Here is a 115,343-nt window from a genome sequence, read left to right on the forward strand (position 1 = left end):
GGGCTGCGGCCGGCGACATAGGCCAGATCGCGGTACGAGTGGGCGTTCTCCGCGTTGAGTTCGGCCTCGGTGAAGAAGCGGATCCAGTCGGGCTCGGGCTCGCTGTCGAGCCCCGCGTCGGAGAACGCGTCCTCGGCCATTCTCACCGCCCGCTTGCACTTTCCGGGCTGTCCGGTGTTTGCGTACGCGCGTGCCTCCATCGCATACAGCATGGCCTGGGTCCGGGGCGTGGCGCAGTCGCGGCTTCCGTACTGTGCGAGATGGATCAGCTCCAGCGCGTCGTCGGGCCGGCCCAGATGAATCATCTGGCGGCTCATGGACGAGAGGATGTACGAGCCGAGGGGTTTGTCCCCCGCTTCTTTCGCCGCGTGCAGGGCCAGGACGAAGTATTTCTGGGCATTGGGCTGGAGGCCGACGTCGTAGCTCATCCAGCCGGCCAGCTCGGCCAGCTCGGCGGCGCACCGGAAGAGCCGTCGTGCGGTGGCCTCGGGCTGTGTCTCCTGGAGCAGGTCGGTGACCTCGTGGAGTTGGCCGACGACCGCCTTGCGCCGCAGACCGCCGCCGCACTGCGCGTCCCACTGCCGGAACATCGCGGTGGTCGATTCCAGCAGCTCCAGCTCGGGCCCGGAGAGCTTGGACGGCCGGTGCGAGGCCACGGGCTCGATCTCGGGGCCGCCCGGATCGCCCGAGGGGATGGGCACCAGCCAGCGCTGCATGGGCTCGACCAGGGCGGGGCCGGCGGCCAGCGCCAGTGAGGTCCCGAGGAAGCCGCGCCGCGCCAGCATCAGATCGCTCCGCGAGAACTCACTGATCAGGGCCACGGTCTGCGGTCCGGCCCAGGGCAGATCGACGCCCGAGACCGAGGGCGACTGGTGCGCGGTGCGCAGCCCGAGGTCCTCGATACTCACGACCGAGCCGAATCGCTCCGAGAACAGTTCGGAGAGAATGCGCGGGATCGGTTCGCGTGGCTGCTCGCCGTCGAGCCAGCGGCGTACCCGCGAGGTGTCCGTACTGATGTGGTGCGCGCCCATCTGGCGCGCTCTGCGGTTGACTTGACGCGCCAGCTCGCCCTTCGACCAGCCGCTGCGCACGAACCACGAGGCGAGATGCCCATTCGGACGCTTGCCGGTATTCGTACCGCCTGCGCCGCTGCCGCCCACTGGAACGCCCCCATCCGCTGAAGCCCTGTCGCGCGAACCGGTACCAGAATGCCGTGAATCGCGGCCGCCTGTCCCGGGGTTGAGCCCCGTCGAACAGGAAACCGGGATGCCCCCGGCATACCCACGCGTGTGGTTTTCCCCACGGTCCGTGCACTGAAAGTAATCCTACGATCACCCGTCCAGCGAGGGTGATTCCACAAACGCCACCATTCGCCACCCCTTCGAATGAACTCACCTATGACGGGGCGCGATTCACTTGACACACAATGATCAGCGGCGGGCGGAGCGTCGCACGCCGGGGCGCGCGCTTCCGGGCGCACTCCCCCGAGTGCCCCTTGGCGCCGCCCGTACCGCCCCGGTGGCGACGGAGTGTCACGGGCAGACTGCGAGACGTAACCACCGGTGAGTACGACCCGTTGGAGGGGGCATGGGCTTCACGATCGGCGGCATCCGGGAGATGCGGTCCGGCTCACGGCGCCGCGGCCGCGCGACAGAGTGCACCGCGGTGGCGGAGTACACCGGGCTCTGGGGCTGGGACGTCGTGCCGGGGGCGCGCGCCGCGGGCGGCCGGTGCTCCTGCGGCGCGGCGGACTGCGCGGCGCCGGGGGCGCATCCGCTGGACTTCCGCCCCGAGGTCCCGGCGGGCGCCACGCTGGACGAGGTCACCCGGGCCTGGTCGGGGGCGCCGGGCGCGGCGGTGCTGCTGCCGGTGGGCCGCGGCTTCGACATCATCGACGTGGCGGAGCAGGCGGGCTGCCGCGCGCTGGTACGGCTCGAACGGATGGGGCTGCCGCTGGGCCCGGTCCTGGCGACGCCGACCGGCCGTACGTACTTCTTCGTCGCGCCGGGCGCCGCGGCCGAACTGCCCGAACTGCTCTACCGGATGGGCTGGGACGACGCCGATCTGGACCTGCACGGCCTGGGTCCGGGCAGCCACGTACCGGCGCCGCCCTCGGAGGTGCCGGGTCTCGGTCCGGTCCGCTGGCTGCGTCCTCCGTCGCTGGACACCGCCGCCGACCCGCCCCAGGCCCGGCTGCTGCTGGGCACCCTGGCGTATATCTGCCACCGGTCGTCGACTTCGTAGGGCCGGCTCCGTAGAAGAACTCCCTGGGAGAGGCCTTCGCAAGGAGACCCTCGTAAAAACGAGAGGCGGGGCGCTGGGATGCCCTCCCGCCCCTCGGGCACCCCGCCCCGCTCCCGTTCCTCCGCGGGCCTCAGCCGCCGGTCGGCCTCGGCCGGCTCAGTCGCCGATCAGTGCGTCCACGAACGCCTCGGGCTCGAACGGCGCCAGATCGTCCGCGCCCTCGCCCAGCCCCACCAGCTTCACCGGTACGCCCAGCTCCCGCTGCACCGCGATCACGATGCCGCCCTTCGCCGTACCGTCCAGCTTGGTCAGCACGATGCCCGTGATGTCCACGATCTCCGCGAACACCCGCGCCTGCACCAGCCCGTTCTGCCCGGTCGTCGCGTCCAGCACCAGCAGCACCTCGTCCAGCGGCCCGTGCTTCTCCACGACCCGCTTGACCTTGCCCAGCTCGTCCATCAGCCCGGTCTTGGTGTGCAGCCGGCCGGCGGTGTCGATCAGGACCACGTCCGCGCTCTCCGCGATGCCCTCCTTGACCGCGTCGAAGGCGATCGACGCGGGGTCGCCGCCCTCGGGACCCCGTACCGTACGAGCACCGACCCGCTCCCCCCAGGTCTGGAGCTGATCGGCCGCCGCCGCCCGGAAGGTGTCCGCCGCGCCGAGCACGACCGACCGGCCGTCCGCGACCAGCACCCGCGCCAGCTTGCCGGTCGTGGTCGTCTTCCCGGTGCCGTTGACCCCGACGACCAGCACGACGGCCGGGGTGTCCAGCACGCTCTCGGTCTTCACCGCGCGGTCGAAGTCCGTGCCGAGGAGCTGTACGAGTTCGTCCTTGAGCAGCGCGCGCAGCTCGTCCGGCGTCCGCGTGCCCAGGACCCGTACCCGCTCCCGCAGCCGCTCGACCAGTTCCTGTGTGGGAGCGACACCGACATCCGCGGTCAGGAGGGTGTCCTCGACCTCCTCCCAGGTGTCCTCGTCTAGGTGCTCACGGGACAGCAGGGTGAGCAGCCCCTTGCCGAGGGAGCTCTGTGAGCGCGCGAGCCGGGCGCGCAGCCGGACCAGCCGGCCCGCCGTCGGCTCGGGGATCTCGATCGCCGGGGCGAGCGGCTCGGCGACGGCCGTGTCCTCGACCGCGACCGTGGTGGCGCCGGAGTCGGGGAGGCCGACCTCCTCGATGGTGCGGCGCGGTTCGTCGTGCGGCTCCTCCGCCTCGTCGCCGACGTGCGGTTCGGCGGGCGGGGCTGTGATGGTCGGCGTGCTCGGCGGTGCGGGCGGCTGTTTTTTCTTTTTGCGACTGCCGACCACAAGCCCGCCGATCGCGACGACCGCGACCAGGGCGATGACTACAACAAGGATGACGGTTTCCACCACCTCATCTTCGCAGGGCACGAGCGGCGGTGCCGCGACGGCGTCCTGAGGCGGATCAGCCCATCTCCTCCAGCGTTCTGCCCTTGGTCTCCTTCACGAACAGCAGCACAAAAGGAATGGAGAGCACGGCGAAGAATGTGTAGATGAGGTAGGTCCCCGAGAGATTCCAGTCCGCCAGGCTCGGAAAGCTCGCGGTGATCGCCCAGTTGGCGATCCACTGGGCCGCGGCGGCGACGCCGAGGGCGGCGGCCCGGATCCTGTTCGGGAACATCTCGCCGAGGAATACCCACACGACGACACCCCAGGACAGTGCGAAGAAGAGCACGAACACATGGGCCGCGATCAGCGCGACTGTTCCCTGGGTGGCGGGCAGTCTGCCGTTGACGAGAGGGGCGGAGAACGCCCAGGCCTCACAGGCGAGCGCGAGTGCCATTCCCGTGGATCCGACGAGCGCGAGCGGCTTCCGGCCGACCCGGTCCACCAGCACCATGGCGATCACGGTGCCGATGATGTTCACGATCGACGTGGTGAACGAATAGAAGAACGAGCCGGACGGATCGACGCCGACCGACTGCCAGAGCGTCGCCGAGTAGTAGAACGCGACATTGATCCCGACGAGCTGCTGGAACATCGAGAGCCCGATGCCCACCCAGACGATCGGCAGGAAGTAGAACCGGCTGCCCTTCAGATCCCGGAAGGTCGATGAGTGTTCACGGCGCATCGCCCGCTCGATCTCGGCGACCCGGGCGTCCAGATCGGCATCCTTGCTCTCGACCTCGGCGAGCACCTCCTTGGCGTGCCGCGTCCGGCCCACGGAGATCAGATAGCGCGGCGACTCGGGAATGGCCAGGGTCAGCAGCCCGTACAGCAGCGCGGGCACGATCATCACGCCGAGCATCCACTGCCAGGCCTCCAGGCCGAGCAGCCGGCCGCGCTGATCGCCGTCGGCGAGCCGGAGGATGCCGAAGTTCACAAGCTGGGAGACGGCGATACCGATGACGATGGCCGCCTGCTGGAAGGAACCGAGCCGGCCGCGGTAGGCGGCCGGGGAGACCTCGGCGATGTACGCGGGGCCGATCACCGACGCCATGCCGATCGCGAAGCCGCCGATGATCCGCCAGACCGCCAGGTCGTAGATGTCGAAGGGCAGCGCGGAGCCGACGGCGCTGACGGTGAAGAGCACGGCGGCGATCCGCATGCAGCGGATGCGCCCGATCCGGTCGGCGATCCGGCCCGCGGTGGCCGCGCCGATCGCGCAGCCGATCAGCGCGATGGCGATGACCTGGGCGAGGGCGGCGGATCCGATGCCGTACCGGCTGCGGATCGCCTCGACCGCGCCGTTGATCACCGAACTGTCGTAGCCGAAGAGGAAACCGCCCATCGCGGCGGCGGCCGTGATGAAGACGACATGGCCGAGGTGTTCCGGGCGAGCGGCCCGGCCCCCGGTCGACGGCGGCGTCTCCGCTGCGCTGGTCACATGGTCTCCTGGGGCCGCCCGGCCGCGCCGGGCGTGCGTCGGGGTGCGGCGAGCCCTTCCAGTGGGGCACAGCTCGCGGCTGCCCACCACCCGGCGGTGGAAACGGCCGGAGACGGTACGAGTGGTACGGGGACGGGCCCGGGCGTTCCGTCCGCGGCCCGGCCGCGATGTGCCCCCGGCGGTGTCCGCGACTCGCCCGCGGTGTGCCCGCTGCTCGCCCGACTGACCGTCAGCGCAGCCGCTGGCTGATGACTTTGGAGACCCCGTCGCCCTGCATGGAGACCCCGTACAGCGCGTCCGCGACCTCCATCGTCCGCTTCTGATGCGTGATCACAATGAGCTGGGAGCTTTCCTGGAGCTCCTGCATGATGCGGATCAGCCGCTGGAGATTGGTGTCGTCGAGGGCCGCCTCGACCTCGTCCATCACATAGAACGGGCTCGGCCTGGCCTTGAAGATGGACACCAGCAACGCGACGGCGGTCAGGGACCGTTCACCACCGGAGAGCAGCGAGAGCCGCTTCACCTTCTTGCCCGGGGGTCTGGCCTCGACATCGACCCCCGTGGTGAGCATGTTCTCTGGGTCGGTCAGGACCAGCCGCCCTTCTCCACCGGGGAAGAGCCGGGAGAAGACCCCCTCGAACTGGACGGCCGTGTCCCGGTACGCCTCGGTGAACACCTGCTCGACGCGCTCGTCGACGCTCTTCACCACCTGGAGCAGATCCGCGCGGGTCTTCTTGAGGTCTTCGAGCTGCTCGGACAGGAACTTGTGCCGTTCCTCCAGCGCCGCGAACTCCTCAAGGGCGAGCGGGTTCACCTTTCCGAGCTGCTGGTAGGCCCGTTCGGCCGACTTGAGCCGCTTCTCCTGCTCGGACCGTACGTACGGCTTCGGCTGGTTGCGCGGGTGCGCGGGGTCCTCGGGCAGTTCCTCGCCCTCGGCGGGCGGCGACGGCGGTACGAGCTGGTCCGGGCCGTATTCGGCGATCAGCCCGGCCGGTTCGACGCCCAGCTCCTCCAGGGCCCTGGTCTCCAACTGCTCGATCCGCAGCCGTTTCTCGGCGCCGAGGACCTCGCCGCGGTGGACGGAGTCGGTGAGCTTGTCCAGCTCGTTCTTGAGGTCGCGGCCCTGGTTGCGCTCGGCGACGAGTTCCCGTTCGCGTTCCGCCTTGGCGGTCTCGGCCGCGGCGCGCTCGGCCTCGGCCCGTACGACCGACACCTCGACATGCGCGAGGAGCTGGCGGGCGCCGGCCGCGACGGCTCCGGCGATCTCGGCCTCGTGGCGCAGCCTGGCCCGCCGCTGCTCGGCGCGCGCCCGCGCGGCGCGCTCGGCGCGCGCCCCCGGTCGAGTGCGTCGGCCCGGCCCGCGAGCCCCTTCACCCGCTCCTCGTGGGTACGAACCTGGAGGCGGGCCTCCATCTCGGTCTGGCGGGCGTTGGCACCGTCGGCGGCGAGCCGGTCCCGTACGGAGGTGTCGGGCTCCTCCTCGCCACCGTCCCCGAAGGAGGACGCCTCCTCGGCGACGAGCAGCCGCTCGGTCAGCTCCTCGACCTCCTGGGTGGCGCGCTCCAGCGCCTCCTGGGCCTTGGCGACGGCCGCGGCGGTACGTTCCGCCTCGCCCACGGCGCCACGGGCCTGCCCGGAGAGCCGGCCCAGCCGCCCGGAGACGGCGGACTTCTCCCGGTCGGCGGCCCGGCGCCGCTCCCCCAGCTCCTCCACGAGCGCCGCGCACTCGGCACGCCGCTCGGTCGCGCGCCGCCGGGTCTCGTCCAGCTCCCCGCACCGTACGACCAGCTCGGCCAGCTCAGCGGCGGCCTCGTCCACGGACGCCCGGACCTCCAGCAGACTGGGCGCTCCCGCGGACCCGCCCTGCGCGAAGTGCGCCCCGAGCGCGTCGCCCTCAGCGGTAACGGCGATCGCCCCGGGGTGCGCGCGGACGAGTTCCTCGGCGTCATCGAGCGACGCGACAACGACGGCGTCCCGCACCATCCACCGCACGGCCTCGATGAGCCCGGCGGGCCCCCGGACCAGCTCCCCCACGGCGATCGGATCCCCTTCGCGGCCGGGCGGCCCGCCTGCGTCACCGGATCCCGACGGCGTGTCCGCGCCGGAGACGAACAGGCTGCTGTCGCCTGCCCGCGCGGGCGCAGGAAACCCACCGGCAGGTACCCCCGGCTCGACCGGCGCCCCGCCCGTCTGCACGGCCGACCCGGCACCGTCACCGCGCGCGGACACCTGCGTATACACACCACCGCCCGGACCCGTCCCGACATCGGCAGCCCGCACAGGCGCCCCACCCGACACGCCAGGCTCCCCGGTCGAACCGCCCACCTGTACGGGCACCCCACCGACCGGACCGGCATCGGCACGACCAAGTCCCGCACCACCGGAACCGCCCACCTGAGCGGAGACCTCACCCACCGCCCCGGGCCCGCCCGACACACCAGGCCCCCCAGTCGAACCACCCGCCTGCACAGGCACCCCACCGCCCGAGCCAGCATCGGCTCGACCAAATCCCCCTCCACCGGCACCGCCCACCCGAGCAGAGACCTCAGGCACCCCACCCGACACACCAGGCTCCCCAGTCGAACCGCCCGCCTGCGCGGGCACCCCACCACCCGGGCCCGGCGTCGGTTCGGGGTGGGCGTCGGTTCGGTTCGATGCCGGGGCCGCCGAGTCGGCCGCCTGCGCGGGTACGCCCGCCGGCCCGGCGGGCGCCGGGGGCCGCGTCGTCGATACCAGCAGTGACGCCCTGCCCGCGTCCTCCGACCTGAGCAGTCGGATCGCCTCGGCCGCCGCCGACGGGTTCGTCACCGCGATCGCGTCCGCCGCCGCGCCCAGGGCCGCCGAGACCGGGATCTCGTAGCCCGGGGTGACCGTCAGGAGTTCCGCGGCCGGACCGAGGACGCCGGTGAGGCGGTCGCGGGCGGCGAGGAGTGCGCCGGTGCCGTCCTTGCGGCGGAGGCCGAGGGCGAGGGCGTCGTGGCGGGCGGCGACCGCCGCGCGGTCGCGCTCCGCCGCCGACGCCGCCTCGCGCGCCGCCGTCAGCGCGGCCTCCGCCTCCGCCTGGGCGCCCCGCGCCGCCTCGTACCGCCCCGCCAGCTCGTGGTCATCGGCGTCCAGACCGTCCACCTCGGCCTTGAGCTGCTCGTACTCCTCCTGCGCGGCCGCCGCCCGCTCCCGAGCCTCGTCCCGTGCCGCCGCGAGCCGGCCGATCTCCGCCTGGGCCGAGGCGGCCCGGCTGCGGGCCGCGTTGACCTGGCCGGTCAGCCGGGCCAGGCTCTCGCGCCGGTCCGCGATCGCCCGCGCCGCGTCCTTCAGCCTGCGCTCCTCCGCCGCCAGCGCCCGCTCCAGCTCGGCGCGGTGCGCGACGGTGTCCTCACGCGCGTGCTCCGCCGCCTCCAGCGCGGCCTCCAGCTCCGCCTCCTGCTCACGGATCCGGGCCGCCTCGCGCTCCATGTCCTCGGGGTCGCGCCCCCGCGGCTCCTCCGTCGGCGCCGCGGTCGCGCTCTTGACCCGCGCGTCCGCCAGCGAGACCGTACCGCGCACCCGCTCCGCGAGCTGCGACAGCTCGTACCACGTCTGCTGGGCCCGCTGAAGCCGCGGCGCGAGCCGCCGTACCTCGTCCTCCAGCTCCGCCTCCCGCGCCAGCGCCGCCTTGAGCCGCCCCTCCGCGTCCTCCTTGCGCTGCTTCAGCTCCGCCTCGTCCGCGATCTCCGTACGCAGCGCCTCCCGCAGCCGTACGAGATCGTCGGCGAGCAGCCGCAGCCGCGCGTCGCGCAGATCGGCCTGGATGACGGCGGCCCGGCGCGCGACCGCGGCCTGCCGTCCGAGCGGCTTGAGCTGGCGGCGCAGCTCATCGGTGAGGTCCTGGACCCTGGCCAGATTCGCCCGCATGGCGTCCAGCTTCCGCAGCGCCTTCTCTTTCCGCTTGCGGTGCTTCAGTACGCCCGCCGCCTCCTCGATGAAGGCCCGGCGCCCCATCGGATCGGCGTGCAGGACCGAGTCGAGCTGGCCCTGCCCGACGATCACATGCATCTCGCGGCCGATGCCCGAGTCGGACAGCAGCTCCTGGATGTCGAGGAGCCGGCACGTGTCCCCGTTGAGCTGGTACTCGCTGCCGCCGTTGCGGAACATGATCCGGGTGATCGTGACCTCGGCGTAGTCGATCGGCAGCGCGCCGTCGGAGTTGTCAATGGTCAGCGAGACCTCCGCGCGCCCGAGCGGCGGCCGCCCGGTCGTCCCGGCGAAGATCACATCCTCCATCTTGCCGCCGCGCAGCGACTTGGCCCCCTGCTCGCCCATCACCCACGAGAGCGCGTCCACGACATTGGACTTGCCCGAGCCGTTCGGCCCCACGACACAGGTGATGCCGGGCTCGAAACGCAGGGTCGTGGCCGAGGCGAAGGATTTGAACCCGCGAAGGGTCATGGCCTTGAGATGCACGCCGCTGGACTCTACCCCGCCCCGATCGTCCGCTGCCGGTTTCACCGCCGAACCCGCAGGGCACATCAGACGTTAAGAAAGTCGTTGCGGCGCCAACAAAGCTTCGTACAGCGGAAGATGGGGAAGAAAGAAGGGACGCCGAAGCGTCCCTTGCATATTCTTGCGAGAGTGTTTCTCACCTGAACCCGAGGGGGGCTGTCGTCAGGTGAGCGCAGGCTCCGCCTGGTGTACGTCAATGTCGATGCCGTCGAGCAGCGACTCTCCAGGGTGCTGTGCGACGGCCGCGTTCAGGGCGTCGTTCTCGGACTGGATCCGTACGAGTTCGGATTCGAGGTCCTGAACGCGCTGCTGAAGCCGTCGCATCTCGGCGAGGAGTCGCGGGTCGGAACCGCCGACATAACCGAGAAGCGCCTTTGCCATGATGGATGGTCCTCCACACTGAGTGACCGACCGGATGCGGTGTGGGTCGTGAGGGAAATCGCACCCGCGGTGCTTGGCAGTGCTTGTGCTGCTGCGGTTCTTTCCTGCCAAACAGCTGAGGTGCGCGGGGATTCCAGACTCTCACCAAAAAGTTTGACGGTCAACACGATCACAGCGCGTGCCGACGGACCGCCCGCCGGACAGGGCCGCGGCCTGCGCGGCGCCGGCTCTCCCGCGGTGCCCGGGGGGCATCGAGATCGTCGTTAACCGGGCAGCCTGGCACGGCCGGCCGTCCTTGGCAACCACCAGGTCATCGCGGGCTTGCGCATGTGCCCCGGGCATGGGGGCGGGTTCCGGACAGGCCCTCCGGAGGGGGACGCTCAGCGGATCGCGAAGGTCTCGTACACCTCGCGCGGGGTGTCCCAGATCTCAGTCACTCCGTCTACGCGCCCGGGTGTGTCGGAGGAACGCAGCCACTCCAGCAGACGGTGGCAATTCTCACGTGACCCCTCGGCGACGACCTGCACCCGGCCGTCGTCCAGATTCAGCGCGAAACCGGTGAGCCCGCCGATCTCCAGGGCGTTCGCCCTGGTGAACCAGCGGAATCCCACTCCCTGCACCCGGCCGCGCACCCAGGCCGTGAGCCGTACGTTCTCCGTCATGCCCGCAAGCATGCCCGTAAGCCGGCCGGCCGAATGCTCACGAGGCCCAGCGGCCCCACCTGCCATGCCGTACAGTCCCGTCGCAATGAGCCTCACTCGTACGGGTGAGTCGCATCGCCATCGAGAAGCACGTCGAGAAGCACGCTGCCGTCGAGAAGCATGAGGAAGGCACCGCAGATGGGACGCCATCGACGCTCCGCCGCACCCGCCGCACCCGCCATGCCCGCCGCCGGGGAGTACGACGGTACGGCGGCGGTCCGCCACCGGGGCGGGGCGCGCAGGAAGGGGCGGGCTGTCGCCCCGATCCGTACGGGCCTGCTCGGCGCCTCCGCGGCGATGGCCGTCGGCGCGGTCGCCGTGGCCTCGGGCCTGCTGCCGGGCGGCGACGAGTACACGGTGGGCGGCAGTGCCCCCGACGGGCGGATCAGCACCGAGGGCGCGTCCGAGCCGGCGCAGCAGGGCGGCGCGTCCGCGGAACCGACGCGCGAGACCTCCGCGTCCCCGTCGGTCACCGCCACGCCGACGGGGTCCCCCTCGAAGCGGGCCACCCCCACCGCGGCGAAGCCGTCCGTCCCCGCGCAGCGTACGAAGACCACCGCGCCCGCGACGCCGAAGCCGGAGGCGGAGCCGAAGCGGCAGAGCGCCTCCCCGTTCGTCAGCAAGACGCCGGTGCCGGAGCAGACCACCAAGCGGGCCGTCGAGACGCCCGCCGCGCCCAGCTCCACCGCGGCCGCCGTGCTCGGCCTGGTCAACGCGGAGCGCGCGCAGGCGGGCTGCGGGCCGGTCAAGGCCGATGCCGGGCTGACCGCGCTGGCGCAGGACTTCAGCGAGGACATGGCGGCGCGCGGCTTCTTCGACCACACCGACCCCGACGGCAGGACGCCCTGGGACCGGGCCGAGAGCGCGGGCGTCGAAGGCCTGGGCGGCGAGAACATAGCCCGTGGCCAGGCCACCGCGCAGGCGGTGATGGACTCCTGGATGAACAGCGAGGGCCACCGCGCGAACATACTGAACTGCGACTACACCCGGCTGGGCGTCGGGGTGCACACCGGCTCCGGCGGCCCCTGGTGGACCCAGGACTTCGGCTTCTAGCTTCTGGCCAGGCGCTTCCGGAGTCACGCGGAGTGCCGCTCGGACTGCTCACCAACAGAAAGCGCTGCCCTTCGGGTGGCGCTTTCCGGCTGTAGGGTGCCGATATGGACGTTTCCGCCTTCGACGTGTTCTCCCGGCAGTGCCCCTCGCGCGCCACGCTGGAGCATGTCACCGGCCGCTGGGGCAGCCTGACGCTCGGCGCGCTGTACGAGAGCGGCTGCCGCTTCAATGAACTGCGGCGGCGGATCGACGGCGTCAGCGAGAAGATGCTCTCCCAGACCCTGCACGCCCTGGAGCGCGACGGGCTGGTGCGCCGCGACGCGCAGCCGGTCAATCCGCCCCGGGTCGACTACGAGCTGACTCCGCTGGGCCGGGAGATCGCCGGGTCGCTGCTCGGTCTCATCCGTCTGGTCGAGGGGCGGATGCCCGAGGTGCTCGCGGCCCGGGAGCGTTACGACACGCCGCGCGGCGGCCGCTGACAGCGCGGGCAGAAATAGCTGGACCGGTTCATCCAGGGCCGGCGGCGGATCGGCGTGCCGCACCGCCGGCACGGCTCGCCCTCACGCCCGTACGCGTCGAGCGACCGGTCGAAGTAGCCCGATTCGCCGTTCACGTTGATGTACAGACTGTCAAAGCTGGTGCCGCCGGCCGCGAGCGCCTCGTTCATCACCTCGCGCGCGCATCCGAGCAGCTCGGCGGAGCGTGGCCGGGTCAGGGTCGCGGTCGGCCGCTCGTAGTGCAGCTTCGCGCGCCAGAGCGCCTCGTCCGCGTAGATATTGCCGACGCCGCTGATCAGCGACTGGTCGAGCAGCGCGCGCTTGACGGTGGTACGGCGCTGCCGCAGCGCGGTGTGGAAGGCGTCGTCGTCGAAGGCCGGGTCGAGAGGGTCCCTGGCGATGTGCGCGATGACATCGGGCAGACCGTCGGGGGTGGTGTCGTGGAGGGAGAGGCCGCCAAAGGTGCGCTGGTCGACGAAGCGCAGCTCCGTACCGAGGCTGTCGGCGAAGCGGATCCGGATCCGCAGATGCTTCTCGTCTGGGGCGTCCTCGGGTCTGACGAGAAGCTGGCCGCTCATGCCGAGATGCCCGAGGATCGCGGTGTCGGAGCCGGAGTCGGTGTCGGCGTGGGGCGCGGCGAGGGGCAGCCACAGGTATTTGCCGCGGCGGCGGGCCGTACCGATCGTGTGCCCCTTGAGGCGCGCCGCGAAGTCCTCGCCGCCCGCGAGATGGCGCCGGACCGCGCGCGGGTGCAGCACCTCGGTCTCGGCGACGGTCCTGCCGCCGACCCAGCGCTCCAGTCCACGCCGGACGACTTCGACCTCGGGCAGCTCGGGCAACGGGACTCCTCGGAACTAAGGCGGCGGTACGGCGTACGCCCCTCGTGCCGGACCGGCGCGAGGGGCGTACGGGAAGGGAACGGCCGGTCAGGCGGCCGGGTCGGCCGGTGCCTGCCCCGGCGGGTCCGGGTGCGAAGAGGTGTCGGCGGCCCCTCCACTCCCATCGTCTCCGGCGTCGGGCCCGGCGTGGTCACCGGTCCCGGCCGCGGTGGACTCGGGCCCGGCTTCGGCGGCCGCGCGCTCCGCCGCCGCCCGGTCGTCCGCCGCGGTCCTGATCGCCCGCCACGCGGACTCCGCCGCCTGCTGCTCCGCTTCCTTCTTGCTGCGGCCGGTGCCGGTGCCGTACGAGACACCACCGACGCGGGCGGCAGCAGTGAAGGTCTTCTCGTGGTCGGGACCCGTTTCCGTGACGAGATACTCGGGAACCCCGAGGCTCTCCGCCGCGGTCAGCTCCTGGAGACTGGTCTTCCAGTCCAGGCCGGCCCCGAGGTTGGAGGACTTCTCGATCAGCGGGTCGAAGAGCCGGTGCACCAGCTCGGACGCCGCGTCGAGGCCCTGGTCGAGATAGACCGCGCCGATCACCGCTTCCAGGGTGTCGGCGAGGATGGACGCCTTGTCCCGGCCTCCCGTGCCCTCTTCGCCCCGGCCGAGCCGGATGAAGGAGCCGAGTTCCAGGCCGCGGCCCACTTCCGCCAGCGCACGTGAGTTGACCACCGCGGCCCGCAGCTTGGCCAGTTGGCCTTCGGGCAGATCGGGGTGGGTGCGGTACAGCGTGTCCGTGACCACCAGGCCGAGCACCGAATCCCCGAGGAATTCGAGCCGTTCGTTGGTGGGCAGACCGCCGTTCTCGTACGCGTACGAACGGTGGGTCAGCGCTCGGACCAGAAGGGCGGTCTCGAGCTGATACCCGAGCCGCCCTTCCAGAAGCGTGTGGGACGAGGCCGAACTGACATTGTCTGGCTGCTTCTTGTCAGGGGACAGTTCAGACATCGAGCCTCTCACCAGCCGCTCAGACCTCGAGGACCTGGCGCTTGTTATAGGTGCCGCAGCTCGGGCACGCGATGTGCTGAAGCTTCGGCTCCTGGCAGCGCTCGCACGCCACCAGGGTGGGGACCGCAGCCTTCCACTGCGACCGGCGGTGGCGCGTGTTGCTGCGCGACATCTTCCGCTTCGGAACAGCCACGGCTACTTCTCCTGCTTCTCGTCGGCGCCCGCGTCGGCGCCGCCCATGTTGTCCTTCTCGCCGTCCTTGACGGTCTCGGCGAGTCCCTGCAGTGCCGCCCAACGGATGTCGACGGCGTCATGGTGGTGACCCGGGCTCTCGTCCAGCCTGATCCCGCACTCGGAACACAGGCCGCCGCAGTCCTCCCGGCACACCGGCTGCATCGGCAGTGCGAGTACCACCGCGTCACGCAGCACCGGTTCGAGGTCGAACAGTCCGTCCTCGATGAAGAGCCTGTCCTCGTCGTCCTCGGCATCGTCGTCCGGTTCCGCACGGGTGCGGCCCCGGTCGTCGGTGTCGTGGTACGAGAACAGCTCCTGGAAGTCCGCCGCCACCTCCTGGCGCAGCGGCTCCAGACACCTTACGCACTCCCCCTCGACGGTCGCACGGGCGGTGCCCGTCGCGAGCACCCCTTCCATGACCGATTCGAGGCGGAGGTCCAGCTCCACGGTCGCGCCCTCGGGCGCCCCGATCACCCCCGCGATACCGAAGTCCCTGGGGGCGGGTGCCGAGCGGGTCAGCCTCTGGAGCGCACCGGGTCGCCGCCCCAGCTCGTGTGTGTCGAACACGAGGGGGTTGCGGTGGTCGAGGCGCGCGTTCAGGACTTTTCCCGCTTTCGGATCGTGAGGGGGCCGCTACGTCGCGGAAGCGAAACAGGCAGCGTAGGTCAGCGTTTTACACGCGACCGAAGAGCCAGGGTACTGGACCGGCCGCCATAGGCCCAATCCGGTCCCCCGGCACAGCAGGCCCCGCGGCGGGTGCCGCAACCGCCGGAGCGGGGGCCGGACCGGCTCCCGGCCGGCGCCGGGTCAGCGCCCCTGCTCGTACCGGCGGAGCTGCTCCATGTCGATCATGCTGGTGTCGAAGAAGCTGGTCTCGTCGAGGGAGCCCTGCTGGCCGGCGGGCGCGGGCAGCGCCGGAAGTTCCGCCTGGGGCGCGGCCGGCTGCTGCCAGCCGTAGTTCGGGTCGTACCCCTGGTTCTGCGGCTGGCCCTGGCCGTAGTCCTGCTGCTGGTACGCGTACGGGTCCTGCTGGTAGCCGTAGGCGTCCTGCTGCTGGTATCCGCCGTAGCCCGCGTCGGCCGCGGCGTACGCGGGGTCCTGGTAGCCCGTCTCGGTGTACCCGGTGGCGGCGGGCTGCGCGTAGGCGGGCGCGGGATCGGCGTACGGCTGCTGCGCCGGTACGGGCGGGACCTCGGCCGGGACCACGGGGGCGGCGGGCGTGGCGGGGATGTCCGCGAGGCCCGCCAGATAGTCCTCGTCGCTGCCGCGCCCCTGCGGGCCCGCCGCGTCCTGCGCCGCCATGTGTGCCCCGAGGTCGTCGGAGGCGGTACGGCCGTGCAGCTTCTGGCGGCCCCGTCCGACCGCTTCGAGGGTCTTGGACAGCACGGCCTCGAAGGCGCCGAGCTTGGCGTCCACATAGTCGTCGGCGCGCCGGATCAGGGTGTCGGGGTCGGCGCTGTACTCGGGCGCGTCGTCGGCGTCGTCGGCGTCACCGCCGTCGGGCGAGCCGTATCCGTGCCCGTCGGCGCCCGGACCGCGGCCGAGCAGCTTCTCCCGGCCCCGGTCGACGGAGCCGATGGTCTTGGTGAGGACGACCTCGAAGTTGGCGAGCTTGGAGTCGACGTAGTCGTCCGCCTCGGCGCGGATCTCCTCGGCCTCCCTGCGTGCCTCGTCGAGGATCCTGGCCGCCTCGTCCTGGGACTGGCGGGCGATCGCGGTGTCGGAGATCAGCGCGGTGCGCTGGGTGTGCGCCGCGCCGATGATGCGCTCGGCCTCCTGCCTGGCCTGCTCGGCGAGCTGCTCGTGGCCGCCGAGCAGCTCCTGGGCCTGCGCCAGCGACTGCGGCAGCGCTTCCCGTACCTCTTCGAGCATCGCGAGCAGCTCGGCGCGGTTCACCACGCAGGACGCCGACATGGGCATGGAGCGGGCGCTGCCCACCGTGTCGACGATCTCGTCGAGCTTCTTCTGCACGTCCACCGGTGCTCGCCACTCTCTCAGACTGGTTGGAAGACGGACGCATCGACTGTAAGGCCACGGCGAGCCCGTCCGACACCGGGTGACGCGCAGTCAGTCCCTCAGCGCTTGCCTAGGCGCTCCATCAGGGCCGTGTGGACGGCCGGGGGCAGCAGGTGGGAGACGTCTCCGCCCCAGGTCGCGACCTCTTTGACCAGGGAGGACGACAGGAAGCTGTAGGTCGGGTTGGTGGGGACGAACAGGGTCTCCACGCCCGAGAGGCCATTGTTCATCTGGGCCATCTGGAGCTCGTAGTCGAAGTCGCTGACGGCCCGCAGCCCCTTCACGATCGCGGGGATGTCCCGCTCCTTGCAGAAGTCGACCAGCAGCCCGTGGAAGGCCTCGACCTCGACATTGCCGAATTCGGCGGTCACCTCGCGGATCAGCGCGATCCGCTCCTCGATGGTGAACAGCCCCTTCTTGGACTGGTTGATCATTACCGCGACATGTACGACGTCGTACAGCTTGGAGGCGCGGGCGATGATGTCGAGATGTCCATTGGTGATGGGGTCGAAGGACCCCGGACAGACGGCGCGGCGCAACTGAACTCCCTCGCTCTCCGGTCCGGTCATGGTGCGGCTTCGCACGCTGAGGCGGCGCGACCGTACCAAAGCGTTCCCTCGCCGTAGCGACGGGACCGCAGTGGCGTGAAACCCTCCGGCCAGCCGAACTCCCCACTCCTGGTGCTCCGTTCCACGGTGGCGACGGCATCGCCGCTGAGCCACCCCCTTGTGTGGAGTGTGAGCAGGATCTCCCGAAGATCGTCGTCTCCGACGGCGTACGGCGGATCGAGGAACACCAGGTCGTACGGGGTGTCCGGGACGGGTCCCCGGACGATCTGCTCGGCCCTGCCGGTACGGACCTCCGCGCCGGGCAGTCCCAGTGCCCGCACGTTCTCGCGGACCGTTCGGACGGCGCGGCTGTCGGCCTCGACGAGGAGGGCGTGGGCGGCGCCGCGCGAGAGCGCCTCCAGGCCGACGGCGCCCGAGCCGGCGTACAGATCGGCGATCCGGACGGAGTCGAGGGTGCCGAGGAGCGACTGCCAGGTGCCGAAGAGTCCCTCGCGCGCCCGGTCGGAGGTGGGGCGGGTGCCGTTGCCGGGCGGTACGGCCAGGCGGCGTCCGCCGGCGGCACCGGCGATCACGCGGGTCATGGGTGTCGGGTCCTCGGGTCGTGGGCGGCAGGTCCGGGAAGTCCGGGAGGGCGGTGCCGGTGCGGAAGCTCTCGCCCCCACGATATGGCGTACGCACCGGGCGGGCCCGGCCGGTGCCGCCGGTCGCCCCGGACCCTCGGACGTGCCCGCCACGTGCCCGCCTGGGTCCCCCTACGTTGCCTTCCTCGCCCTCCTTGTCACCCCTTGTCGAGGAACTGCTCGCGTTCCGTGTCCAGCAGCGCGTCCAGTGCCGTACGCAGCTCGGGCGAGTCCGTCAGCTCCGGGTCGCGGGCGACCACCGCCGTGGCCTCCTCGCGTGCCGCCGCGATGACCTCCTCGTCGTCTATGACCGCGAGCATGCGCAGCGAGGAGCGCGCCCCGGACTGGGCCTGGCCGAGCACATCGCCCTCGCGGCGCTGTTCGAGGTCGATACGGGACAGCTCGAAGCCGTCGAGCGTGTCGGCGACCGCGCGGAGCCTGGCCCGGGCGGGGCTCGCCTCCGGCATGTCGGTCACCAGCAGGCAGAGACCTGGCGCCGAGCCCCGGCCGACCCGGCCGCGGAGCTGGTGGAGCTGGGAGACACCGAACCGGTCCGCGTCCATGATCACCATCGCGGTGGCATTGGGGACGTTCACCCCGACCTCGATGACCGTGGTCGCAACCAGGACGTCCACCTCGCCGGCGGCGAAGCGGCGCATCACGGCGTCCTTGTCGTCCGGCTGCATCCTGCCGTGCAGGACCTCGATACGGAGACCTCCCAGCGGCCCCCTGGTGAGCTGCTCGGCGACCTCCACCACGGCCAGCGGCGGCCGCTTCTCCGCGTCCTCGACGGCGGCCTTCCCGGCCTTCCGGGTCTTGCCGTTCCCGCCGGGCTTCCCGGCGTCGTCATCGTCGTCGCCGATGCGCGGGCAGACCACATACGCCTGGTGGCCCTTGCCGACCTCCTCGCGCACCCGCTCCCAGGCGCGCGCGAGGAAGTGCGGCTTGTCCTGGGCGGGGACCACATGGCTGGCGATCGGGGAGCGCCCGGCCGGGAGCTGGTCCAGCACGGAGGTCTCCAGATCGCCGAAGACCGTCATCGCGACCGTACGGGGAATGGGCGTGGCGGTCATCACCAGCAGATGCGGCGGCTGCTTGCCCTTGGAGCGCAGCGCGTCGCGCTGCTCCACACCGAAGCGGTGCTGTTCGTCCACCACGACCAGCCCCAGATCGTGGAACCGCACCTTGTCCTCGATCAGGGCGTGTGTCCCGATCACGATCCCGGCCTCCCCGGTGACCAGGTCGAGCAGGGCCTGACGGCGCGCCGCGGCGCCCATGGAGCCGGTGAGCAGCACGACCTTGGTGGCGTGCTCGGCGCCGCCGAGCATCCCGCCCTGGGCCAGCTCGCCCATCATCTCCGTGATCGAACGGTGGTGCTGCTGGGCGAGGACCTCGGTGGGCGCCAGCATGGCGGCCTGGCCGCCCGCGTCGACGACCGTGAGCATCGCGCGCAGCGCGACCAGGGTCTTGCCGGAACCGACCTCGCCCTGGAGCAGCCGGTGCATGGGGTGTTCGGTGGCGAGATCCGCGAAGATCTCGGCGGTGACCTTGCGCTGGCCGTCGGTGAGGGTGAAGGGCAGCCTCGCGTCGAACGCGTCGAGCACCCCGTCCGCGACCGGCTCACGGGCCACGGCGGGCAACTGCGCGTCGGCGAACCGCCGCCGGGCGAGGGCGACCTGGAGGACGAAGGCCTCGTCCCATTTCAGCCGCTGCCGGGCGTCCTCGATGTCCGCCCTGGTGTCGGGCCGGTGGACCTTGAGCAGGGCCTCGGGCAGCGGGACGAAGCCGCGGCCCTCGCGCAGCGCGGGCGGCAGCGGGTCGACGGCCTCGACGGCCCTGGGCAGTACGGCGTCGACCGCCTTGGTGATCTTCCAGGACTCCAGCCCCTTGCAGGCCGGATAAATCGGGATGAGCTTGCCCGCGAAGTCGTCCACGGCGCTCGCCGCGTCCGTCACGGAGTCGGCGCCCTCCCGGCCCAGCGGTACATAGGTGGGGTGCGCGAGCTGGAGCTTGCGGTTGAAGACGGAGACCTTGCCGGCGAACATCCCCCGGCTGCCGGGCGGCAGTTCCTTGTGCGGTTTGTGGATTCCCCTGCCGAAGAAGACCAGTTGGAGCCGGCCGCTGCCGTCGGTGAGGGTGATCTCCAGCCGCTGGCCGCGGCCCTGGTTGAACGTCAGGATCCGCGAGTCGGCGACCTGGGCCACCACCGTGACGTCCTCGTCCAGCGGCAGATCGGCGAGTGTGGTGAGCTGGCCGCGCTCCTCGTACCGCCGGGGGTAGTGGTGCAGCAGATCGCCGACCGTGTGCAGGCCGAGCTGCTCGCCCATCACCTTCGCGGTGGCGGGGCCGAGCGACTTCTTGAGGGGTTCATCCAGCGCGGACACGCGTTCCATTGCACACCACACCACTGACATGCGTCGCGCACCCCGCTGTTCCCGCAGGTCACAGCCGTGCCGCAGGCGGTGTCCGGGAGTGCTACTCCACGCCGACCAGCAGGGGTACGGACTGCCGGCCGCCCCGGTAGACCACCGTGTCGACGGCCAGATGTCCGTCGCGTACGTACTCCTCCAGGCGGTCGGCGAGAGCGTCCGGCACATCCTCGCCCAGCACCAGGGTCACCAGTTCGCCGCCGGCCGCGAGCATCCGGGAGAGCACGGCCTCGGCGGTGGCGGCGAGACCGGTGCCGATGACCGCCACGTCCCCGTCGATCAGCCCGAGGACATCGCCGGCCTGGCAGATCCCGGCCATGGTCCACGACTGCCGTTCGGCGACGGCCAGTTCGGCGTAGCGGGTGGCCCCGGCGGCGGTGGTCATCGCGACCACGTCCTCGTCGAAGCGGCGGTCGGGCTGGTGCACGGCGAGCGCGGCGAGGCCCTGCACGGCGGCCCGGGTGGGGATGAGGGCGACCCGTACCCCGTCGGCACGCGCCTGCTCCGCGGCGGCGGCCGCGGTGTGGTGGAGCCCGGTGTCGTTCGGCAGCAGCACCACCTCACGGGCGTGCGCGCGGCGGATCGCCTCGACCAGCTCACCGCTGGCGGGCGGCTCCCCGGGGCGCGCGAGTACGGTCGTCGCGCCGGCGTCCGCGCAGAGCACCGCGAGCCCCTCCCCCGGGACGACCGCGACGACGGCCCGCTGGGTACGCGCGGACCGCTCCGCGGCGGCGGCGCCGAAGTGGCTGATACGGATCCGGTACGGACGGCCCGCCTCGACCCCGGCCTCCACCGCCGCGCCCGCGTCATCGACATGGACATGCACGTTCCACAGCCCGTCGCCGCCACCGATGACCAGGGAGTCGCCCAGCCGGTCGAGCCGGTCCCGCAGCCGGGCCACGGCACGGTCGTCCGCCTCCAGCAGATAGATCACCTCGAAGGACGGCCCGTCGTCGGCCGGACAGGACACGGCCTCGGTGACGGCAGCGGGCTCGGCGTGGTCCTCGGAGCGGCGCTTCCGTACCGGGAAGGCGGCCGGTGCCTCCCCGGTGACGGACTGCACCAGCGCGCCCAGAACCGCGAGCAGTCCACGCCCGCCCGCGTCGACGACACCGGCGCGCGCGAGTACGGCGAGCTGGTCCGGGGTCGCGTCGAGGGCGGCGCGCGCTCCGGCGTACGCGGCTCGTACGGCGGCAGCTCCATCGCCGGGCGCCCCGCCCCGCGCCCCCCGCTCCGCCACCGCCGCTTCGGCGGCCTCCGCCGCCGCGGAGGCCACGCTGAGCATGGTGCCCTCGACGGGGTGGGCGACGGCCGCGCGGGCCAGCCCGGCGGCCCGCCGCAGCGCCGCCGCGATCCGGTCCCCGGTGAGACCGGCGAGACTCCCGTCGGCCGCCGGGGCGGTCAGCACCTCCGCCATCCCGCGCAGCAACTGCGCCAGGATCGTCCCGGAATTGCCCTTCGCCCCGATCAGCGCGCCATGCGCCATGGCCCGTACGGCATCGGCCGGCGCCGGCACGGTCGCACCGGTCTCGTGCGCCGCGAAGACCGCCTCGACCGCCTGCGCCGCGGACTCCACGGTCAGATAGAGATTGGTGCCGGTGTCACCGTCCGCGACCGGATAGACATTGATCGCGTCGATCTCCTCGCGCTCCCGGCCGAGGGCCTCCAGCGCCAGCGAGCACCAGTTCCGCACCTCTGCGGCGTCGAGGGTCTGCGGCACCTGATGGTCCTCCTTGAGCGGCCTGGAAGCGGCTGCACGCAGGGTAGCCCGCGTACGGCGGGCCGGAGCGTGTCCGGGCGACGGTACGGGCCGGGCGGGCGGGGGCCGGTCGGGGCCATGGTAGTTTCGTGGTGCCGAGGCAGGCGTTGTATGCTGCTTCGGTTGCCCGATGAGAGTCGGGCCATTCCCCCGGCAACGCCACATCAGTCACTGAGGTCACTGATTCCGGCCGCCGGATATCTCTGTACGTGCATCTGAAGTCTTTGGAGTGACCCGTGGCTGCCAACTGCGACGTCTGCGGCAAGGGGCCGGGCTTCGGCAACAGCATTTCGCACTCGCACCGCCGTACGCCCCGTCGCTGGAACCCGAACATCCAGCGCGTGCGTGCCGTGGTCGGTCGGACGCCGAAGCGGCTCAACGTCTGCACCTCGTGCATCAAGGCCGGCAAGGTCTCGCGCTGACGCCCGCGTCGTAGCGCAGCCCCTGCGGTTGCCTTGAAAAGCCGGTCCACCTCGGTGGACCGGCTTTTTGCCATGCCGCTTCTCAGACCGTCCCGCGGAAGCGCCAGGCGTGATCCACCGGGCCGATGCCCGCGCCCAGCGGAAAACCGTGCTCGATCGCCCCCGTCACATACTCCTTGGCCGCCACGACCGCCTCCACCACGCCCTTCCCGCCCGCCAGCCCGGCGGCGACGGCCGACGCGAGTGTGCAGCCGGTGCCATGCGTGTGCCGGTTGTCATGGCGCGGTGACCGCAGCCAGTGCTCCTCGCTGCCGTCGGTGAGCAGATCCACCGCGTCGCCCGGCAGATGCCCGCCCTTGATCAGCGCCCAGCGAGGCCCGAACTCCAGCAGGGCGTCCGCCGCGCGCCGCAGGTCCGCCTCGTCCTCCACCCGTACCCCGGTGAGCTGGGCCACCTCGTCCAGATTGGGGGTGGCGACGGTCGCGACCGGCAGCAGCAGGGTCCGTACGCCGTCCAGCGCCGAGGCGGCCAGCAGCGGATCGCCGTGCTTGGACACCCCGACCGGGTCGACGACCACCGGGGCACCGGTGTCCGCGAGGAGTCCGGCGACGGTCTCGACCAGCGCGGCGGAGGAGAGCATTCCGGTCTTCACCGCCTGGACACCGATGTCGTCGACGACCGCCCGGTACTGCGCCCGTACCGCGTCCACGGGCAGCTCCCAGGCACCGTGCACACCGAGGGAGTTCTGTGCCGTGACGGCGGTGAGGACGCTCATGCCGTGGACACCGAGGGCCAGCATGGTCTTGAGGTCCGCCTGGATGCCCGCACCGCCGCCGGAGTCGGATCCGGCGACGGTCAGCACACGCGGCGGCGCGGACGGGAGAGCTGGTCCTGGTACGGATACGGGTATCGCCATGAGCCCGAATCTACTGCCCTGCGGCGCCCCCGGATCCGCCGCCCGCGAGTCCGCCGCCGGTCTCCCTAGCGGTGGTCCTCGATGTCCCCGAAGTGGTCCCAGCCGCCCTTGCTGGTCCAGGGCGCCCCGTCGACCGTCACCTGGGGCAGCGCCGAGACATTGAGCACCTCGCCGATCACCTTCCAGCGGGCCGGCAGCTTCACATCGGGCGGGAAGGTGGCGACGATCGCGTGGTCCTCGCCCCCGGTCAGCACCCACTGGAGCGGATCGATGCCGACCGCCTGGCCGATGTCGTTCATCTGCGAGGGGATGTCGATCAGTCCGGAGCGCAGATCGATACGGACCTTGCCGGCCTCCGCGATATGCCCGAGGTCGGCGACCAGTCCGTCGCTCACATCGGTCATGGCGGTGGCACCGAGCCCGGCCGCCGCGGGACCCGCGTGGTACGGCGGTTCCGGTCTGCGGTGCGCCTCGACAAAGGCGCGCGGCGAGCGGAAACCGCGCGAGAGCACCGCGTGCCCGGCAGCCGACCAGCCCAGCCAGCCGGTGTACGCGACCACATCGCCGGGCCGGGCCCCGGACCGGGTCACCGGCTCGTGGTTGCGGAGATCACCGAGGGCGGTGATGGCGATGGTGATGGTGTCCCCCCGTACGACATCGCCGCCGACCACCGCCGCGCCCGCGACCTGGCACTCGTCCCTGATGCCGTCCATCAGCTCGGTGGGCCAGGTCACCGGCAGTTCGGCCGGTACGACCAGACCGAGCAGCAGCGCGGTGGGGACCGCGCCCATCGCCGCGATGTCGGCGAGGTTCTGCGCGGCGGCCTTGCGGCCCACGTCGTACGCCGTCGACCAGTCGCGGCGGAAGTGCCGCCCTTCCAGCAGCAGATCCGTACTCGCCACGACCCGTCGGTCGGGCGCGGCCACGACCGCGGCGTCGTCGCCCGGCCCGAGCCGCACCGCCGGGGTGGTGGTGAGCCGGGACGTGAGTTCTCTGATGAGCCCGAACTCCCCCAACTCGCCCACGGTTCCCTTCACCGAGACTCCCCTCTCGTCAACTTCTGTCTGCCGTACGTTGTCCCGTGGGCGCCACCGGGACCCCGGGTCTCCCCGCGGCCCGTGGCGACGCGATACCGTGGCGTCCCTTCTCCCCACATGATCCTCGTGGCCGCCCTGGAGGTTCCGTGGTACAGGCGTACATCCTTATTCAGACCGAGGTGGGCAAGGCGACGACCGTCGCCGAGACCATCGCCAAGATTCCGGGAGTGACCCAGGCCGAGGACGTCACCGGTCCCTACGATGTGATCGTGCGCGCTCAGGCGGACACTGTCGATGAGCTGGGGCGCATGGTGGTCGCCAAGATCCAGCAAGTGGACGGCATCACCCGCACCCTGACCTGCCCGGTCGTGCACCTCTGACCCCCGTTTACCCTTGGCCGGTGACCCGTTCCCGCCGCAGGCTATCCGGCCGCCGTTCCGCCCGCCTGTCCGCCGTCCTTCTGCTGGCGGCTTTGGCGGGCTGTGCCTCTCAGGACGCGCCGTCGGTCGCGGTTCCCGCTCCGCCCCCGGGAGAGGCGGCGCTGTGCCGGGCCCTGCACGGGGAACTGCCCGGCAGCATCGGGGATCTCGGCCGGAACGATCCCGAACCGCGCTCCGAACTGACCGCCGGGTGGGGGGACGCCGCGATCGTACTGCGCTGCGGCGTCCCCCGGCCCGAGGGGATGAGCGATCCCCAGGCGAAGGCGGTGGAGGCGGACGGCGTCAACTGGATGCTGGAGGAGCGGGACTCGGGCCCGCGGTTCACCACCACGTACCGCGAGACCTATGTGGAGGTCACGATGGACACGCGGTTCGCGCACGACTCCACTCCGCTCGCGCGGCTCGCGAAGCCGGTCGCGAAGACGATCCCGCCGAGCCTCTGACGCGCGTACGGCCCGCAGTCCCCGCGGTCAGCGCAGACCGGTCGGGCGGCGCAGCGCGGCCTGGATCAGCCGGTCGATCAGCTCCGCGTACCCCACACCGCTCTCCTGCCACATCCGCGGATACATGGAGATCGGCGTGAAGCCGGGCATCGTATTGATCTCGTTGATCACGAACCCGCCGTCCTCGGTGAGGAAGAAGTCCGCCCGGACCAGCCCCTCGCAGGACGCCGCCTCGAACGCCTCGACCGCGAGCCGCCGTACCTCCGCGGTCTGCTCCTCGGTGAGCGGCGCGGGCACCAGACCGGTGGCCGAGTCGATGTACTTGGCCTCGAAGTCGTAGAAGTCGTGTGCGGTGACCGGCGGGATCTCGGCGGGCACACTGGCCCGCGGCCCGTCCTCGAACTCCAGCACCCCGCACTCGATCTCGCGCCCGCGCAGCAGCGACTCGACGAGGATCTTGGGGTCGTGGCGCTGTGCCTCGGCGATCGCCTCGTCGAGCCCCGAGGGACCGTCGACCTTGGTGATGCCCATGGACGAACCGGCGCGCGCGGGCTTCACGAAGAGCGGCCAGCCGTGCTCCGCGGCGAAGTCCACGATCTTCTTACGGGCACCGGCGCCCTTGGATCCCTCGGGCCCCAGCTCCCATTCGCGGGGCCTGATCACCAGATACGGACCGACCGGCAGCCCGAAGGAGGTGAACACCCGCTTCATGTACTCCTTGTCCTGCCCGACGGCCGAGGCCAGGACCCCGGCGCCGACATAGGGGACTCCGGAGAGTTCGAGCAGCCCCTGGAGGGTGCCGTCCTCACCGTACGGGCCGTGCAGTACGGGGAAGACGACATCGACCTCGCCCAGCGCCTTGGGCACGGAGCCCGGCTCGCTGTAGACGACCTCGCGGTTGCCGGGGTCCACGGAGAGGACGACCCCGCCCTCCGTGGACTCGGCGAGCTGCTCGACACTCGGCAGGGCGCGGTCGGCGATGGCCATCCGCTCGGGGTCGTCGGCGGTGAGCGCCCAGCGGCCGTCGGTGGTGATCCCGATGGGCAGGACGTCGTACTTCGTACGGTCGATGGACCGCAGTACGGCTCCGGCCGTGACCACCGAAATGGCGTGCTCGGAGCTACGGCCGCCGAAGACGACGGCCACGCGCGGCTTGCGGAGCTGCTGCTCAGGGCTCTGGGAGGAGTTCTCGCTGCTCATATCGCGATGAGCGTACCTGGTGGTAGCGCGTGAGTCAGCGTTGCTCGCCGCCGAGCCGGGGGAGCCCGCCGGCCGGTCGCACCCGCCCGGGTCAGAGACGCTCCGGCTTGGCGCTGCGCCCCATCAGTTCCTTGACCGCGACGAGCGGCGACTTCCCGTTGTGGACGATGTCCACGACCGTCTCCGTGATCGGCATCTCGACGGCGTGGCGCCGGGCCAGATCGAGCACGGACTCGCAGGACTTGACGCCCTCGGCGGTCTGGCTGGTGACCGCGATGGTCTCCTGGAGGGTCATCCCACGGCCGAGGTTGGTGCCGAAGGTGTGGTTGCGGGAGAGCGGTGAGGAGCAGGTGGCGATCAGATCGCCCATGCCGGCGAGGCCGGAGAAGGTGTGCGGGTCGGCGCCCATGGCGAGCCCGAGCCGGGTGGTCTCGGCGAGCCCGCGGGTCATCAGGGAGGCCTTGGTGTTGTCGCCGAGCCCCATGCCGTCGGCGATGCCGACCGCGAGACCGATCACGTTCTTGACCGCGCCGCCGAGTTCGCAGCCGACCACATCGGTGTTGGTGTACGGGCGGAAGTACGGGGTGTGGCAGGCGGACTGGAGCCGCTGGGCGACCGACTCGTCCCGGCAGGCGACCACGGCCGCGGCCGGCATCCGGCCGGCGATCTCCTTGGCGAGATTGGGTCCGGTGATCACCGCGACCCGCTCGGCCGGTGCCTTGGCGACCTCCTCGATCACCTCGCTCATCCGCTTGGCCGTGCCGAGTTCGACGCCCTTCATCAGCGAGACGAGCACGGTGTCGGAGGGCAGGACGGGCGCCCAGGCGGCGAGGTTGCCGCGCAGTGTCTGCGAGGGCACGGTCAGTACGGTGAACTCGGCGCCGTCCGCGGCCTCGGCCGGGTCGGTCGTCGCCCTTACGCCCACGGGGAGTTCGAAGCCCGGCAGATAGTCCGGGTTGGTCCGGGTGGTGTTGATGGCCTCGACGACTTCCGCGCGGCGGCCCCAGATCGTCACCTCGCATCCCGCGTCGGCGAGGATCATGGCGAACGCCGTGCCCCACGAACCCGCTGCGAAGACCGCGACCCGCGTCACTTGGACCCCTCTTCCGCGGCTTTGCGCCGCTGTTCCGCCCGGGCCTTGCGATGGTCGTACAGGGCCTCGGGCACCGGCTCTCCGCGTACCTCGGAGAGCAGTTCCGTGATGGCGGCCATGATGACCTCGGTCGCCTCACGGAGCAGTTCGGGGGTGGGTTCCTGGCCTTCGAACCGGGAGAGATCGACCGGCGGGCCGGCCAGCACCTTCAGCGTCTTGCGGGGAAAGAGCTGGAGGCGCTTCTCCTTCGCGTACGGCGGCATCGCCAGATTGGCGCCCCACTGCGCGACGGGAATGACCGGGGCCTTGGTGAGCAGGGCGACCCGGGCGGCGCCGGTCTTGCCGGTCATCGGCCACATGTCGGGGTCGCGGGTGAGGGTGCCCTCGGGGTAGAAGGCGACGCATTCCCCGCGCTCGATGGCGTCGACGGCGGCGCGGAACGCGTCCAGCGCGTCGGTCGTCTCGCGGTAGACGGGAATCTGTCCGGTGCCCCGGAGCATCATGCCGACAAAGGAACCCTGGAAGAGTCCGGCCTTCGCCAGGAATCTTGGCACGCGTCCGGTGTTGTACTGGAAGTGCGCGTAGGAGAGAGGGTCCAGATAGGAGTTGTGGTTGACCGCGGTGATGAATCCGCCGTCGGCCGGAATATGTTCCCGGCCTCGCCAGTCCCGCTTGAACAGAACGACCAGCGGCGGTTTGGCGATGACGGCCGCCAGGCGGTACCAGAAGCCGATTCTGCGGCGGGACACTCGGACACCTTCCTCTTCGCGCCTGGCTCATTGCCCGGCTGCCGGGGGTCAAGTGTCGCCCCGGGCCCCTGCTCTGTCGAGAACACCGTACGCCCCGCTTCCTGGACCGGCCCTGTGGGCCGTCACGGTGCCGGGCCACAATAGAGGGCCGATTCACATGGACGGAGAGTTCGCCACGGACACCGACCCGACCTCGCGCTGGTCCCTGGTCGTTCCGCTGAAGCCCCTGCGGCTGGCCAAGAGCAGGCTCGCCGTGGCCGCGGGCGAGACCCTGCGGCCACGGCTCGCGCTGGCCTTCGCACAGGACACCGTGGCCGCGGCGCTGGCCTGCCCGGCCGTACGGGATGTGGCGGTCGTCACGGACGACCCGACGGCGGCGGCGGAGCTGGCGGCGCTGGGCGCGCGCATTGTGCCGGACTCCCCGGCGGACGGTCTCAACGCGGCGCTGGCGCATGGCGCGCGGGCGGTCAGGGCGGGGCGTCCGCGGGCCGCGGTGGCCGTGCTCAACGCCGATCTCCCGGCGCTGCGGCCCGCGGAGCTGGGCGCGGTCCTGGCCGCGGCGGAACCATTTCCGCGTGCTTTTCTCGCGGACGCCGCCGAAATCGGTACGACATTGCTGACGGCGGCCGCGGGCACGGAATTGAATCCGGCTTTCGGCGGTCCGTCCCGCCTTCGGCATTTGTCCTCGGGCGCGGTGGAAATTGTCCTGGCCGGGGTGGATTCCGTACGGCGTGATGTGGATACGGGCGCCGATCTGCTGGTGGCCGCGGAGCTGGGCCTCGGCCCGCACACGGCTCTGCGGTACGCGGCGCACGGCCCGCTTCCCGCGCACCGGCCGGGAATCCGAACGGCCGGGGCTCCGGGCGGCGCGGGCACGGCACGGGCGCGGGAGCGGCGGTACGCTGCGGCCATGCAGGCCACTTCGTACACCTACGACTCCGAAACCCGCGCCGGGAGCGTGCTGCTGGACGACGGCACCCCGGTGGAGTTCGACACGGCGGCGTTCGACGCCGGCGGGCTGCGGATGCTGCGCCCGGGGCAGCGCGTGCGGATCGAGACCGAGGGCGAGGGCGCGTCGCTGCGGATCACGCTGGTGACGCTGTACACGTTCTGACGCGCGCGTCGCGGCACTTCGGGCACCTCCGACACGCCGCGGGCCGGGCTCCCCGAGAGGAGCCCGGCCCGGCGCGTGTGGCTCTGTAACCGCTCACTTCCCCCTGGTGACGGTCTTCTTCGCGGTGGTGGTGCGTGCGACCGCCTTCCTGGCGGGCGCCTTCTTGGCCGTGGCCTTCTTGGCCGGCGCGGTCTTCTTCGCGGTGGCCTTCTTGGCCGTGGCGGTGGCCTTCTTGGCGGTCTTCTTCGCCGCCGTGGTCTTCTTCCCCGCCGTCTTCTTGGCGGCTGTCGTCTTCTTGACCGCGGTCTTCTTCGCCGCGGTGGTCTTCTTGACCGCGGTCTTGCGGGCCGCGGCCGTCTTGGCGGTGGCCTTCTTGGCCGCGGCCTTCACGGTCGTACGGGCGGAAACCCCGCCGGAGAGGCTGCCCTTGGGGGCCTTCTTGACGGCCACATCGTTCTTGGGAAGCTTCTTCGAGCCGCTGACCAGGTCCTTGAACCCCTGTCCTGCGCGGAAGCGGGGCACCGAGGTCTTCTTGACCCGGACGCGCTCACCCGTCTGCGGGTTACGGGCGTAGCGGGCCGGGCGGTCGACCTTCTCGAACGAGCCGAAACCGGTGACCGAGACACGGTCCCCGGCGACGACCGCGCGGACGATGGCGTCGAGTACCGCGTCGACCGCGTCCGCGGCCTGCTGACGGCCGCCTACCTTGTCCGCAATCGCTTCTACGAGCTGCGCCTTGTTCACGTCTTCCCCTTCGGAGACATTGCCAGAACGAAAGTGTTCAAGCTTTTTCGCACGTTAGGCAGATATATACCGCAAATCAAACACGAAACGGGCTAATCACCCTAGTGCCGCAACGAAGTCGACCTGGCGGAGATCCGCGGAGGTCAGTCACCTTCGGGAAAACGACCCTCGTCAAGGTCCTTCATCAAGCGCTCCAGACGCCTTGCCGCGTCCGGGAGATCGTGTTTCGCCGCGGCCGTGATGACCAGCAGCTTCCGCGAGAGCGCCATCCGTACACTCTCCGGGACTTGCAGCGTGCGCACCCTTGTGTGCGCTTCCTTCAGTTGTTCGGCGACCAACCCGTAGAGCTCGAGTTGGCTGTCGCGTTCCATGCACCGATTGTGCCATCTGGGGCGAGTTGTCGCCCGAGGGGGGCTCAACAAGCGACCGCACCCCCTGCCGGAGGGCAGGGGGTGCGGTCGGGGAGAGGCGTCGATCAGGCCTGATCAGGCGGTAATGGTCCGTGGTTTGAAGGACGGCCTGGCGGCTTCGTAGGCGGCGATCTCCGCTTCGTTCTGAAGGGTGAGGCTGATGTCGTCGAGCCCGTTCAGCAGCCGCCAGCGGGCGTTCTCGTCCAGTTCGAAATCGGCGGTGAGCCCGGTCCCGTCGGCGCCGGAGGCCCTGACCTGGCGTGCTTCGAGGTCCACGGTGATCCCGGCCTCGGGGTCGCTCTCCGCGATCTCCCAGAGGGCGTCGACGACCGGCTGGTCCAGAACCACGGTCAGCAGACCGTTCTTGAGCGAGTTGCCGCGGAAGATATCGGCGAACCGGGAGGAGATGACGGCCTTGAAACCGTAGTTCTGGAGGGCCCATACGGCGTGTTCGCGGGAGGAGCCGGTGCCGAAGTCGGGTCCCGCGACCAGGACCGTGGCGCCCGCGTACCGGGGCTGGTTGAGCACGAACTCCGGGTCCTTGCGCCAGGCCTCGAACAGCCCGTCCTCGAAGCCGTCGCGGGTGACCTTCTTGAGCCAGTGCGCCGGAATGATCTGGTCGGTGTCGACATTGCTGCGGCGCAGCGGGACCGCGCGGCCGGTGTGGGTGGTGAAGGCTTCCATGGTTATCGCGCTCCAGCGGGCGTAGGGGCGCCGGCACCGGCGTCGGACAGATCGGCGGGCGAGGCCAGGTGGCCCAGGACGGCGGTGGCGGCGGCGACCTGGGGGGAGACGAGATGGGTACGGCCGCCCTTGCCCTGCCTGCCCTCGAAGTTGCGGTTCGAGGTGGACGCGGAGCGCTCGCCGGGCGCGAGTTGGTCGGGGTTCATGCCCAGGCACATCGAGCAGCCGGCGTGCCGCCACTCGGCGCCCGCGCCGGTGAAGACCTTGTCCAGGCCCTCCTCGACGGCCTGGAGGGCGACCCGTACCGAACCGGGGACCACCAGCATCCTTACGCCGTCGGCGACTTTGCGGCCGTCCAGGACCGAGGCCGCCGAGCGCAGGTCCTCGATACGGCCGTTGGTGCACGAGCCTACGAAGACGGTGTCCACGCTGATGTCGCGCAGCGCCTGCCCGGCGGTCAACCCCATGTATTCCAGGGCCTTTTCGGCGGCGTGCCGCTCCGAAGCGTCCTCGTACGAAGCGGGGTCGGGGACATGCGAGGAGAGCGGCGCGCCCTGGCCGGGGTTGGTGCCCCAGGTGACGAACGGGGCCAGTTCCGTGGCGTCGACGAAGACCTCGGCGTCGAAGACCGCGTCGTCGTCGGTGCGCAGCGTCTTCCAGTACGCGACCGCCGCGTCCCAGTCCTCGCCGCGGGGGGCGTGGTCGCGGTCCTTGAGATAGGCGAAGGTGGTCTCGTCGGGGGCGATCATGCCCGCCCTGGCGCCGGCCTCGATGGACATGTTGCAGATGGTCATCCGGGCCTCCATCGAGAGCTTCTCGATGGCCGGGCCGCGGTATTCGAGGATGTAGCCCTGGCCGCCGCCGGTGCCGATCCTGGCGATCACGGCGAGGATCAGGTCCTTGGCGGTGACGCCGTCGGGGAGTTCGCCGCCGACGGTGATGGCCATGGTCCTGGGGCGGGCCAGCGGCAGGGTCTGGGTGGCGAGGACGTGCTCGACCTGGCTGGTGCCGATGCCGAACGCCAGCGCGCCGAAGGCGCCGTGGGTGGAGGTGTGGCTGTCGCCGCACACCACGGTGGTGCCGGGCTGGGTCAGTCCGAGCTGCGGGCCCACGACATGGACGACGCCCTGCTCGACATCGCCCAGCGGGTGCAGCCGTACGCCGAAGTCGGCGCAGTTCTTGCGGAGCGTCTCCAACTGGACCCGGGAGACCGGGTCGGCGATGGGCTTGTCGATGTCGAGGGTCGGGGTGTTGTGGTCCTCGGTCGCGATGGTGAGGTCGAGCCGCCGGACCTGCCGACCGCTCTTACGGAGGCCGTCGAAGGCCTGGGGGCTGGTCACCTCGTGCAGCAGGTGCAGATCGATGAAGAGAAGGTCGGGCTCGCCCTCCGCGCGCCGGACGACATGGTCGTCCCAGACCTTCTCCGCGAGTGTCCTACCCATCGCTTTCCCTCCGGCCGGTCCGTCGTGGCCGGCGCTCCTAGAGATATGTGGGCCCGCGTCCGCTCTCCCCGTGCCCGGACGCCGGCTGGGGGCCCGTGGTCCGCGGGCCGTACCCACCAGGTTGGCAAGTTCCCCGCGAAAAGGAACTTGCGTTTCACAGAGTGAGACGCGAGTATCGTTTCATGGACAACTCTAGCGGCGTCGGCGTTCTCGACAAGGCGGCTCTGGTATTGAGCGCTCTGGAGTCCGGTCCGGCCACCCTGGCCGGGCTGGTCGCGGCGACCGGGCTCGCACGGCCCACGGCCCACCGGCTCGCCGTGGCACTGGAACACCACCGGATGGTGGCGAGGGACATGCAGGGTCGGTTCATTCTGGGCCCCCGGCTGGCGGAGCTGGCCGCCGCGGCCGGCGAGGACCGGCTGCTGGCCACGGCGGGGCCCGTGCTCACGCATCTGCGGGATGTCACGGGCGAGAGCGCGCAGCTCTACCGGCGCCAGGGCGACATGCGGATATGTGTGGCGGCGGCCGAGCGGCTGTCCGGACTGCGGGACACGGTCCCGGTCGGCTCGACCCTGACGATGAAGGCGGGCTCCTCGGCCCAGATCCTGATGGCCTGGGAGGAGCCGGAGCGGCTGCACCGCGGTCTTCAGGGGGCCCGGTTCACGGCGACGGCGCTCTCGGGCGTACGGCGCAGAGGGTGGGCCCAGTCGATCGGCGAGCGCGAGCCGGGCGTGGCCTCGGTCTCGGCGCCGGTGCGCGGTCCCTCGAACCGGGTGGTAGCCGCCGTCTCGGTATCCGGACCCATCGAGCGGCTCACCCGGCATCCGGGCCGTATGCACGCACAGGCCGTGATAGACGCCGCGGGCCGGCTGAGCGAGGCACTGCGCCGCTCGGGCTGAGGTCCCGCCCCTCTTTCTGGCACCGGTCGGCCGCTCCAGCGCCGCAGCGGCCGGGCCGGTACGGGCCGGGGATCCGCTCAACCGGCACTCCGGCGGCCGAGGTTGAGCACGCCGGGATTGGGCACGCTGGGATTGAGCACGGAGCACACGAAAAAGCCCTTCGCGTGCGAAGGGCTTTCCCTGCTTCTGTACCCCCGACCGGATTCGAACCGGCGCTACTGCCGTGAGAGGGCAGCGTGCTAGGCCGCTACACAACGGGGGCGTTGCAGAGAAGATCTGCGCTGGGCTACCAGGACTCGAACCTAGAACAACGGAACCAGAAACCGTCGTGTTGCCAATTACACCATAGCCCATGGTCGTTCAAGTCTTCTCAGACCCGTACCCCCGACCGGATTCGAACCGGCGCTACCGCCTTGAGAGGGCGGCGTGCTAGGCCGCTACACAACGGGGGCCCTGGCGATCCTGCATCGACGCGGCCGGGTGCGACCCGACGGCATCGGAGAGAAGGATCTGTACCCCCGACCGGATTCGAACCGGCGCTACTGCCGTGAGAGGGCAGCGTGCTAGGCCGCTACACAACGGGGGCGTTGCAGAGAAGATCTGCGCTGGGCTACCAGGACTCGAACCTAGACTAACGGAACCAGAAACCGTCGTGCTGCCAATTACACCATAGCCCACCAAAACTCAACCCCCCGTACGGGGGCTAATTTGGCTTGCGCTCCCGGCCGGACTTGTCGGCCCTCCCGGGCGGCGCAGGAAGAACATTACCCGATGGCGGACACCGCTCCAAAACGAGTATCACCGCGCAGCAGAGCGGGAAGCTGGCCGAGATCGGTGATCCGTACCAGCTCAGGACGGCCGCCCACGCCGGCCCGGTCCAGCCACACCCCGGCGAGCCCCGCGGCGACGGCTCCGCCCGCGTCGATGTCCGGCTCGTTGCCCACGTACACCACCTCGTGCGGGTCCAGGGCGAGGGTGTCGCAGGCGGCGTGGAAGGCGGCGGCGTCGGGCTTCGACACGCCCAGCTCAGCGGCGCAGAGCACGGCCTCGAAGTGATCGCGTACCCCCAGCGCGGCGAGCTTGCGGTCCTGGACGCGGATGCTGGAGTTCGAGAGGACGGCCTGGCGGTAGTCGGGCGCGAGCCGGTCGAGCACGGCGACGCTGTCGGGGAACAACGTCCAGGCGGCTTCGTAGTGAACGATGTACCGGTCGAACCAGCCGTCCGCCTCAGCGTCGCCGAGGCCGTCGGCACCGGTGAAGGTACGGACCCGGTCGCGCCGCTGCCCCTGGAAGTCGGTCTCCCCCGCGGAGAACCGCGCCCAGTGCAGATCGGTGATCTCCCGCCAGCGCGTAAGGGCCTGGTCGACGGATTCGAATCCGCCGTCCAGGCCCTCGGCCACGAGATGGTCCCGCATTCCGACACGGTCGGCGTTGGAGTAGTCGAACAGGGTGTCGTCGATGTCCCACAGCACGGCGCGGATAGGCATGCGCCCGACAGTACTGCGCTTCTGAGCGGCTACGCCCGCAGCTTCGCCAGGGCCGCGTCGATACGGGTCAGGGTGCGCTCCCGACCCAGGAGTTCCAGGGACTCGAAGAGCGGGAGGCCGACCGTACGGCCCGTGATCGCGACACGGACCGGGGCCTGCGCCTTGCCCAGTTTGAGGCCGTGCTCCTCGCCCGCCGCGAGTACCGCGTTCTTGAGCGCCTCCGCGGTCCACTCCGCCTCGGCGATCTTCGTACGGGCGGTCTCCAGCAGCGCGTCCGCGCCCGGCTTCATCGCCTTCGCCCAGGACGCCTCGTCCTCCGCCGGCTCGTCCAGGAAGAGGAAGTCGACATTGGCGGTGATGTCCGAGAGCACCGTGAGCCGGGTCTGCGCCAGCGGCGCCAGTGCCTCGAAGGCCGCCGTGTCGAAGTTCTCCGGCGGCCAGGGCGCGTGCGGGGCCTTCAGCCAGGGCGCGCACGCCTCGATGAACGCCTTTCCGTCCAGCAGCCGGATGTGATCGGCGTTGATCGCCTCGGCCTTCTTCAGATCGAACCGCGCCGGATTCGCATTGACGTCCGCGATGTCGAACGCGGCGACCATCTCGTCCATCGAGAAGATGTCCCGGTCCGCGGCGAGCGACCAGCCCAGCAGGGAGAGGTAGTTGAGCAGCCCCTCCGGCAGGAATCCGCGCTCCCGGTAGAGGTTCAGGGAGGACTGCGGGTCGCGCTTGGAGAGCTTCTTGTTGCCCTCGCCCATGACATAGGGGAGGTGCCCGAACGCCGGGATCTCCTTCGCGAGGCCCAGCTCGATCAGTGCCTTGTAGAGCGCGATCTGGCGCGGGGTGGAGGACAGCAGGTCCTCGCCGCGCAGTACGTGGGTGATCTCCATCAGCGCGTCGTCGACCGGGTTGACCAGCGTGTACAGCGGCGCGCCATTGGCACGGACGATGCCGTAGTCCGGGACGTTCTCCGGGGTGAAGGTCAGCTCGCCGCGGACCAGGTCCGTGAACGTGATCGGCTCGTCGGGCATCCGGAAGCGCACGATGGAGGTGCGGCCCTCCGCCTCGTACGCCGCCCGCTGCTCGGCGCTCAGATCGCGGCACTGCCCGTCGTACCCGGAGGGACGGCCCGCCGCGCGGGCCGCCTCGCGGCGCGCGTCCAGCTCCTCGGTGGTGCAGTAGCAGTGGTACGCGTGGCCGGCCGCGAGCAGCTTGTCCGCGGTGTCGCGGTAGATGTCCATGCGCTGCGACTGGCGGTACGGCGCGTGCGGGCCGCCCACCTCGGGCCCCTCGTCCCAGTCGAACCCGAGCCAGCGCATCGAGTCGAGGAGCTGCTCGTACGACTCCTCGGAGTCGCGCGCCGCGTCGGTGTCCTCGATACGGAAGACCAGGGTGCCGCCGCTGTGCCGGGCGAAGGCCCAGTTGAACAGGGCGGTGCGGACCAGTCCCACATGGGGGTTGCCGGTCGGCGAGGGACAGAAACGTACACGGACGGGTCCGTTAGCCACGCTTGATCACCTTGTTGGTGAGAGTGCCGATGCCTTCGATGGTGACGGCGACCTCGTCGCCGACGCTGAGGGGGCCGACCCCGGCGGGGGTGCCCGTGAGGATGACGTCGCCGGGGAGCAGCGTCATGGCCTCGGTGATGTGGACGATCAGGTCCTCGACGGAGCGGATCATGTCGCTCGTACGGCCCAGTTGGCGCTGTTCGCCGTTGACCGTGCACTGGATGGTGAGGTCCGAGGGGTCGAGGCCGGTCTCCACCCAGGGGCCGAGCGGGCACGAGGTGTCGAAGCCCTTGGCACGGGCCCACTGGTTCTCGGCGCGCTGGGTGTCGCGGGCCGTGATGTCGTTGGCGCAGGTGTAGCCGAGGATGACGTCCTTGACCCGGTCGCGGGGGACTTCGCGGCACATCCGGCCGATGACGACGGCCAGTTCGGCCTCGTAGTGGACCTCGTCGGAGAAGGACGGGTACTCGATGGCGTCGCCGGTGCCGATGAGCGCGGTCGTGGGCTTGAGGAAGACGACCGGGACGTCGGGGACCGCGTTGCCCAGCTCGGCGGCGTGCTCCGCGTAGTTGCGGCCGACGCCCAGGATCTTGTTGCCGATCACGGGCGGCAGGAGGCGGACCTTGCTCAGCGGGACCTTGGTGCCGGAGAGCTCGAAGTCGGCGTACGGGATGCCCTTGATGATGTCGAGCACAAGGCCGGCCGGGTCGCTGCCCTCGCCCTCGACCGCGCCGAAGGCGACATTGCCGTCGATGGAGAATCTGGCGATGCGCACGGGATGCTGCCGCCCCTCACTACTTGACTTGCCGGCTGTTCCGGAGACTGACGCTCCAGGCTAGCGCGGGGGGCGTGGTGGGCGTCGCGCGTACGGAGCGGCCACCTCGGATGTCCGGGACGGCCGCTTCGCGTATTACAGTGCGAGTGAGAAGTGGATCAACGGTCACCCCACTGACCACTTCGAACGGAGCCGACGAGGGCCCCGGAGATGAACCTAGGACGCGACGGGAGCGTCCATCAGAGTCGTACGGCGGGGGTTGGCGGTCCGGTTGGGCAGGGCGACGGGGTGTTCCTGGTGCTCCGCGGGTGCCATCTCCTCGGCGTCCTTCAAATGCGCCAGTGTGGTGCGCCGGGGGTTGGCGGTGCTGCGGAACATCATCGTCGTCTTCATCTGTGGTGTCAGACCTTGTCGGGAGCGGGGCGCTGGGGCGCCACTTGTCGGATGAGCCATCTCTGTAAAGCGTCAGGCTAAACATCCGATTCCCCGCCACCGCCGGGATCCAGCAGCGATCTCCATGTGAGTTTCCTCACGACTCGCCGGGCATTTCCCCCATTACGGTCACTGATCGTTGACCATGGAATCGGACATTGAGCTACTGAACGTTACATTCCGCTCCTGATCATGAAGACTGGGACACCCCCCACCCGTAAGCGGGTCGTCAATAAAAGTCCGTTTCCTCCGTGAACCATTTCTACGGCTCGTGACCCGGTGCTCACACGGCGTCATTCAAGCCACGGGCCCTCCCATGGCCCTTGTTGGAGATCCTGCACTGTGCTGGAATTCCCCCCACCGCCGCGGGTTTACAAGCCGGCGCGCAGGGGCGCAACGCAGCGCCGAGTGGCGGCGGGAAAGGGGAGCAGCGCCGGTCACTCACGACCACCATGGGGGGCGTTCTGCACCCCACGACGCCGACACCGCCCCGCCGTTCGCGGAGGGGCGCCTGGTCCAGAGGTTGCGACGCTAGTGCAGGGACGTTTCAAGAGGGATAGCAGTGCTGCGGCGGAGCAGGAGCCCCGCGGCGGAACCGACCGCGGCTCCTCGCCCCAGCACACCCAGAACCCGGGACCGGCACCCTCGGGCGAGAGTGGCGGCAGAGGCGGGTCCGCCGGGGCCGCACCGGGTGCGGGCGGGCCTTCGGCGCCGCCCAAGCCCGTGACGCCACCGGTCACTTCGGTGCCGGGTGAGGTCGGGCCGAGGATCGCGCTGCGCAACTGGCGAATCAGCACGCGCCTGGTGGCGCTGCTGACACTGCCGGTGGTCGCCGCGACCTCGCTGGGCGGGCTGCGTATCAACCAGTCGCTGAATGACATTCAGCAACTGGAGCACATGCAGCTCCTCACCAAGATGACCAAGGAGGCGACCAGCCTCGCCGCCGCGCTCCAGGCGGAACGTGACGAGTCGGCAGGTCCGCTCACCAACGGCGAGTCGCCCGACGACTACAAGGTCAAGAACCGCCGGACCGCGACCGACCGGGCGAAGCGGGCCTTCCTCGACGCCACGGTCGACATCGGCAATACGGACGGCGACGAGGCGCTGGAGAGCATCCGCTCCAACGTCAACCAGATCGCCACCCAGGTCAACAAGATCAACGACATCCGCAAGGGCGCGTACACCTCGGAGTCGGACTCGCTGACCGTCGACGCGTACAGCGGACTGATCGACTCACTGCTGAGCCTCTCGCAGGACATGGCGCAGGCGACCAGCAACCCGGACATGATCAAGCGGACCCGTGCGCTGGCCGCGTTCTCGTCCGCCAAGGAGTACGCCTCCATCCAGCGGGCGGTCATCGCCGCCGCGCTGCCGGCCGACCCGAAGACCAAGGGCAAGCTCACCGACAGCGACCGGCTGTACGGTCTGGCCGCGCAGACCAAGGAGAGGAACGCCCTCACCTCCTTCAGCTCGCTGTACGAGTCGATGGGCGGCGACGCCGAAGAGCTGATGGCGCCGCTGAACGGGACCGGCAACCCTGAGATAGGCCAGGCCGAGAAGTACGCGGAACGCGTGCTCAACACCCCGGACGGCATGGCGCGGCAGCCCAACCGCTCGTATCTGGACTGGACCGACCAGGCGTCCACCCGGATCAACGCGATGAAGACCATCGAGGCCACGCTGCTGGGCGAGATGGAGGGCAAGGCCCGCGAGCTGCGCACCCAGTCGCAGCGCGACGCGCTCATCAACGGTGCGGTCATCCTGCTGGTGCTGGGTGTCTCGCTGGCCGGCGCCTTCGTGGTCGCCCGGTCCATGATCCGCTCGCTGCGCCGGCTCCAGGACACGGCCACCAGGGTCGCCCAGGACCGCCTGCCCGAGCTGGTCAAGCAGCTCTCCGAGTCCGACCCGCAGGATGTCGACACCTCCGTCGAGTCGGTCGGTGTGCACTCCCGGGACGAGATCGGACAGGTCGCCGCGGCCTTCGACGACGTGCACCGCGAGGCGGTCCGCCTCGCCGCGGAGCAGGCCCTCCTCCGGGGCAACGTCAACGCGATGTTCACCAACCTCTCGCGCCGCAGTCAGGGCCTGATCCAGCGTCAGCTCTCCCTGATCTCCGAGCTGGAGTCCCGTGAGGCGGACCCGGACCAGCTCTCCTCGCTCTTCAAGCTGGACCACCTCGCGACCCGTATGCGCCGTAACGGTGAGAACCTCCTCGTCCTCGCGGGCGAGGAACCGGGCCGCCGGTGGACCAGGCCCGTACCGCTGGTCGACGTGCTGCGTGCCGCGGCCTCCGAGGTGGAGCAGTACGAGCGCATCGAACTGGCCTCGGTCCCCGCGACCGAGGTCGCCGGACGCGTCGTCAACGACCTCGTGCACCTGCTCGCCGAGCTGCTGGAGAACGCGACCTCGTTCTCCTCGCCGCAGACCAAGGTCCGGGTCACCGGTCACGCGCTGCCCGACGGGCGGGTGCTGGTCGAGATCCATGACACCGGTATCGGTCTGTCCCCCGAGGACCTCGCGGCGATCAACGAGCGGCTGGCCTCGCCGCCGACCGTGGACGTCTCCGTATCGCGCCGCATGGGTCTGTTCGTGGTCGGCCGGCTGTCCCTGCGCCACGGCATCAGGATCCAGCTCCGCCCCTCCGACTCGGGTGGCACGACCGCGCTGGTCATGCTGCCGGTCGATGTCGCGCACGGCGGCAAGAAGGCTCCGCCGGCCGGTCGGCCCGGTGCCGGTCCCGGCGGCCAGAACGCGGTGGGCCAGGCGCCCGCCCCGGGCGGCCAGTTGACCGGCGGACCCGGTGCGGCCGGTGGCGGCAGGCCCGGTCTCGGCGCGGGACCCGGCGGCGGCCCCGGGCTGCTGGCGGGCGCGAGCCCGCGCGCCGCACTGCCGTCCCGGGACGGTTCGGGCGGCGGGCAGGGCGGACCGCAGGATCCGCAGCGGCAGGGCTCGGGCCAGTCCAGCATCTTCAGCCAGAACGCCTTCGGCGCGCCCGGCCAGGGCGGCGGCCAGGGTCAGGGCCGTAACGACCAGTTCGGCGGCCCGGCCGGGCAGAACCCGAACAGCCAGCAGGGTCCGGGCGCCAGGGCCGGCCAGGGCGGCGGCGACCGCAACGGCTTCAGCGGCCGTGCCCAGAACGCCTTCCAGCAGGGCGGCGCCCCCGACCGCGGCCGGCAGCTTCCGCCGCCCGGCGGACCGCGTGCCGAACTGCCCGGCGGGAACCCGCAGCCCCAGCGCCAGCAGACCACGAGCTGGGGCAGCGACCAGCAGCCCCCGCAGTCCGGGCAGCACTCTCCGCTGGACGTTCCGCGCGGCCACGAGGAGCACGACACCTCCGGCCAGTTCGTCAGGCCGGGAGCCGACCAGCAGGGTCCCGGGTCCACGGCCGAGTTCCAGCGCCCGGACTTCGGCGGGCCGCGGCCGGACGCGAACACGGGACGCGGCGGACCGCAGGACGCGGGTGCCACGGCCCAGTTCCCCCGTCCGGACTTCAACGCCCCGGGGGGCTACGACGCCCCGCAGAACGGGTACGGCAACGCCCAGTCGGACTTCCGTGCCCCCGCCGAGTACCACAACGCCCCGCAGCAGCGGGACTACCACCCCCAGCAGGACTTCAACGCCCAGCGCCCCGGAGTTCCGGGCGCGCAGGGCGGCTACCGGCCGCAGGGCCTGCCGCCGCAGCAGCAGCCCGAGGCGCTGCCGCCGGCCGGTCCCGGCGACGGCCGCACCCCGCTGTACGACAACCTGGAAACCAACTGGTTCCACGGACACGGCCAGCAGGGCGGCGGCCAGCAGTACCCGCAGCAGCCACCCCAGCAGCACCAGTCCCAGCAGCCCCCGATGCCGCGCCGCGACATCCAGGACTCCGGCACGAACGGCTCGGGCTTCCCGGGCCTGAACGCCAACGGTTCGGGCGCCCGTGGCGCGGGCGTCACCTCTTCCTGGCGTACGTCGCCCAACGACGAGCTGGTACGCCAGGCCGAGCGGGTCAAGAAGCCCCAGGCGGGCGGGATCACCACATCCGGTCTGCCCCGCCGGGTGCCGCGTGCCAATCTGGTGCCCGGCACCGCGCAGGAACAGAACACCCAGGCCGGTCCGCAGGTATCGCGTGCGCCAGCAGACGTACGCGGCCGGCTGACCAATCTCCGTCGGGGTATCCAGCAGGGTCGGCAGGCCGGCAACACCGGCCCGGCGACCGGGAGTTTCAACCTCGGCACCTCTCACCAGCAGGAGCGTTAGTTGAGTCCGATGAGTCAGGCTGCGCAGAATCTGAACTGGTTGATCACCAACTTCGTGGACAACACCCCCGGGGTGTCCCACACGGTGGTGGTCTCCGCGGACGGACTTCTGCTGGCCATGTCCGAGGGCTTCCCCCGCGACCGCGCCGATCAGCTCGCGGCCGTGGCGTCCGGTCTGACCTCGCTGACCGCGGGGGCGTCCCGGATCTTCGAAGGCGGCCCGGTCAACCAGACCGTCGTCGAGATGGAGCGCGGTTTCCTCTTCCTCATGTCCGTCTCCGACGGGTCCTCCCTGGCCGTACTGGCGCACCCCGAGTGCGACATCGGCCTGGTGGGCTACGAAATGGCCCTTCTGGTCGACCGCGCAGGTACGGTCCTCACCCCGGACCTGCGCGCCGAGCTCCAGGGCAGCCTGCTGCACTGAGGCTCAAGGCACCGTCCCCCGCTCCAACCACCGTCAGGCCGCCCAACCGGCCCCCCACCGGCCAAGTCAGACGGCACGCAGACATCTTGCTGTCACGCCCGGAGGATTCATGACCCCGCCACCCGCCTCTCACGATCCGTACGGCGCAGTCGACGCCTACGGCTCCGAGGGCGACCAGCCGCTGGTCCGTCCGTACGCCATGACCGGCGGACGGACCCGGCCGCGGTACCAGCTCGCCATCGAGGCGCTGGTCAGTACGACGGCAGACCCGGCGCACCTTGCCACTCTGCTCCCCGAGCACCAGCGGATCTGCCACCTGTGCCGTGAGGTCAAGTCCGTCGCGGAGGTGTCGGCCCTGCTGACGATGCCGCTGGGCGTCGCGCGCATCCTGGTCGCGGACCTGGCGGAGGCGGGCATGGTGGCCATCCACCAGCCGGGCAACGGAGAGGCCGGCGGCACGCCGGATGTGACACTGCTCGAAAGGGTGCTCAGTGGACTTCGCAAGCTCTAGCGGCGGAGCGGCACGGTCGACCACCAGCGCGAAGATCGTGGTGGCGGGCGGCTTCGGCGTGGGCAAGACCACGTTCGTCGGCGCCGTCTCGGAGATCAACCCGCTGCGTACCGAAGCCGTCATGACCAGCGCCTCCGCAGGCATCGACGACCTCACCCACACCGGAGACAAAACCACCACCACCGTGGCCATGGACTTCGGACGCATCACCCTCGACCAAGACCTCATCCTCTACCTCTTCGGCACCCCCGGACAGGACCGCTTCTGGTTCATGTGGGACGACCTCGTCCGCGGCGCCATCGGCGCCGTCGTCCTCGTCGACACCCGCCGCCTCGCCGACTGCTTCCCCGCCGTCGACTACTTCGAAAACTCAGGACTCCCCTTCGTCATCGCCCTCAACGGCTTCGACGGACACCAGCCCTACACCCCCGACGAAGTACGCGAAGCACTCCAGATCGGCCCCGACACCCCCATCATCACCACCGACGCACGCCACCGCGCCGACGCCAAAAGCGGACTCATCACCCTCGTCGAACACGCCCTCATGGCACGGCTCAAGTAGACGTCCGGCTACGGCGGTTGCCGTACGGAGCAGCGGGAGGCGGGCCATGTCCATCGACATAGCCCGCCTCCATGTTCATAACATTTCGACAGAGAATTCACGGACACCGGACACCCGACGCACTCGTCCGGTGCCACTGTGCTCACATCAGCCCCGTCTTTTGGCGGGGCTCGCTCTTTTGCCCGTTTTACGTGAGGCTTGGACCACTCGGAATGGCTGATTCCCGCTGTTTGGAATGGGGCCGTTCCTCGTGCTGCAATTCGACAACTCCCGAGTAGTACGGCCCCGAACAGAACACGGCACAAACGTAGGTGCCGACGCCGAGAGGTTGTTGGTCGAGTGAGGCGAAGCAAGACGAGCTCCGCGGAGCAGCAGGCGCGGGGCAACTTCACCCCGCCGCCGCGCGCAGCGGTGCCGCCTTCGGTCGCCACCGGGTCCCCGCCGGCGGCCGGCAGCAGCAGTCCGCTCTCCCCGCGCAACTGGCGGGTGCCGACCCGGCTGAACGCCATCCTCCTGATTCCTGTGCTGGTCGGTCTGGTGATGGGCGGCTTCCAGGTCAAAGCTGCCGTGGACACCTGGCAGGAGGCGCAGGACGCCGAACGGACGGCTCTGGTCGTACGGGCCGCCGCCGGGTACGGGCAGGCCCTGCTCAACGAACGAGATCTGACCGCCCAGCCGCTGCTGACCGGCGAGGGCGACGCCCCGGTGGTCGCACAGGTGCGGGCGGCCACGGACGCCGCGAAGAAGAAGTTCGACGAGGCCGTCCGGGACATGCCCGCGGACCAAGGCCTGGAACGCCGGCTGAGCCTGTTCCGGGCGGAGGAGCCGAAGCTCGCCGCCATCAGGAAGAGCGCGTACATCGAGGGGGTCGAGACCCCGGACAAGAGCGGTGGCAAGGGCGGCCCGGTGGCGACCGAGGAGGGGTATGTGCTGGTCCAGCACTCCCTCATGGAGTTCGCCAACGAACTGGGCCTGGGCACCTCCAACATCACCAGCTACGGCCGTACCGTCTACGCGATCCAGCTCGCCAAGGCCGCCGAGTCGCTCCAGCGCTCCATCGGTACGCATCTGCTGGTCAGGCCTAACCAGACGGAGAACGTCAGGAACGGCCAGACCATCGCCTTCTCCTCCTATGCCTATCTGGAGGACATCGCCGTCGCCGAGTACGTCTCCGGCGGTACGGAGGCGGATACGGCCAGGCTCCAGGACGTGATGGCACAGAAGGCGGCCGAGGGCGCCAAGAAGCTCGCGGCGGCTCAGCAGCAGGCGGCGGCCAAGGGCGAGGACTTCGTCGCCCCGCCGAGCAAGGAGGGCTCCGTCCTGGACGGCATGGTGGCGGAGATCGCCACCGGGGACAGCCCCGAACGGCTCGCGCAGCGCGGGGTGACGCCCGAGGCCTGGATGGCCGCCTCCACCGCCAAGTTCGACGGCTACACGGTCCTGGAGAAGGACCTCGTCGACAGGGCCGTGGCGGACGCGGCGCAGATCTCGGAGAACGCCAGGAACAACGCCATCACCATCGGCGGCGTCGTGGTGATCGCGCTGCTGGCCGCCTTCGTCCTGGCCGGGATGATGGCCCGGCAGATGAGCCGCGCGATGCTGGGGCTGCGCACGGCCGCGTTCGGCATCGCCGAGCAGCGGCTGCCGATGCTGGTCGACCAGCTCTCACGGACCGAGCCCGGCCGGGTCGACACCCGGGTCCAGCCGATCCCCATCGACTCGCGCGACGAGATCGGCGAGGTCGCCCGCGCCTTCGACCAGGTCCACCGCGAGGCGGTCAGGCTGGCCGCCGAACAGGCCATGCTGCGCGGAAACGTCAATGCCATCTTCACCAACCTCTCGCGCCGCAACCAGTCGCTGATCGAAGGGCAGTTGACCCTCATCTCCGATCTGGAGAACAACGAGGGCGACCCGGACCAGTTGGAGAACCTCTTCAAGCTGGACCACCTCGCGACCCGTATGCGCCGCAACGGCGAGAACCTCCTCGTCCTCGCGGGCGAGGAGCCTGGCCGCCGCTGGAACCAGCCGGTGCCGCTGGTGGACGTCCTGCGCGCCGCCTCCTCCGAGGTCGAGTCGTACGCCCGTATCGAGCTGACCGGCGTCCCCGAGACCGAGATCCACGGCCAGTCGGTGACCGACCTGGTCCATCTCCTCGCCGAGCTGCTGGAGAACGCCACCACCTTCTCCTCGCCGCAGACCAAGGTCAGGGTCACCGCGACCCGGCTGCCCGACGGCCGGGTGATGATCGAGATCCATGACAAGGGCATCGGCCTGACCGCCGAGGACTTCGCGGACATCAACCACAAGCTGGCCAACCCGCCGACCGTGGACGCCGCCGTCTCGCAGCGCATGGGCCTGTTCGTGGTCGGCAGGCTCGCCGACCGGCACGGCATCCGTGTGCAGCTCCGCCCCTCGGGCGAGCAGGCCGGTACGACCTCGCTGGTCATGCTCCCCGACGCGATCACCCATGGCGGGGGCGGCGAACCGGCCCCGGCCGACGATTTCACCGTCTCGCAGATCATCCCGGACCAGCAGATCCCGGCCGGCGAGCAGGTCTTCGACACCGGCACCCCGATGCTGACCGCCGCCGAACTGGGCTTCGACGACTCGCGGTACGACGACCCGCCGGGCCAGTCGGACCAGCGGGACGACAGCCGCACGCTCGACCCGGTCAACCGCACCCTCAAGCGCGAGGAGCGGCGGGCGGCGCTGGGCGGCCCCGGGACCGCGGAGCAGCCGGTCTTCCAGGACCCGGCCGTCCACTACCGCGAGGAGGTCGACGGGCAGTACCTGCCGCAGGAGGCCTCGCCCTCGTACGAGCAGGGATACGCCGCTCCCCCGGCGGCCACGGAGACCGGCTATCCGCAGACGGCCGGCTACGAGGACTTCCAGGAGTTCCAGGAGCCCGCTGCGCAGCCGTACGCGGAGGCCGCGCCCCAGCCGTACGCGGAGCCGTATGCGGAGGCGCCCCAACAGGGCGACTGGGCCGGTCAGAACGCGTACCAGGACGTGTACGGGACCGAGCGGCACCCGGAACCGGAATCGGCCCCCGACGCTCCCGCGAACGCCCGCGACCGCGTAGGCTTCGACCGTCCGGGCCCGTCCCCGAGCAGCAGTCATACGCTGACGGACGCGGGTCTGCCGCGCCGGGGCAGCAGCCAGCCGCCACAGCGGTGGCAGCAGACGGGACAGGACAGCGGCCCGCTCGGAACGGCGGGTCCGGCCGTACCACCGCCCTCACCCGCCGCGGAGACTCCGCAGAACGGGCTCGGCGGCGGTCAGGGCAACGGGCAGAGCGAGGCGGCGGGTTCCGGGGACTGGCGGTCGAGGAACGACGAGCGCTGGCAGCGGGCCGAGAAGCTCCGCGAACCCAAGGCGGGCGGGATCACCGCGTCGGGGCTCCCCCGGCGCGTGCCCAAGGCCAATCTGATCGAGGGAGCGGCGGAGCAGACCCCGCAGGGCGGCACCCAGATCTCCCGGGCCCCCGAGGACATCCGCGGCAGGTTGAGCAACCTGCGGCGCGGTGTCCAGCGGGGCCGCAACGCGGGAGCGGACACGAACGGACCGGGCCACGGCCCGGGCAGTACCTACAACCAGGAGCGTTAGTGTGAGCCCGATGAGCCAGGCGGCGCAGAATCTGAACTGGTTGATCACCAACTTTGTGGACAACACCCCCGGGGTGTCCCACACCGTGGTGGTCTCCGCCGACGGACTCCTGCTGGCCATGTCCGAAGGTTTTCCCCGCGACCGCGCCGATCAGCTCGCGGCCGTGGCGTCCGGTCTGACCTCGCTGACCGCGGGGGCGTCCCGGATCTTCGAAGGTGGTGCCGTCAACCAGACCGTCGTCGAAATGGAGCGCGGTTTCCTCTTCATCATGTCCATCTCGGACGGGTCCTCCCTGGCCGTTCTCGCGCACCCGGAGGCCGACATCGGCCTGGTGGGATACGAGATGGCGCTTCTGGTCGACCGCGCGGGCACGGTCCTCACCCCGGACCTCCGGGCCGAGCTCCAGGGAAGTCTGCTCAACTGAGAGACAGTGCGCTGCTCGCCACCGCACCATTAGGGTGCGGTGGCGCGGATTCACAGGACCGTCAACATCGGCCCGGCGACCGGCAGTCGGAGGAGGAAACGTGGCTACACCCCCAGACGGACATCCCTATGACTACGACGGTGTGCGGCGGGCCCAGGGCGAACCCGTACGGAACCGCTTCAACTTCCCCTCCGCGCCAAGCGGTCAGCCGGGAGGCCAGGGCGGCGGACCACCCCGGCAGGAGCCTTACTACCCCCAGCAGCGGCCGTACGAACCGCCGCGGCGGCAGCCTTATGAAGAACCGCGGCAGCCCCGCATCCAGCCGGTGGAGCCGCGCCGCGCCCCGGAGGAACCCGCTCCCTCCATGGGCACGCACAACCCGCTGGTCCGTCCGTACGCCATGACCGGCGGCCGGACCCGGCCGCGGTACCAGCTCGCCATCGAGGCGCTGGTCAGTACGACGGCCGATCCGTCCCGGCTGCACGGGCAGTTGCCCGAGCACCAGCGGATCTGCCGGCTCTGTTTCGAGATCAAATCGGTCGCCGAGATCTCGGCGCTCCTCTCCATCCCCCTCGGCGTGGCCCGGATCCTCGTAGCCGACCTGGCGGAGGCGGGCCTTGTCGCCATCCACCAGCCCGGCGGCGACGAGGCCGTCGGTGGCCAGCCAGACGTGACACTGCTCGAAAGGGTGCTCAGTGGACTTCGCAAGCTCTAGCGGCGGTGCAGCCCGCTCAACCACCAGCGCGAAGATCGTGGTGGCGGGCGGCTTCGGCGTGGGCAAGACCACGTTCGTCGGCGCCGTCTCGGAGATCAACCCGCTGCGTACCGAAGCCGTCATGACCAGCGCCTCCGCAGGCATCGACGACCTCACCCACACCGGAGACAAAACCACCACCACCGTGGCCATGGACTTCGGACGCATCACCCTCGACCAAGACCTCATCCTCTACCTCTTCGGCACCCCCGGACAGGACCGCTTCTGGTTCATGTGGGACGACCTCGTCCGCGGCGCCATCGGCGCCGTCGTCCTCGTCGACACCCGCCGCCTCGCCGACTGCTTCCCCGCCGTCGACTACTTCGAAAACTCAGGACTCCCCTTCGTCATCGCCCTCAACGGCTTCGACGGACACCAGCCCTACACCCCCGACGAAGTACGCGAAGCACTCCAGATCGGCCCCGACACCCCCATCATCACCACCGACGCACGCCACCGCGCCGACGCCAAAAGCGGACTCATCACCCTCGTCGAACACGCCCTCATGGCACGACTGCGGTAAGTCCCGCGCGGCGCACCGCCGCAGACACACGAAGGCCCCCGCACTCAAGGAGTGCGGGGGCCTTCGCTTCGTACGGCTTCTGGCGCCTTGGGACGGCCTGTGGCGGCTGTCAGCCCTGCCAACTGTGCGGGGCGCGGAAACCGGGAGTGCGCTCAAGACGGCGCCAGCCGGCCGTGGAGCGGCCGTGGTGGGCCGGGGCGTCCTTCCGGGCCGCGGCACGGGCCATCAGGACGGCGGTGATGGCGGCCAGCTCCTCGGGGCCGGCCTGCCCCTTCTCGACGCGCAGCAGGGATTCGTTCGTGGATTCGCTCATGGAGGTCGTGTCTCCGTCTTCTCGGCGGGAGGGCGCGGGGCGCAGGGTCACTGCGGGGGGTTGCCGTGCTTGCGGGACGGCAGGTCGGCATGCTTGGTACGGAGCATCGCGAGCGCGCTCGCGAGCACCTCACGGGTCTCCGCGGGGTCGATCACGTCGTCGACCAGTCCGCGCTCCGCCGCGTAGTAGGGATGCATCAGCTCGGCCTTGTACTCCTTGACCATGCGGGCACGCATGGCCTCCGAGTCCGCGGCTTCCGCGATCTGCCTGCGGAAGATGACATTGGCGGCACCCTCGGCGCCCATCACCGCGATCTCGTTCGTGGGCCAGGCGTAGGTGAGGTCGGCTCCGATGGACTGGGAGTCCATCACGATGTAAGCGCCTCCGTACGCCTTGCGCAGGATCAGCGAGATCCGCGGCACGGTGGCGTTGCAGTACGCGTAGAGGAGTTTGGCACCGTGCCTGATGATCCCGCCGTGCTCCTGGTCGACACCGGGCAGGAACCCGGGCACGTCCAGCAGCGTCACGATCGGGACATTGAAAGCGTCGCACATCTGGACAAAGCGCGCAGCTTTCTCGGACGCCTCGATGTCCAGCACCCCGGCGAGGGACTGCGGCTGGTTGGCGACGATGCCGATGACCTGTCCGTCCAGCCGGGCCAGGGCGCAGATGATGTTCCGCGCCCAGCGCTCATGGACCTCCAGGAAGTCGCCCTCGTCAACCAGCTCCTCGATGACCTTGTGCATGTCGTACGGGCGGTTGCCGTCGGCGGGCACCAGATCGAGCAGCACGTCGGAGCGGCGGTCCACCGGGTCCTCGGAGACGACCGTGGGCGGGTTCTCGCGGTTGTTCTGCGGCAGCATCGACAGGAGGTAGCGCACCTCGGCGATGCAGGTCTCCTCGTCGTCGTACGCGAAGTGCGCGACGCCGGAGGTCTCGGCGTGCACATCGGCGCCGCCGAGGCCGTTCTGGGTGATCTCCTCGCCGGTGACCGCCTTGACGACGTCCGGTCCCGTGATGAACATCTGCGAGGTCTCGCGGACCATGAACACGAAGTCGGTGAGGGCCGGGCTGTAGGCGGCGCCGCCCGCGCACGGGCCGAGCATCACACTGATCTGCGGAATCACCCCGCTCGCACGGGTGTTGCGCTGGAAGATCCCGCCGTAGCCGGCGAGCGCGGAGACGCCCTCCTGGATCCGGGCCCCCGCGCCGTCGTTGAGCGACACCAGCGGGGCACCGGCCGAGATGGCCATGTCCATAATCTTGTGGATCTTGGTGGCGTGTGCCTCGCCGAGGGCGCCGCCGAAGATCCGGAAGTCATGCGCGTACACGAAGACCGTCCGGCCCTCGACCGTGCCCCAGCCGGTGATGACACCGTCCGTGTACGGCTTCTTGGCCTCCAGGCCGAAGCCGGTGGCGCGGTGCCTGCGGAGCTGCTCGACCTCCCTGAACGACCCCTCGTCGAGCAGCAGCTCGATGCGCTCACGCGCGGTCAGCTTGCCCTTGGCCTTCTGGGCTTCGGTCGCGCGGTCGCTGGGGCCCCGGCGGGCCGTCTCGCGCAGGGCGTGCAGTTCGGCCACACGCCCCCGGGCATCGGTTGGCTCGCCCGGCGTCTCGTCCACTACGGTCATGTCCCAACCCTACGAACAGCACCGTGAAAACACGCCGTAGACTCCACACAGTCTCCTGGCGGTATTCCTGGTGGGCCTGGACAGAACCCGGCACGATGCGGGGTTCCCGGACAGCAAGGTACCCCCGGCTGTTGTGGGATTCCCCTAGATGTCAGATCAACGCCACCTGGCACCGATAGGCCTCGCAGGCCGTTCCGGGGGTGATCCTCAGCCGTAGCGTACGGCCCGCCGAGAGCACCTCGACCCCCGGGTCGACGGCCTGCACCTCCCGTACTCTCCGGTCCCAGACGACCTCCAGCGGCCGTCCGGAGCGCGGGGGTTCACTGATACGGAGCGTGGCGGTACGGCCCCGGACCACGGCCAGCACGCTCGCGGGGGCGGTCGCGGTGAGCGGTCCCGCCGTACCGGGCCGCCAGAAGTTGACGGCCGTGCAGCCGAGCGGGTGAAGCTCCACCGCCTGCCGGTCCGCGTCGTTGGCGAGGATCCGCAGCCAGTGCGGGTCGGCGGCGCGGGCCGCGAGCGCCCGCCGGGACGCACCGGGCATCAGCAGATAGGCGTAGGCCGCGCCGGTGGGGTCGGTGCCGTGGTCGATCCAGAGGGTCCGGTAGCGGCGATTACGCCGTTCGGGGGAACCTCCGGTGTTGATGTCGCTCCAGGCACCGGTACGGTCCTCCGCGAGGGTCCTGAGCGGGGCGCCGCCGGGGAAGACCCAGCCGCCGTGGCCCGCCAGATGGGCCCAGCGGGGGCGTGGACCGTGATCGAGGGTGAAGGTGTCCGCGCCGCGCTCGCCCAGGTTGCGGTTGTCGACAATCGTCTCCACCGGCACCCCGTCCGTACAGGTGATTCCGGCACCCAGGCAGATGACCGCGTCGTCGGTGAAGAACCAGGACTTGCGTGCTTCGAGGGTGGAGCCGAGGCCCTTGAGATGCTGGCCGACGGCGGCGAAGGTCCCGTCGGTCACTCCGCCCACCCACCGCACGTCCGGCTTGGGCTCGCCCCACTCGCCGCCCTCCCGGTCCGCGAGCCGCCGGGTGGACACGGTCGTACCGGGCAGGCGGTACGGGTCGACAGTGGGCCAGAACCAGTCCGTGTACTGGTCGTTGCCCCGGTCGGCGCACCACCACGAGAGCATCCCGGCCCCGGTGTGCCAGCCGCGCGGATTCTCGCCGTTGCCGCACTCGTAGTGCGCGATCCGCCCGGAGGCCATGGCGAGGGCGGCGGCCCAGCCGTGCCCCCGGTGCACGGCCCGGTCCATCGCGGCGAAGAGGGTGTGGCCGGCCGGTTCGGGGACGGCGGGCACGGGCGAGGCGGCGACGGTGTGCAGCCGCGCCAGATCGGCGACGTCGAACTGCGGGGCGGTGAGCACGGGTGCCACGGTGTCGCGCTCGATCCAGCCCTTGACCAGCCCGGTCCAGCGCTCCCGCTCGGCGGCGGACGCCCCACCCGCGAGCAGCGGAAGGGCCGCGATCAGCGCCTGGCCGTGGAAGTGGTCGCTCCGCATGACGCCCAGGTCGTCGCCCGCGAGCCAACCCCGGCTGATGGCACGGCCGTTGACGCAGTCCATCATCAGACCGTTGTAGATCAGCGGTGCGAAGGCGCGTTCCGCGCTGTCGAGTACGTTCTGCCGGGCCGGGTCGGTGATGGCCCAGGAGGACCCGGCGAGCAGGGAGAAGAGCCGGCCGAGGCCGTCGAGCAGGACCTGTCCGTACGTTCCTGAGTAGGCGACCCAGGTGTGCTGGACGAACGAGCCGTCGGCGTAGAGGCCGTCCCCGCTCGTGACATACGGGAAGACGGGCGAGAGCGCGTCCCGGGCGAGAGCGGTCTTGGCGGGGGCCCGGCCGAGGATGCCGCGCAGGGCGACGGAGCGGCAGAGGTCGACGCGGTTGGCGCCGGTGCTGGTGCCCGAGTAGTCGGTGAGGAGGGCGTCGGGGACGAAGTGGTCGACGGCCGCGCAGGCCGCCGCGCGCCGCTCCTCGGTGAGGTGCTCGTACAGGACGGCCGTGATGTCCATGAGCAGCCGGGGGCTGCCGATCTGCCATTCCCACCAGTTGCCGTAGGGGGTGGTGGCAGGGTGGTAGACGGTGGTGGAGAGATGGGCGAGCCCGCGCAGGATGCCGGCGAGGAGTGACTCGTCACCGGTGAGACCGGTGCCGGGCTGGGCGTAGGCCCGGGTCATGGTCCAGAGCCGGTCGTAGCTGCGGGTGATTCCGGCGGGCGGGTCGAAGGGGTGGCCGGGCCAGAGATGGGTGGCGGCCGGTGCCATGGACCGCCGGAAGGCCTCGGCCCGGGTGCCGGTCGCGGCGAGCCGGGAGGCATAGGGCTCGGCGTCGGGGTCGTAGCCCGTGCCGAGCTGGATGTCCGTCCAGCGCAGCCGCAGCGCCTCGAACTCGTCGGCGGGGGCGAGCGGTTCGGATGCGGAGGCCGGGGGCACGGAGCCGAGCCCGAGGGTGCCGGCTGCGGCGGCCAAGACGGTGCGACGGGACCAGGCTGCTGGCTGCGACACGAGAACCTCCGCGCTCAGGACGGGCAATCGCCGGACGGGCTCATTGAAGCCCGTCCGGCGATTGAGGACACGGCACAGCAGGCCCGTCCGGCGGATTCAGGACACAGCCCGGCGGCCCGTCCGGCGCTCGGAGGACATGGCACAGCAAGCCCGTCCGGCGGATTCAGGACACAGCCCGGCAGGCCCGTCCGGCGCTTGAGGACACGGTGGAACCGGTCAGCAGCCGCCGCAGTTGTAGTACGTGACGTCCCAGTGGTTGCCCTCGTCCGCGTAGAGGTTGCCGGCGCCGGACTGCCACTGCGGGTAGCCGTCACCGCGCGGGCCGATGTAGGTGAAGTTGTTCTTGATGTAGTTGGTGAGGCAGGTGGCCTTGGCGAAGTCGAGCTTGTAGCCGTTCCAGTGCGAGTACGTGCCGCTCGCGTGGCCCGTCTCCGTACCGCCCGTGATGTTCAGGGCGCAGCCGCTCGCGCTCTTCAGGGTCTGGGCGCCCTGGGCCGTGGCCAGGTTGAGCTGCTCGAACGACGTACAGGTCGGGTTGTTGCGGTTGGAACAGCCGCCGGAGGACGACCAGGTGATGCCGCGTGAGCTGAACATCGAGGTCGCGGTGGCGTGCGAGATCTTGGTGGCCGCCTGAGCGTCGCCGGCCGAGGTCAGAACGCCGAATCCGGGGGCGAAGAGAGCGCCCAGGACCAGCGCGAACGCGGTGAGGTACGAGCGGAGCTTCATGGGGGGATTGCCTCCTGCTGAGAACCGTTGAGGTGGATGGGGCAGCGGTGCAGGTGGTAACGGAGCGATGTCGCGGACCGATGGTGCCCGAGATCTACGCGCGTCCGCCAGGGTGCGGGGAACTCGATCGGATGACTTTGTTGAAGATTGAACGAGAGAGGTCTAAGGTGGGCGCCGATTGAAGGTTTAGAACTCGTCAGTCGCACTCAGGAGGAACCATGGCCCTCTTCGGCCGCAAGAACGACAGCACCGACTCCTCGGCCACCGCCACCGTCGAGGTGGACCCGGCCCTCGCCGCGCTGACCGGCGAATACACCATCGACCCGGCCCACAGCACCATCAGCTTCACCGTCCGGCACGCGATGGTCACCAACGTCCGCGGCTCGTTCACCGAGCACGAGGGCTCGCTCAGCCTGGACGGCTCGAACCCGGCCGCCTCGACCGCCACGATCGAGGTCTCCATCGCCAGCGTCGACACCGGGATGCCCGACCGTGACGGCCATCTGCGCAGCGCCGACTTCTTCGACGCGGAGACCTTCCCGAAGATGTCGTTCCGCTCCACCGCGGCCGAGCAGCTCGACGCCGAGACCTACCGGGTGACCGGCGATCTGACCATCAAGGACGTCACCAAGCCGGTCACCATCGACCTGGAGTTCCAGGGCTCCGCCACCGACGTGTACGGCAACGAGCGCGTCGGCTTCGAGGGCACCGCGTCCATCCTGCGCTCCGACTGGGGCCTGACCTGGAACGCGGCGCTGGAGACCGGCGGGGTCATGGTCAGCGACAAGGTCAAGCTGAACTTCGACATCTCCGCGATCAAGAAGGCCCCCGAGGCCGCCTGAGGCCGCCGGGGACCGGGTGAGGAGACCGGCGGGGGCGCGGCTTCCCGACCGGGGCTCGGCTCGGCGGCCGTACGGATCGTACGGCGGAGCCGGAGCCCCGGCCGGTCCGGGTCCGGGGGCCGTCCGCCGGGGCCCGTCGGAGTCCGTTCAGGTCTGCCCGTATCTGTCCAGATCTATCCGGACCTCTCCGGGTCTCTCCGGGCCGGTCCGGGTCAGAAACCGCCCCCGCCGTCGAATCCTCCGCCGCCTCCGAAGTCCCCTCCCCCGCCGAACCCGCCACCGCCGAAGTCGCCCGGGTCGTAGTTCCCACCCGAGTAGTCGCCGCCGGCGTAACCGGTGTAGTCACCGCCGCCGTAGTCCGCGGCATAGCCGGGGGTCGCCATCAGCGAGCCGAGCATCGTGCCCACCAGCAGCCCCGGCAGCAGCCCGCCGCCGAAGTAGCCGCCGGCCCAGGGTCCGTACACCGGTCCCGCCTCCCAGTACGGCCGGGGGCCGCTCGCGGTCTCGACCGTACGGGCCAGCGGGTCGTCGCCGTCCGCCAGCCGGGCCGCGTCGGCCGCGCAGACCGGGACCGTACGCCGTACCCCGGCGGGCGGCGCCCACTCGGCGTCGGTGGTCGAGGGGCCGTGGCGCGGGTCGAAGAAGCACGGCGAGCGGCGCTCCGGCAGCGGGGCGCCCTTCCTGCGCGCGTCGAGCAGGGCCAGCGAGAACCGCCCGTCCTCCAGCGCCTCCGTCACCCCGCGCACATCATCGGGCCGCTGGGCGGAACCCATCAGCGACTTGGCCTTCTCGTACGCGTCGAGCGAGCGCTCGTAGTCGGTGCGCATCGCGTCGTCGGCGCCCGCCTCGGCCGGGTGGAAGTCGAGCCGGTCCAGTTCCTCGCCGAAGGCGGTGATGTCCTCGTCGACGACGACCCGCAGCTTCTCCAGGGCCTCCCGCTCACGCTCGACGCGCTTGCGGCGGCTGTGGCGCGACAGGGCGTACGCGCCGGCGCCGCCCACCACGACCACGGAGCCGAGCACGATCAGTCCGGTGGACGAGCTGTCCGTACCGTCCGATCCCGTGGTGTCCCAGGAGGCCGGGGCCTGGCCGCGGATCTGCGGAAGCGCCTGGTCGACGAAGTTGTTCAGCTCGGTCGCGGCGTCGACGGGTCCGCCCGCCTTGACCGCGTCGGTGAGGTTGCGGACCGCCTGGTGGGGCAGTACGGCGGAGTCGGCGCCCGCGTTGAAGCCGTCGCCGAGCCGGATCGCGTACAGACCGGTGATGCCGGTCTCGGTCCGTACGGTGTTGAGCACGGTCGCGGCGGGGTACGCGGCGGTGTCCGGCAGGACGGCCACGAAGAGCGGCTTGTCCGCGTCCTTGATCTTCTTCGCCAGGGCCTCGGCCTCGGTGGTCGAGAGCTGGCTCCTGGCCGCCGGGTCCACATAGACAGGCCCGTTCTTGAGCGCCTCGGCGACGGTCGCGGGGCCGGTGGCGGCCTCGGCGGCGGGCGCGATTCCCAGGGCTGCGGCGGAACCTGCGAGCAGCACCCCGGACAGTGTGGAATACAGCCTCGTCCTCATACATTGACGCTACCCGAAACGCGCCAAGACGGGGCAGGGGTGAGCAAAGGCGTAAGCGGAGCGAAAGAATTACGGCAGGGCTTTCCGGAAGGCGAAAGGGTGAGGCACCCGGACCCGTCGGTCCAGGTGCCTCACCCATGGGGGTTCCCGGGCTGATCAGGCCGCCTGGTAGGCCGCCGTCAGCTTGGCCACCGCACCGGCCGGGTCTCCGGTGAGCAGCAGATGGTCCGCCTCCGCGAAGGGCTTCGCCGAGGCGGCGGTGATGTTCCCGTTGATCTTCTGCTGGACGAGCAGCCTGGCCTGCCCCACCAGTTCCCTGGCCTGCGGCGACGAGCCGAGGCCCGCCTTCTGGAGCACCGTGGCCGCGACCCCGATCGCCGCGAGTGTCAACTGCCCGCCGCCGGGCGGCCGCTTGAGGGTGGTCAGCCCCCAGCCGTACGGGAACTGCGGGTCGTAGGAGGCGTCACCGACATTGATCGGCAGCGACTCGACCGACTTGGGCCAGGTCCGCGGGAGCTGTCCGGTGAACGCCCGCTTGCCGTAGAGGACATCGGCCACCCCGTCGCCCTCGCTGCCCGGCAGCCAGCTCGCCACCAGCGCGTCGATCTCGCCGAGCCGGTCGCCGATGAGCAGCGGCCGGCCGGAGACGATCAGGACCGCGCACTTCATGGCGGCGCAGACCGTGTCGACGGCCTGCTTGTCCTCGGCGGACAGCTCCAGGTCATGGCCGTTGCCGACATCGCCCTGCCCCTCCGCGTACGGCTTCTCGCCGACGACGACCACCCCGACATCGTGTCCGGCGGTGGGCGCGGAGGCGTCCCGCGAGTAGGTCAGGGAGCCGGGCGCGGCCTTCCGCATGCCCTCCAGAACGGTCGTCCCGACGGTGGTCGGTCCGGAGCCGCCCTGCCAGGTGATGGTCCAGCCGCCCATCTGGTTGCCCAGGTCATCGGCGTTGGAGCCCGCCACGTACACCTTCTGCGACGGCTTGAGCGGCAGGACCGCGCCGTCGTTCTTCAGCAGCACCTGCGACTTGGCCGCCGCCTCACGGGCCACCGCCCGGTGCGCGGGCGAGCCGATCTCGGGCAGATTGGCGGTGTCGGCGTACGGCTTCTCGAACAGGCCGAGCCGGAACTTCTGCTCCAGGATCCGGGAGACCGCGTCGTCGATCCGGGCGCGGCTGATCCGCCCGGCCACGACCTCGGCCTGGAGGACCGAGGTGAAGTCCTTGTACGCGGTCGGGACCATGATCATGTCGAGCCCGGCGTTGATGGACGTACGCACATCGCTCGGGTAGTCGCCGGGGATCTGGTCGATCGCCTGCCAGTCGCTGATGACGAAGCCCTTGAAGCCCAGCCGGTGCTTGAGCACCCCGTCGATCAGGGCACCGTCCGCGTGCATCTTGATCGCGGGCCGGTCCTCGTCGGTGATCTCCAGCGAGGAGTACGAGGGCATGACCGTGCCCACGCCCCGCTTCACCGCGTCCTTGAAGGGCGCGAGATGGATGGTCTCCAGCTCCTTCCTGGTGACCTTGGTGACGCCCTGGTCGATGGTGTACGAACCGGTCGTGGACGAGCCGTACTGGGTGCCGCCGTCGCCCACGAAGTGCTTGGCCGTCGCCAGCACCCTGTCGTTACGGTCCAGTTGGGCGCCGGAGGCCGGGCCCTGGAGGCCGTTGATGATCGTGGCCATGGAGATGACCAGCGCCGGGTCCTCGCCGAAGGACTCGTACGTACGGCCCCAGCGCTCGTCCCTGGCGACACAGAGGCAGGGCGCGAAGTCCCACGGGATGCCGGTGGCCCGCACCTCCTTGGCCGTCACCGCGCCGGTGCGCTCCGTCAGCGCGGGGTCGCGGGCCGCGCCGAGGCCGATGTTGTGCGGCATGATCGTCGCGCCGACGACATTGTTGTGGCCGTGCACCGCGTCCACGCCGTAGATCAGCGGGATCTGGAAGCGGGTGGCCTGGGCCCTGAGCTGGTAGGCGTCGATCATCTTCGCCCAGGCCTCGGGGGTGTTGGGGGTCGGTACGGACCCGCCGCCGGAGAGCAGGGAGCCGAGGGCGTACGTGGCGATGTCGCCCTGGGAGGTGAGCGCGCTGCGCTCGGCCTGGGTCATCTGGCCGGCCTTCTCGGCGAGCGAGAGCCGGGGCAGGAGGTCGGCGACCCGCTCCTTCACCGGCAGCGCGGGGTCGAGATACGGCAGGCCGTGGGCGTCGATCACCACCTGCGGGGTCTCGGCCGGGGCCCTGGCACCTTCGACGGTGAGGGCCAGCGGAACGGTTTCCGCGCTCTCGCCCGCGCGGTCCTTGAGAGTGGGGACCTCGACAACCCGGGAGGTGCCGGAGGGGGTGCCGGCCGGGAAGGTGAGCGTGCCGGTGACGGGCGTGTAGTCCTTGGCCGGCTCCGCCGTACCGCCCTCGGTGGTGTAACCGACGGTCACCGGCTCGTCGAGCGGAGCCGAACCGGTTGTCGCGACCGCGATCCGGACCTTGGCGGTGGCGCCCTCCTCGACCGGGTACACGGCCGCGTCCGTGACGACGTTCGCCGTCGGACCCGGGTCGCCCGTGCCGTACAGCTCCACCCCGTCCATGGCGAACCGGCCCGGCTCACCCGTCGGCAGGGTCAGCGCGTACCCCCACATCTCGGTGAGCCCCAGGACCTGGTCGATCCCGCCGACCGGCTGATAGTCGGTGCGGTACGTGAAGTCGGTGAAGGGGATCTCGACCTGGTGCCACCCCTCCCAGTCGTCGGTGAAGGAGGTCGTCCACAGCTCGGAGGCCTCGCCGTCGGCGCCGCCGTCCTTGATCTCGAAGTTGATCCTCCGGCCCGAACCGGGCGGCAGCGGCGCGGTGTTCTGCCCGTACCACCAGAAGCGGATGCCCCGGCGGGCCGACCAGTCGTGGGCCGGCTCGTCGAAGGCGAAGTCATGGCTGAACCCGCCGTACCCGCTGATGCGGTAGCTGCCTTCGAGGACCTGGTCGCCCTCCGGGGCGTCGGCGCGCTCCACCAGGCTCAGGGCGGGCGGGTCGTCGGAGTCGCCGCCCCAGGTGAATATGCCGCCCTCGGGCGGGCCCGCGAAGGGGACCTCGCCCTCGAAGCGGTCGACGGCCACCGGGTCCGGGTCGTCCGAGGCGGCGGACGGGCCCGCTCCGGCGAGGGGCAGCAGCCCCGCCAGGACGGCGGCGGCCAGCAGCCCGGCCGTTCTGCCCCTGCCGCCGGATCGTATGCCGCCGGATCGCGGTCTGACACGTACGCGCATCGTGCTCCTTGTCCGACGGTGCTCCCGGCCGCACCGCTGCGGCCGGGAGCCCTGCTGCTCTTACAGCGTCTTGCTCTTACGACGTCTGCTGCTCTTGCAGCGTCCTCTCACGGCGTCTGTGCGTGCCGCTACTTCTGCTCGACCCGCACCCAGTCCACCTCGGCCCTGATACCGCCCTGGGCGATCCGGTCGACGCTCGACTGGGGCAGACCCCAGTAGGGCTGGGTAACCTTGTTCCAGCCGGCCGGATAGGCACCGCCCAGAGCGAGGTTGAGAATCACGTACTGGTTGTGGTCGAAGACCCACTTGCCCCGGGTGGACTCCAGCTTCTGGCGGGAGGTCTCCTGGACGACCCGGTCGTCGACCGTGAAGCGCATGCCCTCGGGCAGCCACTCGACGGCGTAGGTGTGCCACTGGTCGGCACGTCCGCCGTTCGGGTAGTACTGCTGCTTGCCGATGTTGCCGTCGGCCGAGTAACCGGGACCGTGCAGGGCGGTGCTGGTCCAGTCCCCGTAGCCGATGTTCTCCATGATGTCCGTCTCGCCCGAACCCGGCCACGAGACGGACGGGTTGTCGACATCGCTGCCCAGCAGCCAGAAGGCCGGCCAGAAGCCGTCGCCGACCGGCAGCCTCATACGGCCGCTGACCTTGCCGTAGGTGAAGTCGAACTTGGTGTTGGTGTCGATACGGCCCGAGGTGAAGTCGTACCGGCCGCCGCCCGGCACGGTCGTGCAGCCCTTGCAGTACTTGGACTCCAGGATCAGCGCGCCGTTCTCGGTGCGGATGTTGTCCGGCGAGTCCACATAGGCCTGGGCCTCACCGTTGACCGAGCCCATCTCCGTACCCGTACGGACCACCCGCCACTTGCTGCGGTCCAGGCCCGAGCCGGTGAAGTCGTCGAAGAAGGTCGTACGGTATGCGCCGCCCGGGTTCTTGGGCAGCGCCGGATAGGCCGCCGCCGCGCTGCCGCCGGTGCCCCAGACCTGGAACTCGTACAGCGAGTAACCGAACTGGGCGGTCGCCGGGGCCGGGTTGTAGAAGGAGCGGCGCTCCCTGCCCAGCATCCGGATGTAGCGGGCGGTGGCCGGGGTGGCGAGGGTGATGGTGTCCCGCCGGCCCGCGGCCTCCCCCGGCGGCTTGACATCGGCGCGGCGGGCGGCGATCTCGGCGGCGGAGGGCCGGTGGACCGTGCGCCAGGTGCGGTTGTCGTCGGAGACCTGGAGTTCGTAGTCGACAGCGTAGGCCGCCTCCCAGTACAGGTCGACCGCCTCGATCCGGGACGGCGCGCCGAGGTCGACCCCGACCCAGCGGTCGGCGTTCCAGTCGCTGGCCCAGCGGGTCTGGTCGCCCCTGAGGTCGGCGGGCCAGCCGCCGTCGGTGACATAGGCAGGGGAGTTGCCGGCGTGCTGGTAGAGACCGCCGTACGCCGGGTGGTTCAGGGCCAGATTGGTCCGGGTGGTGGAGGCGGGCGCGGGCTCGCCCCCGTACACCTGGAAGGAGAAGAGGGAGTAGCCCCAGGCGGTCGCCCGCTGCACACCGCGCATCCGGACGTACCGGGCGGTGACTTCCTGGGGGTAGGTGTGGGCGGTGACGGTGCCGCCGGTGCCCTCGGTCTCGGTGTAGAAGCTGGTCCAGTTGGTGCCGTCGGTGGAGGCTTCGAGGACGTACTGCCTGCCGTAGGCGGCCTCCCATTCGAGCTTGACCTGGTTGACCCGGATGACGCTGCCGAGGTCGACGCGGATCCAGGCGGCGTCGGTGAAGTCGCTGGCCCAGCGGGTGGCGGCGTTCCCGTCGAAGGCTCCGCCGGGGCCCAGCTCGGGGCTCTGGACGCCGGAGGCGGTGACGGCGGCCGGGTTGACGGCGTAGGAGGCCGCCGCCCGGTCGGTGTTCCAGGCCGCGACCGCGGCGGCGGGCCGGGCGGACTGCTGGGGTGCGGGTGCGCTGAACGCGAGCGGGGCCGACAGCGCGAGCAGCGCGGCGGTGGCGGCCACCAGAGTCGTACGCGAGGGCATCGGTGCCTCCTGTGGGGGGAGTGCGGGTGTGTGGAGCGATGTCCGTACGGGTGGTGCGCGGTTCGGGTGGTGCGCGGTTCAGGAGGGTGCGTCAGTGCGGCGGTGCAGAGGTACGGAGGTGCGCGGTACGGCGTGCGGCGGTGCGCGGTACAGAGGTGCGGCGGTACGGGGTGCTACCGCGTGGCGTCCCGCGTGAGGCGGATCGTGTCGCGGTACCACTTGGCGCTGTCCTTGAGGGTCCTGGCCTGGGTGGCGTAGTCGACGCGGACGATGCCGAAGCGCTTGTCGTAGCCGTACGCCCACTCGAAGTTGTCCATCAGCGACCAGGCGAAGTAGCCGCGTACATCCGCCCCCCGCTGCCGCGCCTCGGCGACCGCCGCGATGTGGTCGGCGAGATACGCGGTGCGGTCGGCGTCGGGGACGGAGCCGTCGTCGGCGACGAGATCGTCGAAGGCGGCGCCGTTCTCGGTGATCACGGTCGGTACGCCGTAGTCGTGCTGGAGGCCCAGGAGCAGTTCGGTGAGTTCGCCCGGGGTGATCTCCCAGTCCATGGCGGTACGGGGCAGATCGCGCGGGACGCTCCGGGTGACGGGCAGCCCGTCGGCGTCCGCCGTCGCGCCGTCCTCGGTGGTGCCGGAGAAGAGCGCGCCCCGGTAGAAGTTGACCCCGAGGATGTCCAGCGGGGTGGAGATGACCGTCAAGTCCCCTTCACATACGGGGAGTTCGACCCCGCGCCCGGCCAGATCGGCGAGCACGTCCGCCGGGTAGCGGCCGTGCACGAGCGGGTCGAGATAGAGCCGCCGGCCCATTCCGTCGGCCCGGCGGCACGCCTCGCGGTCGGCCGCGCTGTCGGTCTCGGGGGTGGCGGTGCCCAGGTTGAGGGTGATGCCGAGTTCGAGCGGGCGGGTGCCGCCGGCCGCCTCGCGGATGCGCGAGGACGCCAGGCCGTGCCCGAGGAGCAGATGGTGTACGGCGTGCAGGGCGTCGCCGAAGTCCCGGCGGCCGGGGGCGTGCACACCCGCGTCGTAACCGAGCATCGCCGAGCACCAGGGCTCGTTGAGCGTGGTCCAGTGGGCGACCCGGTCACCGAGGGCCTCGTAGGCGAGCATCGCGTAGTCGGCGAAGCGGTACGCGGTGTCGCGGGCCGGCCAGCCGCCCGCGTCTTCGAGCTCCTGGGGCAGGTCCCAGTGGTAGAGCGTGATCCAGGGGGTGACGTTCCTGCGGTTCAGTTCGTCGATCAGCCGCTTGTAGAAGTCCAGCCCCTTGGCGTTGGCGCGGCCCCGGCCGCCCGGCTGGATCCGCGGCCAGGCGAGCGAGAAACGGTACGTGTCGACGCCGAGACCGGCGATCAGCTCCACGTCCTCGGGCATGCGGTGATAGTGGTCGCACGCCACATCGCCGTGCTCACCCCGTACGACGGCGCCCGGAACCCGGCAGAAGGTGTCCCAGATCGAGGGGGTCCTGCCGTCCTCGGCAGCCGCGCCCTCGATCTGGTAGGCGGAGGTGGCGACGCCCCAGCGGAAGCCGGCCGGCATTCCGGGGACCGCCACGGCGGGTCGGGTGAGCGCCTGTGGGGTGGTGGCGTTCATGGCTCTCCTGAGGGTGACGGGGCGATCTCCGGGGTTATGGGGCCGACTTCCGTACGATCAGTTCCGTGGGCAGGACCACCGGTTCGTCCGGCGCGGACGCCCCGCCGAGATGCCCGAGCAGCATCGACGCGGCCGTCTCGCCCATCTCGCGGGCGGGCTGACGCACCGTCGTCAGCGGCGGCTCGGTGTGCCGGGCCATCGGGATGTTGTCGAATCCGACCACCGCGATGTCGTCGGGCACACCGCGCCCGGCGGCCCGCAGGGCCCGCAGCGCGCCGGCCGCGCTGATGTCGTTGTGCGCGAAGACCGCGTCGAACTCGACCTGTCCGGCGAGGAGTTTCTCCACCGCGAGCCGTCCCGACAGCTCGGTGAAGTCCCCCACCACGACCAGATCGGTCGGCAGGATCTCCCGGAACCCGGCCAGCCGGTCCCGTACACAGCCGAAGTGCGCCGGGCCGGTGATGACCAGCGGCCTGCGCCGCCCGTCGGCCACGAGATGGCGGGCGGCGGACGCGCCTCCCTCGCGATTGGTGGTCACGACGGACGGGAAGTCCTCGGGGTGGCGGCCGCGGTCGTCGATCAGGACGACGGGCAGGCCCTTGCGGTGCAGGCCGATGATGGTGTCGAGGGTGTTCTCCGGTTCGACGACGAGGAGTCCGTCGAAGGCGCGGGCCGAGACCTGGGTGGTGAAGTGCTCCACCGACTCGGCGCCGCGGTTGCAGGTGAAGAGCAGCAGCCCGTAGCCGGCCGCCTCGATGGTGTCGACGACTCCCTGGAGGACCTCGCCCATCCACGGCCAGGTCAGCGACGGCACCAGCATCCCGACCGTACGGCTGCTGCCACGGGCCAGTCCGACGGCTCCCGAGCTGGGTACGTAACCGAGTTGGGCGATGACGGCGCGCACCCGGGCGGCCGTGGTGCGGTCGACCTCCCCCTTGGTGTTGATCACCCGGGACACGGTCGTCTTGCTGACGCCTGCCTGGCGGGCGACGTCGGCGATCGTGACACGCATCGGGGCCTCCGCGTCGAGGTGTGGAACCGGTACCGCAACCGCTTCCGGAACCGGTACCGGCGTTGGCCCGTGAGTTAACCGGCGCGCAACACAGCCGTCAATACTTCACGTCGAGATTGGTCCGCACCTTTGTGACGTACCAGGCCAGAAGCGGGCCAGGGGCATTATGCGTTCGGCTTGTGAAGGCGCGGACCCTTGACGGGAGTTCGCAACGGCAGTTCACTCACGCCGCAGGGAGCGACAGCGCACCATCGCAACACCCCCCACACCTCTGCCGAGAAGGGCAGCAGTCTTATGTCGAGATCGACAGGCGCCGGGCGGCGGCTGACACGCATTCTGCTCGCCGGAGCCCTCGCCACCGCCGGGCTCACCGGCCTCTCCGCCGGTACGGCCCAGGCCGCGGGCGAGCAGGTCAATATCTGGCTGACCACCACCGACGACGCGGGCGGACGGCATGTCACCCGCGGCCTCCAGCAGCAGACTCCCGTCGCCTTCCAGGCGGGCAACGGCGGCAGCGGCACCAATATCACCGTCGACGAGGGCACCCGCTATCAGACCTTCACCGGCGGCGGCGCCTCCTTCACGGACACCGCGGCCTGGCTGATGAAGGGCAGCGGCGCGCTCTCCCAGGCGACCCGTGACGACACGATGCGGAAGCTGTTCTCGCCCACCGAGGGCATCGGGCTCTCCTTCATCCGCAACCCGATGGGCGGTTCGGACCTCGCCCGCTTCGGCTACACGTACAACGATCTGCCGGCCGGTCAGACCGACCCGACGCTGTCGCGGTTCTCGATCGCCCATGACCTCCAGGACGTACTGCCGCTCACCAAGCAGGCCAAGCAGCTCAATCCGGCCCTCTCGACGATGGCCTCGCCGTGGACGGCGCCGGCCTGGATGAAGGACAGCGGGCAGCTCAACGGCGGCTGGCTGAAGGCGGAGAACTACGGCACGTACGCCGACTACTTCGTCAAGTACCTCCAGGCCTACCGTGACAACGGCATACCGGTCGACTACGTGTCGGCGCAGAACGAACCGACCTGCTGCGGCGGTTATCCCTCGATGAGCTGGAACGGCTCGGGTCTGGCGTACTTCACCAAGAGCGAGCTGCTGCCGAAGCTCCAGGGCGCCGGGCTCTCCACCAAGGTCCTCGCGCACGACTGGAACTGGGACACGTACGACGCGTACGCGGCGGAGACCGTCAATGACGCGGCGGTCCGCAACCACCCCAACTTCGGCGGGGTCGCCTGGCACGGCTACGGCGGCAACATCCAGAAGCAGACGGACGTGCACAACCAGTACCCGCAGATGAACGCCTTCCAGACCGAGCACTCCGGCGGCACCTGGATCGCCAACCAGCAGCGCGAGGACATGGCGAACATCATCGACTACACCCGCCACTGGGCGAAGTCGGTGACCAAGTGGTCCCTGGCGGTGGACCAGAACCGCGGTCCGCACAACGGCGGCTGCGGCACCTGCGACGGTCTGATCACGGTCCACAACGGTGACAGTCGGCACGGCCAGGTCGACTACACCATCGAGTACTACACGATGGGCCACCTCACCAAGTTCGTGAAGCCGGGCGCGCAGCGCATCGCCTCCACCGCCAGCACCACGGTCTCCAATGTGGCCTGGCGCAACCCGGACGGCTCCAAGGCGCTCATCGCGTACAACGACGGCACCGGCGCCCAGCAGGTACGGGTCAACTGGGGCGGGCAGAACTTCACCTACTCGCTGCCCGGCAAGACCTCGGCCACCTTCACCTGGGCGGGCACCCAGGCCGGCGGCTCGGACCGCAGCGGCACCCTGGCCGGGCTCGGCGGCAAGTGCCTGGACGTGGCGGGCGGTTCCACCGCCAATGGCACGGCCGTGCAGATCTACGACTGCAACGGCTCCACCGCCCAGCGCTGGACCCTGAAGGCCGACGGATCGGTCCAGGCCCTGGGCAAGTGCCTGGACGTGGCCGCCGCCTCGACGGCCAACGGGGCGAAGGTCCAGCTCTACGACTGCAACGGGTCGGGGGCACAGCAGTGGAGGTACGAGTCGGGCTCGGCCGATCTGGTCAGTGTCCCGGCCGACAAGTGCCTCGATGTGACGGGCAATACGTCGGCGAACGGGACCGGCACCCAGATCTGGACCTGCACCGGAGCCGCCAACCAGAAGTGGCGGCTCCAGAGCTGAGGCCCACGGCCTTCACCAGGTCCTGCTGCTCCCGCTGAGACCGTACGGGCCGGGGCCGGACCGCGGAGTGTCTACTCCGCCGGTTCGACCCCGGCCCTCAGCAGTCCATAGGTGTACGCGTCCTCCAGCGCCTGCCAGGAGGCCGCGATCACATTCTCGGCGACCCCCACCGTGGCCCAGTCGCCGGTGCCGTCCGAGGTGGTGACCAGCACCCGGGTGGTGGACTCGGTGCCGTGCCTGCCCTCCAGGATCCGCACCTTGTAGTCCACCAGCTCCAGCTTGGCGAGCTGCGGATAGATCTGCTCCAGGCCCACCCGCATCGCCCGGTCCAGCGCGTTGACCGGCCCGTTCCCCTCAGCGGTGGCGACGATCCGCTCGCCCTTGGCCCAGAGTTTCACGGTGGCCTCATTGGCGTGCGTCCCGTCCGGCCGGTCCTCGACGATCGCCCGCCAGGACTCCGTACGGAAGTAGTTGCGGGGCCTGCCCTCCGCCTCCTCGCGCAGCAGCAGTTCGAAGGAGGCGTCGGCCGCCTCGTACGTATAGCCCTTCAGCTCACGCTCCTTGACCCGGCCGACGACCCGGCCGACCAGATCGCGGTCGCCGCCGAGGTCGATGCCGAGTTCCTTGCCCTTCAGCTCGATGGAGGCGCGGCCGGCCATGTCGGAGACGAGGGTGCGCATGCTGTTGCCGACCAGTTCGGGCGTGATGTGCTGGTACAGATCCGGGTCGACCTTGATGGCGGAGGCGTGCAGCCCGGCCTTGTGGGCGAAGGCCGACACCCCGACGTAGGGCTGGTGGGTGGAGGGCGCCAGATTGACGACCTCGGCGATGGCGTGCGAGATCCGGGTCATCTCGGCGAGGGCGCCCGCGGGCAGGACCTTCTTGCCGTACTTCAGCTCCAGGGCGGCGACGACCGGGAAGAGATTGGCGTTGCCGACGCGCTCGCCGTACCCGTTGGCCGTGCACTGCACATGGGTGGCGCCCGCGTCGACGGCGGCGAGGGTGTTGGCGACGGCGCAGCCCGTGTCGTCCTGGGTGTGGATACCGATCCTGGCCCCGGTGTCGGCCAGCACGGTGGCGACGACGGCGTGGATCTGCGCGGGCAGCATGCCGCCATTGGTGTCACAGAGGATCACCACATCGGCCCCGGCCTCGGCGGCGGTCCGTACGACGGCCTTGGCGTACTCGGGGTTGGCACGGTAGCCGTCGAAGAAGTGCTCGCAGTCGACGAAGACCCGGCGGCCCTGCCCGCGCAGGTACGACACGGTGTCGCGGATCATCTCCACGTTCTCGTCGAGGGTGGTGCGCAGGGCCAGCTCGACATGGCGGTCATGCGATTTGGCGACCAGCGTGATCACCGGGGCGCCCGACTCGACCAGCGCCCTGACCTGCGGGTCCTCCGAAGCCTTCGCTCCCGGCCGCCGGGTGGCGCCGAAGGCGACGAGCTGGGCGTGCCGGAACTCGATCTCCTGCCGGGCGCGGGCGAAGAACTCGGTGTCGCGGGGATTGGCGCCGGGCCAGCCGCCCTCGATGAAGCCCACGCCGAACTCGTCCAGGTACCGGGCGATGGCCAGCTTGTCGGCGACCGTCAGATTGATGCCTTCGCGCTGTGCGCCGTCGCGGAGCGTCGTGTCGAAGACATGGAAGCTGTCGTCGCTCTCCGTGGACAGAGTGGTCATGGTGGGTTGCTCCTGTCGAGTGGATTGGTCTGGCTCCACTTGCCCCCATCGTCGCGCGCCGTCCGCCTCCGGCCGGGGTGGGGCCGGAAAACGAAAAAACCTCTCGCGGGTGCGAGAGGTCTGCGCGCGGGTCTGAGGCACGGTGCCCGCGCCGTACATGGTGGTACGGGGCGGTCACTGCGGACCGGCGCGCTTGCTGCCGATAATCATGGCGAACGAGAGCACGGGGCGATTTTCGCATGTCTTCCGTGACGGGGCAGAGCCGTCTCACCATACGGTCGCGGCCCGCTCCGCCGCAGCTCGGGGGCGGTACGGCCACGCGGCCCCGAGCCGGAGGCGGTACGGCCGCGCGGGCCCGTCCCGGTCGGGGCGGGCCCGCGTGAGTGTACGGACCGGATCAGCCGAGGTCGTGCATCCAGCCGTGGGTGTCGGGGACCACACCCCGCTGGATGTCGAGCAGCGCCGTCCGCAACTCCATGGTGACCTTGCCCGGCTCGCCGCCCGACTGGGTCCACTCGCCGGCCGCCGACTTGACCAGGCCGACCGGGGTGATCACCGCGGCCGTACCGCAGGCGAAGACCTCGGTGAGGGTGCCGTTCTCGGTGTCGCGGCGCCAGTCGTCGGTGGAGATCCGGCCCTCCTCGGAGGTGTAGCCGAGGTCGCGCGCCACGGTGAGCAGCGAGTCACGGGTGATGCCCGCGAGCAGCGACCCGGTCAGTTCGGGGGTCACGATGCGGTCCCCGTACACGAAGTACAGATTCATCCCGCCCATCTCCTCGACCCAGCGGTGCTCCAGCGCGTCGAGCCAGACCACCTGCTCGCAGCCCTTCTCGGCCGCCTCGGCCTGGGCGAGCAGGGACGCCGCGTAGTTGCCGCCGGTCTTGGCGAAGCCCATGCCGCCGGGGACGGCCCGGACGTAGTTCTCCGAGAGCCAGACCGAGACGGGCTTGACGCCCCCCGGGAAGTAGGCGCCGGCCGGGGAGGCGATGACCAGGAAGAGATACTCGTTCGCCGGGCGCACCCCGAGGCCGGCCTCGTTGGCGAACATGAACGGTCGCAGATAGAGCGACTCCTCGCCGCCGTGCGCGGGCACCCATGCCTTGTCCTGCCGGACGAGCGCGTCGCAGGCGGCGATGAAGGTCTCCACCGGCAGCTCGGGCATGGCGAGTCTGCGGGCGGAGCGGCGGAAGCGCTCGGCGTTGGCCTCGGGCCGGAAGGTGGCGACCGTGCCGTCGGGGCGGCGGTAGGCCTTGAGCCCCTCGAAGATCTCCTGTGCGTAGTGCAGCGCCATATTGGCCGGGTCGATCGAGAGCGGCGCATACGGCACGAGCTGCGCGTCGTGCCAGCCCCGTCCCTCCGTCCACTTGATCGTCACCATGTGATCGGTGAAGTGGCGGCCGAATCCCGGATTGGCCAGGATCGCGTCCCGCTCGGCGGCGGACAGCGGATGCGAGGAGGGCTTCAGCTCGATCGTGGGCGTGGTCATGAATACTCGTCCTTCACCGTTTGTGTGTGCCGGACCGCGCTCACGCCGCTGCTTGTGCTAGGACGTCCGAGCATTACCGTATGCCGCGGCCCACGCAGATTATCGCGCGGGCGCCGCGGCGTAGGAACACAGCGGACGAACGGGGTGGATACGGCCCGGGGCTGGGGTGGTGGTGCTGCCCGCTGGATCATCGGCGCCCGATGGCCGCACAGCACAGCCGCCGGGTTCCGAAGGACCCGGCGGCTGTGAGGAGTCGACGGGTCAGCTCGCTACTCGTACGGCGAGCGCGTCGCCGATCTCGTCGGTCGTACGGGCGGCTGCCGCCGGGGTGTCCCGGCCGGCGAGATCGGCCACGACGGCCTCCTCGATCCGGCCGGCCTCGGCGTCGAAGCCCAGGTGACGCAGGAGCAGAGCCACGGAGAGGACCGTGGCGGTGGGGTCGGCCTTGCCCTGGCCCGCGATGTCCGGCGCCGACCCGTGGACCGGCTCGAACATGGACGGGAACGTACGGTCCGGGTTGATGTTCGCGGACGCGGCCAGGCCGATGCCGCCGGTCACGGCCGCGGCCAGGTCGGTGAGGATGTCACCGAAGAGGTTGTCGGTGACGATCACGTCGAAGCGCTGGGGCCGGCTGACGAAGAAGATCGTCGCCGCGTCGACATGCAGATAGTCGGTGGTGACCTCGGGGTACTCGCGGCCGACGCGGTCGAAGATGTTCTTCCAGAGGTGGCCCGCGTGGACGAGGACGTTGTTCTTGTGGACCAGCGTCAGCTTCTTGCGCGGACGGGCGGCGGCGCGGGCGTAGGCGTCACGGACCACCCGCTCCACGCCGTAGGCCGTATTGACGCTCACCTCGGTGGCCACCTCGGCGGGCGTACCGGTGCGCAGGGAACCTCCGTTGCCCGTGTACGGGCCCTCCGTCCCTTCCCGTACGACGACGAAGTCGATGTCCGGGCTGCCGGCCAGCGGAGTGGCCGTATGCGGGTAGAGCTTGGACGGGCGGAGATTCACATAGTGGTCGAAGGCGAAGCGCAGCTTGAGCAGCAGACCGCGCTCCAGGACGCCGGACGGCACGGACGGGTCGCCGATCGCGCCGAGCAGGATCGCGTCATGGCCCTTGAGGGCTTCCAGCTCCGCGTCCGGGAGGGTCTCCCCGGTTCGGTGCCAGCGGCCGGCGCCGAGGTCGTACTCCTTGGTCTCCAGCTTCACATCCTGGGGCAGGACGGAACGCAGGACCTTGAGGCCCTGGGCCACGACCTCCTGACCGATGCCGTCACCGGGGATCACTGCGAGATTGAGGCTGCGAGACATGCCGGCACCCTACTCCGCGTCCCAGCCCATGACATGGCGCGTCCACTTCGTGGACAGGCCGTGTTCCGTTCGCCGTGTATACGCCCGGGATCCACCCGGGAGCCATTCTCCGGTGTCACATTCTGTCCATGGATACCCCTCGCGTCGGGATTCCCGACGGTCTCGCCTCCCGGATGAGCATGGCGGAACAGCACGAGTATCTGCGCGGGCGGATCAGGCGGATCGGGCAGGGCCGCGTCGGGGGCGGCTGGGGGCCGGGGGTGGCTCGTCGGCCGGCGGCTTCGGGCGGCGGGGGCTGCTGCGGGCGGGGGCGCTGGCGGCGGGCACGGTGGCGGGGGCGGGGCTGCTGGGTTCGAGCGCGGCGCCCACCGGTGTTTCACCGGTTTCCCTGGGGTCGCCGGTCACTCCCCGGGTGGACGGATCACTGGTCGCCCCCTTCGGCAGGCATCTCGCCTTCGGAGCCGACCCGAGGACACAGATGACGGTCTCCTGGCAGGTGCCGTTCCCGGTGCGGAAGCCGTTCCTGCGCGTGGGTCTGAAGCCCTGGGAGCTGAGCCGGAAGATCGAGGCGGAGGTACGGCCGCTGCACACGCCGTCGCTGACGGACGAGCTGCCCGCGGTGGACCAGTACTACCTTCATGTGTCGCTGGAACGGCTCCACCCCGGCACGACGTACTACTACGGCGTGGGGCACGAGGGCTTCGACCCGGCCGACCCGCGCCGTCCGACCACGGTCTCGACCTTCCGTACCGCACCGGCCGCCGCCCGTGCCGAGGCCTTCGTCTTCACCGCCTTCGGCGACCAGGGTGTCTCGTACGACGCGCTCGCCAACGACCAGGTGATCCTCGGTCAGAACCCGGCCTTCCATCTGCACGCGGGCGACATCTGCTACGCCGACAGCAGCGGCCAGGGCACCTCGTCGGACACGTACGACGCACGGGTCTGGGACCAGTTCCTGGCGCAGACCGAGACGGTGGCCTCGCGTGTGCCGTGGATGGTGACGACCGGCAATCACGACATGGAGGCGTGGTACTCCCCCGACGGCTACGGAGGCCAGAACGCCCGCTGGACCCTGCCGGGCGGCGGCCCCGACCCGGTGAAGTCACCGGGCGTGTACTCCTTCACCTACGGCAATGTGGGTGTGGTGGCGCTGGACGCCAACGACGTCTCCCACGAGATCCGCGCCAACACCGGCTACACGGACGGCGCCCAGACCCGCTGGCTGGACCGCCGCCTCGCCGCCCTGCGTGCGGACCGGGACATCGATTTCATCGTGGTCTTCTTCCACCACTGCGCCTTCTCGACGACCAGCGCGCACGCGTCGGACGGCGGGGTACGGGAGGCGTGGGTACCGCTGTTCGACAAACACGGCGTCGATCTGGTCGTCAACGGCCACAACCACGTCTATGAACGGACCGACGCGCTCAGGTCCGGTACGGTACGGCGCCGTGTCGACATCGGCGAGAGCGTCGACTCCGTACGGGACGGCATCGTGTACGTCACGGCGGGCGGCGGGGGCAAGGCGCTGTACAGCTTTCCGTCCCCGGACAGCTACGAGGGCCATGGGGCCGAGGTGGAGTCCGTCCCCTCGTACCACTGGTCCGAGGACGGCACGAAGAACCCGGAAACGGTCGAGTGGTCCCGCGTCCGCTACACGGGCTTCTCGTTCCTGGCGGTGGAGGTGACGGCCGGGAGCCGCCCGAAGCTGGAGGTCACGGCCCTGGCCGAATCGGGGGCGAGGGTGGACCACTTCACGGTGACGCGGGGGTAGGTCCCCGGCGAGGGCGTGCATTCGGCAACACGGTCGCGACCGTCGCGACCGTCGCGACCGGAATCCGGGGGGGCGGCCGGACGGTCGCCGGTGAGGGGCGCGGGCCCTGCTCAGGGCCGGACCCGGACGCGCAGAGCGAGGATGGTCCAGTCGAGCGCCGGTTGCAGGCTTTCCGGAGCGGGCCAGCCGTTGATCACCGCGAGAAGCCGGAGGTACCGCTCTCTGCGCGGGTCGTTCATGCTTTCCAGCCGGTCCAGCAACCGTCGGCGGGCCCGGGCTCGGTCCTCCCCCTCAACCTCTCCATCAACCTCTCCGTGAAGGAAACGCGCGCAGCGGCTCATGAGGTCCGAGACGATCGGGTCGGCTTGGGGTGACGAGGCGTCGACACCGGCCGCGACGGCCTGGGCGACGCGGTCACGGACGGTCGCGACCAGACCACCTCGCGGCACGAACGGAACACCCCCCGCGCGCTCGGCGGCCTGATGCTCGGCCATCAGCCGCATGTGCGCCCGGAAGTCCGTGTCCTGTGCCAGTTCGGCCAGTTCCACCCACGCCTGGACCTGTTCCGGATCGGGGTCCTCGGGCAGCTCCGGAGTCATCGAGCACATGACCCCCGCGAACTCCCGGTCGGCTCCCACACCGCCGAAGGCGGCGTCGAGAAAGTCGTCGACCAGCCGTCGGCGCTCGGCTTCGGACAGTGTGGCCAGCTTGTGCATGAGAGCGGTCTCCTCGGGGGTGGCGCGGCGTTTCGCCACGGCAGTCAGAACCGCGCGCCGCAGCCGCAGGACCCGGATCTGCATGTCCAGGTCCTCGACCTGCGCCGCGGCGACCTCGGGCAGTACCGGCGCCCGGTCCATGACCTGACGGATGGCCGCCAGCCCGAGTCCCAGATCACGCAGGGCCCGCACAAGGTCCAGGCGTGCGAGGGCGTCGTCCCCGTACAGACGGTGGCCGACCGGGCTACGGCCGGCGGGCGGGACGATCCCGCAATCGGCATAGAACCGGATGGTCTTCACCGTGACCCCGGTCCGCCGGGCCAGCTCACCGATCGAATAGAGCGCGTCACCGTTCACACCCATAGCTTCGAGGCTCCCCTTACGGGAGACGCAAGCTCACGTCAGAGTCCCGCGCCCGGCAATCGATCCGCACGAGGCGGCGGCGTGCTGTACGACGACACCCGTATCCACTGGACCGTCGCGGCGCAACTGATGGTCGCGTTGCGCCGCTGCCCCGTCGTGGAGCTGGAGGCCGAGTACACGCGGTACGGGCCCCGGGCCGGCCGGTGGGCTGGTCAATGGTCGACGCCAACGCCCGCTCAACGGCGTCAGTGGCCCGTCGCGCCGCCGTTGTCGCGGCGGTCCAGGGCGCGCTGGAGGGCGGCCGCGGCATTCTTGCGGTCGGATTCGCTCGTACGGGAGGTGTGACGGACACGGCGGACGGTCGTCTCGGCCATGGTGATCGACTCCTTGAGATAGCTGAACCACGCGGTGGGGTCACGGGATGCATCTACGAGGCGCCGGATGGGGCGGGGGGCCATGCGCCGCAGGGGTTACCTGCCAGGGGCGCTGCCCTCGACCGCCATTCGCTGGATGGAGCGAGACGTTCGGCTCATTCCAAGCTAAGCGAGCGGCGGCGCCCTGTCTCTATATTTACTCGGACTTCCTACTATCTGAGACGGCACCCCCTCCGACCTGCGGCTGAGCAAGGCACGCCACGCCGGTCCTTAGTCTGGGCCCATGAAGGAAGGCGGCGCGGTGCTGTCCCCGGCGATCACGGCATGGTGCGCGCGCGAGCTGGGGGCCGTGCCTGTCGAGCGGCTGTTCGCCTCGGCGCAGATGTCGGAGGTGGCCGCGGTACGTCTGGACGACGGCCGCCGGGTCGTCATCAAGGCGCGGCCGGACGAGTCGGATCGCGCGCGGTCCTGTGTGGAAGTGCAGCGAGCCCTCGCGGACAGCGGATTTCCCTGCCCCCGGCCGCTGACCGCCGTCGCCGTCGTGGACGGCCGGGCGGTCCACGCCGAGCAGTGGCACCCCGGGGGTGACATGCTGCGCGACGACGGGCCGGAGACCGCTGCCAAGTTCGCCGTCCTGCTCGCGACGCTGGTCACGCTGGCACGGCAGGTACGGGTCCGGCAGGTACGGGTCCGGCCGCCGCTGCCCAATCCCGTGTGGCTGCGCTGGGACCACGCGGAGCCGGGGCTCTTCCCCGCGTACGACTGGCACGACTCCCGGGCCGGCCTGGTCGCCGTACCGCCGGACCTTGAGCAGACGGTCGTACGCGTACGTGCCCGGATGGCGCGCGCCGCGTCGCTGGAGCGTACGGTCGGCCACGGGGACTGGGAGTCACAGAACGTACGGTGGCGGGGCGAGGACTCACACGCGGTGCACGACTGGGACAGCCTGGCGTGGCTGCCGGAGGCGGCGATCGCGGGGGCCGCGTCCGGGACCTTCGCCAGCACCGAGCACCCCACGCTCGCCTCGGTGGACAGCTCGGCGGCCTTCCTCGACGCGTATCAGCACACGCGGGGCCGGGCGTTCACCGACGAGGAACGTCAGGTCGCCTGGGCCGCGAGCGTATGGCCGACCGCGCACAACGCCCGCACCGAGATCCTGTACGACAAGCCCCCGATCGCCCTCCACGCCCTACGGAACCAGGCCGACGAACGCCTGACACGCGCCGCCGCATGAGCGCGCCGCGGCTGTCGCCCTGCACGTGACGCGGCGTCCCGGGGCGGACCACCGGCGCGTCATTCGCTGGATGACGCGGGACGTTCGGCTCATTCCGAGCCGAGTGAGCCGCGTTCCGCGGTCCGTTCGTCGTGCGTCTGGCCCGGGCGTGACGCCCACTGGAGGAGGAAACGCAGTGCTTGCTGGGACGGGGAGCCGGGTGGGGCCGTGTAGGCGATCAGTTGCTGGTCGGGTTGGGTGTCCACGGAGAACTGCTGGACGTCCAAGGTGATGCTGCCCGCGACGGGGTGGAGGTAGGTCTTGGTGAGCTGGCGCGGCCCGCGGACCCGGTGGCTGGCCCACCAGGTGCGGAAGTCCGGATCGCGCAGGGACAACTCGCCGATCAGCGCGGCCAGCGCCTGGTCCTTGGGACAGCGGCCGGCTTCCATGCGCAGAACCGCCACGCACTCGCGCGCGGCCCTCGGCCAGTCCGCGTACAGCGAGCGGTAGGCGTCGTCGAGGAAGGTCAGCCGGATCAGATTGCGTTCGGCGGGGGCAAGCGCGCCGAAGTCGGTGAGCAGGGCGACCGCGCCCCGGTTCCAGGCCAGGACGTCCATGCGCCGGTTGAGGATCATGGCGGGGACGTCGTGCATGGTCGAGAGCAACTGCTGGAGTTGCCGGTCGACCTGCTGCCTGCCCGGTCGCGGCGCGGGAGCGGCGGTGGTGACGTCGGCGACGGTCAAGAGGTACGCACGCTCGTCCGGCGCGAGTTGCAGCGCGTCGGCAAGCGCGTCCAGGACCGGCCGGGAGACCCGGCGGGTGCGCCCCTGCTCCAGACGGACGATGTAGTCGATGCTCACGTGCGCGAGCTGGGCCAGCTCCTCACGGCGCAGGCCCGGCACCCGGCGCGGCCGGCCGTCGTCGGGAAGGCCCAGCCGCCGCGGATCGAGGGCGGCGCGGCGGGCGCGCAGGAAGTGGCCCAGCTCATTGCCGCCGGAGCCGGAAGCGTTGGCCTGGAGTTCCATGAGTCCAGTGTCCGCAGGCGGACAGCCGCGCGCCTGGTACTGGCGTGCATAGGCAGCACCCTCCCTGGTGTCCGCGGTACGCCGACGCCAGCGTGGACGCGTGGCCACCGGCAGGCGGCCACCGGAGCCCGCACACCGCGAGCCCGTCCCTCCGCGACCGGAGCACCACTATGAGGACCAGCGTCACCTTTCCCAGTGCCGGCCTGAAGCTCGCCAGCCATCTGTACACCCCGGACACCCCGGACGACGGGGCTGTCGGCCCGTACCCGGCCGTCGTCGTCGGCCACCCCGGCAGCGGCGTGAAGGAGCAGGCCTCCGGCCTGTACGCACGGCACCTGGCCGGCCAGGGCTTCGTCGCCCTCGCGTTCGACGCCGCCCACCAGGGCGAGAGCGAGGGCGAACCGCGCGGCCTGGAGGACCCCGCCCAGCGGGTCGAGGACATCAAGGCGGCGGTCTCGTTCCTCACCACCCGCGACGATGTCGACCCCGGCCGTATCGGGGCACTGGGCATCTGCGCCTCCGGCGGCTACGCCCTGACCGCGACCGCGTCCGACCACCGGATCAAGGCCGTCGGCACCGTCTCCGCCGTGGACATCGCCCGCCAGTTCCGTTACGGCGCCGACGGCGCGCAGGACCCGGCCGTCTTCCGGGGCATGCTCGACGCGGCCGCGGCCGCACGGACCGCCGAGGCCCTCGGAGAGGGAGTCGGGACCTTCCCGCTCTTCCCCGGCACCGAGGAGGAGGCACGCCAAGGCGGCCCGCATGTCTTCGAGGGCTGGGAGTACTACCGCACGCCTCGCGCCGGGCATCCACGGTCGGCCGAGTCGTTCACCTGGACCAGCGTCGACCGCGTCGCCGCCTTCGACGCCTTCTCCTCCGTCGGCCTGATGGCGCCGCGCCCGCTGCTCATGATCGTCGGGCGCGCGGCGGTGACCTCGTGGATGAGCGTGGAGGCGTTCCGGAAGGCACACGGCCCGAAGGAGCTGCACTGGATCGACGGCGCCACCCACGTCGGCCTGTACGACAAGGACGAGTACGTCACGCCTGCGGTCGAGAAGCTGGCCGGCTTCTTCCGCGCCGGGCTGGCTTGAGCCCAGGCCGAGGCCCACGCCGAGACTGAGACTGAGCTTCAGCCGGCCGCCACAGCGCGGCGGACGCTCTCACGGAGCAGAGCTCGCCGCTGGTCGTGCACCTCGGGAGGTTCCTCGGCCGTCGCCGCGTAGACGTTGCTGACCGGGGACCAGGCCATGGACATGGCGATGACCATGGTCATCACGTCGAACGGGTCGCCCTGCCGCACCAGGCCGGCGGCCTGAGCCTCGGCGATGGCGCGCAGCTTGCGGTCGTCGAGGCGGTCGCGGCTGTCCACCAGGTGCCCGGCCGGGCGTCGCTCCAGGCGTACCCAGGTGGCCAGCCGGATGAGGTCGGGACGGCGGAGGTACTCGTCGTAGAGGCGTACGGCCCAGTCCGCGAGGTCGTTGGCGTCGATCGGGACGACGTTCACGATCCGCTCCAGCGAGCCGAAGAAGATGGCGTCGAAGAGCCCTTCCTTGTTTCCGAAGTAGGCGTAGAGCTGCGCCTTGTTGGTGCGTGCGGCGGCCACGATCCGCTCGACGCGCGCTCCGGCGATGCCGTGCTCGGCGAACTCCTGGGTCGCCACATCGAGGATGCGCCGGTACGTCGCCGCTCCACGCGGGTTCAGGGGCTGGTCAGCCATGCCGTCACGCTATCAACACGCCGCCCCACCACCAAACAGAACAGTTGGTTTGCCCAGCGGGGCGGATACGGCTACCTTGAGACAGACCGAACAGTCTGTTTGAGGAGATGTGCTGTGCGAACAACAACCGGCTGGCAGGCGGACGGCGCGACGGCGACGCTGCGACGGACGCCCCTGAAGCGGCGTGACCTGCGCCCCGACGACCTCGCGATACGGGTGGACTACTGCGGCGTCTGCCACACCGATCTGCACGCCGTACGCAGTCACGCCGGCGGCAACGGTCACGACGGTCAGGACAGTCAGGACGGCGGAGAAAGCCGCCGGCTGGTACCGGGGCACGAGTTCACGGGCGTGGTGACCGGGACCGGGCCCGCGGTCACCGGCTTCTCCGTCGGCGACGCCGTGGCGGTCGGCAACATCGTCGATTCATGCGGCGAGTGCGCCATGTGCGTGGCAGGCCAGGAGAACTTCTGCCACGCCTTCCCGACCCTGACCTACAGCGGCGTCGACCGGCACGACGGATCGACCACCTTGGGTGGCTACTCCCGTGAGTACGTGGTCCGCGACCGGTTCGCGTACCCGCTTCCCGCAGGTCTGGACCCGGCCGCCGCCGCTCCGCTGCTCTGCGCCGGGATCACCGTCTGGGAACCCCTGCACACCCTGGGCGTGGGTCCCCACAGCCGCGTCGCCGTGGCGGGGCTGGGCGGCCTGGGTCATCTCGCGGTCAAGATCGCCGTGGCGCTCGGCGCCGACGTGTCGGTCATCAGCCGCTCGCCCGACAAGGCCGACGACGCCCGCCGTCTCGGCGCCCACGGCCTCGTCGTCTCCACGGACCCGGAACAGATGGCCGGCGCCCGTGACCGGTTCGACGTGGTCATCGACACCATCTCGGCCCCGCACGACCTCGGCCCGTACCTGCGCCTGGTCGCCATGGACGGCACGCTCAGCCACCTCGGGCACCTCGGGCCCGTCACCGTGGAGACCATGGACCTGCTCCTGGGGCGCAAGAAGCTCAGCTCGGCGGGCAGCGGCGGCAGGCCGGCGACCGCCGCCATGCTGGACTTCTGCGCCGAGCACGGCATCACCGCCGATATCGAACTGCTCCCCTCGGCGCGAGTGAACGAGGCCCTCGACCGGCTCGGACGCAACGACGTCCGCTACCGCTTCGTACTCGACATGTCCGACCTGAGCTGACCACCGCATGTCCGCCGCATGTCGGCCCCTGCGCCGACCACCGCATGTCCAGCCCGCGTCGCGTTGCGCGTCAGCTCCAACGCGCGCGCTACAGCACGTCCCCCTCGCGCCAGTCGAAGATCAGCGCGCCCGAAGGCCCGGGAAGCGGGCGGCCCGCCGCCGACCGCAGATACGCGGAGCCCTCCTCCTCCGGGAGGCGGACCACACCGTCGGGGGTCAGGGCCTCGATCGTGCCCTGCCACTGGTGCCAGCGCCTCGCGCGGTACAACCGCTCGCCGGCGTCGGAGGCCGAGAGCGCTCCCAGGTCGTACGCGCCGTCGATCACGCGCTCCAGCGCCGCCATGACCCGGCCGCCGAGACCCTGCCGGTGGCGGTCGGGCCGTACCGCCACGGACTCGACGTACCCGACGCGGTACGAGCGGCCCTCGTACAGCACCCGCCGCTGGATCACGCTGCCGTGCGCGAGGAACGCGCCGTCCGGCGCGCGTACGAACGCGTGGACGCCGCCGAGTCCGTGGTCCCAGTCCTCGTCCGTGAAACCGCTCTCGAAGGCCGTGTCCATCAGGGCGCGTATCCCGGCGAGGTCCGCCGGGAGCAGCTCGAAGGTGTGGGCGGTGCGCAAGGACTCCGGTTCCGTCATGCGCGCCACTCTCCCAGGGCGCGGCGCGGCCTTCCAGGGCCGCGCCGCGGACGTGGGTCGCCCCCGTACCGGAAGGGGGAGCCGGTACGGGGGCGGGTCTGTGGGGCGGGCGGCCGACCAGGCCGGAACACGGCCGAGGCCGAACCCGCCCGGGGCCGACGCCTCAACCCCGGGGCCAACGCCTCAGCCGAGGGCCAGCGCCTCGGCCCAGCCCGGCCCAGGCCAGCCCGGCCCAGGCCAGCCCAGGCCAGCCCAGGTCAGCCCAGGCCAAGTCTCAGCCCATGTGCGGGTAGCGGTAGTCCGTCGGCGGCACCAGCGTCTCCTTGATCGAGCGCGTCAGCGTCCACCGCATCAGGTTCTGCGGCGCCCCCGCCTTGTCATTCGTACCGGAAGCGCGCCCGCCGCCGAACGGCTGCTGCCCGACCACCGCGCCGGTCGACTTGTCGTTGATGTAGAAGTTCCCGGCCGCGTACCGCAGCTTCTCCATCGCGTCGGCAGCCGCCGCCCGGTCGTTCGCGATGACCGAGCCGGTCAGGGCGTACGCGCTCACCGACTCCATCTGCGCGAGGACCGACTCGTACTCCGCGTCCTCGTACACATGCACCGCGAGGATCGGGCCGAAGTACTCGGTCGTGAAGACCTCGTTCTCCGGGTCGCCGCACTCGATGACCGTCGGCCGTACGAAATAGCCGACCGAGTCGTCGTACGTACCGCCCGCGACGATCGTGCACGTCGGGTCCGCCGCCGCGCGGTCGATCGCCGCCTTGCTCTTGGCGAAGGCGCGCTCGTCGATGACGGCGCCGATGAAGTTGCCCAGATCGGTGACATCGCCCATGGCGATCCCGTCGGTCTCGGCGGCGAACTCCTCCTTGAAGCCGTCGTTCCAGATCGACGCCGGGATGTACGCACGCGAGGACGCCGAGCACTTCTGGCCCTGGTACTCGAAGGATCCCCTGGTCAGCGCCGTCTTGAGCACGGCACGGTCGGCGCTCGGGTGGGCGACCACGAAGTCCTTGCCGCCGGTCTCGCCGACGATCCGCGGGTACGAGCGGTACTTCTCGATGTTGTTGCCGACCGTCTTCCACAGGTGCTGGAAGGTCCTGGTCGAACCGGTGAAGTGGATACCGGCCAGGTCCGGGTGGGCCAGGGCCACCTCGGAGACCGCGATCCCGTCGCCCGTCACCAGATTGATGACGCCCTTGGGCAGCCCGGCCTCCTCCAGCAGCTCCATCAGCAGCACGGCTGCCAGCGTCTGCGTCGGGGACGGCTTCCAGACCACGACATTGCCCATCAGCGCGGGCGCGGTGGGCAGATTGCCCGCGATCGCCGTGAAGTTGAAGGGCGTGATCGCGTACACGAACCCTTCGAGCGGGCGGTGGTCGAGCCGGTTCCAGACGCCCGGCGAGTTGGCCACCGGCTGCTCGGCGAGCAGGTCACGGGCGTACGCGACATTGAACCGCCAGAAGTCGATCAGCTCGCAGGGCGTGTCGATCTCGGCCTGCTGGGCGGTCTTGGACTGGCCGAGCATGGTGGCGGCGGCGAGCGTCTCGCGCCAGGGGCCGGCCAGCAGTTCGGCGGCGCGCAGGATGATCGCGGCGCGGTCGTCGAAGGCCATCGCGCGCCAGCCGGGGGCGGCGGCGAGCGCGGCGTCGATCGCGTCCTGGGCGTCCTGCTGGGTGGCGCCGGCGAACGTACCGAGCACGGCGTGGTGGTTGTGCGGCTGTACGACATCGACGCGCTCGCCGCCGCCCATCCGCTTCTCGCCGCCGATGGTCATCGGCAGGTCGACGGGGTTCTCGGCCAGCTCCTTGAGCTTGACTTCGAGACGGGCGCGCTCGGGCGAGCCGGGCGCGTAGCTGTGCACCGGCTCGTTGACCGGCGCGGGAACACGGGTCACAGCGTCCATGGTTGCCGAATCTCCTTCATCAGTGGGTCAGTCGGGGGGCGGGCGGGGCGGCGACGGGCCCTCACCGAGGTTCAGCCGCGGCTGACCAGCGAGCGCAGGAAGAACGCGAGGTTGGCGGGGCGCTCGGCGAGGCGGCGCATGAAATATCCGTACCAGTCGGTGCCGTACGCGATGTAGACCCGCATCCGGTGTCCCTCGGCCGCCAGCCGGTTCTGCTCGGCCTCGCGGATGCCGTACAGCATCTGGAACTCGTACTCGTCGAGCTTACGTCCGGCGCGGTGCGCGAGTTCCTGGGTGATCGCGATGAGGCGCGGGTCGTGGGTGCCGGCCATCGGGTAGCCGGAGCCGCTCATCAGGATCCCCAGGCACCGGACGTACGCCCTGTCGACCTCGGCCTTGTCCTGGTACGCGACGGACGCGGGCTCCTTGTAGGCGCCCTTGACCAGGCGTACGCGCGAACCGGCGGCGGCCAGCGCGCGGCAGTCGTCCTCGGTGCGGAAGAGATACGACTGGACGACCGCGCCGGTCTCGGGGAAGCGCTCGCGCAGCTCGGCGTGGATGGCGAGCGTCGAGTCGACGGTGGTGTGGTCCTCCATGTCGAGGGTGACCGTGGTGCCGATCTCGGCGGCGGCCTCGACGACGGCGGTGATGTTCTTCAGCGCGAGGTCGTGCCCGCCGGGGAGCGCCTGGCCGAACGACGAGAGCTTGACGGACATCTCGGCGCGGGGGCCCAGTTCGAGGGGGGTGAGTGCCTCGATCAGACGGAGGTAGGCGTCGCGGGCGAGCAGGGCCGCGGCCGGGTCGGTGATGTCCTCGCCGAGGACATCGAGGGTGACCTCCAGGCCGCGGGCGGCCATCGCTTCGACGACGGGGCTGGTCTCCTCAATGGACTCACCTGCGATGAAACGGTTCACCACGGGCTTGGTGACCGGGGCCGCCGAGACGACACGGCGCATTCTGTCGCTGCGCGACGCGGCAAGGATCACAGGACCCAGCACGGGGCACCTCCACGGTGGCACGGTGAGATCGAGGGTGGAGACGGTGGGCTGTCGGGGGCCGGCGCGGTACGGCGGGTCACGGAGAGCCACTGTGAAACTTACGGATCGTCCCGATCGTCTGCCATCGACAGGTGTCACGCATCCGTGGCCGGGATCTCAGACATCTGTCTGAAGGCGGTGCGAGAATGGCCGGATGAAGGGCGATTACCAGGAACTGGTCGACGAAATCACGGCGCTGCTCGGCGTGCCCACGACGCTGGAGAACCGGGATTTCGGGCTGATCGCCTTCGGCGCGCACGACAGTGACGACGACACGGCGATGGACCCGGTCAGGACGCGTTCGATCCTGACCCGGAAGTCGACACCGGCGGTGCGCGCGTGGTTCGAGGGCTTCGGCATCACCCGGGCGCGGGGTCCGGTCCGTATCCCGGCGGCTCCGGACGCGGGTGTCTACCGTGGCCGGATCTGTCTGCCCGTACGGCACCGGGGCGGGGTCCTCGGGTACGTCTGGCTCCTCGACGACTCCGATCCGGGGCCCAGCGATGCCCGGCTGGCGGCGGCCATGGAGGTGACGGCCCGGATAGGCGACCTGCTGGCGGAGGAGGCGAAGGCGGGCGCGGACCTGAGCCGCGAACTCCGCGCGGCGCTGACGTCGGAGCGCGGCTGGCAGCGCGACATGGCCCTGACCGGTCTGCGCACCGCCCTGGGCCCGAGCGCGGAAGGCCTGCATGTACTGCTGTGCGTGGCGCCGTGGCGGGACGAGACCCCGGGGCTACGAGCGATCCCGGGCACGGCGGCGGTGTGCGGGGTGGCGTACGGGGGGTGGGGCGGGGGACGCAGCGGGCCGGGCGATGAGTCCGGTCGTACGTACGGGCCCGCGACCGCCGGGGCGAGCGGCGGAACCGGCCGTACGCACCGGCTCCATGCTGCCGCGCCCTCGGACCACACATCCGCGCCCGAACACCCCGACGCGCCGCCCCCGGACTCGGAGTACGACGAAACACCGCACCCGGCGGCGAGCGGTGCCGGAGCCCGGCGGACCGCCGCGGACGCACGGACCCACTCGGCGCCCGGTGCACCAGCGCCTGCGCCTGCGCCTGCGCCTACGGATGGGCCAACCGGCCGGGCGGCAGGGCCGGGCCCCGCAGACAGGCCGACGGGGCGGGCGGCGGCGGACGGGCCGGCCGGCCGGGAGCCCGTCGGCCCCGAGACCGTCGCTTCAGCCGGCCGCAGCGTGTCGTTCGGCACGGGCCCCGAGTGGGCCGAGGGCGGCCCGGAAGCCGTCGCGCTGCTGGTGCGGCTTCGGTCGGGCGACGCGCTCGCCGCCGTGCTCGCCGCCGTCGCGCGGCTCTGCGAGGGCGCCGGGCCGGGGGTCGCCGCAGGCGCGGCCGTACCACGCCAGGGGCTGGGCGGACTGGCCGACGCCTGGCGGGAGGCGGTCGCGGCGGCCCGGGCGGCCCGCGCCCAGCCCCGGTTCGGGCCGGTCGCCGAATGGGCCTCGATCGGCCCGTACCGCCTGCTCACCGCCCTCCCCGCCGCCCCCGACCCCGCCGTGAGCCCGCTCCTCACCCCGTCCCACACCGAACTCGCCCACACGGCCGAGGAGTTCCTGGACCACGCGGGCCAGGCCGGCCGCACGGCCGCCGCTCTCGGCATCCACCGCCAGACCCTCTACTACCGGCTCTCCCGCATCGAACAACTCACGGGCCTCGACCTCGACTCCGGCGAAGACCGCCTTCTCCTCCACATGGCCCTCAAGGCCGCCCGCCTCTGACGCCCTCGTAAGGTCGGTTCGTTCAAGTGAGCGCGGCCGGAGGGCCGTTCAGGGAGGGGGCATATATGGACGACGCGACGGCGGGGGACAGATCATGGTCACTGACCGACGAGGAGGGCGGGGCACTGTCGGCCCGCTGGTGGAAGTGGGCGCTGTCGGCCCCTAGGAGGCGCAGCCCGGTCCTGGACCGGACCGGCGAGCACGCCGGCTGGAAGCAGCCGAAAGATCTCTGGTTCCTCGCCGGGACCTACGGCGGCCGGGTGGTGCGCCGGTGCGAGGTGCCCACCGACCGGCCGGTCTTCTTCCCCGTTCTCAACGTCCAGTATCTCCGGCAGACTTCGCGGAAGCCGCTGACCCTGGCGGTCGCGCGGGCCGAGGCGTATCTCAACGGCGCCCCGCTCCCCCTGCGGGAATTCACCGCGAAGCCGTTCTGGGCGGCGCTGACCCCTCGCGACGGGTGGGGTATCTGGGCGGGCATCGCACCCCTGGCCCCGGGCCAGTACGTCCTGGAGATCAAGGCGAGCACCGTGGAAGGCTTCTGGGTCGACACGACGTACCACCTGAGCGCCACGGACCGCTGAGGCCCGTCGGTCACCTCGTCCCGTACGGCCGCCGGGGAACAGCCGTCGCCCGGCGGCCGGCCGTTGTCAGCCGTCTCCCATGATCGCCCGCAGACCGTCCGTCAAGTCCTGCGCGCTGGGCGCCGTTTCCGGGTCGATCAGCCACTGGGCCATGACGCCCGCCAGCATCGCGTGGTAGACGATGCCCACCACCCGGGTCTTCTCCGGGTCGTCCTTGACGCCCTGCCCCTGGAAAGCCTCCGCGAGCCCGTTACGGCCCTCGCTCTGCGCGCCGGCCAGGGCCGCCTTCAGCTCGGGTTCCTGGTCGATACGGGAAATGATCTCGAACTGGAGCTTCCACAGCGGTCTGCTCGCCTCGAAGGTGCCGATCACCCGCTCCCACACCTCACGGAAGCGCTCCCGCGGTTCCTCGGGCAGGGACTGCCCCGCCCGTTCCTGGTCGATCAAGTCGCCCCAGTCCTCCGTCACCGCGAGAAAGGCCTGGTTGAGCAGGGCCTCCTTCGAGCCGTAGTGGTAGCCGATGGAGGCCAGATTGGTGCCGGACGCGGCCACGATGTCCCGTGCCGTGGTCCTGGCGTACCCCTTCTCCAGCAGGCAGCGCTTGGCGCCTTCGAGCAGATCCTCACGGTGTCCCATGCGCCGCAGCCTAGCGTGTGTGCATACGACCGTCATAGACAACTGTCCCACACGGACGTTTTGGACAGCGGTCCTAAACAGTCGTACTAGACAGGCGTTTATGACGTCCGTACAGTCCTGCCCATGACGCATCCCACGCCCGGCTCCGCCCCCGTTCCCGACCCCGTCCCCGCCGCCGCACCACGCGCCGGCCGCCGGGAATGGACCGCCTTTGTCGTCCTCCTCCTGCCGCTCCTCCTCGTCTCGATGGATGTCTCCGTCCTCTACTTCGCGATCCCGGCCATCAGCAGGGAGCTGGATCCGAGCAGCACCCAGCAGTTGTGGATCTTCGACATCTATGCCTTCGCCCTGGCCGGGCTGCTGATCACCATGGGTTCGCTCGGCGACCGCATCGGACGCCGGAGACTGTTGCTCATCGGCGCCACCGCCTTCGGTGTCGCCTCCGTCGGCGCGGCGTACGCGCAGAGCGCCGAGATGCTCATCGCCGCACGGGCACTGCTCGGGATCGGCGGGGCCACCCTGATGCCCTCGACGATGGCGCTGGTGCGCAATATGTTCCGCGACGACGCGCAGCGCAGCCGCGCGATCGGCATCTGGTCGGGCGCCATGGCCGGCGGGATCGCGCTCGGCTCGGTGCTGGGCGGGTTCCTGCTGGAGCACTTCTGGTGGGGCTCGGTCTTTCTGGTCAATGTGCCCGCGATGGCGCTGCTGCTGGTCCTGGTGCCGCTGCTGGTACCGGAGTTCAAGGATCCGGCGCCCGGCCGTTACGACCTGCTGAGCGTGCCTCTGTCCATGGGGGCCGTCCTGCCGCTGGTGTACGGGCTGAAGGAGATCGCCGCCGACGGCCTCAGCGCGGTGCGGGTGCTGTGCGTGGTGGCGGGGCTCGCGGTCGGCGCGCTGTTCGTACGGCGTCAGCGCGGCCGGGACGACGCGATGATCAGCCGCGCGCTGTTCCGCAGCGGAGCCGAGGGCGAACACGGAGGCCACGGCCGGGGAAAGGGCCGAGGGAAGGACCGGGGAAAGAGGCAGGGGAAGGGCCGGGGCGGGGTCTTCGGCTCCGGGATCGCTCTCAACACCCTGGCCGCCTTCGCCATGATGGGCTCGGCCTACTACACCACCCAGTACCTCCAGTCCGTCCTCGGCATGGACTCCCTGGAGGCCGCGCTGTGGAGCCTGGCTCCCTCACTGGTCATCGGCGCCGCCGCACCGGCCGGCCCCGCGATCGCCGAGAAGGCCGGCCGCGCGCAGGTCATAGCGGCCGGATTCCTCATCGGCGCGGCCGGGTTCGCGCTGATCGCGCTGGCCGGTACGGATTCGCTCTGGCTCGTCCTGAGCGGCGCCGCGCTCCTGGGCTGCGGCATCGTCATCGTGATGGCGCTGGTCTCGGACATGGCGCTGGCCGCCGCGCCCGCCGAGAAGGCCGGTTCGGCGGCCTCACTGCTGGAGACGGGCCAGGAGTTCGGCGGTGCGCTGGGCATGGCGGTCCTGGGCAGCCTCGGTACGGCGGTCTACCGGCGGGACCTCGCGGACTCCGCCTCCGCCGGACTGCCGGCCGACGCGCTGGAGACCGCCCGGGAAACGCTGGGCGGGGCCACGGTGGTCGCGGCCCAACTGCCGGGAAAAGCAGGGGAATCGCTGCTCGGTCTGGCCCAGGAGGCCTTTGTGCACGGGATGCGGATCGCTTCGGCCGGCGGGGCACTGCTGCTGATCGCCGCCGCCGTACTGGCCGCGACCCTGCTCCGTACGCCCGGCACGGCCACCCCGAGCACCGCGACACAAGAAAACGCTCCCGCCCCGACCCCAACACACTGACCGCACCCGCACCACGCACCCGGCACTCGCTACCCCGCACACAGCACCCGGCACCCGGCACCCGGCACCCGCACAACACGAAGGGCCCGGCGAAAACCGGGCCCTTCCCCCTTCAACCCCTCAGCTCAACCCCGCGACAGACCCGCTCAGTCCGCCAGGTTCACCGAGCGTGCCGAAGCCGCGCCGATCTCCTGCGCGATCTCCGCGAGCACAGCCGGCGGTACGGTGTCGTCGACCGTCAGCACGACCAGCGCCTCGCCGCCCTCCTCGGCCCGCGAGACCTGCATCCCCGCGATGTTCTGCCCGGCCTCGCCCAGGATCCGGCCGACCGTGCCGACCACGCCGGGGCGGTCCTCGTACCGCATCACGACCATGTGGTCGGCCAGCGCCAGATCGATGTCGTACTCCCCGATCGCGACGATCTTCTGGAGGTGCTTGGGGCCTGCCAGCGTGCCGGAGACCGAGACCTCCTCGCCGTCCGCGAGCGTGCCGCGCACCGTGACCACATTGCGGTGGTTCGGCGACTCGCTCGACGTGGTGAGCCGGACCTCGACACCGCGCTCCTGCGCGAACAGCGGCGCGTTCACATACGACACCGTCTCGGCGACGACATCCTCGAACACGCCCTTCAGCGCGGAGAGTTCGAGCACCTTCACATCGTGCTGGGTGATCTCGCCGTACACCTCGACATCGAGCCGCACCGCGACCTCGCCCGCCAGCGCGGTGAAGATACGGCCCAGCTTCTCGGCGAGCGGCAGCCCCGGCCGTACGTCCTCGGCGATCACGCCTCCCTGCACATTCACCGCGTCCGGCACCAGTTCACCGGCGAGCGCGAGCCGTACGGACCTGGCGACCGCGATACCCGCCTTCTCCTGCGCCTCGTCGGTGGACGCGCCGAGGTGCGGGGTGCAGACGACCTGGTCGAACTGGAAGAGCGGGGAGTCCGTGCAGGGCTCCTTCGCGTACACATCAAGACCGGCGCCCGCGACCCGGCCCTCCTTGAGGGCGGAGGCCAGCGCCTCCTCGTCCACGATCCCGCCACGCGCGGCGTTCACGATCCGTACCGTCGGCTTGACCTTGTGCAGCGCCTCGTCGCCGATCAGACCCAGCGTCTCGGGGGTCTTCGGCAGATGGACGGTGATGAAGTCCGACACTTCGAGCAGCTCGTCGAGCGTCAGCAGCTTGACACCCATCTGGGCGGCGCGGGCGGGCTGCACATAAGGGTCGTACGCGACGATCTTCATACCGAAGGCGGACATACGCTGGGCGACCAGCACCCCGATCCGTCCCAGACCGACCACACCGAGCGTCTTCTCGCTCAGCTCGACGCCCGTGTACTTCGACCGCTTCCACTCGCCGTTCTTCAGGGCGGAGTTCGCCTGCGGGATATTGCGGGCGGTGGCGACCAGCAGACCGCAGGCCAGCTCGGCGGCGGTGACGATATTGGACGTCGGCGCGTTCACCACCATCACGCCGGCCTTGGTGGCGGCGGCGACATCCACATTGTCCAGGCCGACCCCGGCCCGGGCGACGACCTTGAGCTTCGCGGCCGCGGCCACCGCCTCGGCGTCGACCTTGGTCGCGGAACGGACCAGAATGGCGTCCACATCGGCGATGGCGGGCAGCAGCTCCGCACGGTCGGCGCCATTGCAGTGCCGGATCTCGAAGTCCGGACCGAGCGCGTCGACAGTGGCGGGCGAAAGCTCTTCGGCGATGAGTACGACAGGTTTCGAGCTCACGTGAGTCCTCACAAGTCCCATTGCGGACGGCCGTCCCGACGGCCGCAGGCGGTGGAGGGGTCCTAGGGCGTGCCCGGTCGGACATGACGGACAGGTCCTAGCCGCGTGGAAGACGCACGACATTGTGGGCCTGACGCGTATGTGCTGTGCAGTGTAGTGCTGTCACGGGGCACGTGATCCTCCCGAGCAGCAGGATCACTCATACGTGCGTACGGGGCGGCCCCGGCCGATCACTCCCGGCCTGGACCGCCCCGCGAATGTCACGCGTCGTCGTTGTCGACCCAGCTCATCAGCTTGCGCAGCTCGGCGCCGGTGGTCGCCAGCAGGCTGTCGCTGTCGGCCTTCTTGTACTCGTTGTACTTCTTCAGACCGCCGTGGTACTCGTCCATCCAGTTCTTGGCGAACGAGCCGTCCTGGATCTCGGCCAGGATCTGCTTCATCTCGGCCTTGGTCTGGTCGTTGATGATCCGCGGGCCGCTGACGTAGTCGCCCCACTCGGCGGTCTCGGAGACCGACCAGCGCATCTTCTCCAGGCCGCCCTCGTACATCAGGTCCACGATCAGCTTCAGCTCGTGGAGGCACTCGAAGTACGCGATCTCCGGCTGGTAGCCGGCCTCGGTCAGCGTCTCGAAGCCCGCCTTGACCAGCGCGGCCGTACCTCCGCAGAGCACGGCCTGCTCACCGAAGAGATCGGTCTCGGTCTCCTCCTTGAAGGTTGTCTTGATAACGCCTGCGCGGGTGCCGCCGATGGCCTTCGCGTACGAGAGGGCCAGCGCGAAGGCGCCGCCGGAGGGGTCCTGCTCGACGGCCGCGATACACGGAACGCCGCGGCCCTCCTCGTACTGGCGGCGGACCAGGTGGCCGGGGCCCTTGGGCGCGACCATCGCCACATCGACATGCGCCGGGGGCTTGATGAAGCCGTAGCGGATGTTCAGGCCGTGGCCGAAGAAGATGGCGTCGCCGTCGTTCAGGTTGTCCTTGATGGACTTCTCGTACACCTCGGCCTGGATCGGGTCCGGCACCAGGATCATGATCACATCGGCCTCGGCGGCGGCCTCGGCGGGCGTCACCACGCGCAGACCCTGCTCCTCGGCCTTGGCCTTGGACTTCGAGCCCTCGTGCAGGCCGACCCGGACGTCGACACCCGAGTCACGGAGCGACAGCGCGTGGGCGTGGCCCTGGCTGCCGTAACCGATGACCGCGACCTTGCGGTTCTGGATGATGGACAGGTCGGCATCGTCGTCGTAGAACAGCTCGGCCACTGGGTCTTCTCCTTGGTGTGCACTTCTGTGAATTCGCAGCTTGCGTCCCACCGTACGGCGGGGCGGGCGGGGGCGGGTGTCCGGTCTCGCCATACGGTCCCGGCTCCCCGGTGAGGGGCGGTCGGCCTACGCGCTGCGGTCGAGCGCGCGCAGGCTGCGGTCGGTGATGGACCGCGCGCCACGCCCTATGGCGATCGTCCCGGACTGCACCAGCTCCTTGATGCCGAACTGCTCCAGCATCTTGAGCATGGCGTCGAGCTTCTCACTCGATCCGGTGGCCTCGATCGTGACGGCCTCGGGTGAGACGTCCACGGTCTTGGCGCGGAAGAGCTGGACGATCTCGACGATCTGGGAGCGGGTCTCGTTGTCGGCGCGGACCTTCACCAGAACGAGCTCGCGCTGGATCGCGGCGCCGGGCTCGAGTTCGACGATCTTCAGGACGTTCACCAGCTTGTTGAGCTGCTTCGTCACCTGCTCCAGGGGCAGTTCCTCGACATTGACCACGATGGTGATGCGGGAGATGTCGGGGTGTTCGGTGACTCCGACGGCGAGGGAGTCGATGTTGAAGCCGCGGCGGGAGAACAGGGCGGCGATCCTGGCGAGGATGCCGGGGGTGTTCTCCACCAGAACGGAGAGCGTATGCCTGGTCATGTGTCGGTCTCTTCTCTCGGGCTCTCGGGCTCTCGTTGTCTCGGGTGCTGTGGCTCGCGTGCCGCGGCTCAGTCGTCGGCGCTGTCGCCGAAGTCGGGGCGGACGCCCAGGGCCGCCATGACCTCGTCGTTCGAGGTCCCCGCGGCGACCATCGGCCACACCTGGGCGTCCTCGTGGACGATGAAGTCGACCACGACGGGCCGGTCGTTGATCGCGTTCGCCTTGGCGATCACCGCGTCCAGCTCGGCGGGCGACTCGCAGCGCATCGCGACACAGCCCATGGCCTCGGAGAGCTTCACGAAGTCGGGAACACGGGTGCCGCCGCTGGGGCCGCCGTCCGTGTCCTGGCCCGAGTGGAGCACCGTGTTCGAGTAGCGCTGGTTGTAGAAGAGGGTCTGCCACTGGCGGACCATGCCCAGCGCGCCGTTGTTGATGATCGCGACCTTGATCGGGATGTTGTTGACCGCGCAGGTGGTCAGTTCCTGATTGGTCATCTGGAAGCAGCCGTCGCCGTCGATGGCCCAGACGGTACGGTCCGGCTGCCCGGCCTTGGCGCCCATGGCGGCCGGGACGGCGTACCCCATGGTCCCGGCGCCGCCCGAGTTCAGCCAGGTGGCGGGCTTCTCGTACTGGATGAAGTGCGCGGCCCACATCTGGTGCTGGCCGACGCCCGCCGCGTAGATGGTGTCCGGCGGGGCGAGCCGGCCGATGCGCTCGATGACCTGCTGCGGGGAGAGGCTGCCGTCCTCGGGCTGGTCGTAGCCGAGGGGGTAGGTCTCGCGCCAGCGGTTGAGGTCCGTCCACCAGGCGCTGTAGTCGCCGACGTTGCCCGCGGTGTGCTCGGCCTGGACGGCCTGTACCAGATCGGCGAGGACCTCCCGGGCGTCACCGACGATCGGCACGTCGGCCGCGCGGTTCTTGCCGATCTCGGCCGGGTCGATATCGGCGTGGACGATCTTGGCGTACGGCGCGAAGCTGTCGAGCCGGCCGGTGACACGGTCGTCGAAGCGGGCGCCGAGGGCGATGATCAGGTCGGCCTTCTGGAGCGCGGTGACGGCGGTGACCGAGCCGTGCATACCGGGCATGCCCACATGCAGCGGGTGGCTGTCGGGGAAGGCACCCAGCGCCATCAGGGTGGTGGTGACGGGGGCGCCGGTCAGCTCGGCGAGGACCTTCAGCTCGGCGGTCGCGCCGGCCTTGATGACACCGCCGCCGACATAGAGCACGGGCCGCCTGGCCTGGGTGATCAGCTTGGCCGCCTCGCGGATCTGCTTGGCGTGCGGCTTGGTCACCGGGCGGTAGCCGGGCAGGTCCTGGGTGGGCGGCCAGGAGAAGGTCGTACGGGCCTGGAGGGCGTCCTTGGCGATGTCGACCAGGACGGGGCCGGGGCGTCCGGTCGAGGCGATGTGGAAGGCCTCCGCGATGGTGCGCGGGATGTCCTCGGCCTTGGTGACCAGGAAGTTGTGCTTGGTGATCGGCATGGTGATGCCGCAGATGTCCGCCTCCTGGAAGGCGTCCGTGCCGATGGCCTTGCTGGCGACCTGGCCGGTGATCGCGACCAGCGGCACGGAGTCCATGTGCGCGTCGGCGATGGGGGTGACGAGATTGGTGGCGCCGGGCCCGGAGGTGGCCATGCAGACCCCGACCCGGCCGGTGGCCTGGGCGTAGCCGGTGGCCGCGTGGCCCGCGCCCTGCTCATGACGGACGAGGACGTGCCGGACCCGGGTGGAGTCCATCATCGGGTCGTAGGCCGGCAGGATCGCGCCGCCGGGGATGCCGAATACCGTGTCGGCGCCCACTTCCTCAAGAGAACGGATCAGGGACTGGGCGCCCGTGACGTGCTCAACGTTGGAGGGCGTCGATCCGCCGTTACGGGCCCGCGGCTGCGGATGGTGGGCCCCGGTGGCCTGCTCGGTCATCGGCATTCTCTTCTCGAAGCTGAGGGTCATCGCGTGAGGGTTTTCGCGAGGTTTGCGGTGTGCCGGTGCAACAAAAAACCCCTCGTGCCGTGAGGCAAGCGAGGGGAGCGCGTCGGTGCGGTCTGCAGAGCGGGTGAGGGGCTCTGCTTCAGCCGACGCGCTTTCCAAGTACGAGGATTCGGGTGCGCATGGCTCAGACCCTCCCTCCGGCGCGCCCCGGCTGTCAAGTGGGTGGGACGGGAGTCTCATTATTTGAGCGGATCGAGGGGTCGGGGGATCCGGTCGGAGATCTGCTGGCGGCTGTGCCGTACGGGCAGGGCGCTCCCGGTCAGTACGGAGAGCCCGCCACCGCTGGGGAGCTTGTACGGGCCCGCTCCCAGGGTGCGGCGGAGCCGGTACTCGTCGAGCGGTGCGGAGAAGGCCGTGCCCTGGCCATGGGTGCAGCCCATGGCGCGCAGGGCGAGCACCTGTTCGGGGACGTCGACGCCGTCCGCGACCGACTGCATGCCCAGGTCGCCGGCGATCCGCAGCAGCCCGGCGGTGATCTTGTGCAGCCGGGCGGACTCCACGATGCCCTCCACCAGTCCCCGGTCCAGTTTCACCACGTCCAGGGGGAGCCTGCGCAGGGCGCTTATCGCCGCGTAGCCGCTGCCGAACCCGTCGAGCGCGATCCGTACGCCGAGCCGGCGCAGCGCCACGAGGCGGCGCTCCAGCTCGTCCAGGGAGGCGCGCGGGTCGGTGTCGGCCAGCTCGATCAGCAGGGCTCCGGAGGGCAGCCGATGGCGGGTCAGCAGGGTCTCGATGGAGCCGAGCGGCATGGATCTGTCGAGCAGCCTGCGGGCCGGGAGCCGGACGGCCACCGGTACGGAGAGCCCGGCCCTGGTGCGGTCGGCGGCCTGGGCGACGGCCTCTTCGAGCAGCCAGCGGCCGAGTTCCGCCGTGCGGTCGCTGTCGTCGGCGACCCGCAGGAACTCGGCGGGGGTGAAGAGGATGCCCTGGGCCGAACGCCAGCGGGCCTGGGCGGCGACGAAGGAGACCCGGCCGGTGGCGAGCTGCACCACGGGCTGGTGGAGCAGGGCGAACTCGCCGTCGTGCAGCGCGGTGCGCAGCCGCGCGGCCAGCTCCGTCCTGCGGACCACGTCGGCCTGCATCTGGGGCGCGTACAGCTCGACCCGGTCCTTGCCGCAGGCCTTGGCGCGGTACATCGCGAGGTCGGCGTTGCGCATCAGATCGGTGGGGGTTATGCCCGGTTCCGCGAAGGCGACCCCGATGGAGGCGGCGACCCGGACATCGTTGCCGTCGATGCGGTACGGCTGGGAGAGCTTGAGGCGGAGCCGGTCGGCGATCTCATGGACCTGGTACTGGCGGGCGCTCCGGTCGGGGCCGCCGTCGCCGAGGACGATGGCCGCGAACTCGTCGCCGCCGAGCCGGGCCGCGGTGTCCCCGGCCCGTACCGACTCCTGGAGCCGGTGGGCGGCGAGGATCAGCAGTTCGTCGCCGGCCTGGTGGCCCAGCCGGTCGTTGACGCCCTTGAAGCCGTCGAGGTCGATGAAGAGCACGGCGGTGCCCGCGTCGGTCGTACGGCGGCCGGCCAGGGCCTGGCGGACGCGCTCGGTGAACAGGGCGCGGTTGGGCAGGTCGGTGAGCGGGTCGTGCTCGGCGTTGTGCTGCAACTGGGCCTGGAGACGCACCCGTTCGGTGACATCCCGGCTGTTGAAGATCAGCCCGCCCTCGTGGCGGTTGACGGTGGACTCGACATTGAGCCAGTCGCCGGTGCCGGACCTGAAGCGGCACTCGATCCGGGTCGTGGGCTCCTCCGAGGGCGGAGCGGCCAGGAAGCGCCGCACTTCGTGGACGACCCTGCCCAGGTCGTCCGGGTGGATGATCGAGGCGAGTTCGGCACCGACCAGATCCTCGGCCTCGCGTCCGTACACCCCCGAGGCGGCGGGGCTGACATAGCGCAGTATCCCGGAGGGCGCGGCGATCATGATCACATCGCTGGACCCCTGGACCAGGGAGCGGAAGTGGTTCTCCTTCTCGGCCAGTTCATGGGTGAGCGCGATGTTGTCGACGAGCATGATGCCCTGCCGTACGACCAGGGCGAGCACGACCGTACAGCCGGTGAGGACCACGACCCGGTCGACCTGGCGGCCCTCGGTGACGTTGTACAGGATCCCCAGGGTGCAGACGGCCGCCGCGAGATACGGGGTGATCGCGGCCAGCGAGCCGGCGATCGGGTGGCCGGAGTGGCGGTGGTGGCGGCTCTGGCGGGGATGCGGCGCGTTCTCCGGGATCCTGCGCACACCCCAGGGCGCGTAGGCGAGGAGCAGCGAACCGGCGAACCAGCCGGCGTCCAGGAGCTGCCCCGAGCGATACGTCTCCCGCAGCAGCGGGGAGGTGAACAGGGCGTCGCACAGCACGGTCAGCGCGAGCGCGGCGATCGCGGTGTTCACCGCGGAGCGGCTGCCCGTGGCCCGGCGGAAGTGCAGCGCGAGGACCATGCTGACGAGCACGATGTCAAGCAGGGGGTACGCGAGGGAGAGCGCGGCCTGCGTGACGCTCTCGCCGCCGCTGACCTGGGTGGTGCGCGCGAGGGCGAGGCTCCAGGAGAGGGTGAGGAGCGAGCCGCCGATCAGCCAGGAGTCCAGCGCGAGACAGACCCAGCCGGCTCTGCTGACCGGGCGCTTGGCGAGGACGAGCAGGCCCACGATGGCGGGCGGCGCGAAGCAGAGGAAGAAGAGATCGGCGAGGGAGGGGCTGGGCACGGGCTCGTCGAGCACGACTTCGTACCAGCCCCAGACCGCGTTCCCGCCGGAGGCCATCGCCGACGAGAACGAGAACAGCAGCCAGGCGGGCCGGAACCGGCCGCCGCGCCCTCGTGCGTAGAAGAAGCAGGAGACGGCGGCGATCATGGCGGCGAGGCTCAGCCCGAAATCACCCATGAACAGGGCCAGTTTCTCCGAGCCCCAGCCGAGTGCGGCCCCGGCCGCGTACCCTCCGCAGATCAGGGCGAGGAGGAGCTGGGCGAGCAGCCCCGTGCCGCCGCCGGAGAGCGTGCGCCGGCCGATGACCACGCCCTCGGCGCTCACCGGATCGCCCCAGAAGTCGTCGCCGTCACCGGAGGCGGGACCGGGGCCGGCCGGCGCGCCGGGATGTCCGGAGGCCACCGACGGCGTCCCTGCCGCGTCGGATCGCTGGTCCATTGGCCGTGCATCGCCCGTCGCCCCCCTCGGATTCTGATCGCTCCGCCGCGCCGCGCCAGGCATGGCGCGGCCCCCAGATCGGGACGATACACCAGTCTCGTCACTCAGGGACATAGTTCTTCTACTCTCCGTGACGACCTGGTCTGTTGTCGGCCACGAGGGTGTCCGTACGGCTGCGAAGAGTGGCCGAAGACCGGTGCGGGGCCGGCGACGGGGTCCTTGCGCCTACGGGGTCCTTGGGCGGGGGCTCATCCGGTGATGAGGACGGTGTTGAGCGGCTCGTCCCCGGCGGCGAACCGGGTGAGCTGCTCGGTCAGAAGACGCTTGGCACGCGGCAGGAACGCCGAGGTGGATCCGCCGACATGGGGGCTGATGAGGACACCCGGAGCATGCCAGAGGGGATGGCCCGCGGGGAGGGGTTCCGGATCGGTGACGTCGAGAGCGGCGGTGATCCTTCCGCTCTCCACCTCCGTGAGCAGCGCCTTGGTGTCGACGACCGCGCCGCGCGCGACGTTCACCAGGAGCGCGCCGTCCTTCATCCGGGCCAGGAAACCGGCTCCGGCCAGGCCTTTTGTCTCTTCGGTGAGCGGGGTCGAGAGAATCACCACATCGGCTTCGGGGAGCAGCGCGGGCAGTTCGGTGAACGCGTGCACCGCCCCGCGCTCCGTAGTGCGTGCGGAGCGCGCGACGCGCGCCACCCGCGCGCACTCGAAGGGCGCGAGCCGGTCCTCGATGGCGGCGCCGATCGATCCGTACCCGACGATCAGGACCGACTTGTCGGCGAGCGCGGGATAGAAGCCGGAGCGCCACTCCTCGCGCTCCTGGCCCCGGACGAAGCCGGGTATGCCGCGCAGGGAGGCGAGGATCAGGGCGAGGGTGAGTTCGGAGGTGCTGGCCTCGTGGACGCCCTTGGCGTTGCAGAGGCGGACTCCGGCGGGCAGCGAGCCGAGGCCGGGGGCCACATGGTCGGTCCCTGCGGAGAGGGTCTGTACGACGCGTACGGAGGTCATCGCGGCGAGCGGCCGGATCGCGACTTCGGGGCCCTTCATGTACGGGACGACGTAGAGGACGCAGTCGGCCGGGTCGGCGGGGAAGTCCTGGGTGCCGTCCCAGAAGCGGTGGCTGAGCCCCGGCGGCAGCTCTTCGAATTCGTCGGCCGGAAACGGGATCCACACGTCTGAAGTCATGGTCAGGAGGCTATGCGAAGCGGGCGGAGGGATGCGGTTAGCTTGAGTGCGGCACAAGGGAGGGGTACGGCGTTGGAGCGCAGGACAATCGGTGCGGCGGCGCTGGAAGTGGGGGCGGTCGGGCTCGGCTGTATGCCGATGCACTGGGCGTACACCGGCTCGCAGCAGCGCGGCGACCGTTCGCTCCGTACGGTGCACGCGGCGCTGGACGCCGGTACGACCCTGCTCGACACGGCCGACATGTACGGCCCGTTCACCAATGAGCTGCTGCTGGGGCGAGTGCTGGGGCAGCGGCGCGCGGACGCCTTCGTCTCGACCAAGTGCGGGCTGCTGGTGGGCGATCAGCACTTGGTCGCCAATGGCAGCCCCGGTTATGTGCGGCGGGCCTGCGACGCCTCGCTGCGCCGGCTCCAGACCGATGTGATCGATCTCTACCAGTTGCACCGCGCCGATCCCGAGATCCCGGTCGAGGAGACCTGGGGCGCGATGGCGGAGCTGGTGAGCGCCGGGAAGGTACGGGCGCTGGGGCTGTGCGCGGTGGGTGCCCGCGCGTCCCGGCGCAGATCCGGCGCGCATCTGCACGAGGCGACGATCCGGCAGTTGGAGCGGGTGCAGCAGGTGTTCCCGGTCAGCGCGGTGGAGGCGGAGCTGTCGGTGTGGTCGCCGGAGGCGCTGGAGCGGCTGCTGCCGTGGTGCGAGGCGCGCGGAATCGGTTTTCTGGCGGCGATGCCGCTGGGCAATGGTTTCCTCACGGGCACGCTCACCCCCGGGCAGGGGTTCGAACCGGACGATCTGCGGGCCCGGCATCCCCGGTTCACGGCGGAGATGATGGCCGCGAACCAGCCACTGGTGGCCGGGCTGCGGCGGACGGCGGAGCGGCACGGGGCGACTCCGGCGCAGGTGGCGCTGGCGTGGGTGCTGAGCCGGGGGCGGCATGTGGTGCCGCTGCCGGGGACGAAGCGAGAGCAGTGGGCGGTGGAGAACGCGGGGGCGGCGGGGGTGGAGCTGACCGCGCGGGACCTGGCGGAGATCGCGGCGCTGCCACCGGCGCGGGAGTCGTGGGACTGAGCGCCGGAAGCGTGGTCGCGGGTCCCCCGGCGGGCGGCGCGGTGCGGTGCGCGGCGGATTGGCCGGATCCGCATGATCGGCCGGGAGCGGTCCGTCAGTTGGACCCGCGGACGGCGCGCCGGTGTAAGAACGGCGGTGTAAGAACAGGGGTGACGCCGTCGTCGAAGGGATCGGAACCGTGCATCGTTCAGCGCTGACGGCCGTGGGGGCCGCCGCCGCTCTTCTCGTGGTCACCGGATGCTCCTCCGACGGCGGTGGTGCCGTACCTGTCCCGGGGCTGAGCGTCACGTCGAAGCCCGCCGCCTCGCCGGAGGGAGCGCCCAGCCCGTCGGCCGCGCCCGCGAAGGGCTCCGTCAAGGTGGTGTCGACCGTGGCCGAGGGGCTCAACTCGCCCTGGGGCCTGGCCGCCCTGCCCGACGGCGATCTGCTGGTGTCCTCGCGCGACGAGGGGACGATCACCCGGATCGACGCGGACAGCGGGAAGAAGACCCTTGTCTCGACGGTCCCCGGAGTCGCGGCGGCGGGCGAGGGCGGGCTGCTGGGGATCGCGCTCTCCCCCACGTACGCCTCGGACCATCTCGTGTACGCGTACTTCACCACCGAATCGGACAACCGCATCGCCCGTATGGTCTACGACGAGAAGAAGCCGACCGGGCAGCAGATGGGCGCGCCCGACACCGTACTGCGCGGTATTCCGAAGGGGACCGTCCACAACGGCGGGCGGATCGCGTTCGGACCGGACAAGATGCTGTACGCGGGCACGGGCGAGACCGGTGACGCGGCACTCGCCCAGGACCGGAAATCCCTGGCGGGCAAGATCCTCCGGATGACTCCGGACGGACAGCCCGTGCATGGGAATCCGGAGGCCGATTCGATTGTGTATTCCTACGGTCACCGCAATGTGGAAGGCCTGGCGTGGGACTCCGAGCGGCGGCTGTGGGCCTCGGAGTTCGGCGAGGACAAGTGGGACGAGCTGAATCTGATCGAGCCCGGGAAGAATTACGGCTGGCCGGAGGTCGAGGGGAAGTCGGACAGGCCCGGCCTGACGAACCCGGTCGCGGAGTGGCCGCCGAGCGAGGCGTCTCCCAGCGGAATCGCCTATGCGCGGGGCTGTATCTGGCTGGCGACGCTGCGTGGTGAGCGCCTGCTGCGGGTTCCGCTGGCGGGACGGGAATCCGCGGCGCCTTCCCAGGCGTTCCTTGAGGGAAAGTACGGCCGCCTGCGCACGGTGCTTTCGGTGGGCGGCGACAAGGTGTGGCTGGTGACGAACAATACGGACGGCCGGGGCACACCGAAGCCGGGGGACGACAGGATCCTCCTGCTGGAGGTCGCGTAGCGACACGGAGTCAGAGGTGAACCGTCTGTGTTCAATATGATCGAGGAGATCTTCGCGCCGGGCCGTAAGCACACCGATGACGAGAACAAGAGGCTGGAAGTCAGCCGGGTCGATGTCGACGACAACGACCCGGGCCGCGGCCCGATAGATCTGGCTTCCGGGAAGGTCACCATCAGGGTCCCGGTGGAATCCGCGGAGAAGCCGCGGTCCCCGGCGCCATCCGAGGAGTAGCCCGCTCTCTCACTCTCGGCAGAGCCGCAGCCTTCTCAGCAAAGCCGGAGCCTCAGAAATACAAAGGCTTGAGGAATACGGGAGCCTCAGGAGCTGCGGGGTGATTCGGCCAGGTCCGGGAAGAGGCGCAGGCGGTGCGAGAGTGCCGCCGCTTCCGTACGCCCCGAGACACCCAGCTTGGCCAGGATGTTGGACACATGAACGCTCGCGGTCTTGGGCGAGATGTACAGCTCGGTGGCGATCCTGCGGTTGCTGTGACCGGCCGCGACAAGACGGAGGACATCCTGCTCGCGGGGCGTCAGCCCCAGTGAGCGGGCGGGATCGCGGCCGGGGCCGGTGGCTTTGTCCGATGCCTGAGCGGTTCCGGAGCCGGGGCCCGCGGCGAGGCTGATACGGGCCCGGCCCGCCAGCAGCGCGAGATCCTCGGCGAGAGGCCGCGCCCCGAGGTCCACGGCCGATTCATGGGCCTGTACGAGCAGCCGCGCCGCCTCCGCGCGGTCACCGTGCGCGTCCAGCAGGGCGGCGGCCCGGCGCCCGCGGGCCAGCGCCAGTTCATAGGGGCGCCCGGTCTCCTCGAAGGCCGTGACGACCCGCGCCCAGGCCTCCGGAGCCGCGGTGCCCTGCGCCCGTGCCAGCTCGGCCTCCAGCATCACGCCGTACGCACGCCAGACCGGTACGAGCGTGGGCAGCCGCTTGGCGTGGGCGCGTATCGACGCGAGCGCCCCGGCCCGTCCGGCGTCCGCGCCCGGCAGGCCCCTGGCGTCCGCCTCCGCTGCCGCCGCCGCGCACAGCAGCGGCAGCGCGTACCGCTGGGTGCCCGGCGGGAAGCCGCTCGCGCCGCTCTCGGTCAGTCGCGCCAGCTCGGCCCTGGCCTCGGCCAGTGCGCCCCGCGCGGCGGCGACACCGATCATCACCCGGGCCGGGGTGATGAAGTGCTGCGGCTGCTGGTCATGGGTGCCGATGAAACCGCGGCCCAGCTCCACCTGCCGGGCCGCCTCGTCGAGTTCACCACGGGTCAGGGCCAGCTCGGCGCGGCGTATGGCGACGATGCCACGGGCCTTGCCGGAGTGGGCGAGCCCGGCCGCGATGTCCAGGACGGCATCCGCCTCGGACCAGCGGCCCAGGGCGTAGAGCGACTGCGCCTGGTTTCCCCGGACCCAGGCCTCCGTGTCGGCGAGCCCGCGCTGATGGGTGACGGCCGTGCCCCAGTCCGCCGCCGTCACCGCTTCCTCGGAGCGGCCCATGCTCTCCAGGGTGGAGGGCAGATTGATACTGGCGCGGCCCAGCACCGCGACCGCGCCCAGCTCGTCGGCCCGGTCGCGCACCTCGTACATCTCGGCTATGCCCTCGTCCACTCCCCCGGCGTCGGCGGTGAGCCAGCCGCGGGTGAGGCGGGCGTGCAGCTCGGTGTGCTCGGCGCCGACCAGCCTGGCGTACTCGACGGCCCGGTTGGCGGCGACCAGGCTGTCGGGCCCTGGCCGGTGCAGCGCGCCCCACGCGGCCACACTCGCCAGGACCTCCGCGTGCACGGCCGACGGCTGGAGTCCTTGTACGAGCTTCTCGGCGATGGCGAGTTCCGGCCAGCCGTCGCCGCGCGAGAGGTCCTGCATCAGCTTGGAGCGCTGGATCCAGAACCAGGCGGCGCGCAGCGGATCGCCCTCGCCGTCCTCGCCGTCCAGGGCCCGGAGGGCCTTCTTCGCTATCGCCAGGGCCCGTTCGCGCTCGCCCCCGACCCGGGCGGCGACCGTCGCCTCCGCCATCAGGTCCAGATACGTGAGCGGGTTGGAGGGGGTGGCGGCGCAGAGCGGATAGACCTCGGTATCGGCGTCGTCGGGTGGCCTCAGGGTGTCCCGTACGGCCTCGGGAGCGTCGTCCCACAGCTCCATCGCCCGCTCCAGCAGCCGCAGTTGCTCGGAGTAGGCATAGCGCTCCCGTGCCTCGACGGAGGCCTTCAGGACGGCGGGCAGGGCCTTCGCCACATCGTGCGCGTGGTACCAGTGGCTGGCCAGCCGGGTGGCGCGCTCATCGGCCCGTACGAGCGAGGGCTGGGCCTCCAGCACCTCCGCGTACCGCCGGTTGAGCCGGGACCGCTCGCCGGGCAGCAGATCGTCGCTGACCGCCTCGCGCACCAGGGAGTGCCGGAAGCGGTAGCCGTCGCCGTCCGCGGTGGGCAGCAGGATATTGGCGCCCACGGCTGCCCGCAGCGCCTCGATCAGATCGTCCTCGGCGAGCCGCCCCACGGCCAGGAGCAGCGGGTATTCGACGGTGGTGCCGCCCTCGGCGACGATACGGGCCACCCGCTGGGCGTCCTCGGGCAGCGCCTCGACCCGTACGAGCAGCAGATCGCGCAGCGAGTCGCTCAGCCCGGAGCCACAGCCGCAGCCGAGGGAGCAGGCCAGCTCCTCCACGAAGAAGGCGTTGCCGTCGGAGCGTTCGAAGATGTCGTCGAGCAGCGCGGGGTCCGGTTCGGCCGCGAGGATGCCGGTGAGCTGGCGGAGCACTTCGGCCCGGGTGAACCGGGACAGCTCGATCCGCCGTACGGAGCGCAGCCGGTCCAGCTCGGCGAGGAGCGGGCGCAGCGGATGGCGGCGGTGGATGTCGTCGGCGCGGTAGGTGGCGAGCACGACGAGCCGGCCGCGGCGCAGCGCGCGGAAGAGATAGGCGAGGAGATGGCGGGTGGAGGCGTCCGCCCAGTGCAGATCCTCCAGGACGAGCACGACCGTACGATCGGCCGCCAGCCGCTCCAGCAGCCGTGCGGCCAGCTCGAACAGCCTGGCCGTGCCGTCCTCGCCGAGCGCGCCCCGGTCGGGCCGGCCCAGCTCGGGCAGGATCCTGGCCAGCTCGGCCTCCTGGCCCTCGGCGGCCGCCGCCAGCTCGTCGGGCAACTGGCGGCGCAGGGAGCGCAGGGCGGTGGAGAAGGGCGCGAACGGCAGCCCGTCCGCGCCGATCTCCACGCATCCGCCGACCGCGACGACCGCGTTCCTGGCGCACGCGACGGCGCACAGCTCCTCCACGAGCCTGGTCTTGCCGACCCCGGCCTCACCGGCGATGAGCAGCGCTTGGGGCTCGCCCTCGGTGGCGCGGGCGAGCGCTTCGGTGAGCGCGGTCAGCTCGCCGGCCCTGCCGACGAACACCGGGCTGACGGACCTGGTCTCCACGGGCCAGAGCATCGCACAGGGGTCGGACAACGCGGCACTTGTTATCGGGGCGGCAGGGACGGCCGCGCTCCCGGCGCGGACGACCCGGGTGCCGACGACCCGGGTGCCGCTTACGGAAGCGCCGGTGACCGGAGCGCGGACGACCCGGGTGCCGACGACCCGGGTGTCGCTTACGGAAGCGCCGGTGACCGGAGTGCGGACGACCCGAGCGCCGGTGGCCGGGGCGCTGGTGACGGGAGCGCCATTGCCCCGGGCGCCGCTGACCGGAGCGCCGCTCACGGCAGCGCCGGTGGCCGGGGTGCCGGTGATCGCGGCGGGCCGGGCTCGCACGGCGTCAGGCCGCGCGGACGAACCGGTCACCGGGTCGGTCCTGTCCGCCCTCCGGGCCCTGGCCCGGTTCCCCTGCGGGCCGGTCGGCCTGCCGGCCGGACTGCCGACGGGCCGCACGGATCTCGCGTACGAGCCGTTCGCGCTCGGCACTGCGGATCAGCTCGGCGACCCGGATCTTCTGGAGTTCGTACTCGAACATCGGGTTCCCCCTGGTGCGAAGGTGTTTCTGGTGTCTTGAAGACACCTCCACCTTTGACTCCCAGGGGGTACCACCGCATCGGGAGAGTTCCGCATCTCAGCGGACCCCAGGACCTTAGAAAGGGGCCCCGGGAAGGTAAGCGGCCCTAAGGGCCTAAGGGTTTAGCCGGCCGGAGTGGCCGGAGCGGCAGGCAGGGCGGCGAAGAGATCGAAGTACATGCCGGCGGAGACCAGCAGTCCGAGGAAGCCGAGGATGGCTGCGGCCAGCGCGAAGGGCCGTACCCAGGCGACGCGCTGGGGCAGGACCAGCACGACCACGCCGATGAGCAGCGCCAGGAGCGCCACCACGCCATTGACCGCGGCGGTGGCGTGCCAGGCGTCGCCGTAGATCTCGGAGATCTGCTGGTCCGCGGTGGCGGACTGGCCGATGGTGATCTGGCCGACGAGGGTCTCGCGCTCGGCGACGACCCGGCCGGTCCAGGTGCCGGACAGGGCGATGATGCTCAGGCAGACCGCGACGACGGCCGCGGCGGCGGCGCCGAGACCGGACGAGCGGTGCGCCGCGGGGTCGTCGTCACCGTCCTCGTCCAGGTCCTCGTCGTCGTCCAGGTCGTGGACGTCCTCCGTATCGGCGGACTCATCGGTGGCGTCGGCGGCCGGGGCACCGGCCTTGCTGAGCGACGGGGCCTCGGACTCCGACCTGGAGTCGGATATGACCTCGGTCGCCTCGGTGGTGGAGGCCTCGGCCGTCTCCGGCTCGGGGGTCTTGGTCTCGGGGGTGGGGTTCATACCGCGCACGCTAGGTGCCCCGTCTGAGAACTTCCTGAGAACGGCGGAACGTCCGTGAACAGCCGGAGTTCCACCGGTCCGTACTCGGCGGGCCCGGGCCCGAGTCCGGGCCCGAGCGCGCGCACGGCAGACAGGCACGGCCGGGCTGCGTGCAGCAGGCTGCACGCCGTGGGCTCAGCCCGCGTTCTCCCTCCGCTCGCGCCACTCCGGCGCCAGCACCGACCAGATCTCCGTGCTCTGCCGCACCCCGCCATAGGGGTAGCCCTCGCGCAGCACGCCCTCCCGGGTCATCCCGAGCCGCTGCGCGACCTTGATGCTCGGGGTGTTCTCGGTCGACACCCGCCACTCGACCCGGTGTATCCCGCGCTCCTCGACCGCCCAGTCGATCAGCACCCGCGCGGCGCGCGTGACCAGCCCGCGCCCCGTCCCCGCGGGCTCCAGCCAGCAGCCGACCTCGCAGTTGCCCCGCTCGGCGTCGAAGACCCGGAAGAGCACCCCGCCGACCAGGGTGGAGTCCAGCCAGATCCCGTAGATCCGCCCGCTGTCGTCCGCCTGCTTCCTGGCGTACGACATGAGCACCTCCCGGGCGGATTCGAGGTCCGAGGCCGCCCGGGCGAGCGGAATGTGCTTGTCGACCAGGTCCCTGGCCCGGTCCATATGGGCCAGGAACTCCTCGGTCTGCCACGGCTCCAAGGGGCGCAGCTCCGCCCCGTCACCCAGCGGTATCGCGAACATCGGGCTCCTTCTCCGTACGGTTCCTCATCGCACGAACCGTACAAAGCCGCCGCTCACCCGGAGACGCTGGGACGCCCGTTCTCGATGTGGCCCATCAGACGGCGGCGGAAGCGCGCCGGGGTGTCCGCCGTACCGCCGCCGTGTGCCGACGCTTCCGCGGTGACCTCGATGTCGTACCAGCCGTGCGCGTCGGCCGCCGAGTGCACCACCTCGCGGCTGCTCCCCGGCTTGACCGTGATCCGCCGGGTCCAGCCGTGCAGATCGGCCTCGTCGACGTACCCCAGGGGCCGCACCGTGAAGGTGACCGGCAGATCGCCGTGGTTGCGCAGGGTGAGATGGAGATCGCGGTCGTGGTGGTGGACGGACGAGGTGACCTCCGTGCCATGGCCGGTCACCGGACCCTCGAACTCGCGGCGGAAGCCATTGGGCCCGGTGATCGTGAAGCGGTAGCGGTCACCCTTCACTCCGGTAAGGGGCACCCTCCATTGCGCGGTGCCCCTTACATCGCGGTGCTGCGGTATTTCGAACTCACCCGCGTACGGATAGAGGGCGAAGTGCGCGCTGGCGGGGCCCGTGTTGCTGAGCGCGACCGTGAACGCCCGTCCGTCCGCGTCGAGATGACCGTACGCGTCTGTCTGGTACGGCAGCGGCCTGGCGGCGCGCACGCCCGGCTCCTGTACGGGCATGGTCTGGTGCGCCGGCGGTACGGGCGCCCAGCGGCCGGTGAACGGCGGGACGGCGCCCGGCTGTTCGACCTCGGGCTGGGTACTGCCGCGCTGGAAGTCGAACGCCGAGGTCAGGTCGCCGGTGACATTGCGCCGCCACGCGGTGATGTTGGGCTCGTCCACGCCCGTCCACTTCTCCAGGAAGCGGATGACCGAGGTGTGGTCAAAGACCTGCGAGCAGACATAACCGCCCACGGTCCAGGGCGAGACGACCAGCAGCGGCACCCGCACGCCGAGCCCGGTCGGCCGTCCCTCCCAGCGCTCGGCGGAGCCGGTGGGCCCCTCGGCGGGCGGCACGGGCGGCGGTACGTGGTCGAAGAAGCCGTCGTTCTCGTCGTAGTTGATCAGTACGACGGTGTGCCGCCAGACATCGGGATGGGCGCCGAGCGCGTCGAGCACCTTGTAGATCAGGGTGGCGCTGGCGATCGGCGACGAGGAGCCGGGGTGCTCGGAGTCGATCGCGGAAGGCACCAGATACGACACCTCGGGCAGCGTTCCCGCGGCCACATCGGCACGGAACCGGTCGGCCAGCGTGCCGCTCTCGACCCGGCGCAGCCCGCGCTCGAACAGCGACCGCTCGTGCTCGGTCAGCGTGGCGACGCCCTCCTCCAGCGCGTCGAGCAGCCTCGCCCGCTCGGCGGCGTCGTCGGTGTCGCGTACGGCGGCGTAGAACGCCTCCATGTACGTGAAGCCGGACGCCCCGGGCCGGCCGGGCAGTTCACGGGCCTTGGCGAGCGCCTTGCGGGCGATGTCCTTGAAGGTGGTGAAGAACTCGATGTTGTTGTCGGTGAAGTTCTCCCACTCCGTGTACGTCTGCCAGGTGCGGCCCGCCCGCTCCAGCCGTTCGGCGTACGTCGGCCACGGATAGCCGGGGTGGGTGTCCTCCTCGTACGCGTCGTTGCCCACGGCCCGCCGTCCGTCGGCCTCGTAGCCGGTCCAGCCGCTCCAGAGGTGGTTGCGGTTGGGGCTGGTCGAGGTGTGGACGGACGAGTGGTACGCGTCGCAGACCGTGAAGGTGTCCGCGAGTTCGTAGTGCAGCGGGATGTCGCGCCGGTCGTAGTAGGCCATGGTGGCGGCGGTCTTGGCGGAGACCCAGCCGTCCATCCAGCCCTTGTTCCAGGCCTTGGATCCGCCGTCCCAGGAGTGGTCGAGGGCGCCGATGTACTGAAGGTCCTTGCGCTGGGCCTCGGCGGCGTCCCGTACCGGGAAGGGCAGAACGGTGGTCAGCGGGCCCGGCTGCTCGAACACGGGCTTCCCGGAGGGCAGTTCCACCGCGTTGCGGTCCCCGAAGCCGCGGACCCCGCGCAGGGTGCCGAAGTAGTGGTCGAACGAGCGGTTCTCCTGCATCAGGATGACCACATGCTTGACCGCCCGCAGCCCGCCGGGCGCGGGCTCCGCCGCGAGGGCGGACCGCAGGGAGGGCGGCAGGACGGACCCGGCCGCCGCCGCGCCGAGGGCGCCTGTACCGAGGGTGAGCATTCTTCTCCGCGATATTTCCGCTGACATGCGACCGGACGGTAATGAGAGCGCATGGCAGCGGAGAGTCCCCGGGACGACTACGAGGTGAACGCGCCCGGCCCATGACGCGCGCGGTGGGCGTACGATAAAAGTAACCATTTAGTCAGATGCTTTTCGAGAGGCAACGAGGCAACCCCATGTCACAGGCATCACAGGTGTCGCAGGTCTGGTTCATCACCGGCAGTTCGCGCGGGCTGGGCCGCGCCATCGCCGAAGCCGCGCTCGCCGCCGGCCATCGCGTCGTGGCGACGGCGCGCAAGCCCGCGCAGCTCGACGATCTCGTCCGTACCTACGGCGAGCGGATACGCGCGGTCGCGCTCGATGTCACCGACGCGGAGGCGGCGCGTGCCGCGGTCCGGGGCGCGGCCGAGACGTTCGGGCGGCTGGACGTGGTCGTCAACAACGCGGGGTACGGCGATGTCGCCGCCGTCGAGGACGTCACCGACGCCGATTTCCGCGCCCAGATCGACACCAACTTCTATGGCGTCTACTACGTCACCAAGGCAGCCGTACCGATCCTGCGCGAGCAGGGGTCCGGGCACATCGTGCAGATCTCGTCGAGCGGCGGCCGGATGACCACCCCCGGACTGGCCGCCTATCAGAGCGCCAAGTGGGCGGTCGCCGGCTTCTCCGAGGTGCTGTCGCGCGAGCTGGCCCCGCTGGGGGTACGGGTCACCGTCATCGAGCCGGGCGGTCTGCGCACCGACTGGGCCGGGTCGTCGATGACGATCCCCGAGATCAGCGAGCCGTACCGGGCCACCGTCGGCGCGATGGCGGAGAGGGTGCGCGGTATGGACGGGCAGCAGACCGGCGACCCGGCGAAGGCCGCGCGGGTCATCGTCGGCCTGCCGGAGCTGGCCGAGCCGCCGGTGCATCTGCTGCTGGGCAGCGACGCGTACAACTATGTGACCGAGTCCGACCGGGCCCGCACCGAATCCGACGCGAAGTGGCGCGAGTTGACAGAGTCGATCGACTACGACGCCCCGAGCACGCCCGCGTCCTGAGCCTGCCTGATCAGCCGAGGCGCTGGGGGCCGTGCCAGAGCGGCAGACACGGCCTGAGACACAGCCGCTCACACGCCCTAAGGCCACACCAGCAGCACCGGGCACTCCGCGTGGTCGACGACGAAGCGGGTGGCGTGTCCGATGCTGTGCGGGCCCGGGCGTCCGCGTTCACCGTCCCGCGCGCAGATCAGCAGATCCGCGCCGGCCGCCGCCCGTACGACCTCGTGCTCCACGCGCCCGTGGTGGTCCAGGAGTTCGCAGGGCCGCCCGAGCCGGTGCGCGGCGGCCTCCAGCAGATCGGCGGCGGCCGTCCCCGACAGGGCTTCGAGACGGGCGCCGGGATCGCGCTCCGGGCGGTGGCCCCGGCCGAGCAGCCCCTCGTACGCGTGGTGCGCCGCGGCGGCGACCTCGTCGTCGCTGACGTGGAGCAGCACCACGGCGTCGTCGGGGGCGCGTTCCCGGGCCGCGTCCACACAGGCGGGCCAGGTGGATTCGGTGATCCAGACGAGAGCGGTCCGCGGCCGGCCGGCCTCCGGCGGATCGCCCGCCGAGGCGCCGGTCCCCGACGGATCGTGCCCCGGCGATCCGGCCTTCGGCGGTCCGGCGTCCGGCGGGTCGGGCATCGGTACGGTCACAGGGTCAGCCTCCGGCACGGGCTCGGCCGACACGGGGTCAGCCTCCGATCACTCGCAGTGTGCCCCACAGTGCCACGGTCGACGCGGCCAGCGCGGCAGGCACGGTCAGCAGCCCGAGCCGGGTGAAGTGCCACAGCCCCGGCTCGGTGTCGTGCTCGTGCAGCACACGCCGCCACAGCAGGGTGGCCAGCGAGCCGACGTACGTCAGATTGGGCCCGAGGTTGACGCCGATCAGCGCCGCGAGCACCGGCCCGGGCCCCGCGGGCGCGACGACCGGCAGCAGCGCCAGGATCGCCGGGAGGTTGTTGATCAGATTGGCCAGTACGGCGGCGACCGCCGCGATCGCCAGCAGCGAGGGCAGTGACGAACCGTCCGGCAGCAGTCGGCCGATACCGGTGTCCAGCCCGTTGTCGACGACCGCCTTGACGATCACGCCGAGCGCCAGGACGAAGAGACAGAACAGCGGCGAGGCGGCCCGTACCAGCCCTTTGGCCGTCGTACGCCGCTGCCTCAGCGCCCGTACCGCGAGGACGGCCGCACCGGCGAGCGCGGCCCACAGCGGTTCGGCCCCGGCGAACGAGGTCACCACGAATCCGGCCAGGGTCAGCCCCAGCACCACCAGCGTGAACACCGGTATCCCGCGCCCCTTGTCCGGCCCCGGCTCCCGCGGGCGATGCGCCTCCGCGGCCAGGTCGGCGGCGAAGAAGCGGCGGAAGACGGCGTACTCGACCGCGATCGCGGCCAGCCAGGGCAGCGCCATCAGCGCCGCGAACCGGGTGAAGGTGAGCCCGCTCGCGGTGAAGGCCAGCAGATTGGTGAGGTTCGAGACCGGCAGCAGCAGTGACGCCGAGTTCGCGAGATGCGTGCAGGCGTAGACGTGCGGCAGCGGGCGCGCGCCCACACGGGCGGCGGTCGCGAAGACCACCGGGGTGAGCAGCACGACCGTGGCGTCCAGGCTCAGTACGGCGGTGATGACGGCGGCGACGGCGAAGACCCCGCCCAGCAGCCGCCGGGGCCGGCTGCCGCAGACCCGCGCCACCAGTTCACCCGCCGCGGTGAACAGCCCTTCCTCGTCGCAGAGCTGAGCAAGTACCAGTACCGCCGCGAGAAAGACCACCACGGGCAGCAGGGTGTGCGTCTGCTCCCAGGCGTCCTGGGGCGAGACCGCGCCGAGGGCGACGAGCAGCAGCGCCGCGGGTACGGCGGCGACGGCCTCGGGCAGACCGCGGGGCCGGAGAACGGCGAACGCCAGCACGGCGAGCAGCAGACCGACGGAGACGGCCTCGGCGACGACGGCGTTCAGGCTGGCGCTGTTCAGACTGGCGCTCCGGGTTCCGGGGGGACGGACGGGGGCGGCGCACCGTCAACGGTGCGCCGCCCTCTCGGCATACGCCTCACGGCACCCGCCCCGACAAGCCCGGCGGCATTGCGGGACAGGCGCGCTCAGGACCGTACGAGACTGGACCTTGCCCGTCAGATCCTCGTGGGACAGGGACCTACTCCGCCGGGGCCAGCCGCTCCAGGATCAGCTCGCGCACCCGCGCCGCGTCCGCCTGGCCTCGGGTGGCCTTCATGACCGCGCCGACCAGCGCTCCCGCGGCGGCGACCTTGCCCGCCCGGATCTTGTCGGCGACGGCCGCGTTGCCCGCGATGGCCTCGTCCACCGCCGCGCCCAGCGCGCTGTCGTCGGAGACGACCTTGAGACCGCGCTTCTCGACGACGGTGTCCGGGTCGCCCTCGCCCGCGAGCACGCCCTCGATCACCTGGCGGGCCAGCTTGTCGTTGAGATCGCCGGACGCGACGAGCGCGGCGACCCGGGCGACCTGCTCGGGGGTGATGGGCAGCTCCTCCAGCGGGCGGCCCGTCTCATTGGCGTGCCGGGCCAGTTCGCCCATCCACCACTTGCGCGCCTGGTCCGCCGGGGCACCCGCGCCGATCGTGGCGACGATCGGCTCGATCGCGCCCGCGTTGAGGATCGACTGCATGTCGTGCTCGGAGATCCCCCACTCCTCGCGCAGCCGGTTGCGGCGTACGCGCGGCAGCTCGGGCAGCCCGGCGCGCAGCTCCTCGACCCACTCCCTGGAGGGCGCCACCGGTACGAGGTCGGGCTCCGGGAAGTACCGGTAGTCCTCGGCCTCCTCCTTCACCCGGCCCGCGGTGGTGGAGCCGTCCTCCTCGTGGAAGTGGCGGGTCTCCTGGATGATCGTGCCGCCCGAGCCGAGCACCGCGGCATGGCGCTGGATCTCGAAGCGCGCGGCGCGCTCGACGCTGCGCAGCGAGTTGACGTTCTTCGTCTCGGAGCGCGTACCGAACTTCTCCTGGCCGTGCGGGCGCAGCGAGAGGTTCACGTCGCACCGCATCTGGCCCATCTCCATCCGGGCCTCGGAGACGCCCAGCGCCTTGATCAGCTCGCGCAGCTCGGCGACATACGCCTTGGCGACCTCGGGGGCCCGCTCGCCCGCGCCCTCGATGGGCTTGGTGACGATCTCGATGAGCGGGATACCGGCGCGGTTGTAGTCGAGCAGCGAGTGCGAGGCGCCGTGGATACGGCCGGTGGCACCGCCGACATGTGTCGACTTCCCGGTGTCCTCCTCCATATGGGCGCGTTCGATATGCACCCGGAAGGTCTCGCCGTCCTCCAACTGGACGTCCAGATAGCCGTTGTAGGCGATCGGCTCGTCGTACTGGGAGGTCTGGAAGTTCTTCGGCATGTCCGGATAGAAGTAGTTCTTCCGGGCGAAGCGGCACCACTCGGCGATCTCGCAGTTGAGCGCGAGACCGATCTTGATCGCCGACTCGACGCCGATGGCGTTGACGACCGGCAGGGATCCGGGCATGCCGAGGCAGGTCGGGCAGGTCTGCGAGTTGGGCTCGGCCCCCAGGCCGGTCGAACAGCCGCAGAACATCTTGGTCTTCGTGCCGAGTTCGACATGGACCTCCAGGCCCATGACGGGGTCGTACGCCGCGAGGGCGTCCTCGTACGGCACGAGTTCAATGACGGTCACAGTGAAACATTCCCTCTCAGCCCAGCAGGACGTCGTCGTCGCCCAGGCGCTTCAGCTCTCGTACGAGCAGGGCGAGGCTCGTGGCGATGGCGGCGGCGGAGATGACCGCGTCGACCAGCCGGAGCGTGTCGTTGTCCTGGCGGGCCGTCCTGACCTGCTTGGCGACGCCGATCGCGCCGAACACGGTGGTCCCGATCGACAGGTACGTGCCGGCCTTGGACTTCTTGAACCCCTTGGCCTTGCTCATTGCACTGGTCATAGTGACGGTGCCTCCTCCAGCAGCGGGTGTCCCCACCTTTCCACGAAGGCCGCCTCGACGGCGGCACCGACCTTGTAGAGCCGGTCGTCCTTCATGGCGGGGGCGATGATCTGGAGACCGACCGGCAGGCCGTCCTCCGGCGCGAGGCCGCAGGGCAGTGACATCGCGGCGTTGCCGGCCAGGTTCGCCGGAATGGTGCACAGGTCCGCGAGATACATCGCCATCGGGTCGTCGGCGCGCTCACCGATCGGGAAGGCCGTGGTCGGGGTGGTCGGGGAGACGATCACCTCGACCTGCTCGAAGGCCTTCTCGAAGTCGCGGCTGATGAGGGTGCGGACCTTCTGCGCCGAGCCGTAGTACGCGTCGTAGTAGCCGGAGCTGAGCGCGTACGTACCGAGCATGACGCGGCGCTTGACCTCGTCCCCGAAGCCCGCCTCACGGGTCAGGGCCGTGACGTCCTCGGCGGACCTCGTACCGTCGTCGCCGACCCGCAGGCCGTAGCGCATGGCGTCGAAGCGGGCGAGGTTCGAGGAGCACTCGGACGGCGCGATCAGGTAGTACGCGGCGAGCGCGAGGTCGAAGGACGGGCAGTCCAGCTCGACCACCTCGGCGCCGAGGCCCTTGAGCAGCTCGACCGACTCGTCGAAGCGCTGGACGACCCCGGGCTGGTATCCCTCGCCGCGGAACTGCTTGACGATCCCGACGCGCATCCCGGCCACCGAGCCGCTGCGCGCGGCCTCGACGACCGGCGGGACCGGGGCGTCGATGGAGGTCGAGTCGAGCGGGTCGTGCCCGGCGATCACCTCGTGCAGCAGCGCCGCGTCCAGGACCGTACGGGCGCAGGGGCCGCCCTGGTCGAGCGAGGACGAGAACGCGACCATGCCGTAGCGGGAGACCCCGCCGTAGGTGGGCTTGACGCCGACCGTGCCGGTGACGGCGGCGGGCTGGCGGATCGAGCCGCCGGTGTCGGTGCCGATGGCGAGGGGCGCCTGGTACGAGGCGAGGGAGGCGGACGAGCCACCGCCGGAGCCGCCGGGGACACGGGTCAGGTCCCAGGGGTTGCCGGTCGGGCCGTACGCGCTGTTCTCGGTGGAGGACCCCATGGCGAACTCGTCCATGTTGGTCTTGCCGAGGATGACGACGCCCGCGGCCTTGAGCCGCTTGGTGACGGTCGCGTCGTAGGGCGGGATCCAGCCTTCGAGGATCTTGGAGCCGACGGTCGTCGGGACGCCCTCGGTGGTGAAGATGTCCTTGAGGGCGAGCGGCACACCGGCCAGCGGCCCCAGCTTCTCGCCCGCCGCGCGCTTGGCGTCCACGGCGCGGGCCTGGGCCAGCGCGCCCTCGCGGTCGACATGCAGGAAGGCGTGGACCTTCTCGTCGACCGCCTCGATACGGGCGAGATGGGCCTCGGTGACCTCGACGGCGGTGAGTTCGCCGGAGGCGATCTTCGCGGCGATCTCGGCGGCGGTGAGGCGGACAAGGCTGTCGTGCTTGGTCATGGCCGTCATATCGGTTTAGTCCTCCCCCAGGATCTGCGGCACCTTGAAACGCTGCTGCTCCTGGGCAGGGGCACCGGAGAGCGCCTGCTCGGGGGTGAGCGAAGGACGGACCTCGTCGGCGCGCATGACATTGGTCAGCGGCAGCGGGTGGGAGGTCGGCGGTACGTCTTGGCCGGCGACCTCGGACACGCGGGCGACCGCGCCGATGATGTCGTCGAGCTGTCCGGCGAAGTGATCCAGCTCTTCGGCCTTCAGCTCCAGACGCGCCAGCCGGGCGAGGTGGGCGACCTCCTCGCGCGTAATGCCAGGCATGCAGCGATCCTCAGGGGTGAGTGTGATGGGCTTTGGCCCAATCCTATGGGGCCGGGCCCCCTGCCCACGAAACGGTTACGCTCCGCCCGCCGCCGGGAGCGGCCGGGCACCGCCCCGGTCGGACTGCCGGACCTGCCCGGACCCGCCGGTCCGGTGGTACGACACGGCTCCCGGCGGGCTCGTACGGTGCCCGGCCCTGGAGCCTGGCGGCGGCCTCGGTCCGGCTCGTACGGTGCCCCGGCCCGGCGCATGCGGCGGGCCCGCTCCGGCTCGTACGGTGCCGCAGGGCGGCCCATGCGGCGGCTGCGGTCCGGCTCGTACGGTGCCGCGGCCGGCAGGTCCGGTGCCCCGGGTCGAGTGGTCCGGCTGGTCCGGCTGGTTCGGCGCGCAGGGCCGGCTACTGGACGACCTGGCCCGACTGTTCGCGGCGGGCCGCCTCCAGCTCCGCCGGACGCTGCCAGCCGCGCTTGCCCCGGGCCAGCAGCCAGGCCGTCGCCTCGGGCGGCGGCATCGCGGCGGCCACCAGCCAGCCCTGGACCGCGTCGCAGCCCAGATCCCGCAGCCGCTCCCAGGTCTCGTCGTCCTCGACGCCCTCCGCGACGACCAGGAGGCCCAGGGAGTGCGCCAGGTCGACGGTGCAGCGGACGATCTCCGCGTCCTCGGTGTCGACGGCCAGCCGGGCCACGAACGAGCGGTCGATCTTCAGCTCGCTCACCGGCAGCCGCCGCAGATGCACCAGCGAGGAGTACCCCGTACCGAAGTCGTCCAGGGACATCTTCACGCCGTGCCCGGTCAGCCCCGCCAGGGTGTCGGCGGCGCGCTGCGGGTCCTCCAGCAGGACGTGTTCCGTTATCTCCAACTGGAGGGAGCCCGCCGGTACGCCGTGCCGGGCCAGCCGCGCCGCGACCGCTCCGGCGAAACCGGGGGTGTGCACATCGCGCGGCGAGACATTGACGGCGACCGGCACCATCAGCCCCTGGGAGCGCCAGCGGGCGACCTGGGCGAGAGCCGTCTCCAGGACGTACTCGGTGAGGTGCGGCATCAGGCCCGAGGACTCGGCGATGGCGATGAACTCGTCGGGAGGGACCCGGCCGCGCTCCGGGTGCACCCAGCGCACCAGGGCCTCAAGGCCGGCGACCTGTCCGTCGAAGCGGACCTTGGGCTGGTAGTGCAGCTCCACCTCGCCCGCGTCCAGGGCGCGTCTCAGGTCTCCCAGCAGACCGAGCCGGTCGGGGGTGTTGGAGTCCCGCTTGGATTCGTACACCTCGACGCCG

92 protein-coding genes, 5 tRNA genes and 3 pseudogenes (2 of these 100 cut by a window edge) are annotated in these 115,343 nt (G+C 70.9%); 29 read left to right on the forward strand and 71 right to left on the reverse strand.

Annotated elements, in window-relative coordinates; translation table 11 throughout:
* Window positions 1-1,160 carry the 5' portion of a hypothetical protein gene (locus tag KQY30_RS09295; RefSeq protein ID WP_217306427.1) on the reverse strand. 319 nt of this gene lie to the left of the window's left edge, so the window shows 1,160 of its 1,479 coding nt (coding positions 1-1,160); its start codon is at window positions 1,158-1,160; its stop codon lies off the left edge, out of view.
* 427 nt (window positions 1,161-1,587) lie between these two features.
* Between KQY30_RS09295 and KQY30_RS09300 the strand changes: the two genes are divergently transcribed.
* A complete protein-coding gene (locus tag KQY30_RS09300; RefSeq protein ID WP_217306428.1) occupies window positions 1,588-2,244 on the forward strand; it encodes a bifunctional DNA primase/polymerase in 657 nt (218 codons plus the stop codon).
* Between the two features lie 156 nt (window positions 2,245-2,400).
* Here KQY30_RS09300 and ftsY read toward each other — a convergent pair whose 3' ends face one another.
* The 5 genes and pseudogenes from ftsY to KQY30_RS09325 all read right to left on the reverse strand — a co-directional run bounded on the left by ftsY (window position 2,401) and on the right by KQY30_RS09325 (window position 10,611).
* Entirely contained in the window at window positions 2,401-3,612 is a 1,212-nt protein-coding gene (gene ftsY / locus KQY30_RS09305) for a signal recognition particle-docking protein FtsY (protein WP_217306429.1), read from the reverse strand.
* 55 nt (window positions 3,613-3,667) lie between these two features.
* Entirely contained in the window at window positions 3,668-5,089 is a 1,422-nt protein-coding gene (locus KQY30_RS09310) for a sugar porter family MFS transporter (RefSeq protein WP_217306430.1), read from the reverse strand.
* 229 nt (window positions 5,090-5,318) lie between these two features.
* A pseudogene (locus tag KQY30_RS09315) lies at window positions 5,319-9,529 on the reverse strand (AAA family ATPase).
* 201 nt (window positions 9,530-9,730) lie between these two features.
* Window positions 9,731-9,949, reverse strand: coding sequence for a hypothetical protein (locus tag KQY30_RS09320; protein ID WP_046496132.1), 219 nt, complete (start codon window positions 9,947-9,949; stop codon window positions 9,731-9,733).
* A gap of 380 nt (window positions 9,950-10,329) precedes the next feature.
* Window positions 10,330-10,611, reverse strand: coding sequence for an acylphosphatase (locus KQY30_RS09325; RefSeq protein ID WP_217306431.1), 282 nt, complete (start codon window positions 10,609-10,611; stop codon window positions 10,330-10,332).
* Between the two features lie 177 nt (window positions 10,612-10,788).
* Between KQY30_RS09325 and KQY30_RS09330 the strand changes: the two genes are divergently transcribed.
* Complete coding sequence (locus tag KQY30_RS09330) at window positions 10,789-11,703, forward strand: CAP domain-containing protein (RefSeq protein ID WP_217306432.1); 915 nt, start codon at window positions 10,789-10,791, stop codon at window positions 11,701-11,703.
* 104 nt (window positions 11,704-11,807) lie between these two features.
* Window positions 11,808-12,182 (forward strand): helix-turn-helix domain-containing protein, encoded by a 375-nt coding sequence (locus KQY30_RS09335; RefSeq protein ID WP_217306433.1) that lies wholly within the window; start codon window positions 11,808-11,810, stop codon window positions 12,180-12,182.
* On the opposite strand, the gene mutM is transcribed toward KQY30_RS09335, so the two are convergent.
* From mutM to KQY30_RS09380, 9 genes are all read right to left on the reverse strand, one after another.
* Entirely contained in the window at window positions 12,155-13,039 is an 885-nt protein-coding gene (gene mutM / locus KQY30_RS09340) for a bifunctional DNA-formamidopyrimidine glycosylase/DNA-(apurinic or apyrimidinic site) lyase (RefSeq protein WP_217306434.1), read from the reverse strand. The genes KQY30_RS09335 and mutM overlap by 28 nt on opposite strands.
* An 87-nt stretch (window positions 13,040-13,126) precedes the next feature.
* Window positions 13,127-14,029: a ribonuclease III gene (gene rnc, locus KQY30_RS09345; RefSeq protein WP_217306435.1), complete on the reverse strand. Its 903-nt coding sequence runs from the start codon at window positions 14,027-14,029 to the stop codon at window positions 13,127-13,129.
* Window positions 14,030-14,048: 19 nt separating this feature from the next.
* Window positions 14,049-14,222: a 50S ribosomal protein L32 gene (gene rpmF / locus KQY30_RS09350; RefSeq protein WP_030753522.1), complete on the reverse strand. Its 174-nt coding sequence runs from the start codon at window positions 14,220-14,222 to the stop codon at window positions 14,049-14,051.
* 2 nt (window positions 14,223-14,224) lie between these two features.
* Window positions 14,225-14,863 carry a DUF177 domain-containing protein gene (locus tag KQY30_RS09355; protein ID WP_217310929.1) on the reverse strand — a complete coding sequence of 213 codons (639 nt, stop codon included), beginning with the start codon at window positions 14,861-14,863 and terminating at the stop codon, window positions 14,225-14,227.
* A 207-nt stretch (window positions 14,864-15,070) separates the two neighbouring features.
* Complete coding sequence (locus KQY30_RS09360; RefSeq protein ID WP_217306436.1) at window positions 15,071-16,240, reverse strand: ATP synthase F0 subunit B; 1,170 nt, start codon at window positions 16,238-16,240, stop codon at window positions 15,071-15,073.
* Window positions 16,241-16,338: 98 nt separating this feature from the next.
* On the reverse strand, window positions 16,339-16,818 hold the full coding sequence (coaD, locus tag KQY30_RS09365; protein ID WP_198533724.1) for a pantetheine-phosphate adenylyltransferase: 480 nt from the start codon (window positions 16,816-16,818) through the stop codon (window positions 16,339-16,341).
* A gap of 26 nt (window positions 16,819-16,844) precedes the next feature.
* Window positions 16,845-17,429 carry a 16S rRNA (guanine(966)-N(2))-methyltransferase RsmD gene (rsmD, locus tag KQY30_RS09370; RefSeq protein WP_217306437.1) on the reverse strand — a complete coding sequence of 195 codons (585 nt, stop codon included), beginning with the start codon at window positions 17,427-17,429 and terminating at the stop codon, window positions 16,845-16,847.
* A 197-nt stretch (window positions 17,430-17,626) separates the two neighbouring features.
* The gene (gene recG, locus KQY30_RS09375; RefSeq protein WP_217306438.1) at window positions 17,627-19,861 is read right to left on the reverse strand and encodes an ATP-dependent DNA helicase RecG; all 2,235 of its coding nucleotides are present in this window, start codon (window positions 19,859-19,861) and stop codon (window positions 17,627-17,629) included.
* A gap of 82 nt (window positions 19,862-19,943) precedes the next feature.
* On the reverse strand, window positions 19,944-21,617 hold the full coding sequence (locus tag KQY30_RS09380) for a DAK2 domain-containing protein (protein ID WP_254407036.1): 1,674 nt from the start codon (window positions 21,615-21,617) through the stop codon (window positions 19,944-19,946).
* 275 nt (window positions 21,618-21,892) lie between these two features.
* On the opposite strand from KQY30_RS09380, the gene rpmB reads away from it, so the two are divergent.
* Window positions 21,893-22,078, forward strand: a complete 186-nt coding sequence (gene rpmB, locus KQY30_RS09385; RefSeq protein ID WP_028426177.1) for a 50S ribosomal protein L28 — start codon at window positions 21,893-21,895, stop codon at window positions 22,076-22,078.
* Window positions 22,079-22,160: 82 nt separating this feature from the next.
* On the opposite strand, the gene thiD is transcribed toward rpmB, so the two are convergent.
* Together thiD and KQY30_RS09395 are read right to left on the reverse strand one after the other, a co-directional pair.
* A complete protein-coding gene (thiD, locus tag KQY30_RS09390; protein ID WP_217306440.1) occupies window positions 22,161-22,994 on the reverse strand; it encodes a bifunctional hydroxymethylpyrimidine kinase/phosphomethylpyrimidine kinase in 834 nt (277 codons plus the stop codon).
* Between the two features lie 65 nt (window positions 22,995-23,059).
* A complete protein-coding gene (locus KQY30_RS09395; RefSeq protein ID WP_046495893.1) occupies window positions 23,060-24,031 on the reverse strand; it encodes a thiamine-phosphate kinase in 972 nt (323 codons plus the stop codon).
* A 146-nt stretch (window positions 24,032-24,177) separates the two neighbouring features.
* On the opposite strand from KQY30_RS09395, the gene KQY30_RS09400 reads away from it, so the two are divergent.
* Together KQY30_RS09400 and KQY30_RS09405 are read left to right on the forward strand one after the other, a co-directional pair.
* The gene (locus KQY30_RS09400) at window positions 24,178-24,411 is read left to right on the forward strand and encodes an Lrp/AsnC family transcriptional regulator (RefSeq protein WP_046495896.1); all 234 of its coding nucleotides are present in this window, start codon (window positions 24,178-24,180) and stop codon (window positions 24,409-24,411) included.
* Window positions 24,412-24,431: 20 nt separating this feature from the next.
* Window positions 24,432-24,914, forward strand: coding sequence for a DUF3515 domain-containing protein (locus KQY30_RS09405; protein ID WP_217306441.1), 483 nt, complete (start codon window positions 24,432-24,434; stop codon window positions 24,912-24,914).
* 27 nt (window positions 24,915-24,941) lie between these two features.
* On the opposite strand, the gene KQY30_RS09410 is transcribed toward KQY30_RS09405, so the two are convergent.
* The 3 genes from KQY30_RS09410 to KQY30_RS09420 form a co-directional block, all read right to left on the reverse strand.
* A complete protein-coding gene (locus KQY30_RS09410) occupies window positions 24,942-26,114 on the reverse strand; it encodes a D-alanine--D-alanine ligase family protein (protein WP_217306442.1) in 1,173 nt (390 codons plus the stop codon).
* A 91-nt stretch (window positions 26,115-26,205) separates the two neighbouring features.
* Window positions 26,206-27,207: an NAD(P)H-dependent glycerol-3-phosphate dehydrogenase gene (locus tag KQY30_RS09415; RefSeq protein WP_217306443.1), complete on the reverse strand. Its 1,002-nt coding sequence runs from the start codon at window positions 27,205-27,207 to the stop codon at window positions 26,206-26,208.
* Window positions 27,204-27,956 carry a 1-acyl-sn-glycerol-3-phosphate acyltransferase gene (locus tag KQY30_RS09420; RefSeq protein WP_217306444.1) on the reverse strand — a complete coding sequence of 251 codons (753 nt, stop codon included), beginning with the start codon at window positions 27,954-27,956 and terminating at the stop codon, window positions 27,204-27,206. The genes KQY30_RS09415 and KQY30_RS09420 overlap by 4 nt, the downstream gene beginning before the upstream one ends.
* A 157-nt stretch (window positions 27,957-28,113) precedes the next feature.
* On the opposite strand from KQY30_RS09420, the pseudogene cofC reads away from it, so the two are divergent.
* Window positions 28,114-28,761 (forward strand): annotated as a pseudogene (gene cofC, locus KQY30_RS09425) (2-phospho-L-lactate guanylyltransferase); the annotation flags it as partial.
* A gap of 402 nt (window positions 28,762-29,163) precedes the next feature.
* Here the strand turns inward: cofC and KQY30_RS09430 are convergent.
* The 4 genes from KQY30_RS09430 to leuC form a co-directional block, all read right to left on the reverse strand.
* On the reverse strand, window positions 29,164-29,814 hold the full coding sequence (locus KQY30_RS09430; protein WP_217306446.1) for an HU family DNA-binding protein: 651 nt from the start codon (window positions 29,812-29,814) through the stop codon (window positions 29,164-29,166).
* Window positions 29,815-29,957: 143 nt separating this feature from the next.
* Window positions 29,958-30,185 (reverse strand): hypothetical protein, encoded by a 228-nt coding sequence (locus KQY30_RS09435; protein ID WP_217306447.1) that lies wholly within the window; start codon window positions 30,183-30,185, stop codon window positions 29,958-29,960.
* 114 nt (window positions 30,186-30,299) lie between these two features.
* Window positions 30,300-30,908, reverse strand: a complete 609-nt coding sequence (gene leuD / locus KQY30_RS09440) for a 3-isopropylmalate dehydratase small subunit (protein ID WP_217306448.1) — start codon at window positions 30,906-30,908, stop codon at window positions 30,300-30,302.
* Window positions 30,909-30,910: 2 nt separating this feature from the next.
* Complete coding sequence (leuC, locus tag KQY30_RS09445; protein ID WP_217306449.1) at window positions 30,911-32,350, reverse strand: 3-isopropylmalate dehydratase large subunit; 1,440 nt, start codon at window positions 32,348-32,350, stop codon at window positions 30,911-30,913.
* Window positions 32,351-32,532: 182 nt separating this feature from the next.
* On the opposite strand from leuC, the gene ndgR reads away from it, so the two are divergent.
* Window positions 32,533-33,249, forward strand: coding sequence for an IclR family transcriptional regulator NdgR (ndgR, locus tag KQY30_RS09450; protein ID WP_058942291.1), 717 nt, complete (start codon window positions 32,533-32,535; stop codon window positions 33,247-33,249).
* A gap of 189 nt (window positions 33,250-33,438) precedes the next feature.
* Here the strand turns inward: ndgR and KQY30_RS09455 are convergent.
* The 9 genes from KQY30_RS09455 to KQY30_RS09495 all read right to left on the reverse strand — a co-directional run bounded on the left by KQY30_RS09455 (window position 33,439) and on the right by KQY30_RS09495 (window position 37,406).
* Window positions 33,439-33,511 (reverse strand) — tRNA-Glu (locus KQY30_RS09455).
* 19 nt (window positions 33,512-33,530) lie between these two features.
* Window positions 33,531-33,602: transfer RNA gene (locus tag KQY30_RS09460), tRNA-Gln, on the reverse strand.
* A 26-nt stretch (window positions 33,603-33,628) separates the two neighbouring features.
* Window positions 33,629-33,701 (reverse strand) — tRNA-Glu (locus KQY30_RS09465).
* A gap of 61 nt (window positions 33,702-33,762) precedes the next feature.
* Window positions 33,763-33,835, reverse strand: a tRNA-Glu gene (locus KQY30_RS09470).
* 19 nt (window positions 33,836-33,854) lie between these two features.
* Window positions 33,855-33,926: transfer RNA gene (locus KQY30_RS09475), tRNA-Gln, on the reverse strand.
* 87 nt (window positions 33,927-34,013) lie between these two features.
* Window positions 34,014-34,736 (reverse strand): HAD family hydrolase, encoded by a 723-nt coding sequence (locus KQY30_RS09480; RefSeq protein WP_217306450.1) that lies wholly within the window; start codon window positions 34,734-34,736, stop codon window positions 34,014-34,016.
* 29 nt (window positions 34,737-34,765) lie between these two features.
* Entirely contained in the window at window positions 34,766-36,238 is a 1,473-nt protein-coding gene (gene gltX, locus KQY30_RS09485; RefSeq protein WP_217306451.1) for a glutamate--tRNA ligase, read from the reverse strand.
* A complete protein-coding gene (locus tag KQY30_RS09490; protein ID WP_217306452.1) occupies window positions 36,231-37,013 on the reverse strand; it encodes a fumarylacetoacetate hydrolase family protein in 783 nt (260 codons plus the stop codon). The genes gltX and KQY30_RS09490 overlap by 8 nt, the downstream gene beginning before the upstream one ends.
* Before the next feature lie 216 nt (window positions 37,014-37,229).
* Window positions 37,230-37,406 carry a hypothetical protein gene (locus tag KQY30_RS09495; protein WP_198533723.1) on the reverse strand — a complete coding sequence of 59 codons (177 nt, stop codon included), beginning with the start codon at window positions 37,404-37,406 and terminating at the stop codon, window positions 37,230-37,232.
* 573 nt (window positions 37,407-37,979) lie between these two features.
* Here KQY30_RS09495 and KQY30_RS09500 point away from each other — a divergent pair.
* From KQY30_RS09500 to KQY30_RS09535, 8 genes are all read left to right on the forward strand, one after another.
* A complete protein-coding gene (locus KQY30_RS09500) occupies window positions 37,980-41,684 on the forward strand; it encodes a nitrate- and nitrite sensing domain-containing protein (RefSeq protein ID WP_217306453.1) in 3,705 nt (1,234 codons plus the stop codon).
* Between the two features lie 9 nt (window positions 41,685-41,693).
* Window positions 41,694-42,107 (forward strand): roadblock/LC7 domain-containing protein, encoded by a 414-nt coding sequence (locus KQY30_RS09505; RefSeq protein ID WP_030351794.1) that lies wholly within the window; start codon window positions 41,694-41,696, stop codon window positions 42,105-42,107.
* A 109-nt stretch (window positions 42,108-42,216) separates the two neighbouring features.
* Window positions 42,217-42,618 (forward strand): DUF742 domain-containing protein, encoded by a 402-nt coding sequence (locus tag KQY30_RS09510; protein ID WP_046495927.1) that lies wholly within the window; start codon window positions 42,217-42,219, stop codon window positions 42,616-42,618.
* Window positions 42,599-43,180, forward strand: coding sequence for an ATP/GTP-binding protein (locus KQY30_RS09515; protein WP_189282429.1), 582 nt, complete (start codon window positions 42,599-42,601; stop codon window positions 43,178-43,180). Before KQY30_RS09510 ends, KQY30_RS09515 begins: the two co-directional genes overlap by 20 nt.
* Before the next feature lie 339 nt (window positions 43,181-43,519).
* On the forward strand, window positions 43,520-46,786 hold the full coding sequence (locus tag KQY30_RS09520; RefSeq protein ID WP_217306454.1) for a nitrate- and nitrite sensing domain-containing protein: 3,267 nt from the start codon (window positions 43,520-43,522) through the stop codon (window positions 46,784-46,786).
* Between the two features lie 10 nt (window positions 46,787-46,796).
* A complete protein-coding gene (locus KQY30_RS09525; protein ID WP_026057603.1) occupies window positions 46,797-47,210 on the forward strand; it encodes a roadblock/LC7 domain-containing protein in 414 nt (137 codons plus the stop codon).
* A 100-nt stretch (window positions 47,211-47,310) separates the two neighbouring features.
* Window positions 47,311-47,925, forward strand: coding sequence for a DUF742 domain-containing protein (locus tag KQY30_RS09530; RefSeq protein WP_046497997.1), 615 nt, complete (start codon window positions 47,311-47,313; stop codon window positions 47,923-47,925).
* Complete coding sequence (locus KQY30_RS09535; protein ID WP_031229389.1) at window positions 47,906-48,487, forward strand: ATP/GTP-binding protein; 582 nt, start codon at window positions 47,906-47,908, stop codon at window positions 48,485-48,487. Before KQY30_RS09530 ends, KQY30_RS09535 begins: the two co-directional genes overlap by 20 nt.
* Window positions 48,488-48,596: 109 nt before the next feature.
* Here KQY30_RS09535 and KQY30_RS09540 read toward each other — a convergent pair whose 3' ends face one another.
* The 4 genes from KQY30_RS09540 to KQY30_RS09555 form a co-directional block, all read right to left on the reverse strand.
* Window positions 48,597-48,800: an acyl-CoA carboxylase subunit epsilon gene (locus tag KQY30_RS09540; protein ID WP_217306455.1), complete on the reverse strand. Its 204-nt coding sequence runs from the start codon at window positions 48,798-48,800 to the stop codon at window positions 48,597-48,599.
* Between the two features lie 47 nt (window positions 48,801-48,847).
* On the reverse strand, window positions 48,848-50,431 hold the full coding sequence (locus KQY30_RS09545) for an acyl-CoA carboxylase subunit beta (protein ID WP_046500435.1): 1,584 nt from the start codon (window positions 50,429-50,431) through the stop codon (window positions 48,848-48,850).
* 151 nt (window positions 50,432-50,582) lie between these two features.
* Window positions 50,583-52,934 carry a polysaccharide lyase 8 family protein gene (locus KQY30_RS09550; protein ID WP_254407037.1) on the reverse strand — a complete coding sequence of 784 codons (2,352 nt, stop codon included), beginning with the start codon at window positions 52,932-52,934 and terminating at the stop codon, window positions 50,583-50,585.
* Window positions 52,935-53,150: 216 nt separating this feature from the next.
* Complete coding sequence (locus KQY30_RS09555; RefSeq protein ID WP_046500436.1) at window positions 53,151-53,660, reverse strand: hypothetical protein; 510 nt, start codon at window positions 53,658-53,660, stop codon at window positions 53,151-53,153.
* Between the two features lie 218 nt (window positions 53,661-53,878).
* Here KQY30_RS09555 and KQY30_RS09560 point away from each other — a divergent pair, with 218 nt between their 5' ends.
* Window positions 53,879-54,502 carry a YceI family protein gene (locus KQY30_RS09560; RefSeq protein WP_217306456.1) on the forward strand — a complete coding sequence of 208 codons (624 nt, stop codon included), beginning with the start codon at window positions 53,879-53,881 and terminating at the stop codon, window positions 54,500-54,502.
* Between the two features lie 212 nt (window positions 54,503-54,714).
* Here KQY30_RS09560 and KQY30_RS09565 read toward each other — a convergent pair whose 3' ends face one another.
* The 5 genes from KQY30_RS09565 to KQY30_RS09585 form a co-directional block, all read right to left on the reverse strand.
* Window positions 54,715-56,064, reverse strand: a complete 1,350-nt coding sequence (locus KQY30_RS09565) for a hypothetical protein (protein WP_217306457.1) — start codon at window positions 56,062-56,064, stop codon at window positions 54,715-54,717.
* A gap of 156 nt (window positions 56,065-56,220) precedes the next feature.
* A complete protein-coding gene (locus KQY30_RS09570; protein WP_217306458.1) occupies window positions 56,221-59,319 on the reverse strand; it encodes a glycoside hydrolase family 3 N-terminal domain-containing protein in 3,099 nt (1,032 codons plus the stop codon).
* Window positions 59,320-59,447: 128 nt separating this feature from the next.
* The gene (locus tag KQY30_RS09575) at window positions 59,448-61,331 is read right to left on the reverse strand and encodes a discoidin domain-containing protein (protein ID WP_217306459.1); all 1,884 of its coding nucleotides are present in this window, start codon (window positions 61,329-61,331) and stop codon (window positions 59,448-59,450) included.
* Between the two features lie 173 nt (window positions 61,332-61,504).
* Window positions 61,505-62,920, reverse strand: coding sequence for a GH1 family beta-glucosidase (locus tag KQY30_RS09580; protein WP_217306460.1), 1,416 nt, complete (start codon window positions 62,918-62,920; stop codon window positions 61,505-61,507).
* Window positions 62,921-62,954: 34 nt separating this feature from the next.
* Window positions 62,955-63,932: a LacI family DNA-binding transcriptional regulator gene (locus KQY30_RS09585; protein WP_217306461.1), complete on the reverse strand. Its 978-nt coding sequence runs from the start codon at window positions 63,930-63,932 to the stop codon at window positions 62,955-62,957.
* Window positions 63,933-64,226: 294 nt separating this feature from the next.
* Here KQY30_RS09585 and KQY30_RS09590 point away from each other — a divergent pair, with 294 nt between their 5' ends.
* Window positions 64,227-66,110: an RICIN domain-containing protein gene (locus KQY30_RS09590; protein ID WP_217306462.1), complete on the forward strand. Its 1,884-nt coding sequence runs from the start codon at window positions 64,227-64,229 to the stop codon at window positions 66,108-66,110.
* Window positions 66,111-66,181: 71 nt separating this feature from the next.
* Here the strand turns inward: KQY30_RS09590 and cimA are convergent, their stop codons facing one another.
* The 3 genes from cimA to KQY30_RS09605 all read right to left on the reverse strand — a co-directional run bounded on the left by cimA (window position 66,182) and on the right by KQY30_RS09605 (window position 70,586).
* On the reverse strand, window positions 66,182-67,789 hold the full coding sequence (gene cimA, locus KQY30_RS09595) for a citramalate synthase (protein ID WP_217306463.1): 1,608 nt from the start codon (window positions 67,787-67,789) through the stop codon (window positions 66,182-66,184).
* 397 nt (window positions 67,790-68,186) lie between these two features.
* Window positions 68,187-69,275, reverse strand: a complete 1,089-nt coding sequence (locus tag KQY30_RS09600) for a branched-chain amino acid aminotransferase (protein WP_217306464.1) — start codon at window positions 69,273-69,275, stop codon at window positions 68,187-68,189.
* Between the two features lie 261 nt (window positions 69,276-69,536).
* Window positions 69,537-70,586 (reverse strand): 3-isopropylmalate dehydrogenase, encoded by a 1,050-nt coding sequence (locus KQY30_RS09605; protein ID WP_217306465.1) that lies wholly within the window; start codon window positions 70,584-70,586, stop codon window positions 69,537-69,539.
* Between the two features lie 128 nt (window positions 70,587-70,714).
* On the opposite strand from KQY30_RS09605, the pseudogene KQY30_RS09610 reads away from it, so the two are divergent.
* Window positions 70,715-72,357, forward strand: a pseudogene (locus KQY30_RS09610) (purple acid phosphatase family protein).
* Window positions 72,358-72,467: 110 nt separating this feature from the next.
* Here the strand turns inward: KQY30_RS09610 and KQY30_RS09615 are convergent.
* Window positions 72,468-73,430 carry a MerR family transcriptional regulator gene (locus KQY30_RS09615; protein ID WP_217310933.1) on the reverse strand — a complete coding sequence of 321 codons (963 nt, stop codon included), beginning with the start codon at window positions 73,428-73,430 and terminating at the stop codon, window positions 72,468-72,470.
* 251 nt (window positions 73,431-73,681) lie between these two features.
* Complete coding sequence (locus tag KQY30_RS09620) at window positions 73,682-73,894, reverse strand: hypothetical protein (protein ID WP_217311536.1); 213 nt, start codon at window positions 73,892-73,894, stop codon at window positions 73,682-73,684.
* Window positions 73,895-74,093: 199 nt separating this feature from the next.
* Here KQY30_RS09620 and KQY30_RS09625 point away from each other — a divergent pair, with 199 nt between their 5' ends.
* Window positions 74,094-75,044 carry a phosphotransferase gene (locus KQY30_RS09625; protein ID WP_217306466.1) on the forward strand — a complete coding sequence of 317 codons (951 nt, stop codon included), beginning with the start codon at window positions 74,094-74,096 and terminating at the stop codon, window positions 75,042-75,044.
* A gap of 89 nt (window positions 75,045-75,133) precedes the next feature.
* On the opposite strand, the gene KQY30_RS09630 is transcribed toward KQY30_RS09625, so the two are convergent.
* A complete protein-coding gene (locus tag KQY30_RS09630) occupies window positions 75,134-76,048 on the reverse strand; it encodes a helix-turn-helix transcriptional regulator (protein ID WP_217306467.1) in 915 nt (304 codons plus the stop codon).
* A 170-nt stretch (window positions 76,049-76,218) separates the two neighbouring features.
* On the opposite strand from KQY30_RS09630, the gene KQY30_RS09635 reads away from it, so the two are divergent.
* Window positions 76,219-77,139 carry an alpha/beta hydrolase gene (locus tag KQY30_RS09635; RefSeq protein ID WP_217306468.1) on the forward strand — a complete coding sequence of 307 codons (921 nt, stop codon included), beginning with the start codon at window positions 76,219-76,221 and terminating at the stop codon, window positions 77,137-77,139.
* A 38-nt stretch (window positions 77,140-77,177) separates the two neighbouring features.
* On the opposite strand, the gene KQY30_RS09640 is transcribed toward KQY30_RS09635, so the two are convergent.
* Entirely contained in the window at window positions 77,178-77,765 is a 588-nt protein-coding gene (locus KQY30_RS09640; protein WP_217306469.1) for a TetR family transcriptional regulator, read from the reverse strand.
* Window positions 77,766-77,879: 114 nt separating this feature from the next.
* Here KQY30_RS09640 and KQY30_RS09645 point away from each other — a divergent pair, with 114 nt between their 5' ends.
* On the forward strand, window positions 77,880-78,959 hold the full coding sequence (locus tag KQY30_RS09645) for an NAD(P)-dependent alcohol dehydrogenase (RefSeq protein ID WP_217306470.1): 1,080 nt from the start codon (window positions 77,880-77,882) through the stop codon (window positions 78,957-78,959).
* Window positions 78,960-79,047: 88 nt separating this feature from the next.
* Here the strand turns inward: KQY30_RS09645 and KQY30_RS09650 are convergent, their stop codons facing one another.
* The 3 genes from KQY30_RS09650 to KQY30_RS09660 all read right to left on the reverse strand — a co-directional run bounded on the left by KQY30_RS09650 (window position 79,048) and on the right by KQY30_RS09660 (window position 82,503).
* Window positions 79,048-79,599: a GNAT family N-acetyltransferase gene (locus KQY30_RS09650; RefSeq protein WP_217306471.1), complete on the reverse strand. Its 552-nt coding sequence runs from the start codon at window positions 79,597-79,599 to the stop codon at window positions 79,048-79,050.
* Between the two features lie 274 nt (window positions 79,600-79,873).
* Window positions 79,874-81,505: an L-glutamate gamma-semialdehyde dehydrogenase gene (gene pruA / locus KQY30_RS09655; RefSeq protein ID WP_046508762.1), complete on the reverse strand. Its 1,632-nt coding sequence runs from the start codon at window positions 81,503-81,505 to the stop codon at window positions 79,874-79,876.
* A gap of 71 nt (window positions 81,506-81,576) precedes the next feature.
* Window positions 81,577-82,503, reverse strand: coding sequence for a proline dehydrogenase family protein (locus KQY30_RS09660; protein ID WP_217306472.1), 927 nt, complete (start codon window positions 82,501-82,503; stop codon window positions 81,577-81,579).
* A 193-nt stretch (window positions 82,504-82,696) separates the two neighbouring features.
* Here KQY30_RS09660 and KQY30_RS09665 point away from each other — a divergent pair, with 193 nt between their 5' ends.
* A complete protein-coding gene (locus KQY30_RS09665) occupies window positions 82,697-84,277 on the forward strand; it encodes a helix-turn-helix domain-containing protein (RefSeq protein ID WP_217306473.1) in 1,581 nt (526 codons plus the stop codon).
* A gap of 65 nt (window positions 84,278-84,342) precedes the next feature.
* Window positions 84,343-84,858 (forward strand): hypothetical protein, encoded by a 516-nt coding sequence (locus tag KQY30_RS36295; RefSeq protein WP_254407038.1) that lies wholly within the window; start codon window positions 84,343-84,345, stop codon window positions 84,856-84,858.
* Window positions 84,859-84,924: 66 nt separating this feature from the next.
* On the opposite strand, the gene KQY30_RS09675 is transcribed toward KQY30_RS36295, so the two are convergent.
* Window positions 84,925-85,494, reverse strand: coding sequence for a TetR/AcrR family transcriptional regulator (locus tag KQY30_RS09675; protein ID WP_217306474.1), 570 nt, complete (start codon window positions 85,492-85,494; stop codon window positions 84,925-84,927).
* A gap of 123 nt (window positions 85,495-85,617) precedes the next feature.
* Here KQY30_RS09675 and KQY30_RS09680 point away from each other — a divergent pair, with 123 nt between their 5' ends.
* Window positions 85,618-87,306, forward strand: a complete 1,689-nt coding sequence (locus KQY30_RS09680) for an MFS transporter (protein ID WP_217306475.1) — start codon at window positions 85,618-85,620, stop codon at window positions 87,304-87,306.
* A 146-nt stretch (window positions 87,307-87,452) separates the two neighbouring features.
* Here KQY30_RS09680 and serA read toward each other — a convergent pair whose 3' ends face one another.
* From serA to KQY30_RS09710, 6 genes are all read right to left on the reverse strand, one after another.
* A complete protein-coding gene (serA, locus tag KQY30_RS09685; RefSeq protein ID WP_217306476.1) occupies window positions 87,453-89,045 on the reverse strand; it encodes a phosphoglycerate dehydrogenase in 1,593 nt (530 codons plus the stop codon).
* Between the two features lie 260 nt (window positions 89,046-89,305).
* Complete coding sequence (gene ilvC / locus KQY30_RS09690) at window positions 89,306-90,400, reverse strand: ketol-acid reductoisomerase (protein ID WP_302185305.1); 1,095 nt, start codon at window positions 90,398-90,400, stop codon at window positions 89,306-89,308.
* A gap of 33 nt (window positions 90,401-90,433) precedes the next feature.
* The gene (ilvN, locus tag KQY30_RS09695) at window positions 90,434-90,958 is read right to left on the reverse strand and encodes an acetolactate synthase small subunit (protein ID WP_046509493.1); all 525 of its coding nucleotides are present in this window, start codon (window positions 90,956-90,958) and stop codon (window positions 90,434-90,436) included.
* Between the two features lie 68 nt (window positions 90,959-91,026).
* Complete coding sequence (locus KQY30_RS09700; RefSeq protein WP_217310938.1) at window positions 91,027-92,877, reverse strand: acetolactate synthase large subunit; 1,851 nt, start codon at window positions 92,875-92,877, stop codon at window positions 91,027-91,029.
* 248 nt (window positions 92,878-93,125) lie between these two features.
* Entirely contained in the window at window positions 93,126-95,966 is a 2,841-nt protein-coding gene (locus tag KQY30_RS09705; RefSeq protein ID WP_217310939.1) for a bifunctional diguanylate cyclase/phosphodiesterase, read from the reverse strand.
* 362 nt (window positions 95,967-96,328) lie between these two features.
* Window positions 96,329-97,267: a 2-hydroxyacid dehydrogenase gene (locus KQY30_RS09710; protein WP_217306477.1), complete on the reverse strand. Its 939-nt coding sequence runs from the start codon at window positions 97,265-97,267 to the stop codon at window positions 96,329-96,331.
* 72 nt (window positions 97,268-97,339) lie between these two features.
* Between KQY30_RS09710 and KQY30_RS09715 the strand changes: the two genes are divergently transcribed.
* The 3 genes from KQY30_RS09715 (at window position 97,340) to KQY30_RS09725 (ending at window position 99,902) form a co-directional block, all read left to right on the forward strand.
* Entirely contained in the window at window positions 97,340-98,335 is a 996-nt protein-coding gene (locus KQY30_RS09715) for an aldo/keto reductase (protein ID WP_046498540.1), read from the forward strand.
* A 169-nt stretch (window positions 98,336-98,504) separates the two neighbouring features.
* Entirely contained in the window at window positions 98,505-99,671 is a 1,167-nt protein-coding gene (locus KQY30_RS09720) for a sorbosone dehydrogenase family protein (protein WP_254407560.1), read from the forward strand.
* A gap of 27 nt (window positions 99,672-99,698) precedes the next feature.
* On the forward strand, window positions 99,699-99,902 hold the full coding sequence (locus tag KQY30_RS09725; protein ID WP_217306478.1) for a DUF6191 domain-containing protein: 204 nt from the start codon (window positions 99,699-99,701) through the stop codon (window positions 99,900-99,902).
* 86 nt (window positions 99,903-99,988) lie between these two features.
* On the opposite strand, the gene KQY30_RS09730 is transcribed toward KQY30_RS09725, so the two are convergent.
* The 5 genes from KQY30_RS09730 to KQY30_RS09750 form a co-directional block, all read right to left on the reverse strand.
* The gene (locus tag KQY30_RS09730) at window positions 99,989-103,072 is read right to left on the reverse strand and encodes a helix-turn-helix transcriptional regulator (RefSeq protein ID WP_217310942.1); all 3,084 of its coding nucleotides are present in this window, start codon (window positions 103,070-103,072) and stop codon (window positions 99,989-99,991) included.
* A 322-nt stretch (window positions 103,073-103,394) separates the two neighbouring features.
* Window positions 103,395-103,589, reverse strand: coding sequence for a hypothetical protein (locus tag KQY30_RS09735; protein ID WP_217306479.1), 195 nt, complete (start codon window positions 103,587-103,589; stop codon window positions 103,395-103,397).
* 161 nt (window positions 103,590-103,750) lie between these two features.
* Window positions 103,751-104,377, reverse strand: coding sequence for a hypothetical protein (locus tag KQY30_RS09740; RefSeq protein WP_217306480.1), 627 nt, complete (start codon window positions 104,375-104,377; stop codon window positions 103,751-103,753).
* A 174-nt stretch (window positions 104,378-104,551) separates the two neighbouring features.
* Window positions 104,552-105,112, reverse strand: a complete 561-nt coding sequence (locus tag KQY30_RS09745) for a GNAT family N-acetyltransferase (protein WP_217306481.1) — start codon at window positions 105,110-105,112, stop codon at window positions 104,552-104,554.
* 53 nt (window positions 105,113-105,165) lie between these two features.
* Entirely contained in the window at window positions 105,166-107,343 is a 2,178-nt protein-coding gene (locus KQY30_RS09750) for a phosphocholine-specific phospholipase C (protein WP_217306482.1), read from the reverse strand.
* A 149-nt stretch (window positions 107,344-107,492) separates the two neighbouring features.
* On the opposite strand from KQY30_RS09750, the gene KQY30_RS09755 reads away from it, so the two are divergent.
* A complete protein-coding gene (locus tag KQY30_RS09755; protein WP_367997410.1) occupies window positions 107,493-108,359 on the forward strand; it encodes an oxidoreductase in 867 nt (288 codons plus the stop codon).
* A 77-nt stretch (window positions 108,360-108,436) separates the two neighbouring features.
* Here the strand turns inward: KQY30_RS09755 and KQY30_RS09760 are convergent, their stop codons facing one another.
* From KQY30_RS09760 to KQY30_RS09790, 7 genes are all read right to left on the reverse strand, one after another.
* Window positions 108,437-108,994 (reverse strand): universal stress protein, encoded by a 558-nt coding sequence (locus KQY30_RS09760; RefSeq protein WP_254407040.1) that lies wholly within the window; start codon window positions 108,992-108,994, stop codon window positions 108,437-108,439.
* Window positions 108,995-109,031: 37 nt separating this feature from the next.
* Window positions 109,032-110,297, reverse strand: a complete 1,266-nt coding sequence (locus KQY30_RS09765) for an SLC13 family permease (RefSeq protein WP_217310947.1) — start codon at window positions 110,295-110,297, stop codon at window positions 109,032-109,034.
* Between the two features lie 193 nt (window positions 110,298-110,490).
* Window positions 110,491-111,999 carry an Asp-tRNA(Asn)/Glu-tRNA(Gln) amidotransferase subunit GatB gene (gene gatB / locus KQY30_RS09770; RefSeq protein WP_217306483.1) on the reverse strand — a complete coding sequence of 503 codons (1,509 nt, stop codon included), beginning with the start codon at window positions 111,997-111,999 and terminating at the stop codon, window positions 110,491-110,493.
* Between the two features lie 16 nt (window positions 112,000-112,015).
* Entirely contained in the window at window positions 112,016-112,258 is a 243-nt protein-coding gene (locus KQY30_RS09775) for a hypothetical protein (protein ID WP_217306484.1), read from the reverse strand.
* A complete protein-coding gene (gene gatA / locus KQY30_RS09780) occupies window positions 112,255-113,757 on the reverse strand; it encodes an Asp-tRNA(Asn)/Glu-tRNA(Gln) amidotransferase subunit GatA (protein WP_217310949.1) in 1,503 nt (500 codons plus the stop codon). The genes KQY30_RS09775 and gatA overlap by 4 nt, the downstream gene beginning before the upstream one ends.
* Before the next feature lie 15 nt (window positions 113,758-113,772).
* Window positions 113,773-114,069, reverse strand: coding sequence for an Asp-tRNA(Asn)/Glu-tRNA(Gln) amidotransferase subunit GatC (gene gatC, locus KQY30_RS09785; RefSeq protein WP_046505185.1), 297 nt, complete (start codon window positions 114,067-114,069; stop codon window positions 113,773-113,775).
* A gap of 397 nt (window positions 114,070-114,466) precedes the next feature.
* Window positions 114,467-115,343, reverse strand: partial view of a bifunctional diguanylate cyclase/phosphodiesterase gene (locus tag KQY30_RS09790; RefSeq protein WP_217306485.1) — the end only. It continues 1,232 nt past the right edge of the window; only the last 877 of its 2,109 coding nucleotides appear in the window; the start codon falls outside the window, past its right edge — the gene reads right to left on this strand; the stop codon is at window positions 114,467-114,469.

Source organism: Streptomyces sp. GMY02 (genome assembly GCF_019056675.1).
GTDB classification, from domain to species: domain Bacteria; phylum Actinomycetota; class Actinomycetes; order Streptomycetales; family Streptomycetaceae; genus Streptomyces; species Streptomyces odonnellii.

Excerpts from the sequence above, each read along its gene's own strand:
- KQY30_RS09300 (WP_217306428.1), top strand. The coding sequence starts at position 1,588 with ATGGGCTTCACGATCGGCGGCATCCGGGAGATGCGGTCCGGCTCACGG.
- KQY30_RS09320 (WP_046496132.1), bottom strand. The coding sequence starts at position 9,949 with ATGGCAAAGGCGCTTCTCGGTTATGTCGGCGGTTCCGACCCGCGACTC.
- KQY30_RS09325 (WP_217306431.1), bottom strand. The coding sequence starts at position 10,611 with ATGACGGAGAACGTACGGCTCACGGCCTGGGTGCGCGGCCGGGTGCAG.
- KQY30_RS09330 (WP_217306432.1), top strand. The coding sequence starts at position 10,789 with ATGGGACGCCATCGACGCTCCGCCGCACCCGCCGCACCCGCCATGCCC.
- KQY30_RS09335 (WP_217306433.1), top strand. The coding sequence starts at position 11,808 with ATGGACGTTTCCGCCTTCGACGTGTTCTCCCGGCAGTGCCCCTCGCGC.
- rnc (WP_217306435.1), bottom strand. The coding sequence starts at position 14,029 with ATGTCTGAACTGTCCCCTGACAAGAAGCAGCCAGACAATGTCAGTTCG.
- rsmD (WP_217306437.1), bottom strand. The coding sequence starts at position 17,429 with ATGACCCGCGTGATCGCCGGTGCCGCCGGCGGACGCCGCCTGGCCGTA.
- recG (WP_217306438.1), bottom strand. The coding sequence starts at position 19,861 with ATGGAACGCGTGTCCGCGCTGGATGAACCCCTCAAGAAGTCGCTCGGC.
- thiD (WP_217306440.1), bottom strand. The coding sequence starts at position 22,994 with ATGGCGATACCCGTATCCGTACCAGGACCAGCTCTCCCGTCCGCGCCG.
- KQY30_RS09410 (WP_217306442.1), bottom strand. The coding sequence starts at position 26,114 with ATGAGCAGCGAGAACTCCTCCCAGAGCCCTGAGCAGCAGCTCCGCAAG.
- KQY30_RS09435 (WP_217306447.1), bottom strand. The coding sequence starts at position 30,185 with ATGGAACGCGACAGCCAACTCGAGCTCTACGGGTTGGTCGCCGAACAA.
- leuD (WP_217306448.1), bottom strand. The coding sequence starts at position 30,908 with ATGGAAGCCTTCACCACCCACACCGGCCGCGCGGTCCCGCTGCGCCGC.
- leuC (WP_217306449.1), bottom strand. The coding sequence starts at position 32,350 with ATGGGTAGGACACTCGCGGAGAAGGTCTGGGACGACCATGTCGTCCGG.
- ndgR (WP_058942291.1), top strand. The coding sequence starts at position 32,533 with ATGGACAACTCTAGCGGCGTCGGCGTTCTCGACAAGGCGGCTCTGGTA.
- KQY30_RS09480 (WP_217306450.1), bottom strand. The coding sequence starts at position 34,736 with ATGCCTATCCGCGCCGTGCTGTGGGACATCGACGACACCCTGTTCGAC.
- KQY30_RS09495 (WP_198533723.1), bottom strand. The coding sequence starts at position 37,406 with ATGAAGACGACGATGATGTTCCGCAGCACCGCCAACCCCCGGCGCACC.
- KQY30_RS09505 (WP_030351794.1), top strand. The coding sequence starts at position 41,694 with ATGAGTCAGGCTGCGCAGAATCTGAACTGGTTGATCACCAACTTCGTG.
- KQY30_RS09510 (WP_046495927.1), top strand. The coding sequence starts at position 42,217 with ATGACCCCGCCACCCGCCTCTCACGATCCGTACGGCGCAGTCGACGCC.
- KQY30_RS09525 (WP_026057603.1), top strand. The coding sequence starts at position 46,797 with ATGAGCCAGGCGGCGCAGAATCTGAACTGGTTGATCACCAACTTTGTG.
- KQY30_RS09540 (WP_217306455.1), bottom strand. The coding sequence starts at position 48,800 with ATGAGCGAATCCACGAACGAATCCCTGCTGCGCGTCGAGAAGGGGCAG.
- KQY30_RS09545 (WP_046500435.1), bottom strand. The coding sequence starts at position 50,431 with ATGACCGTAGTGGACGAGACGCCGGGCGAGCCAACCGATGCCCGGGGG.
- KQY30_RS09555 (WP_046500436.1), bottom strand. The coding sequence starts at position 53,660 with ATGAAGCTCCGCTCGTACCTCACCGCGTTCGCGCTGGTCCTGGGCGCT.
- KQY30_RS09560 (WP_217306456.1), top strand. The coding sequence starts at position 53,879 with ATGGCCCTCTTCGGCCGCAAGAACGACAGCACCGACTCCTCGGCCACC.
- KQY30_RS09565 (WP_217306457.1), bottom strand. The coding sequence starts at position 56,064 with ATGAGGACGAGGCTGTATTCCACACTGTCCGGGGTGCTGCTCGCAGGT.
- KQY30_RS09570 (WP_217306458.1), bottom strand. The coding sequence starts at position 59,319 with ATGCGCGTACGTGTCAGACCGCGATCCGGCGGCATACGATCCGGCGGC.
- KQY30_RS09575 (WP_217306459.1), bottom strand. The coding sequence starts at position 61,331 with ATGCCCTCGCGTACGACTCTGGTGGCCGCCACCGCCGCGCTGCTCGCG.
- KQY30_RS09580 (WP_217306460.1), bottom strand. The coding sequence starts at position 62,920 with ATGAACGCCACCACCCCACAGGCGCTCACCCGACCCGCCGTGGCGGTC.
- KQY30_RS09585 (WP_217306461.1), bottom strand. The coding sequence starts at position 63,932 with ATGCGTGTCACGATCGCCGACGTCGCCCGCCAGGCAGGCGTCAGCAAG.
- KQY30_RS09590 (WP_217306462.1), top strand. The coding sequence starts at position 64,227 with ATGTCGAGATCGACAGGCGCCGGGCGGCGGCTGACACGCATTCTGCTC.
- cimA (WP_217306463.1), bottom strand. The coding sequence starts at position 67,789 with ATGACCACTCTGTCCACGGAGAGCGACGACAGCTTCCATGTCTTCGAC.
- KQY30_RS09600 (WP_217306464.1), bottom strand. The coding sequence starts at position 69,275 with ATGACCACGCCCACGATCGAGCTGAAGCCCTCCTCGCATCCGCTGTCC.
- KQY30_RS09605 (WP_217306465.1), bottom strand. The coding sequence starts at position 70,586 with ATGTCTCGCAGCCTCAATCTCGCAGTGATCCCCGGTGACGGCATCGGT.
- KQY30_RS09620 (WP_217311536.1), bottom strand. The coding sequence starts at position 73,894 with ATGGCCCCCCGCCCCATCCGGCGCCTCGTAGATGCATCCCGTGACCCC.
- KQY30_RS09625 (WP_217306466.1), top strand. The coding sequence starts at position 74,094 with ATGAAGGAAGGCGGCGCGGTGCTGTCCCCGGCGATCACGGCATGGTGC.
- KQY30_RS09630 (WP_217306467.1), bottom strand. The coding sequence starts at position 76,048 with ATGGAACTCCAGGCCAACGCTTCCGGCTCCGGCGGCAATGAGCTGGGC.
- KQY30_RS09635 (WP_217306468.1), top strand. The coding sequence starts at position 76,219 with ATGAGGACCAGCGTCACCTTTCCCAGTGCCGGCCTGAAGCTCGCCAGC.
- KQY30_RS09640 (WP_217306469.1), bottom strand. The coding sequence starts at position 77,765 with ATGGCTGACCAGCCCCTGAACCCGCGTGGAGCGGCGACGTACCGGCGC.
- KQY30_RS09650 (WP_217306471.1), bottom strand. The coding sequence starts at position 79,599 with ATGACGGAACCGGAGTCCTTGCGCACCGCCCACACCTTCGAGCTGCTC.
- pruA (WP_046508762.1), bottom strand. The coding sequence starts at position 81,505 with ATGGACGCTGTGACCCGTGTTCCCGCGCCGGTCAACGAGCCGGTGCAC.
- KQY30_RS09665 (WP_217306473.1), top strand. The coding sequence starts at position 82,697 with ATGAAGGGCGATTACCAGGAACTGGTCGACGAAATCACGGCGCTGCTC.
- KQY30_RS36295 (WP_254407038.1), top strand. The coding sequence starts at position 84,343 with ATGGACGACGCGACGGCGGGGGACAGATCATGGTCACTGACCGACGAG.
- KQY30_RS09675 (WP_217306474.1), bottom strand. The coding sequence starts at position 85,494 with ATGGGACACCGTGAGGATCTGCTCGAAGGCGCCAAGCGCTGCCTGCTG.
- KQY30_RS09680 (WP_217306475.1), top strand. The coding sequence starts at position 85,618 with ATGACGCATCCCACGCCCGGCTCCGCCCCCGTTCCCGACCCCGTCCCC.
- ilvC (WP_302185305.1), bottom strand. The coding sequence starts at position 90,400 with ATGGCGAGACCGGACACCCGCCCCCGCCCGCCCCGCCGTACGGTGGGA.
- ilvN (WP_046509493.1), bottom strand. The coding sequence starts at position 90,958 with ATGACCAGGCATACGCTCTCCGTTCTGGTGGAGAACACCCCCGGCATC.
- KQY30_RS09700 (WP_217310938.1), bottom strand. The coding sequence starts at position 92,877 with ATGACCGAGCAGGCCACCGGGGCCCACCATCCGCAGCCGCGGGCCCGT.
- KQY30_RS09710 (WP_217306477.1), bottom strand. The coding sequence starts at position 97,267 with ATGACTTCAGACGTGTGGATCCCGTTTCCGGCCGACGAATTCGAAGAG.
- KQY30_RS09730 (WP_217310942.1), bottom strand. The coding sequence starts at position 103,072 with ATGCTCTGGCCCGTGGAGACCAGGTCCGTCAGCCCGGTGTTCGTCGGC.
- KQY30_RS09735 (WP_217306479.1), bottom strand. The coding sequence starts at position 103,589 with ATGTTCGAGTACGAACTCCAGAAGATCCGGGTCGCCGAGCTGATCCGC.
- KQY30_RS09740 (WP_217306480.1), bottom strand. The coding sequence starts at position 104,377 with ATGAACCCCACCCCCGAGACCAAGACCCCCGAGCCGGAGACGGCCGAG.
- KQY30_RS09745 (WP_217306481.1), bottom strand. The coding sequence starts at position 105,112 with ATGTTCGCGATACCGCTGGGTGACGGGGCGGAGCTGCGCCCCTTGGAG.
- KQY30_RS09750 (WP_217306482.1), bottom strand. The coding sequence starts at position 107,343 with ATGTCAGCGGAAATATCGCGGAGAAGAATGCTCACCCTCGGTACAGGC.
- KQY30_RS09755 (WP_367997410.1), top strand. The coding sequence starts at position 107,493 with ATGTCACAGGCATCACAGGTGTCGCAGGTCTGGTTCATCACCGGCAGT.
- KQY30_RS09775 (WP_217306484.1), bottom strand. The coding sequence starts at position 112,258 with ATGACCAGTGCAATGAGCAAGGCCAAGGGGTTCAAGAAGTCCAAGGCC.
- gatA (WP_217310949.1), bottom strand. The coding sequence starts at position 113,757 with ATGACCAAGCACGACAGCCTTGTCCGCCTCACCGCCGCCGAGATCGCC.
- gatC (WP_046505185.1), bottom strand. The coding sequence starts at position 114,069 with ATGCCTGGCATTACGCGCGAGGAGGTCGCCCACCTCGCCCGGCTGGCG.